The sequence below is a fragment of the Renibacterium salmoninarum ATCC 33209 genome, from assembly GCF_000018885.1.
GTDB lineage: Bacteria > Actinomycetota > Actinomycetes > Actinomycetales > Micrococcaceae > Renibacterium > Renibacterium salmoninarum.
On record NC_010168.1, the window covers coordinates 624,076 to 739,418 of the forward strand.

A 115,343-nucleotide genomic window follows, 5' to 3' on the forward strand; every position below is an offset into this window, starting at 1 on the left:
CTAAACCAGCCGCTGCCGCAAAGCCGGCGGCTCCTAAGCCGGCTGCGAAGCCAGCAGCACCGAAACCAGCTGCGGCAAAGCCCGCAGCAGCTAAACCGGCAGTCAGCCGGAAAGCAGCGCCCAAAGAAGAAACTGGGCCCACTAGCTGATTGAATAGCCAGAATGCCTTTCTTCGGAAAGCAAACTGGCGTAAATAAACGCCAACAACCCGCCGGGTTGTTGCCTGAGAACCACCGGCCTAGCTGGTGGAGATTTAAGGAGATAGGTTTCCATGCCGAAGATGAAGACCCACAGTGGTGCCAAGAAGCGCTTCAAGCTGACCGGTAGCGGCAAGCTCAAGCGCCAGCAGGCCAACCGCCGTCACTACCTCGAGCACAAGCCGAGCACCTTGACCCGTCGTCTGGCAGCAGACAAGACGGTTTCACCGGCAGATGCTAAAAACATCAAGAAGATGCTGGGCATCTAACTTATTCAACCGGCTGCCTTCGCCGCCAAGAAAAGCCTTCTCAGGCAGATCAGTTGATATGAGCTTGAGAGCATTAGCAAAAGGAGTACGCACGTGGCACGTGTGAAGCGGGCAGTAAACGCCCACAAAAAGCGTCGGGTTATTCTCGAGCGCGCCAAAGGTTACCGCGGTCAGCGTTCACGCCTGTACCGTAAGGCAAAAGAGCAGCTGCTGCACTCGTTCGTGTACAGCTATGGTGACCGTCGCAAGCGTAAGGGCGACTTCCGTCGGCTCTGGATTCAGCGTATCAACGCTGCATCACGCGCCAACGGCCTGACCTACAACCGCTTGATCCAGGGCTTGAAGGCTGCCTCGATCGAGGTTGACCGCCGGATGCTTTCTGAGCTTGCTGTCAACGACGCCGCTGCGTTCGCTGGCCTGGTCAAATTGGCTAAAGCCGCGCTGCCCGCAGATACCTCTGCTCCGGTAGCCAACTAGTCAGTCAAAGCTTCAGTGTGCTGCCGCATTTAGTGAGCAGGTGCGCTAAGGTTTTTGAGTGATTAACGACGACGGGCGCCCGCTAGTAGAACCCATGACCAATCCCGGTGCAGACCGGGTGAAGGACGTGGCTAAACTGGCTGGGCGCCCTTCGCGTACCCGGCGACGGCAGTTTTTAGCTGAAGGACCGCAAGCGGTCCGTGAAGCGTTGCGGGCGCACCGGGACTGTCTGGCCGCCGGCGGTAACGCCGTCGTCGATGAGGTCTATGCGAGCCGTGGGTGTTTAGACCGCTACCCGGATTTTGAAGAACTGACAGAATCTGGCCCACAGATCAGAATCGCCAGTGAGCTGGTGCTGTCCGCGATGGCAGATACCGTGAAACCGCAAGGCATTATTGCGGTGTGCCGGTTTGTCGATGTGCCTTTGCAGGAAGTTCTGGCCGCTAAACCCCAGCTGATTGCAATGCTCTGTCGGGTACAAGATCCCGGAAACGCTGGTACGGTGCTTCGTGCAGCTGATGCCGCTGGCGCAGACGCCGTGATCTTCAGTAATTCCAGCGTGGATGTTTATAACCCCAAGGCAGTCCGCAGCACGGTCGGTTCGCTCTTTCACCTGCCGGTGGTACTTGGCGCGGATCCGGCAGAAGTTGCACGCCAGTGTCGCATCGCTGGCATCGGCGTCCTCGCTGCGGATGGCTATGGCGCGCTCAACTTGGATCAACTTCAAGATGAATCGGCGGCGCGCAGCTTTGATCAAGAAACGCCTGAATCCGCATACCCTTTGGAGCAGCCAACACTGTGGTTTTTCGGTAATGAAGCGCAAGGGCTTTCTACCGAGGAACTTGAGGCCGCCGACCATCGCGTTGCGGTGCCGGTTCATGGTTCGGCGGAGAGCCTCAACGTGGGCACTGCGGCCACTGTTTGTCTTTACGCAAGCGCGCGGGCTCAACAGCGCGGCTGACACAAAGAGGCCCGCAGCGCTGTTTGCAGCGCCAAGGGCCTCGATGAGTAATTCTGGTTAGGCGTGTGATTTTCGACCGGTGATGGCACCCCAAATGCCGGCGACTACGAAACCGCCGACAATTGCGAGGATCCAGGAACCAAGGTTCCAGAATTCCATCTTCCCGGAATTGAAGAGCAAGCTTCCGATCCAGCCGCCGACGATTCCCAGGATCAGGCTGGTAACCCAGCCGCCGGTGACTTTACCGGGCATAACTACCTTGACGATGGCTCCGACGACGAGGCCCAGAACGATCCATCCAATGAAACCCATGACTCCTCCTTCAGATAGAGCTGATTCATTAACGGTACGCCTGATACGCACAGGAAAGGGGTCCAAGGAGAGATAACAATCTGGGGTGTGTCGTAAAGATGTCCGCACAGCGAAGATCACGGTAGCGTTGCAGCAGCAAAGCTCGATGCAAGTCCTGATGGAGGAAAACGGATGTCTACCGAGGGTGGCACCAAAGCGATAGTTGCGGCCCTGACCGCTAACTTGTGCATTGCGGTGTTGAAGTTTTTGGCCTTTTTATTGACCCGATCTTCATCGATGTTGGCCGAGTCGATTCACTCAGTTGCAGACTCAGGCAATCAGGTTCTGCTGCTGATTGGCGGCAAACACGCCGCTAAACAAGCCAGTGCCGAGCACCCTTTTGGCTATGGACGGGAACGCTACCTTTATGCCTTCATTGTTTCAATCGTGCTTTTCAGCGTGGGCGGGTTGTTTGCTTTGTACGAAGCTTGGGAGAAATTCCATGATCCACACGGCTTCGAAGGCCCATGGTGGTGGGTGCCGCTCGTAGTGCTACTCGGTGCGATTGTCTTGGAAGGGTTTTCCTTTCGCACCGCGATCAGAGAATCAAATCGCAGTCGAGGCAAACGCTCATGGCCAATGTTCATTCGCACGGCTAAAGCGCCCGAGCTGCCCGTGGTGCTGCTGGAAGACTCTGCGGCGCTTGCCGGTCTAGTCTTTGCGCTCTTCGGCGTCAGTATGACGTTAGTGACCGGCGATGGGGTGTGGGACGCTATTGGCACTGCACTAATCGGCCTGTTACTCGTTTTGGTTGCTATTGTGCTGGCAATCGAAACTAAATCACTGCTGTTGGGGGAGTCCGCGACGGTAGAGGATGTCACCGCCATCGAAGCTGCCCTGATTGGTCCCGGTGTCAGCCGGATCATTCACTTGAAAACCATGCATTTGGGCCCGGAGGAACTCTTAGTAGCGGCGAAAATCGCCATTGAGGATTCGGCAACAGGAGTCGCGATAGCAAAGGCGATAAACGACGCCGAGCGACGGATTAGGGCGGCAGTACCTATTGTAAAAGTGATTTATCTGGAGCCGGACATCTATAGCGTTACGGCAGCTGGGTTGCCGGCTGCTTCTGACGGCGATCAACTCGGCCGCTAAACGCGGCAATACCCAAGCCCAGAATGGCAAGGCCCGCGCCAACCAGTGCGGGAGCCACATAACCCCAACCCCAAGCGATAACGAGTCCACCCAGGAACGCGCCTAATGCGTTGGCGATATTGAGCGCGGAGTGATTCATCGAAGAGGCAAGTGATTGGGCTCCCGGTGAAACATCGAGGAGCCTGGTCTGTAGCGCAGGTACTAGCATGGCGCCAGAGGCTCCGATCAAGAGCACCAACGGCAAAGCCGACCAGATCTGATGAACGCCAATGCTGAAAATTAGCAGGATCGCAGCGATGACGCCCATCATGATGTAGATGCTGCCCATCACGGAGCGATCTGCCATTCGGCCGCCAACAACATTTCCAATCACCATGCCAACGCCGTAAATTGCGACGACGAGGGGTAGCCAATCGGAAGGCAAACCGGTCACTTCGGTCATGGTCGGCGCAATATAGGCATAAACGGCGAAAAAGCCGCCAAAGCCAACAATGCCGATCAAGAGCGCAAGCCACACCTGAATACGCTTCAACGCGCTCAACTCGCCCCGCACCGATGCACCTTCGGCTGCAGGTTGTGCCGGGATAAAAATCCAGAGGCACAGCACGGTAATTGCGCCAATAATAGTCACCAAAATAAAGAGCAACCGCCAACCGAATTGCTGACCAATAAAGGTCGCCAAGGGTACGCCGACGACGTTAGCGATGGACAGTCCCAGCATCACCATTGAAATGGCACGACCGCGCTTGGTCGGTGAGACCAGCGACGCGGCAAGCACTGCGGCCACGCCGAAGAATGCGCCGTGTGGTAGCCCCGAAATAAAGCGAGTGATCAACAAGTACCAGAAATCTTGTGCCAAGAACGAAGAGAAGTTGCCCAAGGTGAACAGCACCATAAGCGCGATGACCACACGTTTTCTTGGCATTTTGGCTGCAACGGCTGCCAGAATGGGCGCACCAACAACTACGCCCAATGCGTAAGCTGAAATCAGGTGGCCGGCTTCCGGGATAGTGACATTTACCCCCTGGGCCACATTGGGCAACAAGCCCATCATGGCGAACTCGATGGTGCCAATGCCAAACCCGCCCATGGCAAGCGAGATGATCGCTAAGGCCACATGGCGAGAGGAAAAATTGTGTTGAGGCTGTTGCATGCTGCTCTTTCCGGTGCGGTGTTTGCAGCTCTATTCCATCACGGCCTTTGCTAAAGAACAGACCGTAGAATGCCTTTGTGAAGTCAAAGCAAATTGTAGGTGGGGCTATTGTCGATGATCTGCAGCGACCGAGCCGTCTTTTGGTAGCTCGACGCAGCGCACCCGAGTCATCGCTGGGGCTGTGGGAATTCCCCGGCGGTAAGGTCGAAATCGCCGAACTACCTGAGGCTGCTTTGCATCGTGAACTTGCCGAAGAGCTGGGGGTTCAAGTCAAACTTGGTCATGAAGTGACCGGACCGGATACCGATGGTTGACTGCTTGGCAATGGTGCACGGATGCGGGTTTGGTTTGTCCAGATTATCCGCGGGGAACCATTGCCGCTGGAAGATCATGACCAGCTTCAATGGATGCCGCTGTCTGAAGAATCAGCACTGATGGCGTTGCCGTGGATTCCGGCAGATTTTCCGATCGTGGCGGAGCTGCTCAGGTCAGTTTATGGGCGAAGCGCATAAGGTTTCCGTCCGGATCCACATGGGCACCCTCACGTAATCCATATTCAGTGTCAACGGGCATGCCCGTTGGGCAACGAATCTCAGCGTTATCCGAAACTGCTTTCCATTGCAGCGCACGTGCGTCTGCATCGTCGACTTCAATGAAAGCCGCCGAGAAGTTAGTTTCTGGGTCAATGCCGGGCGCTTGCCACAGGTGGATGCGTACCGCGCCAAGTTTGGCGTAGGCATAGTCTTCATCGCCGTCGTACTTTGCGACCTCAAACCCCAGGGCCTCGTAATGACTGATTGATCGTTCTAAATCAACTACCGGAAAGACCGGAGCGATCTGGGCGAATTTGACCGTGTTGACCATATGCCGAGCATATCCCGGGGCTGGCGGCGATAGCCAGTGTCTGCACGGCGGTTCAAATTTATGCCAGACTGGTATTTTCGGCAATGGTCGAAAATATGGCGTTTCAAGCAGGGAGAACCCGATGTCACAGTCCGAAGAGGGTCAAAGCGCCGCCGTTGACGGCGCTGCGAGCAGCGAGGATACCAAGCGGAAGTTCCGTGAAGCTCTCGAGAAGAAGAACGCTAAGCATCACGCCACAGTGGAAGCTACCCAGGGTTCTAAAATCAGTTCGTCGCATTCTTCCGCAGCTACCAAGCGCGAGTTTCGACGGAAGAGCGGCTAAAACAGCGTCGCCTCGGTAACTGCAGATGCGGAAGTAGCGACCGTTTCACGCTTTCGTTGCGTGCTGCTTTTGCCAAAGGGCTGACGAATCGGCCAACGCCCTTTTGTCGCTGAAATTGGCAAGCCCCCCTCGGGGTACTGCGCTTCTTCTTTTCGCGCGTCGAGAACTGTTTCATGCATATAGGCTTGTGTGCCGCCGAAACCGTGTCTGGTTTTGGCGGCATTCACTTTCTGCGCCAACCATTGCCGGTACTCTTTGGGCGCATAGGAGCCATTTCCGTAGAGGCCCCGATATTTGCTGACCAACCCTGGATAATTCTTTGCAAGCCAGGACATGAACCAGTCTTTGGTGCCAGGACGCAAATACAAAGCACCCGCAGTGACGCCAGTCGCCCCGGCTGCCGCCAAGGGGGCCAGCAGAGAATCTAGCGCCTCATCACTATCGGTGAGCCACGGCAATATTGGCATCGCCATCACTCCGCAAGGTAGGCCGGCAGATCTCAACCGCGAGATCAACGCCAATCGGGCTTTTGGCGAAGGGGTGCCGGGCTCAAGAACCTTGGCCAGTGCCTCATCGGTGAGCGCCAGCGAGATGCCCATGCCAATGGGGACCTGGCGAGCTGCATCTTTAAGCACTGGAATATCCCGACCCAATAGCGTGCCTTTGGTTAAGATAGACAGTGGGCTGCCTGACTCGGCCAGGGCTTTGATGATTCCTGGTATCAGTTAGTAGCGACCCTCCGCCCGTTGATAGGGATCGGTGTTGGTTCCCAACGCTACGTGGTGCCGGCCCCAACTAGGCTTTGCCAACTCAACCCGAAGAACTTCGACAGCATTTACTTTGACTACCACTTGAGAGTCGAAATCCAGCCCCGGATCGAAATCGAGGTAGGTATGGGATTTTCGGGCGAAACAATAAACGCAGGCGTGAGAACAGCCTCGATAGGGGCTGATGGTCCAGCTGAACGGCATCGTTGAAGAGGCGGGCACCTTATTCAGTACGGATTTAGCGGCTACTTCGTGGAATGCGACGCCAGCGAATTCGGGGGTGCGGACGGTGCGTCAAAAACCTTGCATTGGCAGCAGAGATGGCCGCTCGGGACGGGATGAACTCTGAGCCGAGCTATCGGTGCTGATATTGAGGGCCTCTTGAGCGAGGACTTGTTGGGATTCCCATCGCATGAAGCTATTAGAACATAAATGCTATTAATGTACAAGCAAATAGAATATATATTTCCTTCCTCGGCATGGATCAAAAGGGAACCTGCCGTTGCGGTGAGACGTTACTGTGAGTTACAGCACACTACTCGCGCTGATTCGAATTATTCTGGCGGTGGGCGCGTCGGAGATTCTGTGGACCAAGGAGACCATCATGCCAAATGTGGCAACCATTCTGACTGAGAGCGCAGCAACGTATCCCGAGGTTTTGTCGATCAAGCTTGATGACGTTGAGCTGAGTTTTGCCGCACTCAACGGATTGAGCATGAAAGTGGCAGGATTGTTGGCTGCCCGAGGTGTGGCCAAAGGGGACCGAGTGGCTATTATCAGCCCGAACATTCCACAAATGCCTGCTATCTACTATGGAATCCTCCGCTACGGTGCGATAGTAGTGCCACTCAATCCGCTCTTGAAATCGCGTGAAGTGGAGTATCACCTACAGAACTCCGAGGCAAAGCTCGCTTTCGCTTGGGAGGGCGTCCTTGGCGAAGTTAACGCAGGGGCCGAAGCTGCTGGCACCGAAGTCATTCCGGTTGACGCTCAGTTCATGGCTTTGCTTTCCCAGGTTGAGCCTTTGGTCGAGGTTACCGAGGTCGCCGGCGACGACACCGCGGTCATTCTCTATACCTCCGGCACCACTGGGCGACCGAAAGGCGCCGAGTTGACGCATTCAAATCTGCTAAGCAATGCCACGGTGTCTCGAAACCTGCACGATATTAGCTATGGTGATGTGATTTTCGGCGGTTTGCCTTTCTTTCATATCTTCGGGCAGACCTGTGCGCTCAACGCCGCGGTAATGTCCGGCGCCGCCGTAACTCTTTTGCCACGCTTCGATCCGCTCAGGGCCCTCGAAATTATTGAACTCGATAAAGTGACGATCTTCGAAGGTGTGCCGACCATGTACATCGGATTACTTCGAGTACCAGATCGCAGCCGTTTTGATGCTTTGACACTGCGCATGGCGGTCTCTGGTGGGGCTGCGCTTCCGCTCGGTGTGAATCGCCCCGGCGTGTCCGGAGACTTTCTTGTTTGAGAGGATCAGGACATGGCAGGGAAAACTACGACACGGTATCCGCAGGAGTTGAAGGATCGTGCGGAGATGGAGGGTGCGTCTTCGGAGTGGGCGGCGATGCAAAAAGTTGCCCAGCTTTTGGGTGTGGGTGTGCCGGAAACGGTGCGTAAATGGGTCCGGCAAGCCGAGATCGATGTTGGTACTAGAACTGGAACAACGAGCACGGAATCGGCCGAGCTGAAACGGTTACGGCGTGAGAACGCTGAGCTGAAACGGGCGAACGCGATCCTTCGGAGTGCTTCAGCTTTTTTCGCGGTCGAACTCGACCGCCACAACACTGATCGTGAAATACATCAAGGACCATGCCGGTCACCGCGAGAATAATGGATTGCGGTGGGGTGTCGAGTCGATCTGCCAGGTGCTTACTGGGACGGGGTGAAGACCACCCCGTCCACGTACTACGAATGGGTGGATAAAACACGATCTCACCGAGAACAACGTGATGAGGTGCTCAAGCCCGTGATCCAGAAGGTGTATGCCGCTAATTACGGGGTTTACGGCACCAGGAAAGTCTGGTTGGCGATGAACCGTGAAGGTGTGCCGGTGGCCAGGTGCACGGTAGAACGGCTCATGGGGTTACTTGGCATACAGGGTGCGGTCCGTGGCAAGGTCAAACGCACCACGATCAAAGACTCGAAGGCGGCCCGAGCGAAGGACTTGGTCCGCCGTGATTTCACACCAACGGCACCGGATCGGCTATGGGTAGATGATTTCACCTATGTTTCGACCTGGTCCGGGTGGGTCTATGTTGCCTTCGTGATCGATGCTTACTCTCGGAGGATCCTGGGCTGGTCAGCGAGTGCTTCTATGAACACCGTGCTAGTGCTCAACGCAGTTAATCAGGCAATCTGGAGTCGTGAACGGGCCGGGGCTGAGATTTCCGGGGTGATTCATCATCACGATGCCGGGGCTCAATACGCCTCCTTGGCCTTCACCGAACGCCTGGCCCAGGCCGGTATCCGCCCCTCGATCGGTTCTGTGGGTGATAGTTACGACAACGTCTTGGCGGAAACCATCAACGGGCTTTATAAGACCGAGCTGATCAAACCCGGCAAGCCCTGGCGGACTCTAGAAGAAGTCGAAATCGGCACTGCTGAATGGGCCGATTGGTACAACCACCGAAGGCTCTACCAGTACTGCGGAGACATCCCACCAGTAGAGCTAGAAAACCACTACTACAATCACTACCAGAGCACGGCAGCCGCCGACAGGCTCATCGTCTGAGAAACCCTCCGGACACACCGGGGCGATTCATATCTACACAGGGGACCTGGCTCGCCAAGATGAAGACGGCCTGTATTTCATCGTCGATCGGAAAAGGACATGATTCTCCGCGGCGGATACAACATCTATCCGCGTGAAGTGGAAGAAGTTTTGTATGAACATCCCGCAGTAGCGGAGGCCGCAGTGATTGGTAGACCCGATTCTGAGTATGGCGAGGAGATAGTCGCCGTCGTCGCGCTTAAAGACGGTGCCGCAGGGGCTGAACAGCCAGAAAAGCTCGCTGCTGAAATTCGTGAATTCGTCAAAGAGCGAATTGCTGCCTACATAAATACCCGCGCGAGGTGCACATTATCGACACGCTACCCAAGGGGCCAACCGGGAAAATCCTCAAACGGGAAATTTCACTCTGACCTGACAAGATCTGACTGCGCCAGATGCCCCCGATTCCAGCAGCACCGGAATCGGGGGCATCTTCTGCGCTGTAGTGCCGATCAGATCAGTTCCCAGCTAGCGGTCACGCTTGCCGTTACCGCCTTCTCGCCAGCTTCGATTGGCATCGAATCTGATGAAGCAAACGATGCGGCACGCATCGTGATCGGTCCATTGCCGCGCTCGAAAGATTCTGCGATGGTGAGGACCTTACCCAGCGTCCGTCCAGCTAGTTCCGCGTAGTGCGAAGCATTGTGTAATGCATCAGCCCATGCAAGGGTGCGGGCTTGTTCGGCAGCGGCACTGGGGTCGGAAATATCTGGCTGCAGGCCATTGAGCCTGACGTCGTTGCCGCCAGCTTCGACGATCGCCGCAATCGTCTGTTGAGTCTGCTCTTGCAGCCCTAGCCGGACCGTTAGGGTACTGGAGCACTGGTATCCGGTGACTACATTGCCTTTGCCATCTTGCCAAACAGTTTCGGCATGAAGTGAAAGTCCGCTAGTTGCGCTGTTTTTACGATCGATGTTGGCGCTTTCCAAAGCTCGTTGTACTGACTGCATAGAACGGGATGCATCTTGGTACGCGCCCACTAGAGTTTTGCGACTCACCTCGACACCGATGTTAAGTGTGAGCAAATCCGGAGTCTGGTTAGCGCTGCCGCGGCCGGTAACCGTGACCGTGTTGCCTCCGTTGTTTGCGATGCTGTTTTCCATGAGATCTCCTATCAACGACGCTGATTGCTCCCACCGTAACTGTCTAAGCTGAGTGTGCCCAGCCTTTGGCATTCAGTTCCGCTCAGCGCGGATCAGATCGCACAGCGCGGGGGATGGGCGCCGGATTCCACACCGGAGGCCGCGATTGAATAGACTGATTCCGGCATTCCCACGATCAAGGTGCGTTCTTTTATGACCGAGCAACTCCCGGCGGATTCCGCCGCTCCCGATCCGACCGACGAAGCTGCGCTTGCGCTCGCCGTCAGTAGCGCCCTTGAGGCGATTGCCGCGGCCAGCGATCTGGAACAGCTCAAAGAGGCTAGGCTGGCGCATACCGGAGAAAAATCACCGCTAAGTCTGGCTAACCGTGGCATTAAAGACATCGCCAAAGAACTCAAAGCCACCGCTGGCAAGCTCATGGGAGCTGCCCGCGGGCAGGTCAACCAAGCGCTTGCGGCGAGGACTGAGATTCTCGAAGCCGAAGCCGCGGAACGGATCTTGGTCGAAGAGGCTGTGGACGTCACGGCAGCTCCGCGCCGGCGTCGTGCGGGGGCGAGGCACCCGCTGGCCACCCTTCAAGAGCGGGTCAGCGATATTTTCGTCGGCATGGGTTGGGAGATCGCCGAAGGTCCTGAGCTGGAATCTGAGTGGTTTAACTTTGATGCGTTGAACTTCAAACCTGATCACCCAGCTCGGGAACTTCAAGACACATTCTTCGTAGAACCTCCGGAAGCGCATTTGCTGTTGCGCACGCATACCTCTCCGGTTCAGGTCCGCTCCATGCTGGAGCGCGAGTTGCCGATCTACGTACTGTGCCCGGGAAAAACCTTCCGCACCGACGAGCTCGACGCAACGCACACGCCGGTTTTCCACCAATTTGAAGGTCTCGCGATTGACAAGCACCTTTCAATGGCGGATTTGCGCGGCACCTTGGAACACTTTGCGCGGCAGATGTTTGGTGATGAGGCGCAAATTCGACTTAGGCCCAATTATTTTCCGTTTACCGAGCCCTCGGCCGAGCTGGACATTTGGCACCCTGGTGCCAAGGGTGGCCCGCGTTGGATCGAGTGGGGCGGTTGCGGCATGGTGAATGAAAATGTGTTGCGCGCCGCCGGAATTGACCCAGAAGAATACTCAGGATTTGCCTTCGGTATGGGCATTGAGCGGACGCTGATGTTCCGCAACGAAGTCGCCGATATGCGCGACATGATCGAGGGCGATATTCGCTTCAGCCAGCACTTCGGGATGGAAATCTAATGCGTATACCTTTATCTTGGCTGCGTGAATTCGCTGCCGTTCCGGCCGACGCCACCGCCGAAGATGTGATGGCTGATCTAGTCCGGGTAGGACTGGAAGAAGAAGCAGTGCACCGGCCCACCGACTTTCTTTCTGGGCCAATTGTGGTTGGCCAAGTGCTTTCGCTGGTCAAAGAACCGCAAACTAATGGCAAAACGATCAATTGGTGCCAGGTTCGCGTTGTGCCCGAGGGCGCAACTCAAACGCTCGAGGGCGATGGAATTTCTCCGGACGGAATTCAAGGCATAGTGTGCGGTGCACACAACTTTGTTGAAGGTGACAAGGTCATTGTGACACTGCCTGGTGCTGTGCTGCCTGGAGACTTCCGGATCTCGCCGCGTAAAACTTACGGGCACACCTCCGCTGGCATGATTGCGTCCTCGCGTGAGTTGGGCATTGGCCAAGATCACGATGGCATTGTGGTGCTGTCAACGCTTGGACTCGATCCCGAACTTGGTAGCTCGGTTTACGAACTTCTTGGCTTGGATGATCATGCGGCCGAAGTCAACGTGACACCGGATCGAGGATATGCGTTCTCGATCCGCGGCATCGCTCGTGAATACGCGCATGCCACTGGCACGGAGTTCGTCGATCCGGCTGCGCAGCCGACGGTTGTTCCGGCAGATTCTGCGGGCTTCCCGGTCCGTCTTGAAGACGGCGCGCCAATTTACGGCAAGCCTGGCGTCGATCGTTTTGTTGCGCGAATTGTGCGCGGTATTGATGTTTCCGTACCCACTCCGCAGTGGATGGCATCGCGATTGCGGCTTGCTGGTATCCGATCGATTTCGCTGCCGGTAGACATCTCAAACTATGTGATGTGGGAGCTAGGTCAGCCGCTGCATTTCTACGATTTGAACAAATTGTCTGGACCGATTGTGGTCCGCCGCGCGGCCGCGGCAGAGTCCTTGACTACTCTCGATGGCAAAGCACGCAAGCTCGACGTCGAAGATCTGCTGATCACCGACGATTCTGGTCCGGTTGGCATTGCTGGTGTGATGGGCGGGGCGGCGACCGAAGTCTCCGCGAGCACGCAGGATGTGCTCATCGAGGCAGCGCACTTTGAAGAAATCACGATCGCGCGGAGCCGGCGTAGGCACAAATTATCTTCGGAAGCTTCGAAGCGTTACGAACGTGGCGTTGACCCGTTGGTCGCAGATATCGCCACGCAGCGCGCGGTCGATTTGCTCGTAGAGCTCGCCGGTGGCACGGCCGATCCGCACGGTACCGACGTGTTTTCTGGATTTACTCCGAAGACCATTGGATTCGTCGCTGGTTACCCGGCTCGACGCGTGGGGATTCAATTCACTGACGAGCAGATCGAGCGTGCGCTGACTGATATTGGTGCCACTGTTGGCCAATCAGATGGAATCTACGGCGTCAGCGCGCCGTCTTGGCGCCCAGATCTGGAGACCAAAGACGACCTCGCCGAAGAAATCGCCCGATTGGTCGGCTACGACCAGATTCCGGCAACGCTGCCTGTTGCGCCGCCGGGACGAGGGCTCAGCCGAGTACAGCAGCAACGTCGTCGGACGCTGCAAGCGCTAGCCGATTCGGGACTCACCGAGGTGCTGGCCTATCCGTTCGTCTCCAAAGCAATGAATAACACCTTTGGCGTGGCTGAAGGTGGAACTGAGGCGCGTGCGGTGAAGCTCGCGAATCCAATCAGCGAAGAATTCGGTTTCTTGCGTACTTCGGTTCTGCCTGGCTTGCTTGAGGTGGCGAAACGTAATCTATCGCGTGGCTTCCGTGACTTAGCTCTTTTTGAGGCAGGCTCGGTGTTCTTGCCGGCTGAAACGATGGGTACCGCCTCGATTCCGCCACTGGGCGCTAGGCCCGCAGACGAAGTTCTGGATGAACTCTATGCCGGCATCCCGGATCAGCCATTGCACATTGCGGCTGTTCTCATTGGTTCCGATTCGGCGGCTGCGCCGGATCATAAGCCACGGTCGTGGGACTACGCTGATGCACTCGACGTGGCCAAGCTTGCCGCTGAAGTCTTAGGCGTAGACATCGTAGCTGTCCAGGGCAGGCACCAAGCTTTCCACCCCGGTCGCACCGCTCAATTGGAACTCCGAGATGGCACCTTACTTGGCTACGCCGGCGAGCTTCACCCGAAGCTGCTGGCTGAGTCAGATCTTCCAGCACGAACGATTGCGGTGGAATTCGATCTTGATGCGCTCTTCGAAGCGGCTGCCGATGTGATCGTGGCCAAGTCGATTTCAACTTTCCCGTTGGCGACGCAGGATGTGGCCTTGGTGGTCGACGCCGAGGTGCCGGCCAGCGAGGTCCTCGAGGTGTTGCGTACTGGCGCGGGCGAGCTACTCGAAGAGGTCGCTTTGTTCGATGACTACCGCGGGCACAACGTGGGTGAAGGGAAGAAGTCGTTGGCCTTTGGTCTTCGGTTCCGAGCCACTGACCGGACTTTGACTGCGGAAGAAGCCACCGCGGCTCGTGAGAGCGCCGTTGCTGCAGCTGCCGCCGCCTTCGGTGCGGTACTGCGCTAAGCCATGCTGATATCCGGGAAGTAGAACCGGCAGCCTTAGACTTCGAGCAAGTCATGGGGCTCTACGACTCGGTCGGTTGGTCTGCCTATACCAAGGATCCGCAGGCTTTGAAGGGAGCCTTGAATGGCTCAGAATTTATTTGTGTGGCCGAGGAAGATGGCCAACTTTTGGGACTGGCGCGCGCTATATCGGATGGCTTCACTGTGTGCTATTTACAAGATGTCTTAGTGAACCCGGCTTGGCAGCGGCAAGGGATTGGTGCTGAGCTGGTCAAACAGGTATTGGCAGCGCATGATCAGCTCCTCCAATTCGTCTTGCTGACCGATGACGAGCCTGCGCAACACGCGTTTTACCGTTCCTTGGGCCTAACAAATACTGCAGACCAAGCAGGAATTAACGCCTTCTTCCGGTTCAGCTAGCTGCTACCGCCGTCGGCAGTGCTTCTGCGAGTACCGCTGACTTTTTACTGGCGGCCTTGGCCGCTATCAAGATGACTAGCAGGCCAAGACCGGACAGAATTGCGCCAATCCAGATCGGGGAGGTGTAGCCCAGGCCCACGCCGATGCCTACGCCGCCCAGCCAAGCGCCAAGGGCGTTGCCGATGTTGAATGCGGCAATATTGCTACCGGAAGCCAGCGTTGGTGTTTCATGGGCGAAATGCATGATCCGCATTTGCAGGCCGGGTACGGTACCAAAGCCGAATCCTGCCATGAGTACCAGCGCGGAAATGGTCACGACGGGGTTGGCTGCGAAGATCGAGAAAACAATCAGAATCACAGTTAGTACCGTCAGGCTCACGGCAAGAGTTTTGTCTCGGGCTTTATCAGCAGTTTTACCACCGATGAGGTTTCCGGCGAAGGAACCTAATCCGAAGAGGATGAGTAACCAGGGCACCAGCGTGCTGGCAAATCCGGTGACCTCGGTCAGAGTGTAAGCGATATAAGTAAAGGCGCCGAACATTCCGCCAAAGCCCAGAATGGTCACGGCAATAGAAAGCCAGACCTGGCCCTTTCCGAAGGCCTTAATTTCATCGCGAAGTCTGGACGGTTTTCCGGCCACATGTTGTTTCGGTACCAATAATGCGATACCAGCCATGGCGACCAGTCCCAAAACTGAAATCACTGCGAAGGTTGAGCGCCAACCGAAATTCTGTCCGAGTAAAGTGCCGAAGGGTACACCGAGCACGGTTGCCATCGTCAGCCCAGCGAACATCATCGATATTGCCGCGCCTTTGCGTTCCGGCGCGACCATGTTTGCCGCTACGACCGCGCCGATGCCAAAGAAAGCACCGTGCGTTAGTGCGGCAAGGATACGGCCAGTCAGCATCAGGCTGAAGGTGGGCGCTACCGCGGAGAGCAAGTTGCCGGCGATGAACAACACCATCAGCGAGATCAAGACAGCTTTGCGGGGGAGTCAGGTCACAGCGGCGGTCAGTAAGATGCCGCTGACGGCGACCGAAAGCGCATAGCCGGAGATAAGCCAACCAGCCGTCGGCTCATCTACGTTGAATGTTTGGGCTACTTCGGGAAGTAGTCCCATGATGACGAATTCGGTCAGGCCGATGCCGAATCCGCTGATGGCCAACGCTAAGAGGCCGAGAGGCATGAGAAGGACTCCTTGAGGGATCTTGACAGGTGCGCAGAGAAATTAGCTGCGTATGCAATAGTTGCACACGCGCTATATAGGCGCAAGCCGTGTAATATGGAGGGATGGGAATTGCAGACGACGCGGTAGAAATTCGGGCACTGGGCTGGCGACGCCTTGCTGCTTTGCATGGCTTGATCGAATCGTCGTTGGAGCGCGAGTTGCAGGCTAAACACGGATTATCCGTTGTGGAGTACACCGTGTTGGACGCTTTGTCCCGGCAAGACGGTTGGCACATGCGGATGCAACAGTTAGCGCGAGCGGCAGCGTTGTCTGGTAGTGCGACCACCCGATTGGTGAACCGATTGGAAGAACGAGGCTTCTTATCGCGCTATCTGTGTGCAGATGATCGTCGCGGAATTTATACCGAAGTCACCGAAGCTGGCTTAACAGCGCTGAAAAAGGCGCGTCCTGATCATGACGAAACTCTTGAGCACGCTCTTGCCGAGGCTGCGCAGACCGAAGAACTGCGTCTGCTGGCAGAATCGCTAAATAACTGACTCAGTAGAGATCAATCTCGCCGGGGGCGAAGAGTTCCGCGGCGTGACCAACCACCAGTCGATCCGGCACGCCAACTAGTTCAACGTCCTTTTCTGGGTAGTCAAAGCGGGCGAGCACATGACGCATCGCTTCGAGCCGGGCACGTTTTTTGTCGTTAACTCTTTACCACGGTCCAAGGCGAATGCCTGGTGTCGGTCTTACGAAACATCATCTCTTTCGCGGCGGTGTACGCGTCCCATTTATCTAGCGAGGCTAAGTCCATGGGGGAGAGTTTCCACTGACGTACCGGGTCTACCTGCCGAATAGTGAACCGGGTGAGTTGTTCTGACCGCGAGACCGAAAACCAGAATTTGACCACGTCAACGCCATCGTTGACCAACATCTTTTCGAAAGCCGGGGCTTGGCGCAGAAACTCAGCGTATTGACCGTCAGTACAGAAGCCCATAACCCTTTCTACCCCGGCCCTGGTGTACCACGATCGATCGAACATTACGATCTCGCCAGCCGCGGGCAAATGGTAAACATAGCGCTGGAAGTACCATTGGCTTTGTTCACGTGCGGTGGGCTTCTCCAGGGCGACGACTCGAGCCCCACGCGGATTCATTTGTTCAGTGAACCGTTTGATAGTGCCACCTTTGCCGGCCGCATCGCGGCCCTCAAATAACAGCACGATTCTGCGACCGGTGTCTTTGACCCAATTTTGCAGTTTCAGTAGTTCGATTTGGAGCAGCCGCTTATCCATTTCGTAGATTTCCCGAGCAAGTCGAGCGTCGTAGGGATAGCCTTCCCTCCAAGTATCTACCGCAACACCATCTGGCCCGATAAGTACCGGATCGTCGTCGTCGGTGTCCAAAACACTGAACCCGGGGAGCGCGAGCTTCATTTCAACCATGACCTGACCATAGAGTGGGGGAGTGAACCACCGATTAATGCCTGGTGAACCGGTGAGGTTCGAGGACGTCACCGTGCGGGCCGTGCAGCTCTCCAAAGTCGACGCCGAGCCGGCTTGGCTGAGTTCGGCCGAGAGTCTGCGAGCTTCGCGGTTCAGCAGCCAAGAACTGCACGACCGTTTCGTGGCAAGACGACTCGCGATCCGCATCTTCGCGGCCAAGCTATTGGGTGTCTCTCCCGAGCGCCTCGAGTCGCATTACTCCTGCCCAGACCACGGCGCGGGCGTGCATTTAGACCACGGGCGTCCTGGTTTCGCTTTGGTTGGCGAAGTTATGCCAATAGCTTTGAGCAGTTCAAGTAGCGCGGATTGGACGTTACTGGCCGGGATAGCCAGCTCGAGGCCGAAAATCGGGATTGATCTAGAGCAGATAGCGCGTGTTGGCTTCGAAGGTTTTGACGATGCGGTGCTGACGGCACAAGAGAAATCGCGTTGTCTTAGCCTTCCAGCTGAGGATAGACCCAGTTTTCGAGCGAATTGTTGGGGTGCAAAAGAAGCATTGCTCAAAGCTGACGGCCGCGGACTCCGGATTGACCAGAGCACAATTGAGTCGTATTCGCCGCAGGTCCGGTTGCTCGATTCTCAGTCTTTGGGGATGCCCGCCGGTTTTTCCGCCGCTTTAGCCGTGCAAGACTAGCCGTGCAGGATTAGCGACTGCTAGCCGACTGAGCTGGAAACGCAGGTAGCTCGGCTTGATAAAGCCAAGGCGTCAACAACGCGCGGGAATCTAGGCCGGGCTCTAACTCGTCGGCCAGCGCAAAGAACTCGGACGTGCTCACCGAACTGTGCGCATAGCGCTCCGTCCAGCTTCGCAGCAGCGCGAAAAATGCCTCATCACCACGGGCGTTGCGTAAGGCATGCAATGTTAAGGAGCCACGCTTATAAACTCGATCATCGAACATTTTGACCGCACCGGGGGAGCCAATGATCAGATCCTGTGCTTCGGCGGCCAGCTTTTGGTGCGCTGCTTTTGCCCGGTCTGCGGCTTTCATCAAACCAGAAGCCTCGGACCAAATCCATTCTGCGTAGCAGGCAAAACCTTCGTGAAGCCAGATGTCCTGCCAGCGCGCGAGCGTCAAGGAATTGCCAAACCATTGGTGTGACAACTCATGAGCGATCAAGCGTTGCGCATCCCAGCCGGAATTCAAATGATTGCGCCCGATGATCGACAACGACTGAGCCTCAAGCGGTATGTCTAGCTCGTCTTCAGTAACCACCACGGTGTATCCGGCGAAGGGGTATGGCCCAAAGCAAAACTCAAAGGTATCCATCATGGCTCGCTGCTTTTGCCAGGCCTTCAAGGGTGCGCGGGACCAAAGCGGCGGGCACCGCAACGGCTAGCGGAACGGGCTCACTCGGTGCCCGATGCGTTCCCCGTTGCTGCTCGGCAAGCGGCAAAAGTTGGTAGCGGCCAATCTGCACCGTAGCGAGGTAAGTTGCCATCGGTTCGGGTTGTTCATAAACCCAGGTCTGCCGGCTGGATTTGCTCGAATGGGAAATCAGGGTGCCATTGCAAACTGGTCGGTAGTTGACGTCGGTGGTGACAGAAATGCGAAAGCTAGCCTTTTGACTGGGGTGATCATTACAAGGAAACCAGCTGGGTGCTCCGGTTGGCTGCCCCGCAACTAAAACGCCGTCGGCTAGTTCTTCCCAGCCAACATCGCCCCAGATGCCGTCGCTGGGTGCTGGATTCCCTTCGTATCGCACCTCGATGCTAAAGGGCTGCCCCTTTGCGATCGCTTCCGCCAACGTCACGACCAATTGCCCGGTGCGTTGGGCGTATGTAGCAACTTTTAGCGATTTTCCCGAGCTTTTGACCGCAATTTTTCCAGCGCGCAAACCATCCAGATTGAGCACTATCGATTTCAATTTGGTTGTTGTGACGGCGTCGATGACTGCCTTGCCGATGAGCCGATTGCTTGCCAGCCGACAATCGAGATCCAAATCATAATGTTGGACGCGGAAGTCATCGGTGCCATGCCCCGGAGTGTAAGGGTCAAAGGGTTCTAAAGTTGCTGTGCTCATGAATTCTGTTCAGTAGTCTGTATTGGTCCTTGAGCCGCTGGTCCCTTCCAAGGGCTGACCGGATTGCCAATCCAGTAGCTTCCAGCTGGCACGGTTTCACCGCGCATCACCAAAGATGCAGGGCCAACCGTTCCGCCCCGGGCAATCCGGGCCGCGGGCAGGATTACGCTGTGGGGGCCCATCGTGGCACCCTCTTCTAGGGTAACGGTGTCTAGGGCCATGATTCGGTCATGGAAGAGGTGAGTCTGAACTACGCAGCCCCGATTCACCGTTGAGCTTTCACCCAGGGTCACCAGATCGGCCTCCGGCAGCCAATACGATTCGCACCAGGTTCCGTGCCCAATTTTGGCACCAAGCGAACGTAGCCACCAGACAAGAGCCGGCGTACCACTTGCTGCCCGGGCAAACCAGGGAGCTGCCACCGACTCTATACAAGGTGTCCACTACCTCGCTAAGCCAAATAAACGAGCTTCACAACGGATGCTCGCCAACCCTAATCCTGCCCACCAAGAGCCATTTAGCTACGACGGCGCTGCCCGCAGCAACCGCACCAGCGAGCATCATGACGACTCCGCCCAGTACCGCCGCGACAAAGTATCCAGTGTGACTTGCCAGCCAAGAAAACAAGCTCAAGACGCTTACTGTGATGGCGACGGTCAGCATCGTAGGAACGAATCGACAAATCTCCCAGAGTGCTCTGGCGACTTTCAGTTTTCTCGGCGGTTCGAAGGTTCGCGAAGCATCGGAACTTTGCGCCACCCGACGCAGGCGTACCGGTGGTGATCCAAGCCAGGACGTACCGGCTTTTGCTTTCGCGGGCGTCGCTGAAAGTACCGCGACCAGTGAGTTCTTCGGCACAGATCTGCCCGCGGCAGTCATACCGGAGTTGCCAAGAAAAGCGCGTTTGCCAATTTTCGCCGGCGCAATATGGACAAAGCCGCCGCCAAGTTCGTAGGAGGCAACCATCGTTTTATCGGCCAAAAATGCGCCATCGCCGACCGTGGTCATGGAAGGTAGCAGCAACACGGTAGAAGCTTCAACGTTCTTCCCGATCTTGGCCCCGAGTAAGCGCAACCAAATCGGGGTGAATAGCGAGGCGTAAATCGGGAAGAGTAAGTCTCTGGCTAAATCCAGCACGCGTTCAGTCGCCCAGACTTGCCAACCAATTCGGCTGCGCACCGGGTGGAACCCTTCCCGTAGGCCAAGGCTAAGTAAGCGGACGGTGCCGAGAATGAGCAGCATCAGAATCAGGAACCAGATCAGCGTTGCAAGGGGAACGGCAAGCAATAACTGAAGGTAAATATGATCCAGCGCGGGGAAAGCGGGCAGCCCGACGCCGGCGGGCGAGCGCCAGATTGCCGCAGCCAAACTTAGGCCGAAGAAACCAGCAATTGCCGCGGCAAGAAAGGGAATCATTGACAACACGGTTGACGCTGAAGCGTAAATTCCTAGCCAAAGGCGGTTACTACGTTGCGGTACCTCTGGCCAGTCGGGACGAGCTTTGCCGATCCGTTACGCCGGAGCGCCGGAATACTGTTGGCCAGCGCGTACTTTACCCAGTACCGCAGAGCCCGCGGCAACTTGGGCGCTTCTGCCCACTCGGGTGCCGGGCATTAAGGTGCTGCGCGCACCGACGGTTGCGTTAGCACCCACCGCAATCCTGCCAATATGCACATTGTCGCCGTCGATCCACCAACCGGACAGATCAACTTCGGGTTCGATCGAGGCGCCCTCACCCAAGCTCAGGAAACCAGTGACCGGGGGTACCGAATGCAAGCTGACGTCTTTGCCTATTTTTGCGCCCAAAGCGCGTGCGTAATGTGACACCCAAGGTGCACTCGCTAATGAGACGGCTTGGGCTAAATCAGCAATTTGCTCAGCCAGCCATAGTCGCAGGTGCACGCGTCCGCTGCGTGGATAGACGCCGGGAGTGACATCACGCAATAGGATCCGGGCCGCGAGCACTGAAATTCCCATCCGTCCCCAGGGGCTAACGAATACCGCCCAAGTAGCCAGAATCCACCACCAACTCACAGTTGGCAGATGCCATTCAGCAGTGCCCTCAGTGCCGCTGAGGAAAGCGAGGATATTACTGATGACCATGAGATAAGTCAGCCAACGCATACCTACCAAAATATGCAACGGAAGGCCCATAAGGGTTTGAAAAACTTGCGACTTACGGGCCGTTCGGCGCACGTCACGGACGACGGCGGGCGCAGCGTTTTGGTAATCAGGAACCGACTGTCTGGCCAGATCCACCAAGGCGCCGATCCTGGGGTGGGCATAGATGTCAGCAACGGTGATCGTTGGGTAGCGTACCCGAAGCGCGGAGACTAGTTGTGCCGCGGCAAGCGAGCCGCCACCTTGCGCGAAGAAATCTGCGTCCAGATTTGCCGCATCGCCGCCCAAGATCGAATTCCACTGGTCCAGGATCCACTGGGAATCTGGTTCTAATTCCAAGTCGGCTACGTTGTCGCCACTTCCAGAACCGAGCAAAGGCCAAGGCAAAGCGTTTCGGTCTACCTTGCCACTGGTCTTAGTCGGCAAAGTCTCCACGACGGTGAGTAACGGTATCAATGCGGCAGGTAATTCTTTGCCGAGCAGTCCACGACAACTGGCCAGGTCTACCGGTTCCGACGCCGAATCTGCTACCAGATATCCCACCAAAATCTGGTTGCCACCGGCAGTAGTTTTTACTGCGGCCGCGGCACCGAAGATTCCGGGTAAGCCTTGCAGCGCAGCATCGATTTCGCCGAGCTCTATTCGCCGACCGCCAAGCTTCACTTGTTCATCGGCGCGACCCATGAAAATCAGCCCAGCCAGCTCAAACCGGACTAAATCGCCGCTACGATAGGCCCGTTGCCAGCCAAGGCTGGGCATCGGGGCGTATTTTTCGGCGTCTTTAGCCGGGTCTAAATAGCGAGCTAGCCCGACGCCGCCGATGATTAGTTCGCCAATTTCACCCTCGGCGACCGGCACACCATTTTTATCTACAACGGCTAGGTCCCAGCCATCTAATGGCAAACCAATGCGCACTGGTCGAGCGTCTGGCCCGCTATGGCCGCCTAGGGGAGCTGCGCAGGCAACAACTGTCGCCTCGGTGGGTCCGTAGGTATTCCATACTTCGCGATCTTCTACCGCGAGCCGATCGGCAAGATCTGGCGGGCACGCTTCGCCACCGAAAATCAGCAGTCGAACATTTTCTAACGCTTCTACCGGCCATAACGCGGCAAGCGTCGGCACGGTGGAAACGACCGTGATTCCATGCGAAATAAGCCACGGGCCTAAGTCCATGCCAGTCCGTACAAGCGAGCGAGGTGCAGGCACCAGGCAGGCGCCGTGCCGCCAGGCGAGCCGCATTTCTTCGCACGAAGCGTCGAAAGCTACCGACAGTCCGGCCAATACCCGATCATTGCTATTTATCGGCTCTGCTTGTAAAAATAAACGAGCTTCAGCGTCAACAAATGCCGCAGCAGATCGATGCGATACCGCGACCCCTTTGGGCGTACCAGTCGAACCCGAGGTGAAGATGATCCAAGAATCGTCGTCTACGGTGGGCGTGCGCGGGTGGGGAAACGGCGCAGGCCGATCTTTACCGACTAGGATTTCGCCAGTGTGCAACACTCCGGCGACTTTGGCTTCACTGAAGACAAGTTTGGCGCGCTCATCTGGGTCATCGGCGTCTACTGGAACGTAAGCGGCACCGATCATGAGCACCGAAAGGATCGCAATGTAGAGCTCTGCAGTTCCCGAGGGAATCCGCACGCCAACCTTGTCGCCGGCGCCTAATCCCGCCAGATGCAGGGTCTTGGGGTAGGCCTTAATCTCTTGCAGAAGTTCGGCATAACTCAGGGACCGAGTGCCGTCATCGAGCGCTGAAGCATCTGGAAAAGCCTCGGCGCTCGCGTTGAGGATGTCGATCAGTTTCCGTTCCGGCGGGGTGGCCTGCGAGCCGGGCAACTGAGGGGCATAAACGTTCATGGTTTCAGGAGTACCTTGCCGGTTGTTTTGCGTCCTTGGAGATCCCGATGCGCTTGAGCTGCGTCAGCGAGTGGATAGCTAGCGCCAATCCGAACGGAAAGCTCACCTTTGAGCACTGCGTCGAGAACGTCTGCCGAGCGCCAGCGGCGCTCCTCGGCGTCGAGAAGGTAAGAAGCCATTGTTGGGCGAGTCAAGAACAACGATCCACCGCGATTGAGGCGCTGAATATCGAAGGACGGTACCGGGCCCGAAGCGGCACCGTACAGCACCAGCGTTCCGCGAATCTTGAGCGCCGCTAAGGAACCGTCGAAAGTGTCCTTGCCGACGCCGTCGAACACTACGTCGACGCCGCGGCCTCCGGTCAATTCACGAACCTTTTCGGAGAAATCCTCATAACGCAACACCTGATCTGCGCCAGCTTCTCTGGCCAGAGCTTCCTTTTCATCGTTGGATACGGTGCTGATCACGGTTGCCCCCTTTGCTTTGAGCAGCTGGATCAGCAGCAGGCCAACTCCGCCCGCGCCAGCGTGCACCAACACGGTATGACTAGGCTGTACGGCAAAAGTTTAATTGATTAAATAATGCGCAGTGATGCCCTGTAAGGGCAGCGCCGCCGCAGTATCCAGATCTATTCCGGCGGGTACCGGGAGCGCTTTTGCGGCGTCGAATAACGTGTATTCAGCATAAGATTCGGCACCCTCTGTGCAGGCGACGTGGTCACCTACCGCGAAGTTTGTTACGCCTTCACCCAGAGCGGCCACAACGCCAGCTGATTCAGATCCTGGCGTGAACGGTAACTCGATGGGATAGATACCTTCGCGTTGATAGGTCTCGATGTAGTTGACGCCGATCGCGGCAACCTTAACGAGTAGCTGACCTGGACCGGGCTGTGGTGCAGCAACATCGGTGATCTGCAAGACCTCAGGGCCCCCAGCAGTAGTCGCAACGATGGCTTTCATAGCGGCACCCCTCTATAACTCTTTAGTTTTTGTACTAGTTCCCATCGTAGGCTTAGCCGGTGACATTCAGATGAACAGCATGACGGGCCGTGGCGTGCATAGAAATCGCACGGCGCACGGCCCGCTCAGCTTCGAGGTTTAGTTCGTTAGTTCTTGCTCACGATCCATGAATCGTTGGCGTGCTGCACTACTTGCGACAAATCACAACGGAAGCTTGATTGACCGGCCTTATAAACGCTGCTGTTCGACGACGTCGGTGCGCTCCACTGGCCGTCGATTTTGAGCTTGTACTCGGTGCTTTGGAACGACTTTGTGCCCATACGCATTGCAGTAATTGGCTGAGGTGCCTGCCGGCCCGTTCGTGTAAAGCTCAAAGATGTTCCAGCTTCGGTTGGTATCGCCCTGATCGGAGCCGCTTTGGGTGAAGAGGGTGTCCCATTTTTGCGTGCGCACATTGAATAATTGCGCCGACCAGGTGTTGCTGCTGGCGCTGGTTTGCTCCAGCTTGCCGAGGTAGGAATCGAGCCCATTTTTCTTCACGGTGTAATTGGCAACGAAGGTTGAATCGATATTTACCGACTTGGCTACATCGATTGAATCGCACCAAATCCCAATCCCAAGCCCAGACCTGCGGGGTATGTCCGCCGTTATAAGCAGCGACCATCTCAATGCACGAATTAGGTGCCTTCATGGTCGGAGCGTAGAGCGTATCCGAGCTGAAGGTGTACCCGGCTGCTACTGAGTTGTAGGCCTGCTGGCCCGTCATCGGCACATTGCTGGTAAAGACGCCCCAAGCTGGGTGATCTGGCACGGCTGCATCAGTGTTGGTGTCGAGGCCTTTGGCCGCGCTGCGCTCCTGTGTCCGGATGCGGGCAAAATGGTCGGCGGCACTGGTCAACGTGGTGCCGTCGTGCGCGCCGATGACCGAGCTTGTTGATGCGGTTGTTGAGGGAGCAGCCTCGGCGTTACCAGCAATGACGCCGATAAAAAGTGAAGTAGCAAGAAGTCCGGTAGTGGCTAGTGCAATACAAAGCGGTTTTTCCACGGTTCAGTCCAATCGGGAAGCCGGAGAATCGAGGATTTCAGCGGACTACGCGCCATTGCGCAGCCCACCAACTTAGAACGATAGGTATTCGGGCTGGACGCAAGCTTCGCGCCTGGTCGGAATTACCTGGAATATCTACCGATCATCCACCCACTTTGAATGCTTGACTCAGCGGCGCAAATAGTTTTGGAAACGGCGCTCGCCGTCGGCCATAACTTTCCGGTGTGCCCAGCTAAAAGCTGGGGCCGCTACCGGTGCCAGTAAGTTCATCCAGCGCTTAGTGGTGCGAACTGTCCAGCCGATGCTGATCACGGTTTTGGGCTGCTCGCTACTGCCTTCATCGGCGAAGTTGGTGCCGCCGACGCCGTTGAGGTCGCCGCTGCCGGATACCTGTAACCGGCTTAAATGGGTGATGTCAGTGATTTTCAAGCCAACTCGGAGCTTGTAGCCAAGCGGGCTTCGTACGGTGAGCATCAGTTCTTCACCAATTGACGGGTCGTGGCTTGATGACGGCGAGCTTAGTTGAAAGGCGGGCCACCAATGCTGCCAGCTTCGCAAGACCACCAATTCGTGCCAGCAGCGTTCTGAACTTGCTGGAAGCCGCCAGACGGTGTGAAGCGAATAGTGATGCATAAATATTTACACCTATGTATATTTGCAGCTAAGCTAGAGCTATGAAGATTTCAGTTGCGGTCTCCGGTGCGAGCGGATACGCCGGTGGCGAGGTGCTGCGCTTATTGGCAAACCACCCCCAAGTCCAGATTGGCGCAATTACTGCGCATAGCAACGCTGGTTCCAGACTAGGCGAGTTGCAACCGCATTTATACAGCTTGGCGGACCGACTTCTTGAAGAAAATTCGGTAGCGAACCTTGCTGGCCACGATGTGGTCTTCTTGGCTTTGCCACACGGTGCTTCCGGCGAAATTGCTGCCCAGCTGCCAGCTGAAACACTAGTGATCGACGCCGGCGCGGACCATCGGCTAGTCTATGCCGGTGCCTGGCAAGAGTTCTACCACTCCGAGCACGCCGGGACCTGGCCCTACGGCCTGCCGGAGCTGCCAATAGCTCATGGCCGGAGGCAACGCGAGGAGTTGCGCACTACTAAGCGGATCGCGGTGCCGGGCTGCTACCCGACCAGTGCCTTGCTGGCCCTTGCGCCAGGCTTCGCGGCTGGCGCTTTACTGGCGGACGACGTCGTCATCGTCTCGGCATCGGGCACCTCGGGGGCGGGTAAAGCGGCGAAGACCAACCTGCTTGGTTCAGAAGTCATCGGCTCGATGGCTCCCTATGGCGTAGGCGGCGTGCATCGGCACACTCCCGAGATTGAGCAGGGTCTCAGCAGTGTGGCCGGTGAGCAGGTAACCGTTTCCTTTACCCCGACGCTTGCCCCGATGAGCCGAGGCATTCTGACTACGGCAACCGCGAAAGTCGCGCCACAGTTATTGAAAGAAACATCAGCGGCCCAACTACGCCAGATCTGGGTAGACGCGTATGAGGACGAAGAATTTATCCACGTTTTGCCCGAAGGTCAATGGCCAGCCACTCAGTCAGTGTTGGGCTCGAATCACGTCGGAATCCAAGTAGCGCTCGACGAGCGAACTGGCCGGGTGATAGTTTGCTCGGTCATTGACAATCTGACCAAGGGCACTGCCGGTGCTGCCGTGCAATCAATGAACATCGCGCTGGGACTCGAAGAGAATCTTGGCTTGAAGCAGCTAGGAGTGGCACCGTGAGCACAGGCATCACCGTGGCGAAAGGATTCCGGGCCGCCGGCGTCGCCGCAGGACTCAAATCTACCGGAAAACCAGATGTAGCCTTGGTGGTCAACGATGGACCGATGACGAATGCCGCGGCAGTGTTTACGAGCAATCGGGTTGCGGCTGCACCGGTCTACTGGTCACGACAAGTAGTTGGTGACGGCCGGGCGGACGCCGTGGTGCTCAACTCCGGCGGAGCGAACGCTTGCACCGGTGCCCAAGGCTTTCAGAACACGCACGCCACCGCCGAGCACGTGGCGGAGCTTCTGGCAATTTCAGCCGCTGATGTGCTGGTCTGTTCCACTGGACTGATTGGCGAGCAATTGCCGATGCCCAAGCTGTTGGCGGGTGTCGATGCGGCAGCTGCGCAGCTGACGCTCGACGGCGGGCATAATGCAGCGCAGGCGATTATGACCACCGACACGATCAGCAAAGAAGCGGTCCATCAATCCGAAGCAGGTTGGAGCTTGGGCGGAATGGCTAAGGGTGCCGGCATGTTAGCGCCAGCCCTGGCAACAATGCTCGTGGTGCTCACGACCGATGCGGTGCTTGACTCAGCCGAGTTAGATTCCGCACTACGTGCCGCTTGCAAACTCAGTTTTGATCGTGCGGATTCAGATGGTTGCATGTCCACCAACGACACGGTAATCCTGCTCGCTTCCGGGGCCAGCGGTGTTAAGCCGGAACTGGCTGACTTCCAAGAACAGCTCACCGTTGCCTGCACCGTCTTGGCGCAAGCGCTGATTGGCGATGCCGAGGGGGCCAGCCACGATATTGCGATCCGTACTTTCAACGCGGCATCGGAAGATCAGGCAGTCCTGGTCGCCAAAGCAGTAGCTCGCTCGAATCTGTTCAAAACCGCGATCTTCGGCAATGACCCCAACTGGGGCCGGGTACTTTCCGCTGTTGGCACGGTGCCCGAAGAGCAAGCAACCTTTGATCCCAATCAACTCAATGTTTCGATCAACGGGGTGCAGATTTGCCGCGCTGGCGGGATCGGCGATTCCCGCGACCTGGTCGACTTGAGTCCGCGCGCGGTTTTGGTAGAAATCGATCTGAACGCGGGCAGTGCTGAAGCCACCGTCTGGACCAACGACCTCACCCACGATTACGTCCACGAGAACAGCGCATATTCCTCATGAGTCCCCTAACTAGTGCAACCAGTGCGCCAAATAAAGCCGAAATCCTGATTGAAGCGTTGCCCTGGATCCAGCAGTTCGCCGGCACCGTCGTCGTCGTCAAATACGGCGGAAACGCGATGGTGAGCGATGAACTGCGCCAGGCTTTTACCGAGGACATGGTCTTCCTGCACCATGTAGGCATCAAACCGGTGGTGGTGCATGGCGGCGGCCCGCAGATCAACTCGATGCTCGGCAAACTAGGCATTGAATCTGAGTTCAAAGGCGGCCTGCGGGTCACCACTCCGGAAGCAATGGAAGTAGTCCGGATGGTACTCGCCGGGCAGGTGGGTCGCGAGCTGGTGGGGCTGATCAATGCGCACGGACCATACGCGGTAGGCCTTTCCGGTGAAGACGGTGCGCTTCTGCAAGCAGTGCGTACCGGAACGGTAGTTGACGGCGTCGAAGTCGACTTAGGCCAGGTTGGTGAAGTGATCGGCGTCAATCCGGGCTCGATCCTCGACTTGCTAGATGCCGGTCGAATCCCGGTGATTTCCACCATCGCACCCGAAGTTGGTAAGGCCTCGAGCGTACTCAACGTCAATGCGGACACCGCGGCTGCGGCCCTTGCCGTGGCGCTCCAAGCCTCACGGTTGGTGATCTTGACCGACGTCGAAGGTCTGTATCGAAATTGGCCAGATAAGGACTCGCTCATCAGCGCATTGAGCGTCAAAGAGCTTCGCGAGCTATTGCCGTCCTTGGCCTCCGGCATGATCCCCAAAATGACCGCTTGCCTCAAAGCAGTCGATGGAGGGGTGCGCAGGGCTTCCGTCGTGGACGGACGCAGCCCGCATTCAATGCTCTTGGAAATATTCACTACCGCAGGTAATGGCACCCAAGTCTTCCCAGAAGCTGGGCCGCAAGGAGAAAAGGCATGAACACGGCAAGTTTGCACAGCACTGATTCACGCAGCACCGAGCCGACAGTTTCCGCGCTAGTTCACGAGTCCTCCTCTGCCCAATGGCTTGAGCGCTACCAGAAGTCGCTTATAGGCGTGTTTGGCGCCCCGCAGCGGGTTCTGGTCCGTGGTGCCGGAGCCGTGGTCTGGGACGCCGATGGCAAGGAATACCTTGACCTGCTTGGTGGGATTGCTGTGAACTCGCTGGGGCACGCACACCCGTTTGTCACTTCGGTGATTGCTAGTCAATTGGCCACGCCCGGGCACATATCCAACTTCTTTACTAGCCCCACTCAAATTGCGCTCGCTGAAAAGCTCCTAGAAATCAGCCAAGCACCCCTGGGCTCCGCGGTGTTTTTCGCCAACTCAGGTGCTGAGGCCAACGAAGCAGCATTCAAACTTGCTCGGGCACACGGTAATTCACATGGGAAACCCCGGATCTTGGCGCTTGAGGGAGCTTTCCACGGCCGCACGATGGGCGCGCTCGCCTTGACCGCAAAAGAAGCGTATCGGAAGCCCTTTGAGCCATTGCCGGCCGGCGTCGAGCATTTGCCCTTTGGCGATCTCGGTGCGTTGGAGGCTGCTCTTGCCAACCACGATGTTGCTGCCTTGGTGCTAGAGCCAATTCAGGGCGAGATTGGTGTTCGTCCTTTGCCGGCCGGGTACCTGAAAGCGGCGCGTGAACTCACCCGCGCAGCGGGTGCGCTGTTGATCATGGATGAAGTGCAGACCGGGGCCGGACGCACCGGCAACTGGTTCGCCTACCCAGAAATTTTCGGCCCGGATTTCAACGCTTTCGCTCACCAAGGTGCAGACCTACCGGATGCCATTACCCTGGCAAAAGGTCTGGGCAGCGGATTCCCGATCGGCGCGCTGATCGCGGTGGGGCCCACGACGTCGAAATTGCTCGGCGCTGGCGCACACGGAACCACTTTTGGTGGTAACCCGGTAGCCACCGCGGCGGCACTTGCCACTTTGCACACCATCGAATCAACCGGCCTGCTCAGCCAAGTTCGGGCCCGCGGTGCCGCGTTGCGGGCCGCGCTGGCCGACGTCGAACATGTCACGGCGGTGCGGGGCAGCGGACTGCTGATCGGCTTCGATCTGGACGGCGCCGAATTAGGCAGCGATGGCGGCCCGGCGCTGGTACAGGCTGGGCTGAATGCTGGCTTTATTGTGAACATCCCAGGCCCACGCACCATCAGGTTGGCTCCACCACTCATCCTCAGCGAAGCGCAAGCTGACAGCTTCATTTCCGCACTGCCACAGTTGATCCAATCTGCTAAAGGAGCAGCATCATGACCAGGCACTTTCTTGTTGATACCGATCTGAACCCGCAAGAACAGACCGAGGTGCTTGATTTGGCGCTCCAGCTCAAGCGCAATCCATATTTGCGTCAGCCATTTGCGGGGGTGGGTGCCGGGCGGAAAACCGTTGCGGTGATCTTTGACAAGACCTCCACCCGAACGCGAGTTTCCTTTGCCGCGGGCATTTCAGAGTTGGGCGGTACCCCGCTGATTATTGGCGCAGGCGAATCACAGCTGGGTCATAAGGAGTCCATCGCAGACACCGCGAAGGTGCTCGAACGGATGGTGGCAACCATTGTCTGGCGGACTTTCGCTCAAGTGGGTTTGGAAGAAATGGCTGCCAACTCAAAAGTTCCGGTGATCAACGCGCTTTCCGACGACTATCACCCTTGCCAACTGCTGGCGGACCTGCTCACCATCAAAGAGCACAAAGGTGGGCTCAAGGGTCTGACCATGACTTACCTCGGCGATGGTGCAAATAACATGGCGAACTCCTATTTGCTCGCCGGGGTCACCGCCGGAATGCATGTCAGGATCGCCGCGCCGGCCGAGTACCAACCCGATGAATCTGTGGTCAGAGATGCACTGAACCGGGCGGATGAAACGGGTGGCTCAGTTTTGGTCACCACCGATCCTCGGCTAGCTGCCTCCGGAGCAGATGTGCTGGCAACAGATACCTGGGTTTCGATGGGGCAAGAGGACGAAAAAGCGTCACGCGCAGAGATCTTTAAGCCGTACGCCCTCGATGCTGCTGCCTTAGCCCTAGCCGCGGCAGACGCCGTCGTACTGCATTGCCTGCCGGCATACCGCGGATACGAGATTGCCGCCGAAGTCATTGATGGCCCGCAGTCTGTGGTTTGGGACGAAGCCGAAAATCGCTTGCATGCACAAAAAGCCCTAATGGCCTGGCTAGTTGAGCGATCATGAGCGCCGAATCTGCCGCCATCGTGCAGCCAATCGCCTTGATCCCGGCGACTAAAACCGCTCGACAAGCACGAATTGCGGCATTGTTGACCGCGCAATCGGTGCGCTCGCAAGCCGAGCTGGCTGCCTTGCTGGCCGACGACGGCGTGCAGGTCACCCAGGCGACGCTCTCCCGTGATTTGGTCGAATTGGGTGCAGTGCGAGTACGGGCGGACGGTGGATTGGTTTATGCGGTGCCGCAAGCGGGCGTTGACCGGACACCGCACGCGGCAGTATCCAAAGAGTATTTAGATGCTCGAATGACTCGATTGTGTGCGGAATTACTGGTGACCGCTGAAGCTTCAGCCAATCTAGTGGTGCTGAGAACGCCGCCGGGAGCCGCGAATTTTCTGGCCATGGCGATTGACCATTCAGTGCTGCCAGATATTCTGGGCACGATTGCTGGCGACGATACCGTGTTGGTGATTGCCCGCGATCCGTTCGGTGGCGCGGCTATTGCGGAGAGGTTTCTACAATTTGCTGAGGAGCCCGGAACCTAAACCTCGCCACGAACCCTCTTGGGATGCATTTTCGGCATACGGATGCCGTTGCAACTAGTTAGAAGACCATCCGGATGCTGAAAATGCATCCGAACATCAATAAATATGAAGGAGTACCTGTGACTGATCGCATCGTGCTGGCCTACTCGGGCGGACTAGACACCTCTGTTGCTATTGGCTGGATTGGCGAAGCCACCGGCGCTGAAGTGATTGCGGTAGCCGTCGACGTCGGACAAGGCGGCGAGTCGCTGGAGACAGTACGCCAGCGCGCGCTGGGTTGCGGCGCCGTTGAGGCCTATGTTGCCGATGCCCGCGATGAGTTCGCCAACGAATATTGTATGCCTACTTTGAAGGCCAATGCACTGTACCAAGGGCACTACCCGCTGGTTTCAGCGATTTCCCGGCCCGTGATCGTGAAACACCTGGTCAAAGCAGCGCGTGAATTTGGCGCAACCACAGTCGCGCACGGTTGTACCGGCAAAGGCAACGATCAGGTGCGCTTCGAAGTGGGCATTCAGACCCTTGGCCCGGACCTCAAATGCATTGCACCGGTTCGCGACTTGGCATTGACCCGGGACAAAGCCATTGAATACGCAGAGCGCAACAACCTGCCGATCGAGACGACCAAAAAGAACCCGTACTCGATCGACCAGAACGTCTGGGGTCGCGCCGTGGAGACGGGCTACCTCGAAGACATTTGGAATGCGCCCACCAAAGACATTTATGACTACACAGCGACGCCGGAATTCCCGCCCGCCCCGGATGAAGCGGTCATCTCATTCCGCGCTGGTGTACCGGTAGCGCTCGACGGCGTTTTGCTTTCACCGTTGCAGGTTATTCAGGAACTCAACCGTCGCGCCGGTGCTCAAGGTGTTGGCCGGATCGACGTCGTCGAAGACCGGTTAGTGGGCATCAAGAGCCGGGAGATTTACGAAGCGCCAGGTGCCATGACGCTGATCACCGCGCACAAACACCTGGAAGACGTCACGATTGAGCGTGAGCAGGCGCGTTTCAAGGCTACGGTTAGCCAGCGTTGGGCCGAATTGGTTTATGACGGCCAGTGGTTCTCCCCGTTGAAGCGCTCTTTGGACGTCTTCATCGATGACACGCAGAAATACGTGAGCGGCGACATTCGCGTTGTGCTGCACGCAGGCGTTGCTTCGGTGAATGGTCGGCGTACCGATACCGGTTTGTACGACTTCAACTTGGCAACCTACGACACCGGCGATACTTTCGATCAGTCGCAAGCGCGTGGCTTCATTGAACTCTGGGGCCTGTCAGCGAAGACCGCCACTACTCGCGACGAGCGGGTTGCGGCATCCGGCGAGAACGCATGACCTCCGCTACCAACGGGGGCTCACTTTGGGGCGCTCGGTTTGCGGGTGCCCCGGCGGATGCACTGGCGGCATTGAGCAAGTCGACGCATTTTGACTGGCGGTTGGCTCGTTACGATCTGGCCGGCTCCCGGGCGCATGCTCGGGTTTTGCAACGTGCAGGCTTGCTCACTGACGTCGAACTCGATGGCATGCTCACAGCTTTAGACGGACTCGATGCGGACGTTACTTCGGGCGCCTTTGTTGCTGCCGAATCCGACGAGGACGTGCACGGCGCGTTGGAGCGCGGACTGATTGAGCGGGCTGGCCCAGAACTGGGAGGCAAGCTACGCGCTGGACGCTCGCGGAACGATCAGATCGCCGCCTTTGGTCGGATGTTCCTGCGTGATCACGCTCGACTCGTTGCCCGCGGCGTGCTTGCGACTATCGATGCACTGCTGGCACAGGCCACCGCGCACCACGGTGTGGCGATGCCTGGCCGGACGCACCTGCAGCACGCGCAGCCGGTGTTGTTGAGTCATCATTTGATGGCGCACGCATGGGCGCTGCTGCGTGATGTGCAACGGTTGCAGGATTGGGATCGCCGCGCAGCCGTCTCGCCTTACGGCTCCGGGGCGTTGGCCGGCTCTTCGCTGGGGCTGGACCCGAACGCCGTCGCCGATGAACTGGGCTTTGACTCGGCGGTTTGGAATTCGATTGATGGCACCGCTTCCCGGGACGTTTTTGCGGAGTTCTCCTGGATCGCCGCGATGATTGGCGTGGATCTGTCCCGAATCAGCGAAGAGATTATCCTCTGGGCGACCAAGGAATTCTCCTTTGTGACCCTGGATGATGCGTTCTCAACCGGCTCCTCGATCATGCCGCAAAAGAAGAATCCGGATGTAGCGGAGCTTGCTCGTGGCAAGGCCGGTCGTTTGATCGGCGATCTCACCGGTCTACTGGCCACCTTGAAAGGGCTCCCGCTCGCGTACAACCGAGACCTCCAAGAGGATAAAGAGCCAGTTTTCGACGCCGCGGACACCTTGGAATTGCTGCTTCCGGCGGTTTCCGGAATGATCGCGACGCTTGATTTCAACACCGAACGGATGGAGGAATTGGCGCCGTTGGGCTTCGCGCTGGCGACGGATGTGGCTGACTGGTTGGTTCGGCAGGGCGTGCCGTTCCGCGATGCGCATGAGCTTTCTGGTGCTGCTGTGAAGCAAGCCGAATCGCGCGGTGTGGAACTGTGGGATCTCAGCGATGCAGAGTACGCGGCGATTTCGCCGCAGCTGACTCCTGAGCTGCGCACGGTGCTTTCTACCGAGGGATCGTTGGCGAGCCGGAGCGCCCAAGGCGGGACCGCGCCGTCGGCCGTTCTGGCACAGCGAGCCGCTTTTGAGGCGCAACTCGCGCCGGTCCGAGACTTCGCACGCTAATCCCCCCGCCGAGTGTCGAGATATGGCGGTTAGAACGCGCTAAAAGCGACCATATCTCGACACTCGGCGGAAGGAACTAAGCTGGGGACATGAGCGAGGAATTGAGACAGAAACTGCGCGCCCTGCCGGATTTTCCGGACGAATTGCCGGAGTTCGACGTCGAAGCTGCCGCGGCCGCGCCGGAACAGCTTTTTATCGACTGGCTCAACCTCGCGATGGAAAAAGGACTGCGGCAACCCCACGCTTTTTCGCTCGCTACCGCAACTTCCGACGGAACACCTTCAGCGCGGATGCTGATCCTCAAAGGGCTCGATGCCGATGGTTGGCTTTTCGCCAGCGCCAAGACGTCCCGTAAGGGCGAAGAGTTGAGCAGCAATCCGCAGGCCGCAATGAACTTCTCCTGGCTTGAGCTGGGCCGGCAGGTGCGCTTAGTGGGCACCGTCGTCGAGCTTTCGGTGCAGGAATCGGCCCGCGATTGGCAAGAACGCCCGCAAAGCGACGGCTCCGCAAATCCTGTTTGGCAGCTCTATGCCTTACAACCGCTTGAGGTGGAATTCTGGCAAGCCCGGCATGATCGTCACCATCGCCGGCTCTTTTATCGACGCGCGAATCCGAATGACACCTGGCGGAAGGTCACGTGAGCTGATTCCATTCCGCCGAGTGTCGAGATATGGCGGTTAAAACGCGCCAAAATTGACCATATCTCGACACCCGGCGGAATGGGACGGAATCGACTACCGTAGTCACATGACACTCAGCGAGGGAGCTGGACTCCTACCCGCCATTGCCGAAACCCAGCAAGCTGCCTGCCAGTTCCGGCTTTGGCTTGAAGAGCATAGCGATGACGATATTCGGGAACCATCCGCGCTGCCCGGGTGGAGCAGGGCGCAGCTTTTTGCTCACCTGCGTGGTGTGAGCTTAGCGCTTGCCAGGCAATTGGCATACGCCAAGCGCCAGGAAATCATTGAAATGGACGACGGCGGCGCGGACGGCAGAAATGCCGACATCGCCAAATACGCGGCGCAGCAGAAACCACAGTTGCTCGCTGAGCTGGAATCCTCATTAGCTAGCCTCGCTGGGGCAATCGATGCTTTGACCGACGCGGATCTAGACACCAAGACCGCGTTTCGGGACGGCACCGTTGCCGACGTCGTCAAAGCTGCGTGGCGGGAGTTGGTTATCCACCAAGACGATCTGCTTATTGGCGTCAGCAGCAGTGACTGGACAGCTGAATTTTGCCGCCATCTCTTTAGCTTCCTCGAAGCGCGGGTGCCAGAAAAAACTCGTTTGGTACTGCAGCCGATTGGTGCCCAGCCCGTGACGTTGAGCACCGGAAATACTTCTGGCAAGAGCTACGTCATTATCGGGATGCTCAACGATATTGCGGCTTGGCTTGCTGGGCGGAAACCAGCCGGTCAGATCGAAGCTTTTGCCGCTGCCGATTCCGTGGCACTTCCAGAGCTGTTGCCTTGGCCATCGGCGGTTCCGGCAAGGTAAGCGGGTGTAAGCGCACGGTAAGCGTTCAGTAAGTGCTCCTTGACACGATGATTCGCGAAAGCAATCACGTTTTCTGAACTGCCAGATTATTTCTTGGCAGAAAGGAGCACTCATGAACTCGAGTGATTTAGCCGTTGAGGCGCACGGGCTGGTCAAAGTGTTTGGCAGCAACCGCGCGGTGGACAGCGTCGATCTCCAGGTGCAGGCCGGCACGGTCTACGGGGTACTGGGCCCCAACGGCGCCGGAAAATCCACCACGATCAATATCTTGGCAACACTGCTGCACGCTGACGGCGGCGAGGCAAAGATCTTCGGCCACGACGTCCGGAAAGAAGCCCAAGTAGTCCGCCAGCTCATTGGGGTCACGGGGCAGTCCGCCTCGGTCGATGAAAATCTCAGCGCAACCGAGAACTTGCGCCTATTCTCTAAACTCTTGGGACTAACCGGAAAGCAAGCCCGAGTCAAAAGCTCGGAACTGCTCGAGGAGTTCGGTCTCACCGAAGCAGCGAAACGTCCGCTGAAGAATTTTTCCGGCGGCATGCGTCGCCGGCTAGATCTGGCCGCTAGCCTAATTCCCCAACCGCCGCTGATCTTCCTGGACGAACCGACCACCGGCCTGGACCCGCGAACCCGTGCGCAAATGTGGGACACCATTCGCCGACTGGTAGCAAGCGGTTCCACGGTATTGCTCACCACGCAGTATCTCGACGAAGCCGATCAACTCGCGGAACGAATTGCCGTGATTGACCGCGGAAAAGTTACCGCAGAAGGAACCGCCGACCAGCTCAAAGCCTCGGTAGGAAACTCTTCGCTGCTGCTGCGCCTGTAAGACAACAAGGATCTGCCCGCGGCACGGCTATTGATTGAACAGACGCTGGGTGTCAGCGCCATCGTCTCACCCGAGGCTGGCCGGCTCACCGCGCCAATGCAAAGCCCGGATGTGGTGACTGATCTACTGATTGAACTGCGAAGTGCAGCAATCAAGGTCGCCGAGATCTCGGTGCAAAAGCCAAGCTTGGACGAAGTCTTCCTGGCGTTGACCGGGCATGCGGCTACTGAAGATGAAGTACCCGATGACGCTAGCGAGCTGATTGACGGCAACGTGAGCAACATCAGCACAGAAAAGGAAGGCGCACGATGACTGCGATCACCCAAGCACTCAACCCAGCCACTGCGCGGCTGAAGAACCACGTCAGTCTTGGCCAAACAATACGAAACTCCTTCACGATGGCTTGGCGTGGCCTGCTGAAAATCAAACGCACACCGGAACAACTGATCGATGTCACTGTGCAACCGATCCTGTTCACCGTGATGTTTACCTACATTTTCGGTGGCGCAATTTCCGGCAATATTGCGAATTATCTGCCGATTATCATTCCAGGAATCTTGGTTCAGACGGTCATTACGACGTCGGTCGTCACCGGAGTGCAGCTGCGGGAGGACATGGATAAGGGCGTTTTTGATCGCTTCAAGTCGCTGCCGATCGCCCGGATAGCGCCGTTAGCCGGCGCGCTGCTCGCTGACACTATCCGGTACTCGATTGCCACGACGCTCACTTTCGTGACTGGTTTCATCATGGGGTATCGACCGGTGAACTTTGGCGCCGTCGTCGCTTCGGCCGTGCTCGTTATTGCCTGCTCCTGGGCGCTGAGCTGGATCTTCGCGTTCTTCGGCGTCATCGCGCGCAGCGCAAGCAGTGTGCAGGGAATCTCCTTCTTGATTCTGTTCCCGCTGACCTTCTTGTCAAACGCCTTTGTACCAGCAGGCACGATGCCGGATTGGTTGCAGACCTTCGTCAACATCAACCCGGTATCGCATTTAGTTTCCGGTGTTCGGGACCTTTGCAATAATGGCGTTTTCGGTGCTGAGGCGGCCTTTGCCTTGTTGGGTGCCGCCGTCGTCGTGTTGATCTTTGCTCCGCTCACAGTGCGGGCGTATATGCGCAAGGCCTTAGCCTAGATCGCCCTCGATATTGGTTGGAGCCGGAGAAATGTCTCCGGCTCCAACCAATATCGAGGGCGATTTTCGTTTAATCCCGTAACGAAGGATCAGAGAGTAGCTCGAAAACTCGTTGTAGGCTCGCGTCGCTGCTGAAACCTGGTGCCAGCCGCAGCTGAGTTTCGACGGCGGCATCGCCCAAGCGGGATCGGGCTGCAGCTAGGTGCCGTTCCCAGAGCAGGCTGGGAACATCTTGGCGTCCACCGGACATCGTCAGCAGCTCCAGACCCACCGAGGATCTAGGGCTTCCCGACGCTGCGGTTAATGCAGCCCACGATCCGATGGTCATCGCTGAGGTGCCTAAAACTGGTCGATCGGTGAATGATTGGCCGGACATCCGACGCCAGGCGATGGTTCGCAAACGTAGGTGCTTGCACCAATAATCCAAGGTCTGTTGGCGAACCGATACCGACTTGCCATGCTCTAAGTCGTTGAGCAGGTGCGCGCAGATCGCCGCCGCTACCAATACTGGCCCGTAGGGACCGGTCGGTAGCGCTTGGTAAATTTTCGAATCTAAAAGGGTCCGATACGCAGCTAACCTAGCTGCCACTTGTGCGGTGTGCAAATAGATTTCGGCCTGAACGGCAATGCCAATACCGGGCGAATCAAAGAACTGATCGTCATCAAGATTGGCCAATTCCGCCGCGAAGATGTGTTCGGCGGCTTCTAACTGGCCAAGGGAAATGTGATTTGCTGCGATAAGCGCCTGTAGCTGGCGTAAATCAGAAACTGCGTCCAATTCGCTCAGATATTCGACGGCGCGCTCACCCCAGCTCAAAGCCTGTGCATGGTTGGCCCGCTGGGTGAAAAGTTGCGCCAACGACACGGACACCGTGCCCATGGTCCAACCATCATCTAGCTCTTTGCCTAGCCGGAATGCGGTTTGAGCCGCGCTAATCGCCTCAGCAATTCGACCGGAATTTTCCATCAGGAACGATTCAACTAAAAATGCAGTCGAATGCTTCATCTTATGCTGGCTTGCTTTTGCTTGGGCTACCCGTACCGCTAGTTTCTCCGGCGATCCCAAACAGAGCCAGAGCTCGGACATCGTTCGGAGATGTTCGTCCAGTGGGATGTTTCGAGCAAGCAATCGGCGGACCATAGTTCGAGATTTCGCCGAAAGTCGAAGATTTACCATTGCGGTGGTTGCCGAGATGATGGTGACAGCCAACAGCGCTGCCTGGACGTCCTCGTCTTCAACCGGCACGTCACGAATGGATTCCATGACCGCATCCGCGAAGCTGACTACATCTTGGTGCATCGAGCGGATTGACCAATAGTTTCCCAGGAGCGCGAAAAGTGGGAAAACAGTTTTCGTATCGCGTTCGACGATAGCCCGACGCAAAATGAAAATCAGGTTGTCTTGTTCAATCGTGACTTCATGAACGGTCTTCAGCTGCCTTGGGCCATAACTGTTATCGATGCGCTCGGTGCACCAGGAACGCGCCCAGGCGGCCATCTGCGTGGCCACCAAAGTGACTTCGGCTGCCCGGTCCTGTTCGATTGCACCGAACTCGCGAACTGTTTCCAGCATTCGGTAACGCAAATGCGAGCTTTGCTGGTTTTCATAAACCAGCAATAGCAACTGATTGAGCAAAATCTCAATGTCGTCCTCGACAGATTCTAGGTCATCGCGATCTGAACCGGCGACGGCGATCGCGGCTTCAAGCGAAAAGCCACTCGGGAAACTGCACAAACGACGCAATGCAGCTTGTTCGGATTTACCCAGCAAGCTCCAACTCCAGTCGATCACGGCATGCAGGGTACGGACGTTCCGGTGCGGTACGGTCTGTGCCCCGCAGTACGGTCATCATGCTGAAACGTTCGCTGATTCGACTCAGGATTTCTTCGACGTTCATGGTGCGCACGCGCGCAGCCGCGAGTTCTATTGCCATCGGTAAGCCATCCAGTCGGGCGCAGAGCGCAGCAACAGTATCTGCCGGCAGTGCCGCAGAAGGCCGGGCCGCCGTCGCTCGTTCCAGGAACAAGCTGATCGCAGCGGGGGCACCATCAGAGGCTTCGGTGGCCAGCGCCTGCAAGGGATAAACTCGTTCGCCAGCGATTTCTAGCGGTGCTCTGCTGGTGGTCAGCACGTTCAGCCGAGGAACCGAGGCAATCAACTCGGCAATAACGGCTGCCGCAGCTTCAATAACGTGCTCACAGTTGTCCATGAAGAGCAAGGTTCGGCGTTCTAGCAGCGTTTCGACGATTCGTCGTCGAATGTCGACCGGCAGGCTCGTTGGTTTCTGCCGGGGTTCGGTGATGCCCAAGGCCGAAGCAAGCGCAAGCCAGATGTCTTCGCCGTCGCGCACGCTGGCCAGCTCGACGACGATCACCGAGGGCAGCCCAGCGTTAGCTTGGCGCTGGGCGATTTCCATCGCGAGCCGTGTTTTGCCAAGACCTCCGGGGCCAAGGACGGTGGTGACCCTGCTCGTGGCCATAACCTGTTCGAGCCCCACAATATCGCTCTCTCGACCAAGCAATTCGTTCGGTGCTGCACGCAGACCAGAGAGAAATTGGCGTCCGGGTTTGGGCTCTGCGGACGCTTTGGCCTCGGATGAGTCTGGCGAATCGGCGGTCAATAAAGTGGCTTGTAGCGCCGCAGCGGCTGGGCTGGGCGAGCTTCCGAGTTCGTTTCGCAGCGCGCGCCGGAACACTTCGAATCGACTCAGGGGTTCCGCTTCCGCCAGCGGACGAAGCACTTCGATCGCAGCAACTGGCTGACCGGAGTTCAGCAGCGCCTGGCCGTGGAGCTCGCTGAGCTCGGTTTGAAGCCGCCAAGCTTGGCGGCGAAGTTCTTCGACGGCGGGGGAGGGCGAGGCATCGCTAGCGGGATCTCCGGTCCAAAGTTCTAAGGCATTCGACGCCAGCTCAGCAGCTTTGGCCGGATCCGCATCCAGATACTTGAGGGCTTCATGCTGGAGCTGCTCAGCTTGCCAGAGATCAACGGAGGATCGCGGTGCTGTCAATCGGTAGCCGCCGGCGCTGCTGGCTAGCAACTCGGGAGCGAACGATCGAGTGCGTGAGATCAAAGTGTGTAGCGCAGTTTTCGATGATGCTGGTGCATCTAAGCCCCAGACGTCGTCGATGAGCTGTTCCGGGCTCAGTGTCCGTCCGGGGGCCAACGCCAACGCAATGACCAATGACTTAGCACGGGGACCGGGTGGCGTAGAAGTAGAACCGGTTACCGATTCTAAGAGCACAGGTCCCAGCAGACGCAATTGTGCTTGCTGGGGAAGGGGAATGCTCATTCCTCAGATGGTACCGCTTCGGTGGACTTGATGATGCCTAAATCGGGCACAATTTCCCGCATCGTCTTGTTGAAAATTGGGCCAATGCGAATAACAAAATTTGGAATAGACCGAGTGGGGACTCGTTTAGCCTGTTCACCAAGTCTGGACTTGAGCAATAGACCGATTTACTTCATGGTGATCCCCTTACCACGACCAATGATGAACCGTTCGACAGCAGGCTCGGGGGCATCGCTAACAGATGAGCCTCGGCTAGATCTCGAACATCTATGATTGGCGTCCAGAAATCCGGGTGGCTAGGCAAATCGCCAGCAAGAATCCGGCGAATGAGTTCGTTGCTGCCAGAGACGTTCGAGCCCATCAACGGTCCGAGCACAGCGACCGGATTTACCGTAGTGAGTTCGATGGTGATTAACTTGCGGAGGTCTGGGCTGCCTCACGCGCCAAAAGGCTCCGCTTAACTGCGACACCCCAACGGAATCCGCCCAGGGTTCCGTCTGTTCGGACTATTCGGTGGCATGGCACGAAGAGGGCAACGGCATTATTTGCACAGGCGCTCGCTGCTGCTCGGGCTGCTTGCGGATTTCCGGCTAGCTCTGCGTATTGACGGTACGTTACTGGCTCACCGGCCGGAATCTGACGCAGAATCTCCCAAGCATGACTCCGGAACGGACCGGATTTCTGTTGCACCGCGATGGTGCCGATCGTGTAAAAGTCGCCTGCGTAGTAATCAGCCACTGTGGCCGCAATATCGGCATCTGGGGCAGAATCGACAATCGTCGTGGGGCGCAAGGTTGGGTGAATTTGGGCCGCGAGATCCGCCCTAGATTCTGTCCATCCAGCGGAAATTACTACGGCTTGTTCAGTTGACTCTGGATTGTCGGCTGCCGTGATCACACTAAACGGGCCGTCGGGGGTATCGACCGTAAAGAATGTAGCTTTCATGCGGAGGGTTCCTTCTGCTGCTGTTTTTTGACCGAGGTGGATCTTTTGACGGAAGTGGATGCTGAGCGCCAAAAGTGCACGGTTGCGTAAGACCGCCACGGACTCATCGCCACCGTTTGTTCTGGATTCAGATCCAAGGCGGCCATTCCCTTACGAACAGCTACATCGTTATCGAGGAAGATGTCGGTGGCGCCAAGTAGCCGCATCCCGAGGTAATTCACCGTCCACGGTCCAATGCCGTTGAGCGGGAGCAGCTTGGTGCGCAATGCTGCCATATCGTCTTCGACGCCAATTTTTAGGCCTGAATCCAAAGCGGCCATCACGTTGAGAATTGACTCAATACGCCGTTGTGGGCCGCGCAGTACTTCTGCACCACGAGCGGCAATTTGGCCCGCGCTGGGGAAGATTCGGTTCAAACCGGAAATTGAAGTTTCTATCGGAGTGCCCAGAGTTGCTAGTTGATGGAGCTGCCCGCGGGCTGCGACGACGGTGATCTGTTGGCCAACCATGGCACGCAGTAGCATTTCCGCGGCGTCTAGGGCTCCGGGCAACCGGATGCCAGGCACTGAGTCAATGCTTCCTGTCATGAAGGGGCGCAAAGTATCATCGACGGCGATCGGATCCGCATCCAAATCAAAAACTCGACGGACTCTACTCAAGAGTGTTGGTAGATCCTTGAGATCTTCAATGGTGGCGTTTAAACGTAAATGGTTGGTGGCGTGTGCGCGCTCCGCCGGACTGAGCTCCTCGGGCAGCTCGGGCGGGCGCACCGTGATAGTCGCGGTGCCGTGCGGAAGCCTTACGGTACGTGCATAGCTTGCTGTCTCAGCTTTTTCGACGCCGTCTACCGCCCGGGCGGCAAGAAACGCGAAAATTCCGTGGTCGTAGGGTGGACGCAGTGGCAACCGCAAACTGAGCGAGGTTCCACCAATGCTGCTGGGGATGGCGGAAGCAGATTGTGTGCCGCTGCGTTTTAGCGAACTAGCGCGCAGTTGGCTGGGTGTTAGGTCAAATACTTGTTGCACGGTCTCATTGAACTGCCGGATCGAAGAGAAACCTGAAGCAAAGGCAATATCCGCGAACTTCATCCGGGTTGAGGTCAAGAGCGCTCGGGCAGTCTGTGCTCTGGCCGCGCGAGCCAGCGAGAGCGGTCCAGCACCCAATTCGGCGATCAGGATCCGGTTCAGTTGACGCACTGAATATCCCAATTGCCCGGCTAGCGGGTCGACGCCGCTGCGATTCACCACGCCGTCGGAAATTAGTCGCATAGCGCGCGCGGCAAGATCAGGAGCGCAAATTCCATCCCGGTGTGCCGGGCACAGCTTCTGGTAGGCAGCGTTTGCAGGCGTGGTAACCGGCCCCGTGGGCAGCGGCGCTGGTGGGGTAAAAGCGGACGTTTTCGGGCCGGGGCGTTCTCGCAGGGCAAGAGGGCCTGCAGCAGATACCAGTTGAGCTCACTGCGGTATAAAACTGGCCGTCAAAACGCGCGTCCCTTGCGTCGATTGCCCGATAGCACTGTTCGAAGTCCAGGCCACAATTCTGCCAGCGCAACACACCGGAAACTAGCGAAAATCGGACATAGTGATGCGTCGATCATTTCTTGCCGCGCCCGCAGGCACTGTCAATGCTCGACCCCGCATGACAGGATGGCTGCATGAAGATTGTTATTGCGGGCGGACATGGCCAGATTGCACTTTTCCTCGGCGAGAAATTGGCCGCAGCAGGTCATGAAGCGCAAGGTCTGATTCGGAAGCCGGAACAACAGCAAGATCTGAGTTCGCGCGGAATCGTTCCGGTGCTGCTCGATCTGGAGAATTCTTCGGTGGACGAGGTAGCAGCCGCGTTGGCCGGCGTGGATACGGTGGTATTCGCTGCTGGTGCCGGACCAGATAGTGGCCCAGAACGTAAAGACACAGTCGATCGAGCTGGTTCGGTGTTGTTGGCGGATGCTGCTGAACGCGCCGGAGTGGCACGGTTTGTGCAGATTTCTTCTATGGGCGCAGATTCGGTTCGCGACGGTGCCCGGCCGGACGGACTAGACGATGATTTTTATGCTTATTTGCTTGCCAAGCTAGCCGCTGAAGATGATCTCAGTGCACGACATGGTTTGGACTGGACCATTGTGCGGCCGGGGCGATTGACCAACGATGAACCCACCGGGTTAGTAGCGCTGGCTCCTAACACCGGCCGCGGCGCGATTCCGCGTGCTGACGTTGCGGCAGTGCTAGTGGAGCTTATCAGCGCTTCTGCTGGCTCACGGCAAATTTTGGAGCTAATTTCCGGTGACGACGCGGTTTCGACAGCTGTGGCGGCACTTTTCCACCGATGAGTCTTGCTGAACTGTTGCAGCAGGATGCACTGACAGTAGCTCCGCAGCTGCTGGGTGCAAAGCTGACTAGTAGCTTTGGTGGGGCAGGCCCAGTCACGGTTCGGTTGACCGAGGTGGAAGCATATCTTGGTACCTCAGACCCGGGCTCGCATGCGTATAACGGGCCCACGCCGCGTACCGAGATCATGTTTGCGGAGCCAGGCTTCATTTACGTCTACTTCACTGACGGCATTCACTCTTGCGCCAATATTATCTGTTCGCCAGCGGGCACTGCCTCGGGGGTGCTCTTGCGAGCGGGGGAAATTCTCGACGGCGTCGAGCTGGCACGGTATCGCAGGCTCGCAACCAAAAATGATCGCGACCTTGCCTCAGGGCCAGCCAGATTGGCTCAGGCATTGGGTCTGGACCGAAAAGCTAATGGCGCAAAGCTCTTTGCCGCGGATTCCATGCGTCTTCCAGCAGAAGCCCTCAGCTTGGAATTGGCACCGTTGCAGTCAAGGGAAGAGATTGCTAGCGGACTGCGAATAGGCGTTAGTGGCCTTGGCGGTGGCGCAGCTTATCCATGGCGCTACTGGATCGACGGCAACAAAACGGTGTCTAGATACAAGGCAGCGGTGCCCGGAAAAATCCAGGACACCGCTGAAAGGTGCTTGATTGCTCTGATTCGATATCAGCCTGACGGCCTAGTCGAACCAGACTGAGGGTCTACGGGCAGTAGACGGTAACAATGATCCGTGGCGGCGGTGCGCAAACCCACGGCTTCGGTGCCGGGTCTCCCGCAGCACAGGCAGGCTGTGCGCCATCGGTGCCAGATTCATTGAGCGTTGCGCCAGCCAACGGCGTAGCGCCGCAGGGTCAACTTGTGGCTTGCGCGGGGGTCGCTACAAAGAGCGCCATCCCCGCGAGACAAAGCACTGCACCCAATGATGCAAGTCGCTTCAGCAGCTTCATAGAATTTCCTTTCAGTGACGCCGCCCTACTCGTGCAGGCATCGGCCTGAGCTTAGGCTAGCCCACCCTCGGTGATATGACCAGCGTCACGTTGTTTTATCGTGCTTTATTGCGCGATTCAGCTGCTCGAGGTGCGGCGCTCTAAGCTATTGGAGGTTGTTATTGGACTCCATAAACAACTCAGGTAAAACAACGGGCAAAACCACGCAGGCAAGTTGAGAGGCCAACATGGGGATTCATGCTGAGCAACCCAAAGAATCTATTGAAGAGCAGATCCAACGGCTGTGCGCTACTGTGCCGGACTATCCAGAACCGGGTATTACTTTCCGCGATCTGACGCCGGTCTTTGCTGACGGCGCCGCGTTACGAGCGGTAGTAGATGCCTTGGTCGAGCCTTTCGCTGGCCAGTTCGACGCGGTGGCCGGCGTCGAAGCCCGCGGATTTTTGCTTGCCGCGGCCGCAGCCTACGCCACCGGAACGGGTGTGATCACCGTGCGCAAGGCAGGAAAGTTGCCCCGCGCGGTTTATACCGAGCATTACAGCCTGGAATACGGAACTGCCGCACTGGAATTGCATCGCGATGACCTTCCGGCAGGAAGCCGGGTACTCATCCTTGACGATGTACTGGCTACCGGTGGCACCTTGGCTGCGACGTCAAAACTATTTGCCAAAGCCGGAGTCAACGTCGCCGGTTACGGCGTAGTGCTTGAATTGGCGGAATTACATGGTCGAGAAGCTCTTGCTGGTCACCAGATTCGATCTTTGGTCCGGCTGTAACGGCAGTTGCCTCGGTAGTTTCTTGTTGTTTCATTTCAGTTCATACAAATAGTTGTATAATAGACGGTCTGCTGGCTGAAAGGATGCCCAAATGCTGGAGGCCGAATCAACGCGTCGTCCTGATGAAACAGGACATGAAGAGTTGGCCCATGAACGCGACTATGTTGCGGGACTGTATGGTCGGCTGGACCAGCTGCGTCGCGAAAAAGTAGATCAGCTGGCTGAAGTCCGGCGCAATACTGCCGTGGGTTCGCATCAAAACCGTTCTGAGCGGGATGCTTTCGCCACGCTTTACGAAGATCGACTGGCGCAACTCGACGCAGTTGATGAGCGGCTTGTTTTCGGCAGGCTTGATCTGGATTCTGGCGAGGAGCGGTATATCGGCAGAATTGGTCTTTCGACTGATGATCTACGGCAGCTGATGGTTGATTGGCGGGCGCCTGAGGCTGGAACCTTTTACCAAGCCACAGCATTTGAGCGTCAAGGCGTCCGACGGCGCAGGCATCTGATTCTGCAGCATCGGCAAGTAAAAGCCATTGAAGACGATGTGCTTGACCCGAGCATGCTCAGCGAAGCGGGGGCGTTGCAAGGAGAAGGCACGTTGTTGGCGGCCTTGAACTCCAAACGAACCGGCCGGATGAGCGACATCGTGGGCACGATTCAAGCAGAGCAAGACCGAATCATTCGTTCACCACTTTCCGGCGCTCTGGTAGTGCAGGGCGGCCCGGGTACCGGAAAAACTGCGGTTGCTTTGCATCGTGCGGCATATCTGCTTTACACACACCGCGACCGGCTTAAGTCTGCCGGCGTCTTGCTGGTGGGGCCGTCGTCGTCCTTTATGACTTATATCGAAAGAGTCCTGCCTTCTTTGGGCGAAACCGGCGTAGTAATGGCCAATGTGGGCCGACTAATGCCTGGTATCAACGCGGTCACCGATCCGGACTCAACTGTGGCCGAGATTAAAGGTCGCGCGGTGCTTGCTCAAGTTATTGCTCGGGCAGTGGCCAATAGACAACGAGTACCAGCGCAAGATCGAATTCTCGACATCGAGGGGCAAAAAGTAACGCTGACTCCCAAACAGGTACGGCGGGCTCGTGACAAAGCTCGGGCAACCGGTAAGCCGCACAACGAAGCGCGACTGACTTTCGTGAAAATTCTGTTGCGTGAATTGACCGAGCAACTGACCGAAATTGTCGAGGGTAACTCGATTGGCAATAGCGCGGACCGGTCTTATTTAGCGGAAGAAGTTCGGGCATCGCGAGACGTACGGATTGCCTTGAATCTTGCCTGGATGCCAATGTCGCCAGAAAAGCTAGTTTCGGAACTGTTTGCTAAACCGGCCTTACTTGAGGCTGCCGCGCCAGAATTGGCCGCGGAGGAACGTGAAGCCTTGTACCGTGAGGCGGATTCAGCTTGGACCGAATCCGATGTGCCGCTGCTAGACGAAGCTGCCGAACTTTTGGGCGAATTAGATGCCTCAGGCGGACGTGACTCGGCGGCCAAGGAATCCGAGCGGCGTCGAGACATTGCCAACGCCGAACGCACCTTGGAAAACGTGCACCAGAGTTTGGAAGACGTTGGCGTCAACGGCGTCTTGACGGCGGCGGATCTAGCCGAGCACAACTCGGTTCAAGAAGACCGTTATACCGCAGCCGAGCGAGCAGTCACCGATCGAACCTGGGCTTTCGGCCACGTGGTGGTTGATGAAGCTCAAGAACTTTCTGCAATGCAATGGCGGTTGTTGGTCCGGCGTTGTCCCATGAAGTCGTTCACGATCGTGGGGGATATTGCACAGACCTCTGCGGCTGCCGGCGCTTCTTCCTGGCAGCAAGCCCTTGCTCCGCACTTTGGCGATCGCTGGCAACTTGAAGAACTCACCGTTAACTACCGAACGCCAGCCCAGATTGCCGAAGCCGCCGTCCGGATGGCTAATGCAGCTGGTCAAGCCGTTTCGGCGCCAAAAGCGGTTCGGGACGGGCACTGGCCGCCGATTATTGATCGCGTTTCGGACCTAAGCGCAGCTCTTGTTAACGCAATGCCTGAAGAACTTTCCGCGGTCGACGGCGGTTTGATTGCTGTCATTGCGGCACCGCAACGGGTTCGTGGCTTAGCTGCTGCCTTGCGCGAGCAATTTGGTCGGCGAGTAGGCCACGGTGCCGGTTCGCTCGAACAAGATATTGTCGTGATCGATCCGCACGATGCCAAAGGGCTCGAGTTCGATGGTGTGGTCATTGTGGAACCGTCTGAACTGGTATCCGCCGGCCGCGTGGGCGATCTCTATGTTTCAATGACCCGACCCACCCAACGGCTTCGGTTATTGACAACGGGCGAGCTCCCCGCAGGCATCGAAGTTTAGAACCTCTTGCCAGTTTGGCCTCAGTTCCTGCGCATACTTGTTGTTCTCTACTAGGTCGCTGTTACGGTTGTTTTGTGTCGCATGCAACCGAATCCACTGAGTCAACAGTGCAGAAAATTACCGGGCAAAAAAATGACGAAAGCTTTGCCAACGTTTGGCAAGAACTGCTTTGGCGCGGCCTGGTGCAAGTCTCGACCGATCAAGCTGAACTTGAAAAAGCGCTGAGCACGGAAACCGTCACCTATTACTGTGGCTTTGATCCGACCGCAGCAAGCTTGCATCTGGGTCACCTGGTTCAATTGCTGCTCATGCGGCGATTGCAACTTGCTGGTCACAAACCTTTGGCACTAGTCGGTGGGTCTACCGGCTTGATTGGTGATCCGCGCCCCACAACCGAGCGTTCGATGCAGACTAAAGAGCAAGTTGCTGAATGGGTAGCTGATATTCAGGCCCAGGTGCAGCCGTTCCTTTCCTTTGAGGGTGAGAACGCGGCTCGTATGGTGAACAACTTGGACTGGACGGCGCCCATGAGCGCCATCGATTTCCTTCGCGAGATCGGTAAGCATTACCGGGTGGGCACCATGATCAAAAAAGACATCGTGGCCTCGCGCTTGAACTCTGATGAAGGTATTTCTTACGCAGAATTCAGCTACCAGATTCTGCAGGGATTAGATTTCTTGTCCCTCTACCGGCAGTACGGCTGCACGCTGCAGTCTGGCGGTTCCGATCAGTGGGGGAATCTAACCTCTGGTACCGAGTTGATTCGCAAAGCCGAAGGAGGAGCGGTTCATGCAATCGGTACCCCGCTCATCACTAATTCTGATGGCACGAAATTTGGTAAAAGCGAAGGTAACGCTATTTGGCTTAATCCTGCGATGACTAGCCCTTACGAGTTTTACCAATTCTGGCTCAATACTGCAGATTCCGACGTCGTCGAACGTTTGAAGATTTTTACCTTCCGCTCTCGTGCGGAAATTGCTGAGCTAGAAAAGGCAACTGCCGAGCGGCCGCATGAACGGACAGCGCAAAAGGCACTTGCCTGGGAAGTTAATTCTCTCGTGCATGGAATTACCGCCACGGAAAAAGTTATTGCCGCTTCCGCAGCGATATTTGGAAATGGCGAACTTTCTGAGCTAGACGAAGCTACCTTAAGTGCTGCTACTGCCGAGCTGCCCAGAGCAACGGTGCCGGCCTCAACTTTAGGCATTGTCGAATTACTTGTTGCTACTGGTTTGGTAGAAAGTAATTCAGCAGCCCGGCGCACGATCAGTGACGGTGGTGCTTATGTCAACAACACTAAGATCCTCGATGCAGAATATGTGATCGAGAGCACATTGCTATTGCATGGGCGTTACCTCTTATTGCGCCGAGGCAAACGGACCATGGCGATGGTTGAGGTTGAAGCTAGCTAACTGCTGGCTCCGCGGCAACGAATTCGCGGTATGAAGCAGATAATTCCAAATAGTTCCCTGTGATAGCGCGCCTGACGGCGGCAGTAGGCACCCAGGTGCCGGGCCGACGTCGGGCGCGTTTGGTATTTCCTGCGGTTGGTCGAGCGGCGAATTCGGTAGCAAATCCGCTGAAAATAAGGGCTCAGATAAGGGTCGATTAGGCCGATTTGCGCGACTGCCAATCTGCCTGTAATATTTTCTGAGTCGCCCGCTGAGGGGTACGGATACAACGGCCTGGAACATGGCCGAGTAACCTGACAGAGCGGAGGCCAAACCCCTTCTAAATTGAGTTGCGATTCTACGTGTGGCATTACGGCCAAAACTAGATGAGCTTTATTTTTGGTGGGATCATTTATTAATTTCAAGTAAATTCCGATGAAAATCGCGGATTTGACAAGAAAGAAATGAATGAAATAAGCTAGTAACAACGCAGCAAGTGAAAACTTAAAGATAAAGAAAGTAAACAATTACTTTCAAATGTATTTGGAGAATTACTTGAATGCGCCTGTTGTTTGAGAACTCAATAGTGTGTTTTGTTTTTTGTTGATACCAAAGTTGTTTTGTTTTTTGGTATTTGCTCATGGGTGCCACACCCCGTGTGGTGGCTTGTGGGTTGATGCTGGGAAAGAGTTTTTTTGTAATGAATTTTACGGAGAGTTTGATTCTGGCTCAGGATGAACGCTGGCGGCGTGCTTAACACATGCAAGTCGAACGATGAAGCGGTGCTTGCGCCGTGGATTAGTGGCGAACGGGTGAGTAATACGTGAGTAACCTGCCCTTGACTTCGGGATAAGCCTGGGAAACTGGGTCTAATACTGGATACGACCTATCACCGCATGGTGTGTAGGTGGAAAGTTTTTTGCGGTTTTGGATGGACTCGCGGCCTATCAGCTTGTTGGTGAGGTAATAGCTAACCAAGGCGACGACGGGTAGCCGGCCTGAGAGGGTGACCGGCCACACTGGGACTGAGACACGGCCCAGACTCCTACGGGAGGCAGCAGTGGGGAATATTGCACAATGGGCGAAAGCCTGATGCAGCGACGCCGCGTGAGGGATGACGGCCTTCGGGTTGTAAACCTCTTTCAGTAGGGAACAAGACATCATTTTTGTGGTGTTGAGGGTACTTGCAGAAGAAGCACCGGCTAACTACGTGCCAGCAGCCGCGGTAATACGTAGGGTGCAAGCGTTATCCGGAATTATTGGGCGTAAAGAGCTCGTAGGCGGTTTGTCGCGTCTGCCGTGAAAGTCCGGGGCTCAACTCCGGATCTGCGGTGGGTACGGGCAGACTAGAGTGATGTAGGGGAGACTGGAATTCCTGGTGTAGCGGTGGAATGCGCAGATATCAGGAGGAACACCGATGGCGAAGGCAGGTCTCTGGGCATTAACTGACGCTGAGGAGCGAAAGCATGGGGAGCGAACAGGATTAGATACCCTGGTAGTCCATGCCGTAAACGTTGGGCACTAGGTGTGGGGGACATTCCACGTTCTCCGCGCCGTAGCTAACGCATTAAGTGCCCCGCCTGGGGAGTACGGCCGCAAGGCTAAAACTCAAAGAAATTGACGGGGGCCCGCACAAGCGGCGGAGCATGCGGATTAATTCGATGCAACGCGAAGAACCTTACCAAGGCTTGACATGGATTAGAAAAGTGCAGAAATGTACTCCCCCTTTTGGGTTGGTTCACAGGTGGTGCATGGTTGTCGTCAGCTCGTGTCGTGAGATGTTGGGTTAAGTCCCGCAACGAGCGCAACCCTCGTTCTATGTTGCCAGCACGTTATGGTGGGGACTCATAGGAGACTGCCGGGGTCAACTCGGAGGAAGGTGGGGATGACGTCAAATCATCATGCCCCTTATGTCTTGGGCTTCACGCATGCTACAATGGCCGGTACAAAGGGTTGCGATACTGTGAGGTGGAGCTAATCCCAAAAAGCCGGTCTCAGTTCGGATTGGGGTCTGCAACTCGACCCCATGAAGTCGGAGTCGCTAGTAATCGCAGATCAGCAACGCTGCGGTGAATACGTTCCCGGGCCTTGTACACACCGCCCGTCAAGTCACGAAAGTTGGTAACACCCGAAGCCGGTGGCCTAACCCTTTTGGGAGGGAACCGTCGAAGGTGGGACTGGCGATTGGGACTAAGTCGTAACAAGGTAGCCGTACCGGAAGGTGCGGCTGGATCACCTCCTTTCTAAGGAGCACCAAACACTTGATCAGTTTCCGCATGGTTTCTGGTGTGAGTGTGAGGAGTTAAATCCCATTGCGAGAACATTCGTTTCTCGGTGGGTGCTCAAGGGTGGAATATCAACAAATTTATGCTGAAGTGCTGGTTTTCTGGTGCGGAGGTGTTGTCGCTGGTTCTGTTCTCGGATTGTTGGTTGAGTACGCTGTTTCCTTCGGGGAGTGGTTGGAAAGATTCGATGGTTTGGGAGGTTCTGGTGGGTACAAAACACACTGTTGGGTCCTGAGATAACAGGCGCTCTGCTGATTCTGGTACTGACTTTTGGTTGGTGTTGGAGGTCGGTGGGGTGTGTTTGTTGTTTCTGGTTTCCCTTCTTACTAATCAATCCTTTTCCGTTTGTTCGGTGGGTTGTGTGTGGGAGTGGGTGTTGTTGTTTGAGAACTGTATAGTGGACGCGAGCATCTTAAGAACAAAGCAATTTGTTTAAGAGCAATTTTTTCATCACATCTTTTGGTGTGGTGAGAGTTTTAGCTCTGGTTTTTGTGGTTCAAGTTTTTAAGGGCACACGGTGAATGCCTTGGCATTAGGAGCCGAAGAAGGACGTAGGAATCTGCGATAAGCCTCGGGGAGTTGATAACCGAACACTGATCCGAGGATGTCCGAATGGGGAAACCCCGCTGCCTGTTATGGGTAGTGACCCACATCTGAACACATAGGGTGTGTGGAGGGAACGTGGGGAAGTGAAACATCTCAGTACCCACAGGAAGAGAAAACAATAGTGATTCCGTAAGTAGTGGCGAGCGAACGCGGAACAGGCTAAACCGTTCATGTGTGATACCCGGTAGGGGTTGCATGGTCGGGGTTGTGGGACGTACTGTTCCAGTTCTACCGGACTGGTGAGGTGAGAGTGTGAACATAGGTGAACGGTCTTGAAAGGCCGGCCAGAGAGGGTGTAAGCCCCGTAACTGAAATGTTTACACCGCCTGGGACGTATCCCAAGTAGCACGGGGCCCGAGAAATCCCGTGCGAATCTGTCAGGACCACCTGATAAGCCTAAATACTCCCTAATGACCGATAGCGGACAAGTACCGTGAGGGAAAGGTGAAAAGTACCCCGGGAGGGGAGTGAAATAGTACCTGAAACCGTGTGCTTACAATCCGTCGGAGCAGTCATGTGATTTATCACGAGTAACTGTGACGGCGTGCCTTTTGAAGAATGAGCCTGCGAGTTAGTGCTCAGTGGCGAGGTTAACCCGTGAGGGGCAGCCGTAGCGAAAGCGAGTCTGAATAGGGCGAATGAGTCGCTGGGTCTAGACCCGAAGCGGAGTGATCTACCCATGGCCAGGTTGAAGCGACGGTAAGACGTCGTGGAGGACCGAACCCACTTCAGTTGAAAATGGAGGGGATGAGCTGTGGGTAGGGGTGAAAGGCCAATCAAACTCCGTGATAGCTGGTTCTCCCCGAAATGCATTTAGGTGCAGCGTTGCGTGTTTCTTACTGGAGGTAGAGCTACTGGATGGCCGATGGGCCCTACAAGGTTACTGACGTCAGCCAAACTCCGAATGCCGGTAAGTGAGAGCGCAGCAGTGAGACTGTGGGGGATAAGCTTCATAGTCGAGAGGGAAACAGCCCAGACCACCAACTAAGGTCCCTAAGCGTGTGCTAAGTGGGAAAGGATGTGGGATTGCTTAGACAACCAGGAGGTTGGCTTAGAAGCAGCCACCCTTGAAAGAGTGCGTAATAGCTCACTGGTCAAGTGATTCCGCGCCGACAATGTAGCGGGGCTCAAGTACACCGCCGAAGTTGTGGATTTCATATTATTGGTAAGCCTTCGTGGTTCAGCCGTATGGAGTGGTAGGGGAGCGTCGTGTGGGCAGTGAAGTCGCGGTGTAAACCAGCGGTGGAGCCTACACGAGTGAGAATGCAGGCATGAGTAGCGAAAGACGGGTGAGAAACCCGTCCGCCGAATGATCAAGGGTTCCAGGGTCAAGCTAATCTGCCCTGGGTAAGTCGGGACCTAAGGCGAGGCCGACAGGCGTAGTCGATGGACAACGGGTTGATATTCCCGTACCGGCGAAGAACCGCCCATACTGAGCAGGTGATACTAACCGCCAGAAGCATGATCGATCACCCTTGTGGTGTGAGGTTTTTTGTGGATCGCGGGACCTTATCCTGGGAGGTAAGCGTATTAACAGGTGTGACGCAGGAAGGTAGCTGAGCCGGGCGATGGTTGTCCCGGTCTAAGCAGGTAGGCCGTTCCCTAGGCAAATCCGGGGAACATTAAGGCTGAGACGTGATGGGACCCCCTTACGGGGGAATTCAGTGATCCTATGCTGCCAAGAAAAGCATCGACGCGAGGTTCCAGCCGCCCGTACCCCAAACCGACACAGGTGATCAGGTAGAGAATACTAAGGCGATCGAGAGAATTATGGTTAAGGAACTCGGCAAAATGCCCCCGTAACTTCGGGAGAAGGGGGGCCCCGACCGTGACACACACTTGCTGTGTAGAGCGGGCAAGGGCCGCAGAGACCAGGGGGAAGCGACTGTTTACTAAAAACACAGGTCCGTGCGAAGTCGCAAGACGATGTATACGGACTGACTCCTGCCCGGTGCTGGAAGGTTAAGAGGACCGGTTAGCTCTTCGGAGCGAAGCTGAGAATTTAAGCCCCAGTAAACGGCGGTGGTAACTATAACCATCCTAAGGTAGCGAAATTCCTTGTCGGGTAAGTTCCGACCTGCACGAATGGAGTAACGACTTCCCCGCTGTCTCAACCATAAACTCGGCGAAATTGCACTACGAGTAAAGATGCTCGTTACGCGCAGCAGGACGGAAAGACCCCGAGACCTTTACTATAGTTTGGTATTGGTGTTCTAAGTGGTTTGTGTAGGATAGGTGGGAGACTTTGAAGCCCGGACGCCAGTTCGGGTGGAGTCATCGTTGAAATACCACTCTGGCCACTTGGGACTCCTAACTTCGGCCCGTAATCCGGGTCAGGGACAGTGCCTGATGGGTAGTTTAACTGGGGCGGTTGCCTCCTAAAGAGTAACGGAGGCGCCCAAAGGTTCCCTCAGCCTGGTTGGCAATCAGGTGTCGAGTGTAAGTGCACAAGGGAGCTTGACTGTGAGAGCGACAGCTCGAGCAGGGACGAAAGTCGGGACTAGTGATCCGGCGGTACATTGTGGAATGGCCGTCGCTCAACGGATAAAAGGTACCTCGGGGATAACAGGCTGATCTTGCCCAAGAGTCCATATCGACGGCATGGTTTGGCACCTCGATGTCGGCTCGTCGCATCCTGGGGCTGGAGTAGGTCCCAAGGGTTGGGCTGTTCGCCCATTAAAGCGGTACGCGAGCTGGGTTTAGAACGTCGTGAGACAGTTCGGTCCCTATCCGCTGCGCGCGCAGGAAATTTGAGAAGAGCTGTCCTTAGTACGAGAGGACCGGGACGGACGAACCTCTGGTGTGTCAGTTGTACTGCCAAGTGCATCGCTGATTAGCTACGTTCGGAAGGGATAACCGCTGAAAGCATCTAAGCGGGAAGCCCACTTCAAGATGAGATTTCCATACACTTTATGTGTGAGAGGCCCCCAGCCAGACCACTGGGTTGATAGGCCGGACGTGGAAGCAAGGACTAACGACTTGTGAAGCTGACCGGTACTAATAGGCCAACAACTTACAACCACACCTCACCGATAAACCCACCCTTCAAAAGGGGTTTATCACCAAAGGTAAGTGTAAAAACCTGCATGCACGCGTCCACTCTACGGTTCCCAACCAACAAACCCACACCTAAAAAGGGTAGCAACGGTTCGTTGACACGGAAACCACATAACTACATACACGCAACACCAAACACTTCACACCACCACACCCCACAACAGGGTGCGGACCGGTAAAAAAGAGTTACGGCGGCCATAGCGTGGGGGAAACGCCCGGACCCATCTCGAACCCGGAAGCTAAGACCCACAGCGCCCATGGTACTGCACTCGCGAGGGTGTGGGAGAGTAGGACACCGCCGGACAACCAGTAAGAATAAAGGTCCCACAACGACGTGGGACCTTTATTAATTTAACAAGCTTTTTGTGACTTCAGTGACCAACCCAACAAAGCATGAGGCTGATCTTATGGAAAGACTTTTCTCACACACAACCGAGAACCACGCCATTGATGGCGATTCGACGGTCCTTAGAGATCGGGCCGCGCAGGCGGATATCCCCTTGCCACCATCGCAAGTCTCTGAAGCTTTTACCGATTTGATTCATCTCTGGTGGCCACTGGCTGAGTACAGCGTGTTTGGTGCCGAGAGTCACGTGGAGTTTGATGACGGTCAGCTCGTTGAAGAGGCCCTTGACGGTCGGCAGTTTCTTTGGGCGACGGTGCTTGACTCGCAGCCTTCGCAGCTAAAATTGGCTTGGTTTCTTGGTGCTGCTACTGGGTCTTCGACGAACGTTAGCGTTGATTTCGAGGCTCTGGAAACAGGCTGCCGTCTCAGCTTGCGCCAAAATGGTTGGCAACCTGGTGCTAGTGGCAAAGAACAGTTTGAAAAGTATCAGGACTGGCCTCACATTTTAGCCAGTTTCAGCCGATTCATGGGTGTTTAGCGGCTGTCGCTTAGAATAGATATTAGAGACGTAGATACATCAATAGGGGAGAGCCGGTCGAATCGACCGGATTCGCGGGACTGAGGAGTAATCATGACTGAGCACAACGGAAACGACCGAGGAGCGCGCCGCGGCGAACGGCCGTCTTTCAATAGTTCTCGAGGCCCCCGCGACTCCCAAGGTAAGGCACCGCGTCAAGGTGGTGGACGGCCAGCGAAAACCGGCCAAGATCGTGACGGTCAAAGTCGTGGTCCTTGGAAAGAACGCGGAAGCTTCAATAGCTCTTCTGATGAGCGCCGCGGCCGTCCAGACGGTGCAAATTCAGGCAGGCCGAATCGCGAAGGGGATCGTTTCCCCCGGCGCGATGATCGCTCGGCGAGCCCTCGCCGGAATGAAGGCGGCAGAGATGGCGAACGCGGCAGTTCCTGGAAGCCGCGGGATGCCGATAGTGGACGTGGAGCTGGCCAAGAACGCCAAGAGCGCCGGCCTTTTAACCGTGACTCGAATGGTTACGGTCGACAAAGCAACGATGATCGACGATCAGATGGCCGGCGTGGCGAAGACCGCCGTTCGGATGAGCGACGCAGCTCGGCGCCGCGTGGCGAGCGTCCAGGCCAACGTAGTGAGCGTAGCGATTCCTGGCAGCCGCGAACTCCGGGTCAACGACCGGGCGGAGAGCGTTCCTTCAACCGGGACGCTAATAGCTATCGTCGTCCAGATGGCGATGATCGCCGCACTGGCGCGCCCCGTTCTGATCGGAGCGGTGCGCCGCGAACCGACCGAGCTGGTGCACCCCGCGGAGATCGTCGTGATTCGCCCCGTCCAGATCTCGATCGTCGTGATTCGCCCCGTTATGACAGTTCGGCACGCGCTGAGCGGGCACCGCGCTCGGAACGTCCTGAGCGTAGTGCGGATGCTCCGGCCCGGATACACAACCCACGCGATCTGCGCAGCGCTAATCGTCCTGACCGGGAGCGTTCGCCGGAGATTGATGAAGGAGTCACGGGCGCTGAGCTGGATCGAGTCACCCGGGCCCAGCTGCGTACCCTTGAATCTAAAAATGGTGAGTGGGTAGCTAAACACTTAGTGATGGCTGGCCGCTTGATCGATGACGATCCGGAGCTTTCCTTCCAACACGCGCTGGCCGCTAGCCGGCGTGGCGGTCGCTTGGCCGCAGTGCGTGAAGCAGTCGGACTGACGGCGTATGCCGCGGGACATTATGCTGAGGCGTTGCGTGAGTTCCGCACGTACCGGCGTATTTCTGGCTCAAATGTGCACTTGCCGTTAATGGCAGACAGCGAACGTGGGCTGGGACGAGCAGACCGCGCACTAGACCTTGCGCGAAGTGAAGAGGTCTCCGAGCTCGATAGCGCTGGCCAAGTCGAAATGGCGATCGTCGTGTCTGGAGCTCGGGCGGACCTGGACCAAAAAGAAGCCGCATTGGCTGCGTTGGAAATCACGCAGTTAGATAAAAATCGCGCCTTTTCATACTCGCCAAGGTTATTCCGTGCTTATGCCGATGCTCTGGAAGCAATGAATCGCGCCGAGGAAGCGAATTCCTGGCGTGCTCAAGCGCGGCTCGCAGACGAAGCCTTGGGTACGAATGAGGACGATGAGCCTGAAATCATTGACTTGATTGATGACGAAGACGAAGAATCAGACACTGAGGCGAAGCCAGCGGTCGAGTGAAAACTGACGACACCCCGATCTCAGGCGGTATGAACACCTCGTCGCTTTTAGGCGAGTTCGATGCAGTTCTCAGCGACTTGGACGGCGTGGTTTACGCCGGTGCGCAAGCGATTCCGGGTGCGGTGGAAGCGCTTGAAGCCGTTGAAAAGCTTGGCATCGGCCTTGGCTACATCACCAATAACGCCTCACGGACACCGGATGCCGTAGCTGAGCACCTCCGTGAACTCGGTGCACCAGCCACCGCGCAACAAGTCTTTGGCTCCGCTCGCGCGGGTGCCGGTCTGCTAGCAGATCGGTTGGCTGTGGGATCGAAGGTTTTAGTGATTGGTAGCGCGGCGTTGGCTGATGAAGTAGCAGCCAAAGGCTTCCTGCTTGTTGATGGCGCAGCGGATCAGCCAGATGCAGTTATCCAGGGCTTCAGTCCTGAGCTTGGCTGGAAAGACCTCGCAGAGGCAGCGTTTGCGATCAATGCGGGCGCGCTTTGGGTAGCGACCAACACTGACCTGACCATTCCAGTTGCCCGTGGAATTGCGCCGGGAAACGGATCACTGGTGGCTGCTGTGGCCCAGGCCGTTAACGTGGCGCCATTAGTCGCAGGGAAGCCCGAAGCCACAATGTTCTTGCTGGCAGCTAAAGCGCTCAAAGCACGGCGTCCGTTGGTCATCGGCGATCGTTTGGACACGGATATTCTGGGTGGAAATAACGCGCAGATGAGCACCGCGCTAGTGCTCACCGGAATTGATACCGCCCAATCGGCATTGGCCGCACGAACGTCAGAGCGTCCAAATTATTTGCTGGAAAATTTGTTCGGGCTGCACCAGCCGTACCTGCTGCCAACGTTGGAGGGCAAGAGCTGGCATTGTGGCGAGGGTTCAGCAACGGTTGCCAATGATGTGCTGGAGATCCGTGGCGACCGGCAGGACCTAAATTCTTGGCGCGCAGGCTGTGCGGCCTGGTGGCAGGCCTGGCCAAACCTCGAAAGCGCCAAAACACCAGAGATTCGCTGGTTGACGAAGCTAGACTGAGGCTATGTCAGAATTTCCCGGACCGGCAGTTCCTGCCGAACAGGGCTCGCTGCTCGAATCTGAGCCAGCCAGTTGGCCCGAATCAGTCACGGCGACCGGTGATGCCGGCGTCGATAGGGTACTTGGTCTATTGGATACCTTGCCGGAGACTGCCACGGCCGATCATCCGCAGCAATTTGAACAGTTGCACGATGGTTTGCTGACCGAACTGGAGTCTGGCCCCGAAGAAGCGGAATCCCATAGCTGACATGGCGCGACTTGACCAGGAACTTCTGGCCCGAGGATTGGTCCGGTCTAGGACACAAGCGGCACAACTAATCTCAGAGGGTGCAGTATCCATCGATTCTGTTGTGGCGCGCAAAGCATCCCAGCCCATCTCGGCGGAGCAAACCCTATCGGTTCAAGAAGGCGGTGCTAATCGGTACGTCTCGCGCGCTGCGCACAAGCTACGTGGAGCTTTGGCTGAATTTCCCCAGATCGATCCGAACGGGAAGCGCTGCCTTGACGCCGGTGCCTCGACCGGTGGCTTTACTCAGGTTCTTTTGGAGTCGGGGGCAACCGAGGTAGTTGCCGTCGACGTCGGGCATGACCAGCTCGTGAGCGAGATTCGCGACGATCCTAGGGTTCGCGTGTTTGAAGGGCTCAACGTCCGGGACCTTGATGCTGCAGATATCGGCGGCCCTGCCGCTTTGACGGTGGCCGATTTATCGTTCATCTCGCTAACCCTTGTGGTCGGTCCGTTAGCGCAGGCCACTCTTGCCGGTGGCGATTTACTGCTTATGGTCAAACCGCAGTTTGAAGTTGGGCGCGAACGTTTGGCGAAGACCGGAGTAGTCAGTAGCGATCACGAACGTCGTCGAGCCGTTGCGTCGGTAGCTACTTCAGCGCTAAAAGCCGGCTTAGAACTGCGTGGCCTAGCTACAAGTCCGTTAGCCGGGCAGGACGGCAACATCGAGTACTTCTTGTGGTTGAGCAGAGATGCGCTGCCGAGTCAGTCTAAGCTCGAAGACGTGCGGCTCGTTGAAGCCGTGGCAAGCTTGTTGGAGCAATTGTGGCCGTCGAACCGTCCGATCGGGGCAGAAGAAAGTGGGTGAGCGCATATGAGGGCAGACCGACATGTGCTGATTCTTGCCCATACGGGGCGGGAAGACTCAATGGTTGCTGCCCTGCAGGTTTGCGAACAGCTCCGCGCTGCTGACGTGCAAGCGGTCATGGCGGTGGAAGATTTGGCTGATATGACCGCCCATTTTGGCCCGCTCAACGTGCCAGCAAAACGATTGGGCGAACTCGAAGGCGAAGTATCGCTGTTTCAACTGGAACTAGTTATGGTGCTGGGGGGTGACGGCACTATCTTGCGCGCTGCGGAGTTGGTCCGGAGCCTGGCGGTGCCACTGCTGGGCGTGAACCTGGGACATGTGGGGTTCTTGGCCGAAAGTGAGCGAGCGGATTTAGCTCAAACTGTTGAATGGGTAGTGCAGCGCGAATACACCGTTGAAGAGCGAATGACTATTGACGTTACGCTCTGGGTTGCTGGCGCTAAAGCGGCGCACACATGGGCATTGAACGAGGTATCGGTAGAAAAGAGCGATCGCGAACGGATGCTAGAGGTCGTCACTGAAGTGGACGGCCGCCCGTTGAGTGCCTTTGGCTGCGATGGGGTAGTGATGGCAACGCCTACCGGCTCCACGGCATACGCTTTTTCTGCTGGCGGCCCGGTCGTTTGGCCCGAAGTCGAGGCGATGCTCATGGTGCCCATCAGTGCGCATGCGCTCTTTTCCCGGCCCCTAGTGGTCTCTCCTACCTCGCGACTTGCCGTCGAGGTGCTGGACCGAACCGAGGCGCACGGCATCATGTGGTGCGACGGGCGTCGGTCCTGGCCATTACCGCCGGGCTCAAGGATTGAGGTGACTCGATCAGACATCCCCGTCCGATTAGCAAGAACCCACCAAGCGCCGTTCTCAGCTCGGTTGGTGCGCAAGTTTGAACTCCCAGTCCAGGGCTGGCGTGGACCCGTGCCGGGCGCAGAGTCCGCTGGCACCGAACCGATTCCTGTCGTTCGTTCAAAACGCCGCACCGCTTCGCGAGGACTCCCTTTGAAACAACCGGGAAGGCAGGATTGACCGCCGTGATGAGGGCAAATCGTGATTGAGGAAATCCGAATCCGAGACATGGGCGTGATCGCTGAGGCGACGTTGCCGTTAGGACCAGGGTTCACCGTGGTAACCGGTGAAACTGGTGCTGGTAAGACCATGGTGGTGACCGCCGTCGGGCTTTTGCTGGGGGCTCGCTCCGACGCCGGAGCCGTGCGGTTGGGGGCCAAAGCAGCTTCAGCAGAGGCAACCGTGCAATTGCCCTCCGGGCACGAGGCGTTAACTCGTGCCGAAGAGGCCGGCGCTGAAATTGAAAATTTCGATGGCGCAGCGGAGTTGCTGCTGGCCCGTTCGGTTGGCTCGGACGGACGTAGCAAAGCGTTCGTCGGCGGTCGCAGTACGCCGGTGGGCGTTTTGGCCGAAATCGGTGCGGAACTGGTAGTTGTGCATGGTCAATCAGATCAAATTCGGCTCAAGAGTGCCGTAGCGCAACGCGAAGCGCTTGATTCGTTTGCCGGTGCTGGCTTTGGTACTGACTTGGCGGAATACCGGTCGCAGTACGAACGCTGGCGAACCGCGCAAACTGAGCTTGAAAGCTTGCGGCACGCTGGTCGCGAACGCGCTCGCGAAGCTGAAGAGTTGACTCTAGCGCTCGCTGAGATTGACGAGCTGGATCCACAGGCCGCTGAAGATGAAGAACTGAAGGCCGAATCAGTCAAACTGTCCAATGTGGAGAGTTTGCGGTTGGCCGCGAGCGCCGCGCATGAAGCGTTGATTGCTGAAGAATTTGCCGAAGTAGCCGATGCCAACACTTTGGTCGATGGCGCTAAACGGGCTTTGGAACAAGTTGCTGAACACGATGATGTTTTACGCGTGCACGGCGAGCGGCTGGCTGAAGCCGGTTATCTTCTTGCGGACATTGCGGGGGAGCTGGCTAGTTATATTTCCGCACTTGATGGCGAGAGTGCTGGGCGGCTGGCCGCTATTGAAGATCGTCGCGGTCAGCTAGCTGGGTTGACCAGAAAGTTTGCGCCCACCATCGATGAAGTATTGGTTTGGGCGGACGCCGCGCGGGTGCGCCTTGACGAGTTACAGGATGATTCAGTCAAGATCGAGGCGTTGCAGAGCGAAGTCGATGCCGCTGACGACAAGTTGAACTCTTTGGCAACACAGTTGAGCACTGCTCGACGCAGCGCGGCCGCCGAATTGGCCCAGCGGGTGAGTACCGAACTCAAGGCGCTAGCCATGGCAGATGCTAGGTTGCTGATCGAAGTGACCGAGGCAGCTCGCGGTCCACATGGCGCCGATGAGATCGCATTTTTACTCCAACCGCATTCGGGGGCGCCGGCTCGTCCGATCGGAAAAGGTGCTTCAGGTGGCGAGCTCTCCCGAGTGATGTTGGGCTTGGAAGTTGTGTTGGCCGCGGTAGACCCAGTACCGACTTTTGTTTTCGACGAGGTTGACACCGGTGTTGGTGGCAAGGCTGCGGTAGAAATCGGCCGACGTCTTGCCGAGCTGGCCCGGCACGTCCAAGTGCTGGTGGTCACCCACTTGCCGCAGGTTGCAGTTTATGCAGACAATCACGTCCGGGTGCTTAAATCGGCCGAAGGTGGATTTACTTCCTCCGATGTGCAGGCGTTAGACGGTTCGGAAAGAGTGCGGGAGCTGGCTCGAATGCTGGCTGGACAGGAAGACTCAATCAGCGCTCAGGCACATGCGCAGGAATTGCTTGACGAGGCAGCTGAACAGCGCGTGGCCTAAGCCACGCACTGTTCAGATTAGCAACGAAGAACTTGGCTTGTGAGCTCAGATTCGTCCGCCGGCTTTGACCGCTCGCTCGGCACCGGAGGTTGCCGTTTTAGCCGAACTTGCTTTGATGTTGACGTCGACGGCGTTGTAAAACGCGTTCTCCGTGTCGGCGACATCCCAAACCGCGTAGACCACGTGGTAGCCAGAACGATTGGCGGGGATGTTCACGGTATGGGTGAGGTTATTAGAGGCAGGGCTGCCATCATGCTTTACGGTAGCAATCAGTTCTAACTCGGATCTGGTGAGCGGAGCATTCTGATTCCAGCCTTGCTTTGTGATGTAGTAACGCCACTGACTGGTTGCGTGCGGCGCGGTGTACGTCCAGGTGAACTTTTGTGCGCCGGTCGCAAGGTCGTTCTTATACCAACGAGTCGACGATTGCTGGTCAAGGATACCGCCGAACTGTCCACCAGCTGAGGCGAGTTTGCCGTCGGCCGAACCCTTCGCCGGGAAGCCTTTGGGAGCTTCTAAACTTTGTGGTTCGTATTGGATGGCACCGCAGTCTTTATTGAGACCAAGTTTGCACGCTTCTGAGCGGCTATGCGGGCCGGAAATGTAGCCGTGTGCGTTTGCTGCAGCTACACCGCCGAGCATAAGCGCCACCGTGACAATTGCGCCAGCAAACACTTTGAACATATTTTTCACTGCACTTCTCCTAAATGACGATCTGGATGTCCTGGGATTTCAGAAGGTTCAGAGCTGTCTCAAAAAGATGTGTTCAATGCGCCCAGATGCCAGCTTCGCGACCGGCGCGTCCCCATGAACTTCGAGTGGCTGCGCTAGAAGTCTATGAGCCCGCTGAGAGGCTGGCTAGGCGGGAAATTACGTAAGTAGTTTCCCGCTAACTAGCCAACTCGATGCTGATTTACGCCTCGTGTCGAACGCTGCCTGCGCGCTGATCGGCAGTTACATGCTATTCTTAAATTCCGTGGTGCAGCGATCATATTCCCGGTTCTCAAGTCCCTCCAACGGCTCTTCGGCGGCTATAACCCGCCATATTTTTGTCACTGGCGGTGTGGCTTCCTCTCTTGGTAAAGGTTTGACCGCATCTAGCCTTGGGCATCTCCTTCGAGCTCGTGGTCTATCCGTGACCATGCAGAAGCTCGATCCTTATCTGAATGTCGATCCCGGCACGATGAATCCTTTCCAGCATGGCGAAGTCTTTGTTACCGAGGACGGCGCAGAGACTGATCTGGACATCGGGCATTACGAGCGGTTCCTCGATGAAAGCCTTGAAGGCTCAGCGAATGTGACCACCGGTCAGATCTACTCGACCGTGATCGCCAAAGAACGCCGTGGTGAATACCTGGGAGATACCGTTCAGGTCATCCCGCACATCACCGACGAGATCAAGCGCCGGATGCGGCTGCCCGCCGAGCCAGATCACCAGGCAGGTAAATCGGCGCCAGACATCATCATCACCGAAATCGGTGGCACCGTGGGTGACATTGAATCGCAGCCGTTCCTGGAAGCTGCGCGGCAAGTCCGTCAAGACATTGGTCGCTCCAATGTTTTCTTCCTGCACGTCTCACTAGTGCCCTATATTGGCCCTTCGCAGGAACTTAAGACCAAGCCCACGCAGCACTCGGTTGCCGCGTTGCGCTCGATCGGCATTCAGCCAGATGCGATCGTGGTTCGTTCCGATCGTCAGGTTCCGGACGCAATGCGCGCCAAAATCGGTCGGATGTGCGACGTCGACACGGACGCGGTGGTCAACGCGGCCGATGCGCCCAGCATCTACGACATTCCGAAAACCCTGCACAGCCAGGGTCTGGATGCCTTTATTGTTCGTGCCCTCAACTTGCCATTTACCGATGTTGACTGGAGCACCTGGGACAAACTGCTCGTCGCAGTGCATAATCCTGCGCATGAAGTTGAAGTCGCTTTGGTGGGCAAATACATTGATCTACCGGACGCCTACCTCTCAGTCACCGAAGCGTTGCGGGCCGGTGGCTTCGCTAACAGTGCCAAGGTCAACATCCGCTGGGTGCCTTCGGACCTGTGTGCCACGGCAGAAGGATCCGCAAAAGCGCTCGACGGCGTGGACGCGATCTGTGTGCCAGGTGGCTTTGGCATTCGTGGCCTAGAAGGAAAGCTCGGCGCACTCAAGTTTGCACGGGAGAATCAAATTCCCACCTTGGGACTGTGCCTGGGTCTGCAGTGCATGGTGATCGAATACTCGCGAAATGTACTGGGGCTAGAGGGTGCTTCCTCCTCAGAATTCGAACCGGATGCGCCACACCACGTCATCGCAACGATGGAAGAGCAACTAGACATCGTCGACGGTAAGGGTGATTTGGGCGGCACGATGCGTCTGGGACTCTACGAAGCGAAACTGCTTGAAGGCTCGGTTGTTGCTGAGACCTACGGCGCGTTGAGCGCAAGCGAACGGCACCGGCACCGCTACGAAGTCAACAACAAGTATCGCGATCAACTCAGCGAAGCTGGACTGGTGTTCTCCGGAACGTCGCCGGACGGCAAGCTTGTTGAGTATGTTGAATTGCCCCGCGAGGTACACCCGTATTACGTGGCCACTCAGGCGCACCCCGAGCTCGCCTCACGGCCAACCCGACCCAACGCAATGTTCGCTGGTCTAGTGCAGGCCGCACTGGCCAGGCAGAGCGAATCACGATTGCTGGAAGTCTGAGATGATCCAGGACAGCCCAGATTTTCGCCGCGTTTCGGCACGTAAAACGTCATATCACGGCAAAATCTGGGATGTGGTGAGCGATAGCATCGAATTGAGCCCCTGGGCGACTCCGTTTACCAGGGACTACATTGAGCATCCGGGGGCGGTTGCGGTGGTGGTGCTCGATGAGGCTGGTCGAGTGCTCTTGATCCATCAATACCGGCACCCGGTGCGCTCGTCATTATGGGAAATTCCTGCTGGCCTACTAGATATTCAGGGTGAAGATTTCCAAGCAGCTGCTGCTCGAGAACTTGCCGAAGAGGCCGATCTTGAGGCTTCTGATTGGCGAGTTTTGGTTGATGTTTTCAATTCCGCTGGATCGTCTTCAGAAGCGGTGCGAATTTATCTGGCCCAAGGCATTTCCGCTGTTGCTGATACCGAGCGACACACTCGGACTGAAGAAGAGGCCGAAATCCAGTTTCGCTGGGTGCCGCTAGCTGAGGCAAAGCAGGCGGCACTAGCTGGCAGAATGCATAATTCCACCGCCGTTATTGGCGTCTTGGCTGCTACAGCCGCTATTTACTCGCCCGATGGGCTAGCCGGTCTGCGGCCAGGAAATGCGCCGTGGCCAGAACACCCCTCGCAACATCCAGCACTGTGACAGAAACGCCCATTCCGTCCGCGTTGACGCGGGCACTGCGCGAATATCTGCAGCATCTGGCGGTCGAGCGGGGCTTGGCAGCCAATACTCTTGCCGCGTATCGCCGTGATTTGACTAGATATACGAACTTTTTGGCCAGCCAAGGCGTGCGGACGCCGGAACAAATTAGCCGGAAGAACGTCACCGATTTCGCCCAAGCATTGAGCACCGGTTCAGACGGAGCTACCGCTTTGGGCGTCCGTTCCGCAGCACGATGCATCGTTGCGCTGCGCGGAATGCACAAGTTCTGGGCGCTTGAAGCCACCACGACGGCTGACCCTGCCAGCGAGGTGCACCCACCGATGGCTGGCCGACGGCTGCCAAAAGCAATCAGCGTCGCAGAGGTAACCAAAATCTTGGAAGCTAGCGGGAGCGACACTGCAACCGGGCTACGTGATCGAGCGCTCCTAGAGTTTCTCTACTCGACTGGAGCGCGGATCTCTGAAGCGATCGGGCTGGACGTTGACGACGTCGTGGGCGCTAACAGTGTTGGCAACGATCAATCTGGTCCTGCCGTCGTTCGGCTCTTTGGCAAAGGCTCTAAAGAACGAATTGTCCCGTTAGGCTCCTATGGCGCGCGCGCCATCGAGGCATACCTAGTGCGCGGCCGACCATTGCTATCTGCAACCGGTAAGGCGACGCCAGCACTTTTCCTCAACGTGCGCGGCGGTCGGTTGAGCAGACAAAGCGCTTGGGCAATTCTCAAAACGGCTGCGGAAAAAGCCGAGATCAGCAAAGTGGTTTCGCCGCACACGTTGCGGCATTCCTTTGCCACCCATCTGCTTGAGGGTGGTGCCGATGTCCGAGTAGTCCAAGAACTGTTGGGTCACGCGTCGGTGACGACGACTCAGGTTTACACCTTGGTTACCGCTGATACTTTGCGCGAGGTCTATGCCTCTGCGCACCCGCGGGCGCTGGGCTAGGACGGTCAGTGGATCCAAAATGATGCATAAGTTCCAGTCAATTCATCCTGCAGCCTGAGTCCAGGCCCGCTCGGATGTCGTAGAATTAAGCCGTAGTACTTTGATGTCAGAACAGTCGTTCTCCGCGGCGGAAAGATTATGAATCCGTGAATTTCGTTCAATTGACCGAGCATGAATTCGAAGCTTTCGAAGCGAATCACCGCCAAGGCAACTTCTTGCAGTCCGTAGTGATGGGCAAACGGCGGCAAAGCACCGGCTGGCAAATGCACCTGGTCGGACTAAAAAACGACGACGGCGCAGTGGTTGCCGCTGCACTACTTAGCTCACGCAAAGTCTTCCTGGGCTACTCAGATTTTGATTGCGCACAGGGCCCAGTGCTGGATTATGACGATGCCGAGGTGCTTGCGGCCTTTTTGACCGGGCTGAAAGGCTATTTGCACGAACACCGTGCACTACGCACCACGCTCAATCCCACGGTCCTGCTGACACACCGCGACCTTGACGCGGAACTTATTGACGACGGCTACTCGGGTTGGAAATATGTTGAGCAATTCGAAGCCAACTGGTTTAGCCATCAAGACAATGCCGAGGTAGATCGGGATCCGCACCTGTTCCGTTGGTTCTTTAGTAAAGACCTCAGTGGCATCACTAATGCGGATGAGCTGACCGCGAGCTTTGACTCCCGTGCCCAACGTTCCTTGCAGACCTCGATCAAGTCCGGCGTCGAAGTCTCAGTACTGGGCAGGGAGCAACTGGACGAGTTCCACGATGTGCTTAAGCACACCGCGGAGCGCCGGGGATTCGAGTATCGCGATAAGTCTTACCATCACTCGCTCGCCGAATTCTTGAGCCCGGACGAATTGAAGTTTTGCGCCGCCAGGCTCAATACCCAGGTCTATGGGGAGTTCTTGCAGCAGAGCTTGGATAAACAGCAGACTGAAGTCCGCAAGGCTGAGGACGCGCTCGCGAAGAATCCAGAAAATGTCAAAGCGCAGAATCGGCTGCGTGCCGCTCAAGAAGCAGTGGCTTCCGGCGATGTGAAGCTAAAACAGCTTGATGAGCTGAAAGCCAATGGCGCCAACCCGATCCTCGCTGTTGGCCTTTTTATTAGCCATGCTAATGAGATGGTCTTCCTCGCGGGCGGATCTTATGACGATTACGCGAGTTTCCGAGCACCGTTTAGCTTGCATTGGTTCGCCATGCAGCAGGCAATGCAAGCGGGCATCACACGGTACAACTTCTACGGCACCAATGGTGAGTTCAGCGGCAACCCAGAGCAACACGGTGTGTACTTGTTCAAACGGGGATTCGGCGGCGTGAGCGAAGAACGTATTGGTTACTTCAGCTTGGTCTCCACGCCTTGGGTAGAGAAGCTTCGTGAACTGGCCGGTGGGGCAAAAAGCTTTTCGCGTAAAATCTTGCGCCGTGGCTAGGAACTCAAGATGACGCCTGCTCCGGTGACGCTGCTTTTCTTGCTCCGAACACAAGAATCTGGTGCCCAAGAAGTTTTGCTTGGTCTCAAAAAGACCGGTTTTGGCACCGGAAAAATCGTGGGCATTGGCGGCCATGTTGAGCCGGGGGAGAGCGCCATTGAAGCGGCTGTTCGCGAAATCGCGGAAGAGACCTCAATTGATGTTTTACCGGCGGACCTAGCGTATCGAGGCTCAGTTGCTTTCCGATTTCCGGCGCATGCTGACTGGGATATGGACGCGGAGGTTTTTATCGCGCTTGACTGGACCGGTGAGGCGAGGGAGTCTGAGGAAATTGCTCCGCAGTGGTACGCCGTCGACGCTTTACCAGCGGCGCAAATGTGGGAAGACGCAGGGCATTGGCTACCAGGCCTACTGAGCGGACCTGTGCAACACTTCGCGGTTCAGCTGGCCGCAGACAATCAAGCTGTTGAACGAGTCACCTCGACTCCGGGCTAGGCAACGTCGAATTTCTGCTGGTTACAGCAACTCTGGGCAAATCACCACGTTCGGCCGATTCAAAAGCTGCCGCGATTTCGGCAAGTGGCCACGGGGCTGAGATCAACTCAGCAAAGGGCTTATCGGTAGTGCTGAGGAACTCAACAGCTTCCTGCAGGTGCTGCGGGCGATAATGATGTACGCTGCGGATGGTTAGCAAGTTTCGAACCATGAACTCGGGGTCCAGTGCAATCTCTGCCCCGGGGGCTACCGTGCCAACCAAGACCAAAGTACCGCCAACCTCGAGCGCCGCAATGGCCGCCGGAATGGTTGACCGATATCCAGACAGTTCTAGGGCCAGGTCGAATTGGGTGCTGCCTGTGCTGCCTGTGCTGCCCGCTAAGGCCTGCTGGGCGCCGAAACGTAGCGCTTGCTGACGGCGTTGCGCTCGCGGCTCCCAGACCGTCACGTTGAAACCTCTGGAAGCCAGCACTGCCGTGGCGTAAAGCCCAAGCATTCCGGCACCAATAACAAGCGCAGCGCTGCTGCCCGGGTCATCTGGCATTGCGCCGTCAATTTCCGCCATCACGGTGCCACCCGCGCAACTGGCAGTCGCGGCGACTGTTGCGGAAACCTCATCAGGAACCAACACGATCGCTGTGCCCGAACGCAACTGAATATGGCTGGCAAACCCGCCGGATAAAGGCCAATCGCACCAATCGGCATGACCATACTTGGCTAGATTCAGGTACTTTTGTGGCAAGCTCCGGAGGCAGCGCAGGCATTGGCCGCAGGAGTCGGTGACCGACCAGGTCACGCGGTCGCCCAAACGCAACTTTTCGCCCGACGTCGTTCGCGGCGGCTGTCCTGGCCCTAGAGCTTGAACGCGGCCGCAGTATTCGTGGCCGAGGACACTCGGTGCTGGCGCGCTTCGGTGACCGTTCACAGTGTGTAAATCGGAACCGCAAATACATGCCGCCTCGATGGCGATGAGAACCTGGCCCGGCATGAGGTCTGGGAACGGAATTTTGCGGAGCTCAAAGCCTTTTCCCGCTCCGAGCCAGAGCGCTACCTGCGCCAGATTTTCCATGCCAAAAACCTATCTTGCTGAGCTTAACTCCTGGCAAACGTGCCCGATCACTGGGAATAAATGCCGTAGTCTGGGGACTGGCTGAACGCCGAATAGGGACATTGAATGCGAATGATGAAGCGGATGGCCGTGGTCCTTGGACTGGTTTTTGCTTTCGCAATGATGGCGGCTCCAGGGGCTTTGGCTGTTCCGAATTCCTCGGTTGTCGTGGAAGATACCGCCGGTGTGCTTAACCGTGCGCAATTAGACCACGGTCTTTCTTCGATCGGCTTTTATACGTCCGCTAAAGTGGCGATTTACACTCGGCAAGGTGCTGCCGCGGATGACTTGACCGAGGAAACACTGAGTTTCGCGCGCCAAAAACATCCAGAATGGTTGAGCGCAGACGGTCAAAAATGGGCAAGCGGGCTGTTTATTTTCACTTTGGATCCGGGCGGTCGCCAGGTGGGCACCTTTTTTGGCGACGATGTGAAGATTTCCGCTGATCAGCAAAAACATATTCAAGCTTCGACTAAAAAACTGCTACGAGACGCCCAATGGACCGACGGCACAATTCAAGGTGTTAAGTCTGCTGCTTCCTTTATCGCGAGGCCCTGGTATCGGGCGCCGCGTCTGTATTGGGGAGCAGGGATTGTGGTAGTGCTGGCCGCTGTTGGCTTGGGCGTAGCTGCCGGCGTGCGGAATCGGAATCGCCGCAACTTTGCCTTTGCGATGGCCAACGGCGATAAGTCCTATACCTCGGTCAGCCTGGACGTAGCGGCAACTGAACTCAATGCGAGCGCTATTCCGGAAGCTTCTAGTTACGGGCTGAAGATCCTGGCGCAATGGCGCTCCTTCAAGAGTCAGTTTCGTAATGCTACTGAGTCGAAAAGCCGTCTTGAACTGCTCACCGCGAAGCAGCGATCCAAAGCGGTCAATGTGCGAATGGCCCGGGAGTATGAGCGAGCGATTTTTGAGCTAGATGGTTTGGACGCCGCTATTGCTGATGCAAATGCTCTGCTCAATCTTTCAGCTAACTGGCGGCAAGCTTGGCAGCAGCAATCAGAAATGTTGGGCCGTGAACTAGACGGTGTTTCCAAAATGCTGGCGGAAAGCAGGACAGCCGGTAGTTCCGCGACTGCGGTGGCTCTGAGTACGCAGGCTTCAGAGTTTCGGTTGAAACTGGTTCAGTGGGGCGACGGTTTGGCGGATCTATCGTTGAGTCCAGATCAAGCATTAGATCGGCTCAAACTGGGACGTGAGACCATGGCGGCACTGTTAGACAATCATGTCGAGGCTGTGGTGCGGCTAAACACTAAATCGCTCAAGGACGCTGAGCTCATGCGCGGGAAGATTGAAGTTAGCCGGCGAAATGCTGCGGTGGCTCGCCGTCGTTCGGGGAGCATCATTGATGTGAGCTACCCAAATCTGCCGTACTTTTCAATCCTGGCCTTATAGCACGGGTTTCAACTCGGGGCAGAGCGCAGTTCTCAACAAATGATGGTTGGGAGCATGACGTACTGGATAGGGGACTAACGGTGCGGGCTTTTCTGGTCCTGGGCGTTTCATAAGTTTTTAGTCGCAGTTGGAAGTAGATAAGGAAGCGCGAATGCGGATTGTGAAACGCTTGATGGTCGTGATCGGAATGGCTTTTGCACTGATAATGACAGCCGCGCCCATAGCTAATGCGGTACCGGCCACAGAACTGGTCGTGGCGGATACTGCGGGAGTGATTTATCTGCCTCAGTTACAACAAGAGATCAGCAAAGTCGATTTTATCGTGCCGGTAAAGGTTGCGATTTATACCCGCCGCGGCGACAAAAACGACAATCTCAATGAGAAGACTTTGCAGTACGCGCGGGTGGAGCACCCAGAGTGAATCTCTGCCGACGGGCAAAAATGGGCTGATGGCCTCTTTGTCTTTGTCCTTGATCCAGATGCTCGGAAAATCGGCACATATTTTGGCGAAAACGTTAAGATTTCGACCAGTCAACAAGGGCAACTTCAAGATTCGATCAAGAGTTTACTTCGGGACGCGCAATGGACCGATGGTGCAATTTTGGCGGTCAAAAACGCCGCAACGTTGATCGCGAAACCTGCGCCAGTAAATCCGCAGCCCACTCCTGCTCCGGTCCCGTTACCGGGCGATAAGGGTAGCGCAGCTCCGGCCGCGGCCGCCTCGCCGGGGGCTGTTGTTGGCGGCGCAGTGGGTCTCGGTGCGATTGGCGCGGCAATATTTTATGGCAGACGGGCGAGCGGGCGAAAGAAGTATGGCGCTGAAATGACGCAAGCCAACGCTGCCTACACCTCGGTGACGATGGATCTACAAGTGACTGAGCTCAATGCCAAAACCATTCCGAGTTCGTCGAGATATGGCGGAAAAGTGCTGCATTACTGGGATGAGTTCGCAGCTCGGTACCGCGCCCTCACCGAGAAGAAAGCAACTCTCGATGCACTGAGTAAGGCTCAGCAAGCCAAGAAAACTAGTATTGATTTAGCCCGGCAGTTCCGGGCCGAGGCAACTGACTTAGACAGCGTAGACGACTTGATTGCCGACACTAATGCCTTACTCACGATGAATTCGGGTTGGTCAGAAGCTTGGCACAGACAGTCAGGGCTGTTGCTAGCGGAGCTACAAGGCATCCCTGAAATGTTAGCGCGCCCGGTCACAGTAGGTTCGCCGGAAACTGCTGCGGTTTTGCGAACCGTCGTCACTGAGATTCCTCAGGCAATAGAACAGTGGGGCGCCTCGTTGGCAGGTCGCAGCGTGACGCCCGAACAGGCGCTGGATGGTTTGAAGATATTGCGTGACCGGTTATCCTCGGCGCTCACTGCACACATTGAAGCGGTAACGGCGGCGATCGCCCGGACAACGCGCGAGGCCGAGCTCATGAAAGAGCGAATGTCTGCAGTTCAGCGCGAACAGGCGAATTTTCGGAGGACTTCTCGGAGCATTGTCGACGCCGCCTACCCCGCGGCGCAATTGGCCACGATAGTCGGGTTCAATCAAGCATTCCAGGCTGCGCAAAATGAGTTGGCAAAGAACCTGGCCGCTGCGACAGCGGCTGCGCAGCCGACTACCGGTTATGGCAGCAGCGGCGGAAGTTTCTCCGGATCTGGAAGTTCATCAACCTTTTAGATCGGTACTTGTCAGCAAAACGACAAACGCTGCACCACTTTTGGTTGCTATGGACGCCCCATAGCAACCAAAAGTGGTGCAGCGTTTGTCGTGGGTGGCTTAGAGGTGACGTTCGTCGACGCCGTTGTATGCGCTCAAGGGGCGGATCAATGAGTTCGACGCCGCCTGCTCCATGATGTGCGCGGTCCAACCGGTGATTCGGCTTGCCACAAACAGCGGAGTGAAGGTCGGGGTATCGAAGCCCATCAAGTGATACGTCGGGCCGGCCGGATAATCCAGGTTTGGTTTGATGTTCTTCGCCTCACCCATGGCGGATTCCAACGCAGAATACAGATCCAGCATGTCTTCACGCTGATAGTGCGCAGACATCTTCTCGAGCGCAGCCTTCATGGTGGGCACCCTGGAATCACCGTTCTTGTAAACCCGGTGGCCAAAGCCCATGATCTTTTTCTTTTGCGCCAACGCATCAGTCAACCAAGTCTTCGCATCCACACCGGTGGACTGAATCTCCTCGAAGGTATGCATCACAGCCTCATTGGCCCCGCCGTGCAGCGGGCCTTTCAACGCGCCGATCGCTCCGGTCACTGCGGAGTGCAAGTCAGCGAGCGTCGAGGTAATTACGCGGGTGGTAAAGGTTGACGCGTTGAAGGAGTGCTCCGCGTACAGAATCATCGAAACGTTAAACGCTTCAACCACTTCAGGTGCAGTTTCTTCACCGAAAGTCATCCACAAAAAGTTTGCCGAGTAGCCCAAGTCTTCCCGGGGTTCGACCGGGTCCAAACCGTGCCGACGTCGTTGGTCGTAAGCGACTACAGCGGGCATTGCCGCGAACAATTCTTTGGCCTTTTGCAGATTCGCCTCGGGAGAGGAGTCTTCTGCCAGCGCATGGTTAGCGCCGATAACGGAGGTAGCCGTTCGGCAAACATCCATCGGATGGCAGCTGGTTGGCAGCAAATCGATTGCGGCTTTGACGTTGCCGTCGAGCGCACGATTTGCTCGTTCCAGAGCTTCGAAAGTAGTCAGCTCTGCTTCGGAGGGCAGCTCGCCATTCCAGAGCAGCAAAGCTACCTCTTCGAAGCTCTTCTTTGCCGAGAGTTCTTGCACGGGGTATCCGCGGTAGAGCAGCGAATTGCTCCCCGGATTGACCTTGGAGACTGCCGTGTAATCGACAACGACGCCGGCCAAACCTTTCTGGATGTCCTGAGTTTCATCAGCCATTGCTGTCGCTCTCCTTTGAGGTTGATTCAGCTTGCGAGCTGAATTGCTGCGGCACTGAGAAATTGAATACCGCAGAATCGAAATGGTTGTATCCCTCGTAGTCTACGAGTTCGTATAAGCGTGCGCGGGTCTGTATCCGTTCCACCGCGGCCTGTTGAGTGCCGTCCGCACGAATCGCGTCAAGCGTACGCTCGGCCTCACCCATTGCGCTGCGCAATAAGGTGACCGGGTAAATCACCATATTGATGCCCACGCTGGCAAGCTGTTCTGCGGTGAAAAGTTCGCTCTTACCAAACTCGGTCATATTCGCCAGAATCGGCACGTCCACCGCTTTGCGGATCGCTTCGAAATCCGCCAGCGTGTGCATTGCTTCCGGGAAAATGGCGTCCGCACCGGCGTCGACCAGTGCCTTGGCCCGGTTTACCGCAGCCGGGGTTCCTTCCACTGCCGCTACATCAGTGCGGGCCATGATGAGGAAATTGTCGTCGCGTCGTGCGTCTGCGGCAGCCCGAATGCGTTTGAGCGCGGTTTCCAGATCGACAACCGCCTTGCCGTCGAGGTGGCCACATCGCTTCGGATTGATCTGGTCCTCAATGTGTAATCCGGCTAGCCCAGCATCTTCAAACTCTTGGACGCTGCGGGCAACGTTCATCGGCTCTCCGAAACCGGTATCTGCGTCGATAATCGCCGGAAGATCAGTCATTCGAGCGATTTGCCGGGCTCGGGTAGCCACTTCGGTTAGCGTGGTCAGCCCGATGTCTGGTAAACCCAAATCTGCCGAGAGTACCGCACCAGAGATGTAGACGCCGTCGAAATCTTTGTCTTGGATGAGCTTGGCCGAGAGCGGGTTGAACGCACCAGGAAACTGTTGCAATTTCCCGGAATTTAGTTTGTTGCGCAGGTCAATCCGCTTCTGCGCGGCAGTGGTCTTGGCGTACAGCATTTAGAACAGTCCCTTCGTTGCGTAGATGCTCACGAAGCCGTCTTTGGCCTGGATGGTGAGCTGATCCAGTTCGCCTTCCTGAAGTTCAGGCAAACGCTCGACGGCGGCCAAGAACCGGTCCAGCTCGGCCGGCTCGATGGCTTGGGCAGCCAGCGTGCGCAATTTATTGATGTAGTTTTCCCGAGCAAACGGCCGGGCTCCGAGCGGGTGCGCATCGGCGACGGCGATTTCGTCGATAATCTTGCTGCCGTCTGTCAGCTCGATCTCAACGCGACCGCCGAAGGCCTTTTCTGCTGGGTCCAAGGAGTGGTAGCGGCGTGTCCACTCGGCGTCTTCTGCCGTGGTGATCTTGTTCCACAACTCAACGGTATCGGCACGCTGAGCGCGTTCTGGCGTGTAGGAATCGACGTGGTGCCAGGAGCCGTCCTGCAAGGCAACCGCGAAGATGTAGGGAATCGAGTGATCCAAGGTCTCGCGGGAGGCCGTGGGATCGTACTTTTGCGGATCGTTGGCGCCAGAGCCAATGACGTAGTGCGTGTGATGGCTCGTGTGCAGTACCGTAGATTTGACGTTTGCCGGGTCGATTAACTCGGGGTGCTCGTTGTGGAGTTTGCGCGCCAGGTCGATCCAAGCTTGGGCTTGGTATTCGGCGGAGTGTTCCTTGGTGTAAGTGTCCAAAATGGCGCGCTTGGCCTCACCAGCTTCAGGCAACGGCACTTCGTAGGAAGCATCCGGTCCATCGAGTAGCCAGGCGATAACGCCGTCTTCACCTTCGTAAATTGGCTCTGGGGAAGTTTGGCCGCGCAGCGTGCGGTCAACAGCTTCGATCGCCATCTTGCCAGCGAATGCTGGTGCGTAGGCTTTCCAGGTGGAGATCTGGCCTTTGCGGGACTGCCGGGTAGCCGTGGTGGTATGCAGCGCCTGGCCGACCGCTTGGAAAATTGTTTCTGCGTCGAGACCGAGCAAAGCGCCAATGCCGGCAACTGCCGAGGGGCCGAGGTGCGCTACGTGATCGATTTTGTGCTTGTGCAAGCTGATCGCTTTGACTAGGTCTACCTGGATTTCGTAACCGGTGGCTATGCCGCGAATCAGGTCTTTGCCGCTCTTGCCAGTGTGCTGGGCCACGGCCAAGATCGGCGGAATGTTATCGCCAGGGTGCGAGTACTCCGCAGCCAGAAAAGTGTCGTGGTAATCGAGTTCGCGCACGGCCACACCATTGGCGAAGGTAGCCCATTCAGGGCTCGACTTCGCCGCGATGCCGAAGAGGCCAGCGCCATTACCGTTCTTGGATGGTTCATGGCTGAGCGCTTGGTCGCGGGCTGCCACGATGGGTGCGCGATTGAGCGAGGCGATGGCTACCGAAGCATTGTCGATAATCCGGTTGATGATCATCTCGGTTACTTCGGCATTCACCTCAACCGGGTCCACGGCAACCTGGGCGATTTTGTGCGCGAGTTGATCTTCGCGGGAAAGGTTTTCTTCACTCTTATAAACGCGGACGTGCTGATTTTTCACTGGGATGTGCCTCTCGAATTGTTCGGCTTGCTCTGGAGAATATGTTGAAGGGAATTGTTCAGATGGACGGTGGTTGCGGCTGCGGCTAAACCAGGATTCCGTAGCGAAATGGCGGCACAAATTGCCGCGTGCTCGGCCGCGGTGGCTTGTAACCGCTCCGGGTGTTCTTGTGCCATTCGCCGCGCCCGAGCTAAGAGTGGGCGTAGGTTTTTCAAGGCGTTGACCAGAAATGGATTACCGCAGTGTGTGTCGAGAGCGGTGTCCAAATCGGCGGAAAGTTGATAATAGTCGTCGGTGAAGCCGCTCTGAGCTAGGCCGCTTCTCGCTGCATCGAAACGTTGGCGTAGCACCTTGAAGGAATCATCGTCGGTACGTTCGGCGGCCAGACTTGCCGCTTTAGTTTCCAATGTTTCACGGAGTTCATATAGCTCACGAACCGTTGCCAGTGAGACGTCGGTGACGACGACGCCGCGGCCGCCTTTCGCCGTCGTCAATCCTTCTGCGGTGAGGCGGGACAATGCTTCGCGGATCGGGGTCCGGCTGACGCCAAGGCGCTCGGAAAGCTCGACTTCGGCCAGAACTGTGCCCGGTGTGAGTCGCCATTGCACAATGTCGCTGTGCAACGTCTGGTAAGCTTTCTCGCTGGCGCGCATAGCTACAGTGTATACATAAATTCGTAATATCGGCAGATACTGGCAGCTTTGACTATCTTGTGTATACATTCTGCCAAAAACGCGCTTGGCGGCGTTGCGCGTGTTTTGTCCCCGCCTAGGGCGCTACTCGGGGATATAAACACTTTTGTCCCCGCCAGCAGCTCTGCGCGGGGACATAAGTTGAGAAGAACCATGGCTATGCCAGGACTGCTAGCGCGTCAATTTCAACCAACATGACCTCGTGCGGCAATTCCACGAACACCGTGGTTCGGCTGGGTAGTGCTCCAGAGGGGACGTTTTCGCTGATGAATTCGCCGTAAACCTCGTTCATCGCGGCAAAATCATCTCGAGTGGTCAGATAAACCCGGAACATTAACACGTCCTCAACAGATGCGCCGCCGGCTTCGAGGATCGCTTTGACGTTCTCGAGCGTCCGGCGGGTTTGAGTTCGGACGTCGCCAGCGCCAATGTACTGATTGGTGACTGGATCCATGGGTCCCTGGCCGGAGACCTGAAACATGCCGCCTTTTATTAGCCCTTGTGAAAAAACATGCGCTGGCGCGGGTGCGTTGTCTGTTCGGACTACGGTCTTGGTGCTCATGGAGCAGTTCCTTTCGGTAGGTAGCCGAGTTCGCGGGAAATCGCTTCGGCAGTGGTAGCCAAACCCGGGAGTAGGTCAAGTAACCCGGCGGCGTCGAGGAGCATTGTTGGCACCGAGGTAGAAGCGGCAGCAACGACGGCGCCGCTCGCATCTCGAATTGGAACCGCGATGCGGTGCACCAGCGGTTCATGCTCGCAATTATCCTGGGCCCAACCTTGTTGCCGCACGGTGCTCAGTTCGGCCAACAGAGCCCGTGGGCTCATGATCGTGTTCTCGGTGGCTTTGACATAGTCGATGCTGGTGGCAATCGCTTCGCGGCGCTCGGTGGGCAGGTCGGCCAGTAATACCTTGGCGACGGCGGCCGAGTGCAGGGACGCGGTAAGCCCGATTCGTGAGTACATTCGAACCGGGTGTCTCGACTCAAACTTGTCAATGTAGACCACGTCTCGGCCTTCGAACGCGGCCAAATGCACTGTGTGCCCAGTGATTTCGTTGAGCGCGGCGAGGTGCGGCCGGGAAAAGCGCGCACGTCGCGTTCTTCAAGTGCCCGGGAGGAGAGCTCGAACAACTTAGCGCCCAGTCGGTAACGCTGCTGACCATCTCGAAAAACAAAGCGTTGAGCTTCTAAATCGTGGAGCAACCGCATAATGGTGGTTTTGTGCACCGCGGCTCGGGAAGCGAGCTCGTCCAAGGTGGCGGGCTGGCCGGCCAGTTGCGCCAGCAAATCTAGTCCGCGTTGCAGGCTTTGACTCATTGCTGCCCCGACTTAACTAGCCGCTCTGCCACGGGGGAGGTGATACCGTCTGGATGCACCAAGGTGGCGGTCCAGTCCTCTTCGCTTTCGCTGCAGGCAAGTAAGGCAGATAGTAGCGGTTCGCTCGGTAACGGGCCGCGGTCACCTGGCACGGTGAGCGTGCAGGCTGCCGCGAGGTGCCCGCGGCGTAGTCGGCTGCGCTCGTCAAGGCCGTTCATCAGGCCGCTCAAATATCCGGCCGCAGACGAATCGCCAGCTCCAACCAGTTCCAGTAGCTCTACTCTGAGTGCGGAAACTTCGTATCGGGTGCTGCCGTCGGCGGTTCGATGTAGCGAAACTGCGGATTCCGCACCCTTTTTGATGACTAAAGTTCTGGGCTTTGGTAGCAGCTGACGAAGTTCAGATTCGAGGCCCGTGCCGAAGGCGAGCTGAGCTTCGTCTTCGCCAAGCAGCACGACGTCGGCCAGGTTGGCGAGATCGCGCAGCACACTGGGGTCCTGGTCTCGCCAAAGTTGCGCATGCCAATTCAGATCGAAACTGACGATTCGACCGTTGCGCGGCGCACTGAGCAAGCTTGCACAGAGTTCGCGGCAACTGCTCGACAAAGCGGGCGTAATGCCGCTGAGATGAATCAAGTCTGCACCTGCGAGCAGTTCTGCAACCGCAGGTTCCGCTAGTAGCTCAGCAGACATCGCTGCTGCTGCTGAGCCGCGGCGGTGATAAAGCACTGGTGTGGCATGCGGCCCGGCAGCTTCGCCTTTGAAATACAGGCCGGTGGGGCGGTGCGGATCAATCTGCACGGACGCAATATTGACCTGATGGTCGGCTAGTGTGTCCAGGATTTTGTGACCAAAGCCGTCGTCGCCCACTCGGCTGACCCAGGCGGTCTCCATGCCGAGCGCAGCCAGTCCCATCGCAACGTTCGATTCGGCACCGCCCACGCCGCAACGGAAATTGTTGGCTGTTTTCACTGGAATGGCCGGATCCGGGCTCAGAACTGCCATAGTTTCGCCCAGGCAAACGGCTGCTCGCATCAACGATTCCTCCAGGTCTGGTCATCTTCGGTACCGCAATCGGCGCAGCCTTGACGGCCAATGTGAGCCATGTCTCACACTTTTTTGCAACAAGCCTTGCAAAAAACGCAATTCCTTGAGGAACGTGATGAATTTTCCAGCCAATGATGCCATTGAGCGTCTGAGCGAACGGGTTCTGGAATGGCGTTTTAAGGCCAGCCCAGTAGCTGCCGAGGGCCAGCAGATTCGGCAGTTTCTCGCGCGCAGTCCCAGGTTGGCTGAATTTTCCACGCCGTTGCTGACCCTGGACGGAGCTGCGTTGGACGCCAATTTAGAACGGATGGCGCAATGGTGCCAAGAGCACAGCGTTGCATTGGCTCCGCATGGAAAAACCACGATGGCACCACAATTGTGGAAGCGACAGCTTGACCGCGGCGCTTGGGGAATGTCGTTAGCCAACCTTGCTCAGCTGCGCGTAGCGAAAGAATTCGGCTTCCGTCAGCTGATGTTGGCTAACGTGCTCGCCGATCCGGAAGCGATTCGCTGGGTTGCCAACGAGGTGTCCGACGGCACTCGAATTCTCTCGTGGGTTGACAGTATTCAGACCGTGCGTCGAATTGACTCGGTACTTTCTGGGACTGAGACCCTCCTTGAGGTTTTGGTAGAACTGGGTGCGCCCGGTGGCCGGACAGGTGCGCGCGGAATCGAATCAACATTCGAGATGGCGCAAGCCGTGCAGAATTCGCGCCATCTCAGGCTTGTTGGTGTGGCCGGATATGAAGGCTCACTTGCGCATGATGCCTCTGCGTCAGGGCTTAGGGTAGTCCGCGCGTATCTAGCGGATCTGAAAATTTTGCACGAGCGTCTGCTCGCAGCGAAGCTTTACGCGCCGGATACCCGAGTGATCCTCAGCGCTGGCGGTAGCGCCTATTTTGATTTGGTAGTCGAGGTTTTAGGCAACAAGCAGCTTGCCGAAGTCGAGCTGATTTTGCGCAGTGGCGCCTACTTAGTGCACGACGACGGCTTTTATCGTGCGATTTCACCGTTCTCGCGTGCCGCCGATGGTCAGGCGTTGCTTGCCGGCATGCACGGCTGGGCGCGGGTAGCTTCACAACCCGAGCCGAGGCTGGCGATTCTTGACGCCGGAAAACGCGACTTACCGTTTGACGAAGGACTTCCGCAACCGCTGGGTATTGCGGAGGAGCTAGGCCAGGAGGTTCGCCCACTTGTGGCCGCTTCGATCAGTGCGGTGAACGATCAACACAGTTATTTGCGCTACAACCCGGAACTTGCCGAGATTCGTATTGGTCAAGTGATCAAACTTGGCCTCTCGCACCCCTGCACAGCCTTTGATAAATGGACGCTTATCCCGGTACTTGACGAAGGCATTGTCGTTGACCTTGTGCACACCTTTTTCTAGGAGCGTCCCGTTGACTGAAAGCTCAATCCCTAGCCCAGAACGCCTGCTTTTCCAAGGCGTTTCAGTTATTGACGGCACTGGAGCGCCGCGCAGGACCGCAGACGTTTTGATTGAAGACGGCGTGATCCGGCAGATTGCCCAACCCGGCAGTTTGCGCGGTGCAACGGTGATCAAAGCTGACGGGCTGGCCCTCGCCCCGGGATTCATCGACATGCACGCCCATTCTGATTTGCACCTGCTGACCGAACCCGGGCACTACGCCAAGCTCAGCCAAGGGGTGACCACAGAGCTTTTGGGCCAAGACGGGCTTTCCTACGCACCAGTGGACGATGCCAGCCTGGCTGGCATTCGGCAAAAAATTGCTGGTTGGAACGGTAATCCGGCGAGCTTTGACTTCAGCTGGCGAAGCGTGGGCGAATACTTGGATCGGCTGGACGAGGCCCAAATTGCCACCAATGCTGCCTACCTAGTCCCGCAGGGCAGTGTGCGAGCCATGGTGCTGGGCTTTGCTGAGGCCAAACCCAATGTGGAACAACTCGAACAAATGTGTGAGCTTGTCCGAGAAGGAATGCGGCAAGGTGCACTAGGAATGTCGTCAGGGCTGACCTATACCCCGGGATGTATGCGGGTAAACAGGAACTGGCTGCGCTTTGCCGGGTTGTGGCGGAACTAGGCGGCTTTTACGCTCCACATCATCGCTCCTACGGCAAGGGCGCTTTGGAAGCATATGGTGAAATGATCGGTCTCAGCCAGCAAACTGGCTGTGCCTTGCACTTGGCACACGCGACGATGAATTTTCCCGAAAATATAGGCCGGGCTGCCGAGCTACTGGCGCTTATCGATGCTGCGCTCAACGAAGGCGTCGATGTGACCCTGGACAGCTATCCGTATCTGCCCGGCGCCACAACGCTTTCGGCAATTCTGCCCAGTTGGGCAACCTCTGGCGGTACTGCAGAAACGCTCCAACGACTCATCGATCCGGTCAGTAGCGCCCAGATCAGGGAAGCGGTCGAAATCTACGGCTCGGATGGTTGCCATGGTGTGGTCACAGATTGGCAAAGCATCGAAATCAGTGGGGTAGAAAATCCGGAGTTACGCCAGTACGCAGGTAGCAGCATCGCGCAAATAGCGCACGAGCGCGAAGTAGACGCTTTTGAGGTTTTCGTGGACATCTTGCAACGCGATCAATTGGCCACTGGCATCTTGCAACATGTGGGCGATGAAGCCAACGTTCGTAGCATCATGCAACACCGGGCGCATACCGGTGGCAGCGACGGGATTCTCAACGGCAACAAACCACGCCCGCGCGCTTGGGGAACCTTCCCGCGGTATTTTGGTCATTACAGCCGGGACCTGGGCATCATGAATCTAGAAGAAACTGTGCACCATCTCAGCGGTCGGCCCGCAAGGCGGCTCAGGCTGGATCGACGAGGCCTAGTCAAAGAAGGCTATGCGGCCGATCTAGTGCTTTTTGATTCGGCGGCGATTGCCGATCGGGCGACGTTTGCTCAACCCCGGCAGCCCGCGGTCGGAATCCACGCCGTGTACGTCAACGGCCGTGCCGCGATCTCAGCAGGAAGCCCTACCGGAATCAGGGCTGGCCGGACGCTGCGCAGACAAGGAGACGGCCGCACTGCGGCAACGTCGTGAAATCAACTGCCAGCCAGTTAAGCCAGCCAAGCCAGGTCATAAGGAGAAATCATGTCCGTAGAAAACTTCCTAGAAGTTTTGGCCCAGGACCGCACCGTTGCGGTGGTCCGGGCCGCTGCCGTGCCCGATCCAGCGGCATTATGCCAGGCTCTGGTCAACGGCGGTATCCGCAGCGTTGAGCTGACTTTCACCATTCCCGGTGTGTTGGATTTGATCAAGGAAGCAGTGAACACCGCGGCTCAGCACGGTGCAACAGTTGGTGTTGGCACGGTACTTACTGGTGAGCAGGCCCGAGCCGCTATCGATGCCGGAGCACAATTTTTGGTCACCCCTGGCCTACGCCGGGACGTTGCCCGCGTCGCCAGCAACGCCGGGATTCCGTTTGCCTTAGGAGTCCTGACCCCTAGCGAAGTAGCTGAGGCCTTGGACTTAGGTTCAACGGCGATCAAGATCTTCCCTGCCCGGCAATGGGGCCCCGGGTACCTCAAAGACCTGCTAGGACCCTTCCCCGGCATCAAGCTGCTGCCCTCTGGTGGCATCGACGCGAGCAATGCGGCCGACTATTTGCGGGCAGGTGCACTCGCGGTGGGCTGTGGCACCTCGGTCGTGCCGCCATCGGCTATTGAAGCTGGAGACTGGGCCCACATCGGCAGCCTTGCGCAGAACTTCGTCGCCAGCTTGGGAGCACGGTAGTGGTTGAGTTCCTGGACTGGCTACGCCATGACACCGTTGGGCTGTTACTGCTAGCTTCCGCTGGCATAGCGCTACTACTTTTCCTGATTATCAAGGTCAAACTCGAGCCGTTTATCGCGCTCCTCGGTGTTGGTGTCTTGGTGGCGCTCGCGGGCGGAATTTCGATCGATGCTTTGGCGGGAACAGCAACTAAAAGCGGTGATGCGCTCCTAGAAAAGGGCTTTGCCGGGATTCTCGGTCACATCACCGTCATCATTGGTTTGGGTACCGTACTTGGCGCAATATTGGAGCGCTCTGGCGGAGCCGAGGTGCTGCTGAGTCGTTTGGTTCGAGTCTTCGGTGAAAAAGGCACCCCGTTGGCAATGGGTATTACTGGCTTTGTGCTGGGGATTCCGGTGTTTTTCGACATTGGCATCTTTGTGCTTGCCCCGCTGGTGTACGTCGCGGCAATTCGTGGTGGCAAGTCGTTGCTGCTCTACGCACTGCCACTTTTAGCCGGTCTATCCGTAACGCACGCCTTCTTGCCGCTGCACCCTGGACCCGTTGCCGCTGCGGGTCTGTTCCATGTTGAGCTGGGCTGGATTATTGTGATGGGTTTGGCCTGCGGAATCCCAGCCTGGTTCGCCTCAGGCATCCTCTGGGGTACCTGGATAGGCAAGCGGATGATGGTTGAAGTTCCCGCGGACCGAGTAGTAGCTGAATCCGATAAGGGCGCGCGCAACGAGCCGCATATTGGCCTCGTTTTGCTGACCATCGGCTTACCGATGCTCTTGATTCTGGGCGGAACCTTTGGCAATGTTCTTTTACCCGTGGGTGGCTTCCGTGCTGCACTGCAATTTTTTGGCACTCCGGCCATTGCGCTGACCGTAGCCGTATTGCTGGCAATCTGGCTGTTGGGCATTCGGCGCGGCATCACGGCCCAGGAGCTTTCTGAACTTTCCACCGCGTCCTTACGCCCGGTTGGCATGATTCTGCTGGTAGTTGGCTCAGGCGCCTTCTTCGGCTCAGTTTTGTCTGCCACCGGTGTAGGTCAAGCAGTTGCCGGATCGCTGGCTCAGTGGGGACTGCCCAAGGCTCGGCGACGGTGGCAATTGTGACCACGGGCGGCATCCTGGCGCCGACCCTGGCAAGTGGTTTCTCCCAGCCTCAGTTGGCGCTCATCGTTATCTCAATTGCTTCCGGCTCGATTATCGCCAGCCACGTCAACGACGGCGGTTTTTGGATCATTTCGAAATACTTCAACCTTTCGGTCAAAGACACCCTCAAAACCTGGACCGTGTTGGAAACGGTACTGTCCGTCGTCGGCTTTGGCATGGCAATTCTGCTTTATCAGTTCGTCTAAGCTGCCGCGAGGTTGGCCTAGACCCAGGAGTACTCATTCTCGGGCCGACCAGGGGTGCCGTAGCGTGGTGTGCGCCGAGCTGACCCGCGGTCAGCTCGGTATTCCAAATAGCGCCGAGCCGTTACCCGCGAAATCCCTAGCGCTTCGGTGACTTCTTGAGCAGAAACTGGTCCGCTGGCGTCGCGGAGCAGACCGACGACGGCGGCCAGGGTATCGGGGGAGAGCCCCTTGGGCAGCACCTCGGCAGTCGGCGTGCGCAAACGAGCTAAGGCCTAATCAACTTCATGTTGCCCGACTTCACGTCTCGGTTGTTTTGGCTGAGCGGGATCGGCAAGCTGCTCACGAAAAGCGCGATAATTGCCCAGTTTTTCCGCAAAAGACGCAAACGTAAGTGAATCGCCCCGGTGTGTCCGGAGACTTTCTTGTTTGAGAGGATCAGGACATGGCAGGGAAAACTACGACACGGTATCCGCAGGAGTTGAAGGATCGTGCGGAGATGGAGGGTGCGTCTTCGGAGTGGGCGGCGATGCAAAAAGTTGCCCAGCTTTTGGGTGTGGGTGTGCCGGAAACGGTGCGTAAATGGGTCCGGCAAGCCGAGATCGATGTTGGTACTAGAACTGGAACAACGAGCACGGAATCGGCCGAGCTGAAACGGTTACGGCGTGAGAACGCTGAGCTGAAACGGGCGAACGCGATCCTTCGGAGTGCTTCAGCTTTTGTCGCGGTCGAACTCGACCGCCACAACACTGATCGTGAAATACATCAAGGACCATGCCGGTCACCGCGAGAATAATGGATTGCGGTGGGGTGTCGAGTCGATCTGCCAGGTGCTTACTGGGACGGGGTGAAGACCACCCCGTCCACGTACTACGAATGGGTGGATAAAACACGATCTCACCGAGAACAACGTGATGAGGTGCTCAAGCCCGTGATCCAGAAGGTGTATGCCGCTAATTACGGGGTTTACGGCACCAGGAAAGTCTGGTTGGCGATGAACCGTGAAGGTGTGCCGGTGGCCAGGTGCACGGTAGAACGGCTCATGGGGTTACTTGGCATACAGGGTGTGGTCCGTGGCAAGGTCAAACGCACCACGATCAAAGACTCGAAGGCGGCCCGAGCGAAGGACTTGGTCCGCCGTGATTTCACACCAACGGCACCGGATCGGCTATGGGTAGATGATTTCACCTATGTTTCGACCTGGTCCGGGTGGGTCTATGTTGCCTTCGTGATCGATGCTTACTCTCGGAGGATCCTGGGCTGGTCAGCGAGTGCTTCTATGAACACCGTGCTAGTGCTCAACGCAGTTAATCAGGCAATCTGGAGTCGTGAACGGGCCGGGGCTGAGATTTCCGGGGTGATTCATCATCACGATGCCGGGGCTCAATACGCCTCCTTGGCCTTCACCGAACGCCTGGCCCAGGCCGGTATCCGCCCCTCGATCGGTTCTGTGGGTGATAGTTACGACAACGTCTTGGCGGAAACCATCAACGGGCTTTATAAGACCGAGCTGATCAAACCCGGCAAGCCCTGGCGGACTCTAGAAGAAGTCGAAATCGGCACCGCTGAATGGGCCGATTGGTACAACCACCGAAGGCTCTACCAGTACTGCGGAGACATCCCACCAGTAGAGCTAGAAAACCACTACTACAATCACTACCAGAGCACGGCAGCCGCCGACAGGCTCATCGTCTGAGAAACCCTCCGGACACACCGGAGCGATTCACCGGGGCGATTCAACCCACCGACAGAACACGAAGTAGCGTATTACGCTAAAGAAACCATCCCGGCCCAACCGGTGCAGGGACTCGCATAAAAGCGGCAAGAAACCGGTAACGGTTCAGGTTGCCGGACCGGTTCTTGCTTTGCAGGACCGTTCCTACACGGTTTCCGAAACTGCATCTGGCACAACAAACCTCGCAAACTATGTGAGTACGTATCAATGTGTCAACGTCAATAACAACAATGCAGTGGTCGCCAGCGGCTCAGGCACTACCGCAACTTTCACTTACCTGGTCCCGGCTAGCGCTGATGGCGCCAATGTGAAATGTACGTTTACCAACACGGCAAAACCTCAGTCCTTTACGGTTGCTAAAACGTCGGACAAAGCCGATGCCAAACCAGGCGACAAGGTCAATTACACGCTGACCTTGAAGAACACCGGTGCGGTTGATTACACCACGGGAAATCCTGCTCGGATCTCGGACAACCTCAGCAAAGTCATTGACGACGCCACTTACAACAACGACGCAGTCGCTACTGCTGGACCGGCGCCGAGCTACTCGGCCCCGACTCTGAGCTGGGCTGGGCCGCTGGCGGTAGATGCGTCTATGACCATCAAGTACAGTGCGACGGTCAAAGCGGATGGTCAGCGCGGAGATAACCTCCTGACTAACGTTGTCACCGGCGGAAGTAACTGCGTGCCAGGCTCAACCGACGCTACTTGCACCACGACAACCGCGGTTCCTCAGGTAGAGAGGATAAGAAGTCGGTTGATCCGGCTTCTGGCACGACGGTTAAAGCTGGTCAGGAACTGACCTACACCTTGACGTTCACCAATAAGGGTGCTGCTGCTGGTGATGTGAATCGTGTTGATGACCTTTCTAAGGTTCTTGATGACGCGAAGATCACCTCTGCGCCGACGTCGTCGGATGCTGCCCTAGTAGTTTCTGACGGCGCTGATGGCAAGATCACCATCAAGGGCTCGCTTGAAGCAGGCAAAACTGTCACGGTCAGCTACAGGTGATGGTGAAGCCTGATAGTCAGCCTGGCGATAACGTGTTGGGTAACTTTCTGGTCAACCCGGGCGAGACTCCGCCGACGACTTGTGAGCCGGGTAATCCGGATTGCACGACTAACCCAGTGCCTCAGCTTGAAGATTCAAAGAGTATGGATCCCAAGTCCGGCAGCACCGTGGTCGCTGGTCAGGAGCTGACCTACACCTTGACGTTCACCAATAAGGGTGCTGCTGCTGGTGATGTTGACCGTGTTGATGACCTTTCTAAGGTTCTTGATGACGCGACGATTACTTCGACGCCGACGTCGTCGGATGCTGCCCTAGTAGTTTCTGACGGCACTGATGGCAAGATCACCATCAAGGGCTCGCTTGAAGCAGGCAAAACTGTCACGGTCAGCTACAAGGTGATGGTGAAGCCTGATGGTCAGCGTGGCGATAACGTGTTGGGTAACTTCCTGGTCAACCCGGGCGAGACTCCGCCGACGACTTGTGAGCCGGGCAATCCGGATTGCACGACTAACCCGGTGCCTCAGCTTGAAGATTCAAAGAGTGTGGATCCCAAGTCAGGTACGACGGTCAAGGCTGGTCAGGAGCTGACCTACACGCTGACTTTCGAGAACAAGGGTGCTGGCGCGGGAGAGATCAATCGCGTTGACAACCTGACCGGAGTTTTGGACGACGCAACGATCAGTGCAAAGCCCTCATCTTCGGATGGCGCGCTGACTGTCACTGATGGCAGCAACGGCAAGATTGACATCACGGGAACTCTCGATGCAGGCAAGACGGTGACTGTTACCTACAAGGTGACGGTGAAGCCGGATGGTCAGCGTGGCGATAACCTGTTGGGTCACTTCTTGCTGAACCCGGGTGAGACGCCGCCAACGACGTGCGTTCCTGGAAGCGATAAGTGCACTAACAACCCAGTCACGCCAACTCCGGTCGTACCAACGGATCCTAGCCTGCCGGACACCGGCGTTCAGGGCCTGTTGCCGATTCTGTACGGGGCTGGTGGAGTGTTCCTGCTCGGCCTGTTCTTGTTGCTGGGTCTTGGACTGCGCCGTCGTCGTAGTGAGTCGTAAGGCTCAAAAGACACGTCAAAATAGCTAGAGAGAAAAGGGTGAGCTGCCAACAGCTCACCCTTTTCTCTTGGCGCATTTTGTTCGAATTGTCTCAAGATGTGAGACGCGGCGAGCATTTTGGGAGCAAGACAATCAGTTTAGTTAGGGTAATTTGGTTACCCTGGCCGGGCAACTAAGCGCGGTATGAATGCAAAGGCAGAATCAATGAGATTGATGCGCACCAAGTCGGTGGAGCAGTCCATCGCGGACTCAACAGAACCGGGCCGGACCCTCAAACGGTCACTTAGCACCTGGGATCTGATGATCATGGGCGTAGCAGTGGCCGTTGGTGCGGGTATTTTCTCGGTGGGCGCCAAGGCGGCTGCGCACAATGCTGGCCCCGCGGTAACGGTTTCATTTGTCTTGGCAGCAGTTACTTGTGCCCTGGCCATTATGTGTTACGCCGAATTTGCCACCGCGATGCCGGTGACCGGTAGTGCTTACGTCTTCACTTACGCCACGATGGGTGAGCTTTTGGCCTGGATCATCGGCTGGAACCTGATCCTTGAGTTGTTGATGGCTGGCGCGGTGATTGCTAAATATTGGGGCGTCTATCTATCGAACTTCCTGACCGCGATCAACCTTCCGCTGCCCGCAGAGGTCTCAATATTCGGGCTACCGCTTTATTGGGGCCCGCTCGTCGTGGTGGCAATTTTCACCGTGGTTTTGGTGTTGGGCACTAAGCTCTCGGCCCGCGTCAACAACGTGGTGACCGTGATCAAAATTGCGATCGTGCTTTTCGTCATTGTTGTTGGACTTTTCTACGTCAAAGCTCAGAACTACACGCCGTTTGTGCCGCCAAGCCAGCCAGCTCCGGACAGCGGGACAAGCTGGGTAACGCAGCCCTTCCTCTCCTTCCTTTCCGGTTCAACGCCGGAAATGTACGGCTTCACCGGGGTGATCTCCGGTGCCGCATTAGTCTTCCTCTCATTCATTGGCTTCGACGTCGTCGCCACCAGTGCCGAAGAGGTCAAGAACCCCAAGAAAACCTTGCCGCGTGGCATTTTTGTCGGCTTAGCCGTGGTGACCGTCTTGTATATTTTGGTCACGCTGACCGTCACCGGTATGGTGCCGTACACCGATCTGGCTAAAGCTAAGGACCCCTCGCTGGCTTCTGCATTCCAGTTAGTTGGTGCGGACTGGGCAGTTGTGGTGATTGCCTTGGGCTCGCTGATCGGTCTCACCACGGTGATTATGGTGCTTTTGATGGGCCTTGCACGAGTCTCGATGGCGATGAGTCGAGACGGCTTACTGCCGCGGGCTCTTTCTCGTACTTCAGAGAAGCGCTCAACCCCGGCACGTACCCAGATCATCTGCGGAGCCATTGTCGCCGCTCTTGCCGGTTTTACGCCCATTGAGCTACTCGGTGAAATGATCAACATTGGCACCTTGTCCGCTTTCGTCATGGTCAGCTTGGGAATTATCGTTTTGCGCCGTAAGCGTCCAGACCTCAAGCCGGCGTTCCGAGTTCCGCTTGGTCCGGTGATCCCGATCATTTCCGCAGTGTTGTGCATTTACTTGATGTTCAACTTGGCCACTGAAACCTGGATTTTCTTTGGTATTTGGGTGGTTATCGGATTGGTCATCTACTTCAGCTACGGGCAGTGGAATTCTAGACTTGGTCGTCAAGAGAAACAATCCAGTGAAAAAGTTGCCGCAGGTAAGTAGGCTTCGGTTATGACTCAAGGATTCGTTACTGACGGATATCAGCCACTTGCTGACGCTTTCGATTCGCTTTTCACTGACGGGCTCGACGATGGAGCCTCGCTGGCCGTCTATCGGGACGGAAAAGCTGTCCTGGATCTTTGGGGAGGAGAAGATCCGCACGATGGCTCACCGTGGTTAAAGGACAGCGTAAGCTCGGGCTTTTCCACCACAAAGGCGGCAGCAACGATTTGCTTACTGCGCTTGGTAGAACGTGGTTTGATCGATCTCGACGCACCCGTTGCTACCTATTGGCCAGAGTTTACGGCCGCAGGAAAAGCCGGTATTACGGTGCGTCAGGTCTCGCAGCACCGCAGCGCTTTGCCGTATTTAGATGCGCCGGTGGAAGATTTTTTCACACCTGGCAAAGCTGAGCAGGAGATTGCCGCGCAGGCTCCGGCCTATGCAGTGAATTCTTTTTTCAACTACCATGCGATTACGTTTGGGACGCTGGTAGGCGAAATCGTTCATCGCGTCTCGGGCAAGCCCGTAGGGGAGTTCTTTGCTGATGAAATTGCAACGCCGCTGGGACTTGAATTCTGGATTGGCCAACCAACATCGGTCGAAGGCCAGTTTCGCCGATCAAGCTACCCGCCGCTGACCCTTCCAGCGAAAGTATCAGCCGAGCTGCTGGCCCAATTGCCGCCGGCTACCGTGGCCGCAGTTCGGACTGCGGAGCAGCTCTATGAATTGATTCCTGCCGATAGCCGCGAGAGCGTAGCCAATTCAGTGCAGTTCCGTTCAGCGCAACTCGCTGGTGCCAGCGGCGTCACTAATGGTCGGGCTCTAGCCAGGATGTATGCCGCAGTGATTGGCGAAGTTGACGGTATTCGCTTGCTGTCAGCAGAGACTGTGGAAGCGGCGCGAACCTATGCGACCGACGACATTGATAAGGCTCCGCTGCCAGATGGCACCGTTCAGTCCAAGCCGCGCTGGGGCATTGGCTTCCACCTGGACGACGTCGCAAGCCCGATGCTGGGACCCGGCTCATTCGGCCATGCCGGCATGGGTGGGCGGCTGGGCTTTGCGCATCCGGAAAGCGGTATTGGCTTCGGTTACGTTAGCCAGCGCATGGTGCTCAATCCTTCGCCGCTACCAGTGCTCGAAGAGCGGATGCGCCGACTTACCGAGGCGCTTCGAGAAGTCATCTAAGCCAAAAATCGATCCAAGATAGCAAGACGGCTTGGCGTTAGATAGAACTACTAAGTTCTATCTAACGCCAAGCCGTCTTGCTATCTGAAACGGGGGAGGTGGAGCTTACTGGGCGCCGTCGTGCTCGCCCGTGAGGCCGCCCTGCTGGACTGCGCCGTCGGCCGAGCCTTTGTCGCCAGCACCCAAGTTCGCGCGCAACTTGGCACCTAAGTCAGAGTCAACGTTGGTCCAGTACTGGATAGCGCGTTCCTTGATGTCAGCATCCTGCACGCCGCCGACTGCGCCGGTGATGGTCTCCAAGAAGCGGGCCTTTGCGCCGTCGTCGTAAACCTCGCGGTATAAAGTGCCGGCCTGGCCGAAGTCACTGTCTTCGGAGTGTAGGCGTGCCGCAGCAATGGTTAGCGCGCCGTCGTTCTCCCAGCCGCCAGCCTGGAACTGAGTCTCATCAGCTGCCGCACCATTCTTGGAGTTGGGCGCGTAATTCGGCGTAGCGGCCGAGTTGAAGGTGTAACGGCCCGCACCATTTTGCGAGTAGTTGTGCACCTCGTTCTTCGGGGCGTTCACCGGAATCTGCGCGTGGTTGGTTCCCACCCGGTAACGGTGTGCATCCGCGTAGGAGAAGATGCGGGCCTGCAGCATCTTGTCCGGCGAAGCAGCAATACCCGGCACAAAGTTCGACGGCGCAAAGGTGGCCTGCTCGATCTGCGCAAAGTAGTTTTCCGGGTTCTTGTTCAACGTCATGGTGCCAACGTGAATCAACGGGTAATCAGCCTTGGGCCAGACCTTGGTCAGGTCGAAGGGGTTGAACCGGTAGTCTTTGGCATCCTCGTAAGGCATAACCTGCACGTGCAGTTCCCAGGACGGGAAGTCGCCGGTGTCGATTGACTCGTAAAGGTCGCGAATGTGGTGATCGCCATCCGAGCCAGCCAACTCAGCTGCCTGCTCGTTGGACATGCCCTCAACACCCTGGTTCGTGTGGAAGTGGTACTTGACCCAGAAACGCTCGCCCTCGGCATTGATCCACTGGTAGGTGTGCGAGGAGTAGCCCTGCATCTTGCGCCAGGACAACGGCAAACCGCGATCGCCCATCAACCAGGTCACCTGGTGTGCGGACTCGGGAGAGAGCGTCCAGAAGTCCCACTGCATATCGGCATCGCGCAGGTTTGAGCCAGGCAAGCGCTTCTGCGAGTGGATGAAGTCGGGGAACTTGATGCCGTCGCGGATGAAGAACACCGGGGTGTTATTTCCGACTAGGTCGTAGTTGCCTTCGCTGGTGTAGAACTTGATCGCGAAGCCACGCGGGTCACGCCAGGTGTCAGGGGAGCCCTGCTCGCCGGCAACCGAGGAGAAACGGATCAGCATTTCAGTCTCAGCACCGGGCTGGAAGAGCGCAGCCTTGGTGTATTTTGAGACGTCCTCTTTGGTAACGAAAGTACCGAATGCGCCGCCACCCTTGGCGTGCACTACGCGCTCCGGGACTCGCTCACGGTTGAACTGGGCTAGCTTCTCGACCAAATAGTGGTCGGTCAGCGCGATGGCGCCATCCTGGCCGACGCTCTGTGAATGCGCGTCGGACTGAACGGGGGCGCCGGACTGGGTCGTTGAATTGACGGTCATGACTCTCCTATGGGTTGTGGTTCTTTGCGGTGGAGTGAAATCTGTGGACTCAAGCGATGCGCAATCAGCGCAGATGCCGTGAAAAGTGACTTCGGCGCGATAGATAGCCATGCTGGAAGATGTTGGTTCAAGGCATGGTGCATGGCCAACGGCGCAATCGATGTCTTCGATGCGACCGCAGACGCTACACACAGCATGGTGGTGATTGTCGCCAACACGTGTTTCATAACGAGCTGGGCCGGAGGTTGGTTCAATCTTGCGTAGCAACCCCAGTCCGGTTAGATCTGCCAAAACGGTGTACACGCTTTGCAAGGTCAACTCTGGTAGCTCCGTGCACGCTTCACGCCAAATGTGTTCGGCATCTTGGTGCGGGGCCATATGAGCTGCTGCTAAAACCGCGAGCCGCTGTTTGGTGACGCGGCGGCCATGTGCGCGCAGACTGGTCTCCCAGTCTTGTTGTGTCTGTTCCCAGTCCGAAGAGCTGGCAACAGTGTCCCGCGTCACCGTCATAACCCCAGTCAAACACTTATTCTGAGTAAGTCGTAATAAGGTGAACCTAAGTTCCAGCGCTCACATTGCCCAGCTGTCTAACCACTGTGCGAGCGGTTGAACTATCTCTTTCCTGGACCGGCCGAAGAGTCGAATCTGCAATGCCGCGCTGCCGTCCGGTGTGACCGCTGCATCAGTGGTCCAGCAACTTAATCCAGCACCGCCAGCCACCCTCATCGCGGCATGCTGCTGGCCGAGCTGCGCTCCCAGACTGAGTAAGTCGTGTGGGGTTAGCTCGCCCAGGCTGCCGGCGGCAGGTCGAGGTTGGATCGTCAACTCCAGCGAGCCCGCATTCCCGGTGCTGGCGGGGAATTCCCTCGGCGTGCTTGGCTCCAGTGGGCCGAGTTCGTGCTCCGGAATATCTGAAAAAGCTTGCCGCAGTTTTAAGTCGGCAGCTTCTAACTCGGCGGCGGAAACCGTGCTGCGTTGATGTGCTGGCGTGAGCAGGATCGACTTCAGCGAGTGGCTTGGATACCTCAACTGATCCAGGCGGCCAAAGATGTGCATTGTCGGTGTGGAAATCTCTGGCGAAGGCTCGCCGAGGCAGTCATCAACGGGCAGCCATTGATAGGCGAAGTAGAGCTCGCAACCAGTGGTATCAAAAGCCTGGGTCAATGCGCGCGTGGTCAGCTGAAAGTTTAATAACCAGTCCGTAGCCGAGGTTTCGTTGAACTCGGTCGATGGATCATTGAGCCGAATCAGTAGGTGTGCAGGGGTTAGTGGCGCAAGGGGGCGCAGAACGGACCAAAGTGCACCAGGGTGCACCGTTCGACGTCGAACTTGCACTGTGGCGCCTCCTTCTTGGCTGGGTCCCTTACTCAGGAGTCTAGGACGGACTAGTCTTGGTCGGTGCGAAAACTTTTGGTGGACATCACCCCATTGCGGGAAAGTCCACCGTACCGAAGGCTATGGACGGGCATGGCGCTCTCTGCAATTGGCGCGCCGTTGACGCTTGTGGCGATGTCCCTGCAGGTTTACGCCTTGACCCAATCAACCTTTGCAGTGGGTATGATCGGCGTATTTTCGTTAGTGCCGTTGATTGTTGCCGGGCTATACGGCGGCTCAATTGTCGATGCGCATGATCGACGCAAAATAGCGATTCTGGCCTCGATAGTGCTCTGGGCTGTGACAATTGGTGTTGCGGCTCAGGCGTGGCTTCAGCTTGACCAGACCTGGCTACTTTATGTTTTCGCAGCAATCCAGAGCGCGGCGATGGGGATCAACCAGGCCGCCCGGAGTGCGATTATTCCGCGCCTAGTCCGCCCCGAGTTACTGTCGGCGTCGAACGCTTTGAGCATGATCGTCTTCGGTGCCGGGATGAGCATCGGCCCGCTTTTGGCTGGGTTTCTAGTCGCCAGTGTTGGGTAAGGCTGGACGTACTCAATTGATGTGCTGACCTTTACTACAGTGCTGTGGGCGGTTTTCAAATTGCCGTCGATCCCGCCAGAAGGCGAGGTGCACAAAGCTGGCTTACGTTCGGTGGTCGAAGGCTTGCGCTTCGTTGCGGTGCGGCCAAACATTCGGATGACTTTCTTGGTGGACCTTTGCGCAATGGTCTTCGCGATGCCCAGGGCGCTCTTACCGGCACTTGGTGCCGTCTGGCGCGGTGGTGGTGAGGCGACTTCTGGACTGTTGCTGGAGGCCATAGCAATTGGATCCCTGCTTGCGGCATTGTTTTCCGGGCCGCTGGGCCGGGTGCGAAAGCAAGGACTTGCCGTGGGAGTTTGCATTACGATCTGGGGCGGTTCAATCGCGGGAGTTGGCTTGGCATTGCTTGCTGCTGGTAAGCACGACGGCGCTGGTGTCTCTGCTTGGCTCAGCGTGGTGTTTGGCTTGTTGGTGCTCTCTTGAATAGCTGATTCGATCAGTGGTGTATTCCGCTCCACGATCTTGCAATCGGCCACGCCAGACCATTTGCGCGGTCGGTTACAAGGTATTTTTGTGGTTGCCGGTGGGCCACGGCTTGGCGACCTGTTTACCGGCAGCGCGGGTCAGCTGCTTGGCGAAGCTATGGCGGCCGTGGTCGGTGGCGTGCTGTGCATTGCCGCGCTCTGGTTGTTATTGTGGCTGCAACCAAAATTCTTACGTTACGACTCCCGCACGCCAGAGCCTTAGAGGTGGTCCAGCATCAATCCCAGGGTGAAGTCGAACCTTTGGCGGCCTGCTCCGGAGGTTAGTTCGACGGCGTAGCGTCGGGTTTGCGGGAACTGGTCAGCGGGGAGTGCGCTGAAGCGACGTTGGACCTCATCTGCTTCTTCGCGGCTTGGTGCCCAGTTGTCGTCCGGATCCGTTTGGCCGCTGCGTTGCGTGGTCAGTGCGATTTCCAGGGTGTACGCCGTGACGTAGAGGAAAAGTGCATCAATCGCCCAAGCCGCTCTTTGGGGATCGATTCCGCCAGCGACGAGGATCGCGAGCATGCCTTCATTGACCCGCAAGACGTCGAGATTGGTCACCACCATAGACATGGCAGCGCGCGAGACGCCGGGATACCTCAAATACTGATCGCGGAGCTGCTGGCAAACGTTGGTAATTTGCGCTCGCCACGTCTCGACATTCGGCTCCGGCAGCCTCAGCTCGGTGCAGAGATGCCCAATGATCAATTCATCGATATCCGCCTTATTCACCACGTGCGCGTAGAGCGAGGCCGGCCCGGTATTTAGTGCGCTCGCAACGCTACGCATGGTCATCGCTTCGTAACCCTTGGTGCTGATTAACTCAAGCGCCGCGGCGGTGATCCGTTCGACGGTAATGGGCTCTTTGCTGGTCTTTGGCCTTGGTGAAGCTGCGGACGCTTGAGCGTTTCTCGCCGCCCGGCGTTGCCTTGGATCTGCTGTCATGCTTTTCACTATACCTTGACGCGAACGGTGTTCCATTAATAGAACTATGTTCGTAAAGACGAACAGTGTTCGTTCGTGAATCTAAACTTCACTTCGTACTACACTCAGATGGAGGAGCGCAATGCGCACCCAAACTACCGAGCAGCCCACCAAGGGCGCTCCACAGTCGTTAGGCCAAGCCTGGTTGGCCCTAGCCGGACTGTCCACCGTGTTCTTGTTCGAAATGTTAGACAACTCGATTTTGAATGTTGCCCTACCCACCATTGGCCGCGAACTGAATGCTTCGACCACGGCCTTGCAGTGGGTAACTGGCTCTTACTCAGTCGTGTTTGGCGGCCTTATGCTGGCCTTTGGCGCCATCGCTGATCGGTTCGGTCGGCGACGCATTATGTTGATCGTCCTGGTCTTGCTGGGCTTATCCAGCTTGGCCACCGCGTTCGTGAGTACTTCCGAGCAACTTATCGCGGTGCGAGTACTGATGGGCATCGCCGCCGCAATGACCACACCCGGTTCGATGGCTTTAGCCTTCAGACTCTTCAAGAACGACGATCTGCGCGTTCGTTCCTTGACGCTCATCTCGACAGTCGGATTGATCGGACTCGCTATCGGGCCGACGGCGGGCGGCCTTGTGCTGGCCGTCGCACCCTGGCAAGTACTGCTGCTGATCAACGTTCCGATAGCGCTACTAGCTATCATCGGCGTCCGCGCAGGTATCGCAGCCGACGAGCCCGCAGAGTTGCACCGAGATCCGGTAGATGTTGCCGGCGCCTTGCTCGGTACCCTGACAATCGTGCTTGCCCTGATCGCGCCCACAATGTTCGTCAACGAAGGCACCGGCTCCTGGATCCCCTGGACCACAACAGCCGCAGCGCTTTGCGCAGCCTGCCTCTTCGTCTTACGCGAGCGATCAGCACGCTACCCGCTACTGGACCTGAAACTCATCGCCCGGCCGCTGGTATCGAGTGGTCTTGCCTTCAAAGCAGCAACCGGCCTGGCCATGTCTGGTCTGAGCTACCTAGTCACCTTGCAGTTGCAGCTCGAATGGGGCTGGCCACCAGCCGCCGCTGCCCTCGGCATGCTCCCGCAAGTCGTAGTACTCATTGCCGGCGGAACTTTCGTCAGCCCGTTCGTCCGCTGGGCCGGCCTCAACCGGGCCGCGTGGCTCAGCGTCACCTCGGTCGTCGTCGGCCTTGCTGTTTACGCTTTGCTAGGCGGATTCAGCTACCTGTGGATCGCCGTCGCACTGGTACTCGTGGCTGCCGGACTGCGCGTCAACGGCGTAGTCGCAGCCACCAATGTGCTCAAAGGTTTACCTGAAAATCGCACCACGATTGGTGTGGCACTGGTGGATACATCCAGTGAAGTCGCCACCGGTGTTGGCATTGCTGCCACCGGCACGATCCTCGCGGCCATGTTCACCGGCAGTATCACGGTGATGAACTGGACCGCGCAGCAAGCCGTGCAGTTCCGAGAAGGCGTCACTATTGCCGCTAGCACCATCACCCTAGTCGCTGCCGTTCTGGTCACGCTGGGCTTCCTCCGCACTCGCGGCCTTGCCGATCAAGCCGATGCCGACCAGCCCGATGCCGATCAGTCCGACGAAAAATCGCCTGCTGACGCTGCGAGCTGATGCCACGCCTAGCTCCACAGAGGGATAGCAAACAGCTCCGCAGAGGGATGACAGCGCGGGCCAAAGTGACAGAATAGAATTATGCGTCTCATTCTCATCCGGCACGGTCAGACCGAGTCCAACGTCCACCGTTTACTCGATACGGCGATGCCTGGACCAGGGCTAACTGAGTTAGGGCAGCAACAGGCTGCAGGCTTAGTCTCGGCGCTCGCCGAGCAACCTTTGGACGCGATCTACAGCTCGATTGCCACCCGAGCGCAGCAAACAGCAGCTCCGCTGGCCGCCAATCGTGAATTGGTGCCGATTATTCGGGAGGGCGCGCGCGAGATCGCCGCCGGAGACCTAGAGATGTCGGCCGAAATGGCCTCGGTAATGGCCTACCTGAAAGTGGTTTCGGCCTGGTTGCAAGGTGATCGCGAAGTCCGGATGGCGGGGGCGGACACCGGAACTGAAGTGTTGAGCAGGTTCGACGCCGTGGTGCAAGAAGCGCTCGAAGCGGGCCACAATAGCGCGGCGATTGTCAGCCACGGGGCGATGATTCGAACCTGGACGGCATGCCGGGCGGTCAACATCGATCAGCGCACACCTGAGAAATATGACTTGAGTAATACCGGCGTCGTCGTTTTGGAAGACGGCACCGGAGATCCGGAGCGGCCATGGACGGTGACCAGCTGGGCAGGCGAACCTGCTGGCGGCGCCCAATTAGCTGATCCCTTGCACGATGGGCCAAATGTTGGATCTTGGACAGCAGAATCTCGCTGAGCGCGTCTCCCACGCTTGGGAGACGGTAAGTCAGCAGGGCTTGGGTGGCGGCGCGCCACGTACCCGCTGGGAGCGAGTGGCACTACTTGGTGTGACACTGGCACTGCTCGCAGTCTCAGCGCCACTCAACGTTGCGCTTTACGATATGAACGTCGTCGTTGGCTTATTGCTTGCCGCGGCGCACTCTGGCAGCGTGTTACTGACCTATATGCAGCCCTGGAAAGGCATGCTGCTTTCGGTGTTCTGCCTGGTAGTGATTGCCTGGATGATTGACCCCGGATCGATGCTGCCGCGGCCATTTACCGTAGTCGGGTTGATTACGCAGTTGGCGGTTATGGTGGTGGCTGGGTTGCGCTCACCTTGGTATTTGGCTTCAGCGGGCTGGGTCGTGATGGTTATTGCGGCATTCTTAGCCAACTCGCACTTTGGCCTGCGGCAAGCTGACCCCGGTGCGGTAACCAATATGGTGGCTTTCACATCCATTTCGTTTGGCTTGCTGGTGATCGCGATTCTTGCCCAACAATGGCAACTGATCCGCAAGCAGCTCACGGTGGAGCGGAATGTCAGTGCTGCCGAGTCTGCTCGTCGTGAACTGATCGAAGAGCGCGCCGGAATTGCTCGCGAGCTGCACGACGTGGTGGCACACGGTATGTCTTTGGTGACCGTTCAAGCAACTACTGCCCGCTACCGGCATCCGGGGTTAGACGAGCGAATCATTGCCGAATTTGACGAGATTGCCGGCCATTCCCGACGGGCGATGGCTGAAATGCGCCAAATGCTCGGCGTGCTGCGCTCCGAAGGAACTGGTCGAGAGACTATGCCGCAGCCAGGAGTAGCTGATTTGCCAAGTTTGATTAGCTCTATCCGGAAGGCTGGCATTGAAATCGAACTGACGGTGCAGCCGGATCTCGATGCTGGGCCGGTGAATGAGCTGATCATTTATCGGGCGGTGCAAGAAGCCTTGAGTAACGTCGTTCGGCACGCGCCAGGATCACAAGCGGTGGTGGAAATTGAAACGACGCCGAGTTTGATCACCTTAATGGTGGAGAACGGATTGGCGACTACGGCTGCCGCTGTTAGCCGGGGCGGGCACGGTCTGATTGGCATGCGCGAACGCGTCCAAGCTGTGGGCGGTAAGCTCGACTACGGCCCTATGGCCGGTGGCGGATTCCGCGTAGTGGCTTCACTGCCACGCGCTCAAGAGACCGCAACGGGCAAGCGAACTAAGACAGGACTAGGCAAGTGACGATCAGCGTAGTGTTGGCCGATGACCAGGCGATGGTGCGGGCCGGCTTTGCCGCACTGCTGAATTCACAAACGGATATTGAAGTTCTTGGACAGGCAGGAAACGGCGCCGAGGCTGTGTCGCTGTGCGCCAAACTGCATCCCGACGTCGCGCTTCTGGACGTGCGCATGCCGGAACTCAATGGCTTAGAGGCCGCGAAACTGATTTTGGCTGGTTGGTATTATACGAAAATCCTGATGCTCACCACTTTTGATATTGACGATTACGTTTACGACGCATTATCGCTGGGTGCAAGTGGCTTCCTACTCAAAGACGCGCTCGCAGATGAGCTAGTTTCTGCGGTGCGGATTGTGGCATCGGGGGAGGCCTTGCTGGCGCCGAGTGTCACCAAGCGACTTATTGAAAATTTTGCAAAAAGCCGCCCGCGATCTGCGGCAAACAAAACCCGTTTGAACAACCTCACTGATCGTGAACGCGAGGTACTCACGCTTGTTGGCCGTGGGCTATCAAACCAGGAAATTGCTGCCGCGCTTTTTATCGCGGAACAGACGGTCAAAACTCACGTTTCTAAGGTACTGACCAAACTTGATCTACGGGATCGGGTGCAGGCGGTAGTGCTGGCCTATGACACTGGTCTGGTTGAGCCGGCCAACTAATTAGCCGCCGGTAATTTACCGCAACGCAAAACTGCGCCCCGTATTCCACTGAACAGAAGACGGGGCGCAGTTTTGCGTTGCGGCTGAACGTAGTGCGGAAAATCAGCCCAGGTTTTGGATGAGCTTGAAAAGGGCACCCGTCGGGTCAGTCAGTGATCCAAGCCGGCCAAATGGTGTGTCTTCGAGCGGCTGCACGACTTGAGCTCCCAGTGCTAAGGCTTCTGCAAGGGTTTGGTCTGCGTTCTCTACGGAGAAGTAGACTTCCCAATTTGACGGCGTGCCTTCAGGTAGGAAGGATGATGAGTCCATCAGCCCGGCGACGGCAGCATCGCCTTCACCTACTGTGCTGTAACGGAACTCGTCGCTGTCGCCCATCGTGGTGTAATCCCAGCCGAATACTGCCTGGTAAAACGGCAATGCTGCATTGTAGTCGCGGCTGTGCAATTCGTGCCAAGACGAAGTGCCGGTCTCGCCGTGCGCTTGGAAACCAGTGTGACCGCCGAACTCCCAAACTCCCACGGCGGAGCCGTCGGGCGCGCTGATCAACATCATTTTGCCTTGCTCCGGCACGTCCATCGGTGGGTAGATAACCTGGCCGCCGTTCGCCGTCGTCAGCTCAGCCGTTTTATCAATGTCTTCGGAGCGCAAATAGGTGGTCCAAAGGTCGGGGTAACCGCTCTGGCCGTCGTTCTTCATGAGGCCGGCCAGAGCGGTTACCGTCCTTGAAAGCCATGGTGTAGCCGCCGTATTTTTCTTCATCGCCGGTTTCGTAAGTCCAGCCAAAAAGCTTGGCGTAGAAGTCTTGGGATTTTTCCGGGTTTGAAGTCATCAAATCGATCCAACAGGGCGCGCCCGCCGGAATGCTCGGTGTAGACATGTTTTCTCCTTGTTGATTGCGATGCTGCGAGGTCCTCTTGACCATACGACGAGGCGCTGCCGGTTTCAATGCCCCAGACCTGAGATGTAGGTATGGCTTTGCGCTGCTACCAGGGTACCGGTTCAAAACAACCCGTAATGGTGATGTTTAGCCAAGAACCAGCTCCATAACCTTCTGGAAAGAGCACAGGTGTGTAGTGCACAGGACCGGGTCGAAGGAGTTGGAGATGGCAATCCAGATGAGTGCCAGAACAGTCAGCAGCAGAACAGCCAGCAGCAGTCGGATGAGTCAGCCTAAGGGTGTCAAGCGCGACGTCGTCGTCGACGTCGCCCGGGCAATCTGCCTTTTTGTCGTGGTACTTTTTCACGGCATCATGATGGGGTTGCAGCCCGGCCCCACTGGATTGCAAATTACCAATGCTTTTGACGGTCAATGGTTTTTCCCGGTTTTGTCGCTTTTTCTACAAGTCATGCCGTTGTTCTTTATTCTTGGCGGATTCTCCATCTACGGCGCTTGGCAACGCAGAGCACGCGCTGGCGCTACTGCCGGTAGCTTCATCCGGGAACGGCTTCTGCGCCTCGCCAGGCCAGCAGTTATGGTCTTCGCCGCGGTTGGCGGCACACTCGCCATCTTGTCCTTTGCCGGTGTGCCAGCGGACTTGCTGGGGCAGATAGGATTCCGAATTTCGCAGCCTATGTGGTTCTTGGCGGTTTACATCGGCTGCTCTGCGATGGTGCCGTTGATGGCCAAACTGCATGAAAGGGCCCCACGAATCACGCTGGCGGCGCTTGCGCTAGCCGTGCTCGCGGTTGACGGACTGCGGCAGCTGACGGGTCTAGACGCCGTAGGGCTGGCCAGCTTGGCTTTTGTCTGGTTACTCATGCAGCAATTGGGATTTTTCGCAGCGAGCCGACGTCGGCCGGTCAACTCCAGACTCCGGTTGATGTTCTCGCTGTCTTTGACGCTGCTGTTGCTGGGGGCAATGGGCGGCTGGTGGTCGCTAGATATGCTGCAAAACCTCAACCCTCCCCGGTTCGCGCTGATTCTGTTGGGCATGGCGCAGCGGGCCATTATGGAGTTGCTGCGGCCGCAGTTGGAACGGATCTCGGTGAAGCCGCGGATCAAGAAGGCAACCGAATTCGCTAATTCAACTTCTTTGACGGTCTACCTTTGGCACGCTTCAGTGATGTCCGCGCTCTTAGGCGTGCTGCTTGCTTGTGGCACGCCAATGCCCGAGCCGCTGAGTCCGGCCTGGTGGGCCACCGGGCCGCTCTGGTTGACGGTGCTGCTGCTTGCGGTGATTCCGGTTGCTGCAATGTTGAGCCGATTCGAAAAGGCTAGTGTTGGCGCGTTCTCTGCCGCATTGGGCCGCAAGGTGGTGCCAGCAACGCTCCTGGCAGTGGCCGCCGTCGTACTGGTTTTGGCTGCGGGTGCTAACCCGAGTAGCTGGTTGCTAGCAACCGCTGCGCTCGCCACATCGCTGGGTGTTATGGGCGCGTGGCCGGGGAACACGAAGTCAGTGCGAATCGTTTCCCGGCGCTACAACGTTTTTAACCCGTTGAGGGGTCGCAGAATGCCGCTATAGAAGCAATTTAGCGGCATTCTGCGACCCCTCAACGGGAGGTCTGAGATTTAGCGCAGGTTCACAAACTGTAGATCAGCCTCGTCGAAGCCTTTCAACAAAGTCATCGTGGCCTGTAAATCGTCGCGAGATTTGGAGCTAACTCGCAGCTCGTCACCCTGGATCTGTGCTTTGACACCTTTGGGGCCTTCGTCACGGATCAGCTTGGTGATTTTCTTTGCAATATCTTGCTCGATGCCTTCTTTGATCGATGCTTCTAGGCGGTATTCCTTGCCCGAAGCGAACGGCTCCCCGGCGTCGAGCGATTTGAGTGAAATTCCGCGCTTGATCAGTTTCGATTCAAAAACGTCCATCACCGCCATCACGCGCTCTTCGGAGTTGGCTTTGAGCAGGATGTTCTCACCGCTGAAGTCGATCTCCGCGCCAACGCCTTTGAAGTCGTATCGCTGCGCGATTTCCTTCTGCGCCTGGTTGAGCGCGTTAGCTACTTCTTGTTTGTCGACTTTGCTGACAACGTCGAATGTCGAATCGCCGGCCATGATTCCTCCTGCACGGGCTGGGGTTACTACTTTTGACTGGCCTCTAGCCTAGTCCAGTTAAGCCCCAGAAGTGGATGCCTTCTTAGTACTCCCCAAGCTTAACTAGAGGCAGGACCTAAAAAGGTTTGGAAGAGTGGAGATATGAAAACGCAGAAGGTACGCAGATATGTGGTGCGAAGTGCGAAAGCGGCTGCGGGCACCATGCTCGCCGCGGCAACTGTGGCAGCGATGACGCCTTCGCGCCGTTGCCCGCTCAAGCAAGTACGACGACGAGGGTCGCCGGAGCGCAGCAAGACTTGGCCCGCGCGGTGGCCTTGGGCCAGGTAACTCCGGAGCAGGCTAAGCGGTTCTAGGACCGAATCTCGAAGCAGATCACCGGCGGGGCGTAGAACTTTCCACAACTGGAACACTCCACAACAGATAGCTGTTGCCCTGACTGGCAGCTTGTAACATCAGCAACTTACGACCCGTTAGTCACACAATCTGTTGTGGAATGTCCGCGGAATTCCGGCGAAAAAACGCCGATTCGATTCTTGGCGAGTAGTTCTGTAAAGTTATCTTGCTTCCACTTTGGGAGTCGCTCAAGGCAGATTACCCGAGCGGCCAAAGGGGGCTGACTGTAAATCAGCTGGCAACGCCTACGGGGGTTCGAATCCCTCATCTGCCACCGAGTAAGAAGGCCCGGAATCGTCAAGATTCCGGGCCTTCTTCGTTTTCAAGTATCTAGTTGAGCTGCAGCGCAGCTTTCACCGGTTCCAGTCCCACGATCTGAATATCGTCGCGACAAACTTTCTCCCATTGCGCACGATCAATCCGCCAGCGCTGTAATTGCGCCGGGGTGCCGCGCCGGGTGTCCCAGTCCACGCCATTGCGCTCGTAACCAAGCGATTCAGATACTCGGTTGGAGCCCAGGTTGTCTACGAAGGCGTCACTGTGCGCCTCGGTAGCATTGAGTCCGGCAAAAGCTAACTGGAGTATTGCCGAACGCATTTCCCGGCCGAGGCCTTTCCGGCGTTCCACTGCAGATAGCCAGGAAAAGCTTGCCAGCGTGCCCAAAGTGCTGAATCGGCTGCTAATGACATCCTGCATGCCAATCGGCTTGCCATCAACGATCACCGCGAAAGACAGCCGCCAAGATTCGGAGCTGAAACTTCCGCGATTCCGCCAGGCAGCTTCCAACCATTTCCGCACTCGAATGTCTGGATCATCTTCGTAGAAGGACATTGGATCGTCGTAAGGCAATGGTGACGACATTGCATGACCAGCGTGCACATGGGCAGCGAGTTGTGCCAGATGCTCATCAGTAGCCACGGCAAGCGTCAGCTCGGGTGTAATAACCTACAGCCCGAAGGGGGCAAATACGTTTTCTAGCATGGTCTGAATTCTCTCAACTTGGTGCAGTTGGGCGGGCCAACTGCCGGAAATTTACTTGCCCAGTGTGTAGTACCCCACCAGATCCGAGTGCGAGCTCACGGTGCCAATGCGGACGTTGACCCCGGTATATGGCGCATTGGCCATTTTGTCATTGCCGAGGTAGATGCCGACGTGATGCGTATCGCTGAGTTTGCCAAAGAACGCTAAATCGCCGGGTTTGGGCGAAGAAGTCTTCTTCATTTTGGCGAGCTGGTTATCGGTGTTTCCGGCGCCCAAAAGATCAGAACCGCCAGCAAGTGAGTAGATCCAGCGACTGAAGCCTGAGCAATCCAAACCCTTGGTGCTATCTGCCGGGCACGGTTTGATGCTGCCGGTATAACCACTGCAGGTACCTAAGGAAGGCCCTGGCTTAGAACCGCGCCCACCGCCCCAGCTATAAGGAATGGCGCCGCCGCCCCAACCGCTGAGCGCTTTGCCCTGCACTGCTTGATTTGCGTAATCAACGACCTTGCTAAAAAAGCGCTGTCGCTGGGCGCTGGACCGCCTTCGAGGGCGCCTTTGGTGTTTGGTCCCACGATGCCGTCCGCGGAAAGTCCATGCGCGCTCTGGTAGGACTTCACCGCTGTAAAGGTGCCATCACCGAAGCCGCCGTCGACGGTCCGCTTGGCGCCGTTGTTGTTTAGCAGTTGCTGTAACCGAGTAACACAGCCGCTGTTCTGTCCCTTCTCAATCAGGTTGGGACACGAGCTGTCGTAGAGCGAGGAGACAGCAGCGGGTGCGGCCGAAGCGCTTGGTAGTCCGGGCAAGAGTCCAACGGTCGGCACCGCAATGAGGAACGCTAAGAAGAAGGTAAGAATTCGTGGATGAAATCGCAGAGAGGAAAACACTATTGCTCCTTGGGAGTGCGAAGTGATCAATGGCGCGATGACTTCGACGCCGAGCGATGGTAGGCAGAGAGCCAAGGCAGGTTCAATGCTTGCCAAGAGATTGCCGGGAAACTCTCAGCCTGGTGTTGATCAAACCTGGCTTAGCCAGCTGATAAACGGTGGGCATCGCGGAAAATGCAGCAGACTGTATCTGTGGCCGGAAGCAATCAAGAGAAAAATACGTCAGTTGGGCTGAGCACCGCAGCGTTGAGTTTGGGTACTGTGCTCAATCCGCTTAACTCTTCGATGATCGCCGTCGCTTTGGTGATTTTGCGGAAAGACTTTGGTCTCGACGTCGCAACCGTCACCTGGGTGATCACCGCGTTCTACCTGGCCTCGGCCGCGGGCCAGCCGCTGATGGGTCGGTTAGCGGATCGCTTCGGCCCCAAACGATTGTTCAGCTTTGGCATGATTCTGGTGGCTTTCGCCTGCATTGCCGCGCCGTTTGCAAGCAACTTCTTCCTGCTTTGCGTTGCGCGGGTTTTTATGGCGATTGGCACGGCGGCAGCGTTCCCCAGCTCGGTGGTGATGGTTCGTTCGTTGACTGCCGGTTCAACTATCAGTTCAACCAGGTTATTGTCCCGGATTCAAATGGCGAATACTGCTGGTGCGGCCGTTGGTCCGGTAGTGGGCGGCGTCCTGGTGAGTTCAGTCGGCTGGCAAGCCCTGTTCTATATCAATATCCCCTTGGCTTTGCTCTCGGTTATTGGCGTGCAGCTCTTCGCACCAAAGGACCCGCCCAGGGCCAGACAAAAGTTGAACGAGCTAGTGAAAGCCTCCGACCTACCAGGAATTGCTGCCTTCACCTTGACGCTAGTGCTGTTGCTCATGGGTCTTTTGGATGCGCTGCCGGGCTTAAGCTGGTTGCTCCTAGGTGCGGCACCTATCGCGGCCGCGCTCTTCGCCTGGCGAGAACTTGTGGTGACCAAACCATTCTTGGACCTGCGTCTGTTGGGTAGAAATAGGCCCCTGCTCTTGATCTATCTAGCTTTCGCGGTGTTTAACGGGGTGTATTACATCGCTTTCTTTGGTTTGCCGCAGTTTCTGGAGCAAGCTGGCGGATTCCCGGCAAACGTCGTCGGATTGTTGATGTTACCGCTTGCCGCCGTCTCAGTGATCGTGACCCCTTTTGCCGCACGAGCCATTGATTGGTTCGGTGTTCGAAAGATTTTGATTTGCGGCATGGCCGCGTTGTTAGTTGGCGCCGCGCTGCTCGGCTTACTGACGATGAGCTTCCAGCCTTGGTTGATTGTGCTCTTAGCCGCGGCGCTTGGCATCCCGTATAGCGCGGTCAGTATTGCCACTAGCCAGGGAATGTATGCAACTGCGCCGGGAGACGCCGGGATTGCCTCCGGAATCTTGCAGACCTGCCGATATCTTGGCGCAATCACCTCGACGGTGCTGATCGGTATCTTCTTCGGGCCCGGCGTTGATCGAGGTGCTTGGGGGAGGCTGATCGTCATGATGGTTATTTTGGCCGTGGTTGCCCTAGTGGTCACGCTTTTCTGGCGTCCAGCTGCGAAGCAGCCCGGAAACTAGTCTCGCCGCCGACGACGGTGACTAACACCGTGCTCTGCAGCAACTCCGTGGGACTCACCGTGAGCGGATTGCGATCCAGCACGACGAAGTCTGCATATTGCCCAGCTTTTATAGAACCGAAGCTATCTTCCTCGCCGCAGGAGTATGCTCCGCCGTAGGTGACATAAGCAAGTGCTTGTTCCGCACTGATTGCCATTTCCGGCAAATTCGCAGCCAACTTAGGGTGCCCGGGGGATTTCCGGGTAATCGCAGTGTAGAGATTATCGAACGGCAGATGCGCGGCTGTCGGCGCGTCGGTACTGAGCGCGAGTTTGGCCCCACCCGCCTGGATTTCAGCCAGTGGATAACCTCGGTGGATTCGATCATCGCCGAGCATTTTTCGCCAGTTTTCTTGGATCGCGGGATCCGAATGGGCTGGCTGCATACTGGCCACTACGCCGAGCCGGACCAAGCGTTGGATGTTCTCTGGTGTGACCGTTTCTAGATGTTCTAAACGATGCCGACGCGGCAGCTCGCCATTGCTTTGAATGGCTGACTCCAAGGAATTGAGGGCTATCTCTGAGGCCTCGTCACCAATTGTGTGTAACGCAATACTTAGACCAGCCTTGTCGGCTAGAGTCACTGCGGGCGTGAGATATTCTGCGCTCCAGATGGCATCTGGCCGCGCGCCGTTTGCGAACGGTTCGATCATTGCTGCGGTGCAGGCATCGATCACGCCGTCGACAATGAATTTCACCCCAACGACGGAAAACCAGGGTGAGCCGCTTGTTGCGGCGAGCTCAGCGGCGCGTTGCACCTGCCGAGCGTGAACTGCATGATCCTCGGCTGCCGGAATTAGCCAGTAACCGCGCACGCGCAACGGCAGCGTGCCATTCCCCTGAGCTAACAGGAGCTCAAGCGCACTGAGATCGGTTTCGTCAAGCGACATGTCCATGGCCGCGGTCACTCCGGAGGCGGCATAAGCGGCAAAAGCAACCCTCAGCGATTCAGCATTTGCCTCGGTATCCTTGAACCTTTCCAGGCTGCCTAGACACAATTCCAGAAAGGCACTTTCTAACAGCATCCCGCTGGCGTTGCCCTCAGCATCGCGTTCAATCTTGCCGCCCACAGGATCCTGAGTCGCAGCGTTTATACCAATTTCGGCTAATGCCGCGCTATTCAGCCAGGCTGAATGAAAGTCATTGGCAAACAGGTAAACCGGGATTCGTGGACTCGCCGCGTCGAGCATTGCGGCAGTAGGACGCCCAGATACCGCCGAAAATAGCCAGCTTTTGCCAATGATTCTGGCGCGCGTTGGCTCTGCCTCAGTTAAAGCCTTTACCGCGGACTGGATTGCATCGAGCGTGCGGCATCCGGATAGATCCAAATGCTCAAGCGATTCTCCGAACATCCGCAGATGACTGTGCGAGTCGACGATGCCAGGAATCACCGTATTCCCGGCTAAGTCCACTTCAACCAAATCACCGGCCCCGTGTGTTGTCTGCAATACGTCCGCAACGGAGCCAACGGCGCAGAATCGACCTTCCTGTACTGCGAAGGCTTCTGCTACGGCCCATGCGGAGCCATCCGAGCCGGTCAGAATCTGTCCATTGCGATAGATCGTGGTCATACTACCTCCTTGGCGACAAGGCTTTCAGCGCCTTGTATGATCGGCTGAAACTGTTGCGCGCTGCGACGGGCAGCGATCGAAAACGGAATGATCACAAGTGAACTCGTCAGGCTGATCACGGTGCCGAAAAGCACAAAACCAAACTGCTCGGTGATGAAGGTGCCAGCAAACGGGGCCAGCGCAGAGCCCACGAGATACACCCCGGTCAATGGTGCCGACCATCGGCCACTGCGATCCAGGGCGGCAGCGACCACGCTGACATAGGCGAAAACTAAGGCGTAGATGGTGTTCCAAATAATTACCGTGACCATGAAGCCAGCGCTGTCGCCAAGGTGTGGGATAACAAATTTCAGTGCGCTACCGAGCAGGACCAAAACGATCAGCGGCTCAGTTCGCCCCAACCTATTGCCAATGGCAGTCATAAAAAGCGAGGCAAGGACTCCACCTGCCGTTGAGCCACTCAGCACCAAGCCAATTTGTGCGTCATTGAGTCCGGCTTGGCTTGCTCCCATGGTGCCCAGAACGGCCCAGAGAGAATCCTCGCTCACCCACCCCAAAAAAAGAGCAAAAGAGATCAAAAGCACGACGCCGATCACCCTCGTCGAGTCAGATGGTCTCCAGCGGTTTCGATCCGGGCAACTGGTAACCAACAAGCGGCAAAGATGCCTAGAAAACAGAGTGCGCTGAGGAATCCGAAAGCGGTGAGCATCTGAATGCCAACGAGTGGAATTACTGCGAGGATTGCCGCGGCCAGGATCCGATTAGTGAGCGAACTTAGTCCCGCGGCTCGTTCTAGATCCCGTAAGGCTGCTAGTGCCGCACCGCTGGCGGCTCCGGTGCCGATTCCGCCGACAATGAGCCCGAACCCTACAAGCCAGCTGACCGGATTCAGCGCGACCAGCAGAAAACCCAATCCGCCGATTAGCAAGCCGAGCGCCGCCACCGGTCGTCGCTTTGCGCCTAGGCTCAGCCTTGAGGTCACGATGCAAGAGAATGCCGTGGCGAGCAGTGAAGCAGTCATCAAAATCCCGGCGGCGCTCAGACTGAAACCGGTCGCTTCGAGCGCAATAATCATCACGGGAACCAGATTTGCCGTCAACATCGATAATGTAGCGATGCCGAAGGTTGCAATGCCAAACTTCAGCGTGAGCCGATGCAGGCCGACCGGAGCCGTAGCGTTTTTGCTCATCAAAGTACCTCTCGAAAGGACTGCGAGGTGCATCGGTGCGAGAGACGCAGATCACAAAATGAATGAGTTTCGTTTAATAATTGGCTACCGGAATCGCAAAAGCAAGGGTTTGGGTAAAATAAAGTAGCGACCATGGTCGTGATATGCTCAACTTATGAACGATGCAGCAGCGGTTAGCAGGCGGACTAGGCCAGCCAAGGAACCTTTGACCAGAGCTGGAATAGTGGCAGCTGCCGCTGGAATTCTAGCGTCCGAAGGTCTGGGCAAAGTTACCCTGCGCAGCGTCGCCAAAGTTCTGGATACCGGCCATGCCTCGCTTTACGTCTATATTCGGAATACCGCTGACCTGCATGCGCAATTGCTAGACGGTCAATTGGCCAAAATTGCCTTCCCGGACAGTGCCGATTGGCGCTCGGCTCTCAAGCTGACGCTTAATCGCTACCTTGAGGTGCTCAATGAGTATCCAGAAATTTCCAAAATGGCACTCGTTACTCGGCCTAGCGGGCCCAACTACTTGGCGTTAGTGGACGGGCTCGTCGGCTTACTTCTTGCCGGTGGTGCATCCCGGAAGGCTGCCGCCTGGGGCATCGATTTGCTTCTGCTCTACCCCACGGCGATCGCCGTCGAGCATGCTCCGGGCGCTGACTCTCAGGGACCGGCGGCGCAAGCGGCGCGGATCGAAACGGCTGATCCTGAAGACTATCCAAACATCTCAGCGCTGGCTGGTGAGCTTTTTACCGGTACTGGTATGGGCCGATTCGATTGGGCACTTGACGTGCTGATTGAAGGCATCATCTCAGCGCACTCTGGAGGAAAACTATGACCAATCAGCATCACATTGCGATTATTGGCGCAGGTCTGGGTGGGCTGATGCTCGCCCGAGTCTTGCACGTCAACGGCGTCGAAGCCGTTGTGTACGATCTTGAAACGTCAGTGTCGGCGCGCAATCAAGGCGGCATGCTGGATATGCATGAAGAGTCTGGTCAAGCTGCCTTGCGCGCGGCCGGGCTACTATGAGGATTTCCGTAAATTGGTGCACCCAGGCGGCGAAGCGATGCGCGTCCTGGACCGGTACGCCGTCGTGCAGTTGGCGGAAGATGACAACGGTGAGGGCTGTCGCCCGGAAGTTGATCGTGGTCAACTACGGCAGCTTTTGCTTGGTTCGCTGCCAGCGGGCATGGTTCGTTGGGGCATGAAGCTGCAGGAGGTTCGTCCGTTAGTCGCTGGCGGTCACGAAATAATCTTTGCTGACGGCTCCGTACCTATGGCAGATCTTGTTATTGGCGCAGACGGTGCATGGTCTAAAGTCCGTGCATTGGTTTCTACGGCGGTGCCGAGCTATTCCGGCATGACGGCCGTGGAGGTTGATCTGTTCGAGGCGGATGAACGGCATCCAGTGAGCGCCCGAATTGTCGGTGGCTGCATGCTGTTCGCCTTGGGGGATGAGAAAGGATTCCTGGCGCATCGCGAAAGTGATGAGAGTCTGCATATTTATGCTGCGCTTAGGGTTCCGGAGGACTGGTCAGCTGGTATCGATTTTACCGATATCGAGGTTGCTAAGGCTGCGGTTCTAGGGTTTTATCAGGACTGGCATCCGGATTTGCGGGCGCTCATTACTGACGCGGACGGCGGATTGACTCCGCGGCCTATTTTTGCGCTTCCGGTGGGACATTCTTGGGGGCGAGTGCCGGGCGTGACGCTATTAGGCGATGCCGCGCACGTTATGTCGCCCTTCGCTGGCGAGGGGGCGAATTTGGCGATGCTTGACGGCGCAGAACTTGCTCAAGCTTTGTTAGCGCACCCGGACGACGTCGAGCGCGCCCTGACAGAATACGAAAAGGCCTTGTTCCCGCGAAGTGCTGCGGCTGCCGCGGAATCGGCAGAAAACCTGGAGGTGTGTTTCGAGCCGAATTCGCCACAAGGTTTGCTGGACCAGTTCGCTTCGTTCGAGTAGCGATTAGGACGATTAGAGCGATTCGTGTTTCAAGCCAGCCAAGATTAGGCCCAGGCCAAAACTGAAGGATTTCATCGCCCGATCAGGGTCGCCAAATCCGGCGTCCAGGGCAGATTGGAGCGCGGCGCCAGCTAGATCGCCTGGCGCCCAAACGTCGGCAGGAGCGCCGGCGTCCAGCGCGGAGCCGAGCACAAAATTGTCAATAACGGTAATGATCTCCAGTTGACGTTGACTGGCAAAGCCGGCACTTTGCAAAGCTTCAGCCATCAGGTTGTACATGGCGATTGTGGTCTCGTCGCGCACGGAGTACGCGGTGACCAGCGGCAATAATCGGGGATTGAGCGCGTAAGCGTTGCGATATTCGAGCGCAATCGCGTGCAGGGTTCCGGCCCAATCGGCCGAGGACGAGTTGACCGTACTGAGGTCCATGCGGCTCATGACTCGCCCGCGCATCAGCTCGACGACGTCCGCTTTGGAACCAATGTGGTTGTACAGCGAAGAAGCGCTCACTTTGAGCTTTTTGGCAATTCCTTGAATCGTGAACTCGCCGTCGTGATCAACAGCGTCAAGGGCTGCCTTGGCAATGATCGCCGGGGAAAGCTTCGGGCTGAGAGGCCGCGCCATCTGTACCTCCTGGTGGATTTGCTTAGTTTAGCGAGAATTGCCCAAAGTATTGCGCTTTTCTGCTCGGTCAGATCATAATAAACGAACGATATTCGTTTATTATGATCTGACCTCAAAGGAGCGGCCATGCTTGAATTCACCCGATTGGACCCGTTGCCATCGCTCAGTCCAGTTGCGCACGAGCAGCGCCGAAGATTGCGGGTTGGCGTGGTGCAACACCGTTGGAACCCGGAAGCTCAACTACTCAAGTCAGAGTTAGCCGAGGGGATAGCCCGTGCGGCTGCACATGGAGCCTTGGTAGTGTTCCTCCCGGAGCTCACTTTGTCCCGTTACCCGGCGGACAGCTACCCAAATACTGAAACCCCGGTTGATCAAGCCGAGGATTTACTTACCGGACCAACTTTTACTTTTGCTGCAGAACAGGCGCGCGAACACGGTGTTTCCGTACACGCTTCGCTGTATCAGCGGGTTGATACCGGCGACGGCCTGGGCTTGAACACCGCAATTTTGCTGAATTCGAGCGGCGAGTTGACCGGTGCTACGCACAAGCTGCATATCCCGGTCTCTGCCGGATATTACGAAGACCACTATTTCCGGCCCGGCCCGGCGGCTGGTAATCCCTTTCCACTCTACGAAGTGGCCGGCGTAGCTCAGCTAGGCATGCCTACCTGCTGGGACGAGTGGTTCCCCGAATTAGCCCGAGTTTATTCACTCGCTGGCGCAGATTTGCTGGTTTATCCAACGGCGATTGGATCCGAACCGACGTATCCTGATTTCGATACTCAGCCACTTTGGCAACAGGTCATCGTGGGCAATGGCATTGCGAACGGGTTGTTTATGGCGGTACCGAATCGGTGGGGAGACGAAGGCTCAGTGAATTTCTATGGTTCGTCGTTTATCTCTGATCCTTATGGTCGAGTTGTACTGCAGGCACCCAGAAATGAATCTGCCGTGCTCGTTGCAGAGTTGGACCTTAACCAACGGAAAGATTGGTTGACGCTCTTTCCTTTCCATGAGACTCGGCGTCCAGACACCTACGGTTCGCTCCTAGATCCAGCGCCGAAGCACACGGTTGCCCACGCAACGGCCACTCACGCAACGAGCGTGCAAGCATGAGCTGGCTGATGCCTGCCGAGACTGGCCCGCAAGAACGGATTTGGCTGGCCTTCCCGCCGTCGGGTCCGAATACCGGCGAAACCCCGGCGGAGGAGCACTCAGCACGCAGTGCCTGGGCCGCTGTAGCGCACGCGATTCTGCCATTCCAGCCAGTGAGTATGATCGTTGACCCGGCCGACGTCGAGCTTTCAACGGAGTATCTGGACCCGAGAATCGAGATTCACCCAGCGCCGCTCGATGATGCTTGGATGCGAGATATTGGCCCCAGCTTTGTCAAGAACGACGCCGGTCAGCTGGGTGC

At 56.9% G+C, this 115,343-nt stretch carries 95 protein-coding genes, 1 tRNA gene, 3 rRNA genes and 16 pseudogenes (2 of these 115 only partly in view); 73 read left to right on the plus strand and 42 right to left on the minus strand.

The annotated features are described in order from the left end of the window. The 4 genes from infC to RSAL33209_RS03195 form a co-directional block, all read left to right on the plus strand. On the plus strand, positions 1-149 hold the 3' end of the coding sequence (gene infC / locus RSAL33209_RS03180; RefSeq protein ID WP_233494263.1) for a translation initiation factor IF-3. It extends 904 nt beyond the left edge of the window; 149 of the gene's 1,053 nt are visible here — the last part of the coding sequence; the start codon falls outside the window, past its left edge; the stop codon is at positions 147-149. Positions 150-271: 122 nt separating this feature from the next. After that, positions 272-466, plus strand: coding sequence for a 50S ribosomal protein L35 (gene rpmI / locus RSAL33209_RS03185; protein ID WP_012244192.1), 195 nt, complete (start codon positions 272-274; stop codon positions 464-466). 93 nt (positions 467-559) lie between these two features. Beyond that, complete coding sequence (gene rplT / locus RSAL33209_RS03190; protein ID WP_012244193.1) at positions 560-943, plus strand: 50S ribosomal protein L20; 384 nt, start codon at positions 560-562, stop codon at positions 941-943. Positions 944-1,004: 61 nt separating this feature from the next. Further along, a complete protein-coding gene (locus RSAL33209_RS03195; protein ID WP_041685095.1) occupies positions 1,005-1,904 on the plus strand; it encodes a TrmH family RNA methyltransferase in 900 nt (299 codons plus the stop codon). A 57-nt stretch (positions 1,905-1,961) separates the two neighbouring features. On the opposite strand, the gene RSAL33209_RS03200 is transcribed toward RSAL33209_RS03195, so the two are convergent. Next, complete coding sequence (locus RSAL33209_RS03200; protein ID WP_041684364.1) at positions 1,962-2,216, minus strand: GlsB/YeaQ/YmgE family stress response membrane protein; 255 nt, start codon at positions 2,214-2,216, stop codon at positions 1,962-1,964. A gap of 171 nt (positions 2,217-2,387) precedes the next feature. Between RSAL33209_RS03200 and RSAL33209_RS03205 the strand changes: the two genes are divergently transcribed. Next, positions 2,388-3,350 (plus strand): cation diffusion facilitator family transporter, encoded by a 963-nt coding sequence (locus RSAL33209_RS03205; RefSeq protein WP_041684366.1) that lies wholly within the window; start codon positions 2,388-2,390, stop codon positions 3,348-3,350. Here RSAL33209_RS03205 and RSAL33209_RS03210 read toward each other — a convergent pair. Further along, positions 3,298-4,503 (minus strand): MFS transporter, encoded by a 1,206-nt coding sequence (locus tag RSAL33209_RS03210; protein ID WP_012244196.1) that lies wholly within the window; start codon positions 4,501-4,503, stop codon positions 3,298-3,300. The two genes, RSAL33209_RS03205 and RSAL33209_RS03210, sit on opposite strands and share 53 nt — an antisense overlap. 77 nt (positions 4,504-4,580) lie before the next feature. On the opposite strand from RSAL33209_RS03210, the gene RSAL33209_RS19505 reads away from it, so the two are divergent. Then, complete coding sequence (locus RSAL33209_RS19505; protein WP_012244197.1) at positions 4,581-4,817, plus strand: NUDIX domain-containing protein; 237 nt, start codon at positions 4,581-4,583, stop codon at positions 4,815-4,817. A gap of 169 nt (positions 4,818-4,986) precedes the next feature. Here the strand turns inward: RSAL33209_RS19505 and RSAL33209_RS03220 are convergent, their stop codons facing one another. Then, positions 4,987-5,367 (minus strand): bleomycin resistance protein, encoded by a 381-nt coding sequence (locus RSAL33209_RS03220; protein WP_041684368.1) that lies wholly within the window; start codon positions 5,365-5,367, stop codon positions 4,987-4,989. A gap of 121 nt (positions 5,368-5,488) precedes the next feature. Here RSAL33209_RS03220 and RSAL33209_RS03225 point away from each other — a divergent pair, with 121 nt between their 5' ends. After that, on the plus strand, positions 5,489-5,689 hold the full coding sequence (locus tag RSAL33209_RS03225; protein WP_041684370.1) for a DUF5302 domain-containing protein: 201 nt from the start codon (positions 5,489-5,491) through the stop codon (positions 5,687-5,689). On the opposite strand, the pseudogene RSAL33209_RS03230 reads toward RSAL33209_RS03225, so the two are convergent. After that, positions 5,686-6,870, minus strand: a pseudogene (locus RSAL33209_RS03230) (Rv2578c family radical SAM protein). The gene RSAL33209_RS03225 and the pseudogene RSAL33209_RS03230 overlap by 4 nt on opposite strands. A gap of 106 nt (positions 6,871-6,976) precedes the next feature. On the opposite strand from RSAL33209_RS03230, the gene RSAL33209_RS03235 reads away from it, so the two are divergent. The 3 genes and pseudogenes from RSAL33209_RS03235 to RSAL33209_RS16865 all read left to right on the plus strand — a co-directional run. Continuing rightward, on the plus strand, positions 6,977-7,939 hold the full coding sequence (locus RSAL33209_RS03235; RefSeq protein WP_012244201.1) for an AMP-binding protein: 963 nt from the start codon (positions 6,977-6,979) through the stop codon (positions 7,937-7,939). A 12-nt stretch (positions 7,940-7,951) separates the two neighbouring features. Beyond that, a pseudogene (locus tag RSAL33209_RS03245) lies at positions 7,952-9,202 on the plus strand (IS3 family transposase). A gap of 37 nt (positions 9,203-9,239) precedes the next feature. Then, a pseudogene (locus RSAL33209_RS16865) lies at positions 9,240-9,612 on the plus strand (AMP-binding enzyme); the annotation flags it as partial. 81 nt (positions 9,613-9,693) lie between these two features. Here the strand turns inward: RSAL33209_RS16865 and RSAL33209_RS03250 are convergent. Further along, positions 9,694-10,344, minus strand: a complete 651-nt coding sequence (locus RSAL33209_RS03250; protein WP_041684371.1) for an SIMPL domain-containing protein — start codon at positions 10,342-10,344, stop codon at positions 9,694-9,696. 192 nt (positions 10,345-10,536) lie between these two features. On the opposite strand from RSAL33209_RS03250, the gene pheS reads away from it, so the two are divergent. Genes pheS through RSAL33209_RS03265 form a run of 3 tightly spaced genes read left to right on the plus strand, consistent with a single transcriptional unit; the run spans position 10,537 to position 14,563 of the window. Then, the gene (gene pheS, locus RSAL33209_RS03255) at positions 10,537-11,601 is read left to right on the plus strand and encodes a phenylalanine--tRNA ligase subunit alpha (protein WP_041684373.1); all 1,065 of its coding nucleotides are present in this window, start codon (positions 10,537-10,539) and stop codon (positions 11,599-11,601) included. Further along, positions 11,601-14,144, plus strand: coding sequence for a phenylalanine--tRNA ligase subunit beta (gene pheT, locus RSAL33209_RS03260; protein ID WP_012244205.1), 2,544 nt, complete (start codon positions 11,601-11,603; stop codon positions 14,142-14,144). Before pheS ends, pheT begins: the two co-directional genes overlap by 1 nt. A gap of 53 nt (positions 14,145-14,197) precedes the next feature. Then, positions 14,198-14,563, plus strand: a complete 366-nt coding sequence (locus tag RSAL33209_RS03265; protein WP_012244206.1) for a GNAT family N-acetyltransferase — start codon at positions 14,198-14,200, stop codon at positions 14,561-14,563. Here the strand turns inward: RSAL33209_RS03265 and RSAL33209_RS03270 are convergent. Continuing rightward, positions 14,556-15,749: pseudogene (locus tag RSAL33209_RS03270) on the minus strand (MFS transporter). The gene RSAL33209_RS03265 and the pseudogene RSAL33209_RS03270 sit on opposite strands and share 8 nt — an antisense overlap. A gap of 104 nt (positions 15,750-15,853) precedes the next feature. Here RSAL33209_RS03270 and RSAL33209_RS03275 point away from each other — a divergent pair. Further along, positions 15,854-16,288, plus strand: coding sequence for a MarR family winged helix-turn-helix transcriptional regulator (locus RSAL33209_RS03275; protein ID WP_012244209.1), 435 nt, complete (start codon positions 15,854-15,856; stop codon positions 16,286-16,288). A gap of 1 nt (position 16,289) precedes the next feature. On the opposite strand, the pseudogene ppk2 reads toward RSAL33209_RS03275, so the two are convergent. Then, positions 16,290-17,181 (minus strand): annotated as a pseudogene (gene ppk2, locus RSAL33209_RS03280) (polyphosphate kinase 2). 22 nt (positions 17,182-17,203) lie between these two features. On the opposite strand from ppk2, the gene RSAL33209_RS03285 reads away from it, so the two are divergent. Then, complete coding sequence (locus tag RSAL33209_RS03285; RefSeq protein WP_049758801.1) at positions 17,204-17,875, plus strand: 4'-phosphopantetheinyl transferase family protein; 672 nt, start codon at positions 17,204-17,206, stop codon at positions 17,873-17,875. A gap of 10 nt (positions 17,876-17,885) precedes the next feature. Here the strand turns inward: RSAL33209_RS03285 and RSAL33209_RS19510 are convergent, their stop codons facing one another. The 6 genes and pseudogenes from RSAL33209_RS19510 to RSAL33209_RS03315 form a co-directional block, all read right to left on the minus strand. Further along, on the minus strand, positions 17,886-18,509 hold the full coding sequence (locus tag RSAL33209_RS19510; protein ID WP_012244212.1) for a M1 family aminopeptidase: 624 nt from the start codon (positions 18,507-18,509) through the stop codon (positions 17,886-17,888). Further along, positions 18,496-19,263, minus strand: a complete 768-nt coding sequence (locus tag RSAL33209_RS19515) for a gluzincin family metallopeptidase (protein WP_012244213.1) — start codon at positions 19,261-19,263, stop codon at positions 18,496-18,498. The genes RSAL33209_RS19510 and RSAL33209_RS19515 overlap by 14 nt, the downstream gene beginning before the upstream one ends. After that, positions 19,260-23,244 (minus strand): annotated as a pseudogene (locus RSAL33209_RS03300) (Pls/PosA family non-ribosomal peptide synthetase). The gene RSAL33209_RS19515 and the pseudogene RSAL33209_RS03300 overlap by 4 nt, the downstream one beginning before the upstream one ends. Beyond that, positions 23,241-24,203: pseudogene (locus tag RSAL33209_RS03305) on the minus strand (quinone oxidoreductase family protein). Before RSAL33209_RS03305 ends, RSAL33209_RS03300 begins: the two co-directional pseudogenes overlap by 4 nt. 370 nt (positions 24,204-24,573) lie before the next feature. After that, on the minus strand, positions 24,574-25,248 hold the full coding sequence (locus tag RSAL33209_RS03310) for a hypothetical protein (RefSeq protein WP_012244219.1): 675 nt from the start codon (positions 25,246-25,248) through the stop codon (positions 24,574-24,576). A 168-nt stretch (positions 25,249-25,416) separates the two neighbouring features. Then, positions 25,417-25,722, minus strand: coding sequence for an SRPBCC family protein (locus RSAL33209_RS03315; RefSeq protein ID WP_145962033.1), 306 nt, complete (start codon positions 25,720-25,722; stop codon positions 25,417-25,419). A 200-nt stretch (positions 25,723-25,922) separates the two neighbouring features. On the opposite strand from RSAL33209_RS03315, the gene argC reads away from it, so the two are divergent. From argC to RSAL33209_RS03375, 12 genes and pseudogenes are all read left to right on the plus strand, one after another. Beyond that, complete coding sequence (gene argC / locus RSAL33209_RS03320) at positions 25,923-26,981, plus strand: N-acetyl-gamma-glutamyl-phosphate reductase (protein ID WP_012244221.1); 1,059 nt, start codon at positions 25,923-25,925, stop codon at positions 26,979-26,981. Continuing rightward, entirely contained in the window at positions 26,978-28,147 is a 1,170-nt protein-coding gene (gene argJ, locus RSAL33209_RS03325) for a bifunctional glutamate N-acetyltransferase/amino-acid acetyltransferase ArgJ (protein WP_012244222.1), read from the plus strand. The genes argC and argJ overlap by 4 nt, the downstream gene beginning before the upstream one ends. Beyond that, the gene (gene argB, locus RSAL33209_RS03330) at positions 28,144-29,061 is read left to right on the plus strand and encodes an acetylglutamate kinase (RefSeq protein WP_012244223.1); all 918 of its coding nucleotides are present in this window, start codon (positions 28,144-28,146) and stop codon (positions 29,059-29,061) included. Before argJ ends, argB begins: the two co-directional genes overlap by 4 nt. Continuing rightward, positions 29,058-30,383, plus strand: coding sequence for an acetylornithine transaminase (locus RSAL33209_RS03335; protein ID WP_012244224.1), 1,326 nt, complete (start codon positions 29,058-29,060; stop codon positions 30,381-30,383). Before argB ends, RSAL33209_RS03335 begins: the two co-directional genes overlap by 4 nt. Continuing rightward, positions 30,380-31,315 (plus strand): ornithine carbamoyltransferase, encoded by a 936-nt coding sequence (gene argF / locus RSAL33209_RS03340; protein WP_012244225.1) that lies wholly within the window; start codon positions 30,380-30,382, stop codon positions 31,313-31,315. Before RSAL33209_RS03335 ends, argF begins: the two co-directional genes overlap by 4 nt. Next, on the plus strand, positions 31,312-31,851 hold the full coding sequence (locus RSAL33209_RS03345) for an arginine repressor (RefSeq protein WP_012244226.1): 540 nt from the start codon (positions 31,312-31,314) through the stop codon (positions 31,849-31,851). Before argF ends, RSAL33209_RS03345 begins: the two co-directional genes overlap by 4 nt. 119 nt (positions 31,852-31,970) lie before the next feature. Beyond that, a complete protein-coding gene (locus RSAL33209_RS03350) occupies positions 31,971-33,188 on the plus strand; it encodes an argininosuccinate synthase (RefSeq protein WP_041685103.1) in 1,218 nt (405 codons plus the stop codon). After that, a complete protein-coding gene (gene argH / locus RSAL33209_RS03355) occupies positions 33,185-34,600 on the plus strand; it encodes an argininosuccinate lyase (protein WP_012244228.1) in 1,416 nt (471 codons plus the stop codon). Before RSAL33209_RS03350 ends, argH begins: the two co-directional genes overlap by 4 nt. A gap of 89 nt (positions 34,601-34,689) precedes the next feature. Then, positions 34,690-35,241 (plus strand): pyridoxine/pyridoxamine 5'-phosphate oxidase, encoded by a 552-nt coding sequence (locus tag RSAL33209_RS03360; protein WP_012244229.1) that lies wholly within the window; start codon positions 34,690-34,692, stop codon positions 35,239-35,241. A gap of 106 nt (positions 35,242-35,347) precedes the next feature. Beyond that, complete coding sequence (locus RSAL33209_RS03365) at positions 35,348-36,097, plus strand: maleylpyruvate isomerase family mycothiol-dependent enzyme (RefSeq protein ID WP_041684378.1); 750 nt, start codon at positions 35,348-35,350, stop codon at positions 36,095-36,097. 112 nt (positions 36,098-36,209) lie between these two features. Further along, a pseudogene (locus RSAL33209_RS03370) lies at positions 36,210-37,238 on the plus strand (ATP-binding cassette domain-containing protein). Beyond that, positions 37,235-38,056: an ABC transporter permease gene (locus tag RSAL33209_RS03375; RefSeq protein ID WP_012244233.1), complete on the plus strand. Its 822-nt coding sequence runs from the start codon at positions 37,235-37,237 to the stop codon at positions 38,054-38,056. The pseudogene RSAL33209_RS03370 and the gene RSAL33209_RS03375 overlap by 4 nt, the downstream one beginning before the upstream one ends. A gap of 70 nt (positions 38,057-38,126) precedes the next feature. Here RSAL33209_RS03375 and RSAL33209_RS03380 read toward each other — a convergent pair whose 3' ends face one another. The 4 genes and pseudogenes from RSAL33209_RS03380 to RSAL33209_RS03400 all read right to left on the minus strand — a co-directional run bounded on the left by RSAL33209_RS03380 (position 38,127) and on the right by RSAL33209_RS03400 (position 43,821). Further along, a complete protein-coding gene (locus RSAL33209_RS03380; protein ID WP_041684380.1) occupies positions 38,127-39,827 on the minus strand; it encodes a hypothetical protein in 1,701 nt (566 codons plus the stop codon). After that, positions 39,817-41,346 (minus strand): AfsR/SARP family transcriptional regulator, encoded by a 1,530-nt coding sequence (locus RSAL33209_RS03385; protein WP_012244235.1) that lies wholly within the window; start codon positions 41,344-41,346, stop codon positions 39,817-39,819. Before RSAL33209_RS03385 ends, RSAL33209_RS03380 begins: the two co-directional genes overlap by 11 nt. A gap of 411 nt (positions 41,347-41,757) precedes the next feature. Continuing rightward, positions 41,758-42,291, minus strand: coding sequence for a methylated-DNA--[protein]-cysteine S-methyltransferase (locus RSAL33209_RS03395; RefSeq protein ID WP_012244238.1), 534 nt, complete (start codon positions 42,289-42,291; stop codon positions 41,758-41,760). Further along, a pseudogene (locus tag RSAL33209_RS03400) lies at positions 42,288-43,821 on the minus strand (DNA-3-methyladenine glycosylase 2 family protein). The gene RSAL33209_RS03395 and the pseudogene RSAL33209_RS03400 overlap by 4 nt, the downstream one beginning before the upstream one ends. A gap of 124 nt (positions 43,822-43,945) precedes the next feature. Between RSAL33209_RS03400 and RSAL33209_RS03405 the strand changes: the two are divergent. The 15 genes from RSAL33209_RS03405 to recN all read left to right on the plus strand — a co-directional run bounded on the left by RSAL33209_RS03405 (position 43,946) and on the right by recN (position 63,491). Next, positions 43,946-44,620, plus strand: coding sequence for an SDR family oxidoreductase (locus tag RSAL33209_RS03405; protein ID WP_012244241.1), 675 nt, complete (start codon positions 43,946-43,948; stop codon positions 44,618-44,620). Then, positions 44,617-45,321, plus strand: coding sequence for a DNA-3-methyladenine glycosylase (locus tag RSAL33209_RS03410; protein WP_012244242.1), 705 nt, complete (start codon positions 44,617-44,619; stop codon positions 45,319-45,321). Before RSAL33209_RS03405 ends, RSAL33209_RS03410 begins: the two co-directional genes overlap by 4 nt. A 477-nt stretch (positions 45,322-45,798) precedes the next feature. After that, complete coding sequence (locus RSAL33209_RS03420; RefSeq protein ID WP_012244244.1) at positions 45,799-46,347, plus strand: adenine phosphoribosyltransferase; 549 nt, start codon at positions 45,799-45,801, stop codon at positions 46,345-46,347. A gap of 91 nt (positions 46,348-46,438) precedes the next feature. Continuing rightward, positions 46,439-48,703 (plus strand): HelD family protein, encoded by a 2,265-nt coding sequence (locus RSAL33209_RS03425; RefSeq protein ID WP_012244245.1) that lies wholly within the window; start codon positions 46,439-46,441, stop codon positions 48,701-48,703. Positions 48,704-48,777: 74 nt separating this feature from the next. After that, on the plus strand, positions 48,778-50,115 hold the full coding sequence (gene tyrS / locus RSAL33209_RS03430; RefSeq protein ID WP_233494264.1) for a tyrosine--tRNA ligase: 1,338 nt from the start codon (positions 48,778-48,780) through the stop codon (positions 50,113-50,115). A 685-nt stretch (positions 50,116-50,800) separates the two neighbouring features. After that, positions 50,801-52,337: ribosomal RNA gene (locus RSAL33209_RS03435) — 16S ribosomal RNA — on the plus strand. Positions 52,338-52,873: 536 nt separating this feature from the next. Next, positions 52,874-56,007 (plus strand): 23S ribosomal RNA (locus tag RSAL33209_RS03440). Positions 56,008-56,229: 222 nt separating this feature from the next. Then, positions 56,230-56,346: ribosomal RNA gene (gene rrf, locus RSAL33209_RS03445) — 5S ribosomal RNA — on the plus strand. The 16S, 23S and 5S rRNA genes sit together here, the layout of an rRNA operon. A gap of 103 nt (positions 56,347-56,449) precedes the next feature. Beyond that, positions 56,450-56,926 carry an SRPBCC family protein gene (locus RSAL33209_RS03450; RefSeq protein WP_049758802.1) on the plus strand — a complete coding sequence of 159 codons (477 nt, stop codon included), beginning with the start codon at positions 56,450-56,452 and terminating at the stop codon, positions 56,924-56,926. Positions 56,927-57,019: 93 nt separating this feature from the next. Continuing rightward, positions 57,020-58,615: a hypothetical protein gene (locus RSAL33209_RS18505; protein WP_012244249.1), complete on the plus strand. Its 1,596-nt coding sequence runs from the start codon at positions 57,020-57,022 to the stop codon at positions 58,613-58,615. Positions 58,616-58,644: 29 nt separating this feature from the next. Continuing rightward, positions 58,645-59,640 (plus strand): HAD-IIA family hydrolase, encoded by a 996-nt coding sequence (locus RSAL33209_RS03460; protein ID WP_041685116.1) that lies wholly within the window; start codon positions 58,645-58,647, stop codon positions 59,638-59,640. 4 nt (positions 59,641-59,644) lie between these two features. Next, a complete protein-coding gene (locus RSAL33209_RS03465) occupies positions 59,645-59,887 on the plus strand; it encodes a hypothetical protein (protein WP_012244251.1) in 243 nt (80 codons plus the stop codon). Between the two features lies 1 nt (position 59,888). Further along, positions 59,889-60,734 (plus strand): TlyA family RNA methyltransferase, encoded by an 846-nt coding sequence (locus tag RSAL33209_RS03470; protein ID WP_012244252.1) that lies wholly within the window; start codon positions 59,889-59,891, stop codon positions 60,732-60,734. Positions 60,735-60,740: 6 nt separating this feature from the next. Next, positions 60,741-61,760: an NAD kinase gene (locus RSAL33209_RS03475; protein ID WP_012244253.1), complete on the plus strand. Its 1,020-nt coding sequence runs from the start codon at positions 60,741-60,743 to the stop codon at positions 61,758-61,760. 21 nt (positions 61,761-61,781) lie between these two features. Next, positions 61,782-63,491, plus strand: a complete 1,710-nt coding sequence (recN, locus tag RSAL33209_RS03480; protein WP_012244254.1) for a DNA repair protein RecN — start codon at positions 61,782-61,784, stop codon at positions 63,489-63,491. A gap of 45 nt (positions 63,492-63,536) precedes the next feature. Here the strand turns inward: recN and RSAL33209_RS03485 are convergent, their stop codons facing one another. Beyond that, positions 63,537-64,175: a lytic polysaccharide monooxygenase gene (locus RSAL33209_RS03485; protein ID WP_080503748.1), complete on the minus strand. Its 639-nt coding sequence runs from the start codon at positions 64,173-64,175 to the stop codon at positions 63,537-63,539. Between the two features lie 274 nt (positions 64,176-64,449). Here RSAL33209_RS03485 and RSAL33209_RS03490 point away from each other — a divergent pair, with 274 nt between their 5' ends. From RSAL33209_RS03490 to RSAL33209_RS03510, 5 genes are all read left to right on the plus strand, one after another. Beyond that, the gene (locus tag RSAL33209_RS03490) at positions 64,450-66,186 is read left to right on the plus strand and encodes a CTP synthase (RefSeq protein WP_041685117.1); all 1,737 of its coding nucleotides are present in this window, start codon (positions 64,450-64,452) and stop codon (positions 66,184-66,186) included. 1 nt (position 66,187) lies between these two features. Then, positions 66,188-66,829, plus strand: a complete 642-nt coding sequence (locus RSAL33209_RS03495) for an NUDIX domain-containing protein (RefSeq protein ID WP_012244257.1) — start codon at positions 66,188-66,190, stop codon at positions 66,827-66,829. Then, on the plus strand, positions 66,826-67,791 hold the full coding sequence (gene xerD, locus RSAL33209_RS03500) for a site-specific tyrosine recombinase XerD (protein WP_041684385.1): 966 nt from the start codon (positions 66,826-66,828) through the stop codon (positions 67,789-67,791). Before RSAL33209_RS03495 ends, xerD begins: the two co-directional genes overlap by 4 nt. Positions 67,792-67,937: 146 nt before the next feature. Beyond that, positions 67,938-69,224 carry a peptidoglycan bridge formation glycyltransferase FemA/FemB family protein gene (locus RSAL33209_RS03505; protein ID WP_012244259.1) on the plus strand — a complete coding sequence of 429 codons (1,287 nt, stop codon included), beginning with the start codon at positions 67,938-67,940 and terminating at the stop codon, positions 69,222-69,224. 9 nt (positions 69,225-69,233) lie between these two features. Continuing rightward, a complete protein-coding gene (locus RSAL33209_RS03510; RefSeq protein ID WP_012244260.1) occupies positions 69,234-69,719 on the plus strand; it encodes an 8-oxo-dGTP diphosphatase in 486 nt (161 codons plus the stop codon). Here RSAL33209_RS03510 and RSAL33209_RS03515 read toward each other — a convergent pair. Then, positions 69,700-70,788: a zinc-binding dehydrogenase gene (locus tag RSAL33209_RS03515; RefSeq protein WP_012244261.1), complete on the minus strand. Its 1,089-nt coding sequence runs from the start codon at positions 70,786-70,788 to the stop codon at positions 69,700-69,702. The two genes, RSAL33209_RS03510 and RSAL33209_RS03515, sit on opposite strands and share 20 nt — an antisense overlap. A gap of 105 nt (positions 70,789-70,893) precedes the next feature. On the opposite strand from RSAL33209_RS03515, the gene RSAL33209_RS03520 reads away from it, so the two are divergent. Next, positions 70,894-72,225 (plus strand): DUF5129 domain-containing protein, encoded by a 1,332-nt coding sequence (locus RSAL33209_RS03520; RefSeq protein ID WP_012244262.1) that lies wholly within the window; start codon positions 70,894-70,896, stop codon positions 72,223-72,225. A 205-nt stretch (positions 72,226-72,430) separates the two neighbouring features. Beyond that, a pseudogene (locus tag RSAL33209_RS18005) lies at positions 72,431-73,906 on the plus strand (DUF5129 domain-containing protein). Between the two features lie 99 nt (positions 73,907-74,005). Here the strand turns inward: RSAL33209_RS18005 and RSAL33209_RS03530 are convergent. The 8 genes and pseudogenes from RSAL33209_RS03530 to RSAL33209_RS03565 all read right to left on the minus strand — a co-directional run bounded on the left by RSAL33209_RS03530 (position 74,006) and on the right by RSAL33209_RS03565 (position 80,624). Further along, positions 74,006-75,124, minus strand: a complete 1,119-nt coding sequence (locus RSAL33209_RS03530) for a bifunctional 2-methylcitrate synthase/citrate synthase (protein WP_012244265.1) — start codon at positions 75,122-75,124, stop codon at positions 74,006-74,008. Beyond that, entirely contained in the window at positions 75,117-76,067 is a 951-nt protein-coding gene (gene prpB / locus RSAL33209_RS03535) for a methylisocitrate lyase (RefSeq protein WP_012244266.1), read from the minus strand. Before prpB ends, RSAL33209_RS03530 begins: the two co-directional genes overlap by 8 nt. Beyond that, on the minus strand, positions 76,068-77,582 hold the full coding sequence (locus tag RSAL33209_RS03540) for an MmgE/PrpD family protein (RefSeq protein WP_012244267.1): 1,515 nt from the start codon (positions 77,580-77,582) through the stop codon (positions 76,068-76,070). Continuing rightward, positions 77,579-78,235: a GntR family transcriptional regulator gene (locus tag RSAL33209_RS03545; RefSeq protein ID WP_041684387.1), complete on the minus strand. Its 657-nt coding sequence runs from the start codon at positions 78,233-78,235 to the stop codon at positions 77,579-77,581. The genes RSAL33209_RS03540 and RSAL33209_RS03545 overlap by 4 nt, the downstream gene beginning before the upstream one ends. Positions 78,236-78,431: 196 nt before the next feature. Next, positions 78,432-78,836: a RidA family protein gene (locus RSAL33209_RS03555; RefSeq protein ID WP_012244269.1), complete on the minus strand. Its 405-nt coding sequence runs from the start codon at positions 78,834-78,836 to the stop codon at positions 78,432-78,434. After that, a complete protein-coding gene (locus tag RSAL33209_RS18510) occupies positions 78,833-79,309 on the minus strand; it encodes an IclR family transcriptional regulator domain-containing protein (protein WP_012244270.1) in 477 nt (158 codons plus the stop codon). The genes RSAL33209_RS03555 and RSAL33209_RS18510 overlap by 4 nt, the downstream gene beginning before the upstream one ends. A gap of 185 nt (positions 79,310-79,494) precedes the next feature. Further along, a pseudogene (locus RSAL33209_RS18515) lies at positions 79,495-79,590 on the minus strand (IclR family transcriptional regulator); the annotation flags it as partial. Continuing rightward, complete coding sequence (locus RSAL33209_RS03565) at positions 79,587-80,624, minus strand: sugar kinase (RefSeq protein WP_041684391.1); 1,038 nt, start codon at positions 80,622-80,624, stop codon at positions 79,587-79,589. The pseudogene RSAL33209_RS18515 and the gene RSAL33209_RS03565, both read right to left, overlap by 4 nt. Positions 80,625-80,751: 127 nt before the next feature. Here RSAL33209_RS03565 and RSAL33209_RS03570 point away from each other — a divergent pair, with 127 nt between their 5' ends. From RSAL33209_RS03570 to RSAL33209_RS03585, 4 genes and pseudogenes are all read left to right on the plus strand, one after another. After that, positions 80,752-82,023: an amino acid deaminase gene (locus RSAL33209_RS03570; RefSeq protein WP_041684393.1), complete on the plus strand. Its 1,272-nt coding sequence runs from the start codon at positions 80,752-80,754 to the stop codon at positions 82,021-82,023. Between the two features lie 211 nt (positions 82,024-82,234). Continuing rightward, positions 82,235-83,673 (plus strand): annotated as a pseudogene (locus tag RSAL33209_RS03575) (N-acyl-D-amino-acid deacylase family protein). Positions 83,674-83,724: 51 nt separating this feature from the next. Continuing rightward, positions 83,725-84,366 (plus strand): bifunctional 4-hydroxy-2-oxoglutarate aldolase/2-dehydro-3-deoxy-phosphogluconate aldolase, encoded by a 642-nt coding sequence (locus tag RSAL33209_RS03580; RefSeq protein WP_012244275.1) that lies wholly within the window; start codon positions 83,725-83,727, stop codon positions 84,364-84,366. Then, positions 84,366-85,708: pseudogene (locus RSAL33209_RS03585) on the plus strand (GntP family permease). The gene RSAL33209_RS03580 and the pseudogene RSAL33209_RS03585 overlap by 1 nt, the downstream one beginning before the upstream one ends. A gap of 17 nt (positions 85,709-85,725) precedes the next feature. Here the strand turns inward: RSAL33209_RS03585 and RSAL33209_RS03590 are convergent. Continuing rightward, positions 85,726-85,968 (minus strand): HTH domain-containing protein, encoded by a 243-nt coding sequence (locus RSAL33209_RS03590; protein ID WP_012244278.1) that lies wholly within the window; start codon positions 85,966-85,968, stop codon positions 85,726-85,728. Positions 85,969-86,150: 182 nt separating this feature from the next. Here RSAL33209_RS03590 and RSAL33209_RS03600 point away from each other — a divergent pair. The 6 genes and pseudogenes from RSAL33209_RS03600 (at position 86,151) to RSAL33209_RS03625 (ending at position 92,416) form a co-directional block, all read left to right on the plus strand. Beyond that, positions 86,151-87,401: pseudogene (locus RSAL33209_RS03600) on the plus strand (IS3 family transposase). Between the two features lie 70 nt (positions 87,402-87,471). Continuing rightward, positions 87,472-88,242 carry a DUF7927 domain-containing protein gene (locus RSAL33209_RS03605; RefSeq protein ID WP_080503749.1) on the plus strand — a complete coding sequence of 257 codons (771 nt, stop codon included), beginning with the start codon at positions 87,472-87,474 and terminating at the stop codon, positions 88,240-88,242. Beyond that, positions 88,149-88,451, plus strand: a complete 303-nt coding sequence (locus RSAL33209_RS16870; protein ID WP_158539285.1) for a DUF7927 domain-containing protein — start codon at positions 88,149-88,151, stop codon at positions 88,449-88,451. The genes RSAL33209_RS03605 and RSAL33209_RS16870 overlap by 94 nt, the downstream gene beginning before the upstream one ends. Beyond that, positions 88,451-89,521, plus strand: coding sequence for an isopeptide-forming domain-containing fimbrial protein (locus RSAL33209_RS03615; RefSeq protein WP_041684395.1), 1,071 nt, complete (start codon positions 88,451-88,453; stop codon positions 89,519-89,521). The genes RSAL33209_RS16870 and RSAL33209_RS03615 overlap by 1 nt, the downstream gene beginning before the upstream one ends. Positions 89,522-89,725: 204 nt before the next feature. After that, positions 89,726-91,228 carry an APC family permease gene (locus tag RSAL33209_RS03620; protein ID WP_041685120.1) on the plus strand — a complete coding sequence of 501 codons (1,503 nt, stop codon included), beginning with the start codon at positions 89,726-89,728 and terminating at the stop codon, positions 91,226-91,228. Between the two features lie 9 nt (positions 91,229-91,237). Continuing rightward, positions 91,238-92,416 carry a serine hydrolase domain-containing protein gene (locus RSAL33209_RS03625; RefSeq protein ID WP_012244283.1) on the plus strand — a complete coding sequence of 393 codons (1,179 nt, stop codon included), beginning with the start codon at positions 91,238-91,240 and terminating at the stop codon, positions 92,414-92,416. A 105-nt stretch (positions 92,417-92,521) separates the two neighbouring features. On the opposite strand, the gene RSAL33209_RS03630 is transcribed toward RSAL33209_RS03625, so the two are convergent. The 3 genes and pseudogenes from RSAL33209_RS03630 to RSAL33209_RS15895 form a co-directional block, all read right to left on the minus strand. Next, positions 92,522-94,033 carry a catalase gene (locus tag RSAL33209_RS03630; protein WP_041685122.1) on the minus strand — a complete coding sequence of 504 codons (1,512 nt, stop codon included), beginning with the start codon at positions 94,031-94,033 and terminating at the stop codon, positions 92,522-92,524. A 168-nt stretch (positions 94,034-94,201) separates the two neighbouring features. Continuing rightward, positions 94,202-94,543: pseudogene (locus RSAL33209_RS19120) on the minus strand (Fur family transcriptional regulator); the annotation flags it as partial. 60 nt (positions 94,544-94,603) lie between these two features. Further along, positions 94,604-95,368, minus strand: a complete 765-nt coding sequence (locus RSAL33209_RS15895) for a hypothetical protein (RefSeq protein ID WP_012244285.1) — start codon at positions 95,366-95,368, stop codon at positions 94,604-94,606. A 63-nt stretch (positions 95,369-95,431) separates the two neighbouring features. Between RSAL33209_RS15895 and RSAL33209_RS03640 the strand changes: the two are divergent. Further along, positions 95,432-96,697, plus strand: a pseudogene (locus tag RSAL33209_RS03640) (MFS transporter). On the opposite strand, the gene RSAL33209_RS03645 reads toward RSAL33209_RS03640, so the two are convergent. Beyond that, complete coding sequence (locus RSAL33209_RS03645; RefSeq protein WP_041684397.1) at positions 96,694-97,419, minus strand: TetR/AcrR family transcriptional regulator; 726 nt, start codon at positions 97,417-97,419, stop codon at positions 96,694-96,696. The pseudogene RSAL33209_RS03640 and the gene RSAL33209_RS03645 overlap by 4 nt on opposite strands. A gap of 121 nt (positions 97,420-97,540) precedes the next feature. Between RSAL33209_RS03645 and RSAL33209_RS03650 the strand changes: the two genes are divergently transcribed. The 4 genes from RSAL33209_RS03650 (at position 97,541) to RSAL33209_RS03665 (ending at position 101,713) form a co-directional block, all read left to right on the plus strand. Next, the gene (locus tag RSAL33209_RS03650) at positions 97,541-99,049 is read left to right on the plus strand and encodes an MFS transporter (RefSeq protein ID WP_012244290.1); all 1,509 of its coding nucleotides are present in this window, start codon (positions 97,541-97,543) and stop codon (positions 99,047-99,049) included. Positions 99,050-99,130: 81 nt separating this feature from the next. Next, positions 99,131-99,811 carry a histidine phosphatase family protein gene (locus RSAL33209_RS03655; RefSeq protein ID WP_012244291.1) on the plus strand — a complete coding sequence of 227 codons (681 nt, stop codon included), beginning with the start codon at positions 99,131-99,133 and terminating at the stop codon, positions 99,809-99,811. Beyond that, complete coding sequence (locus RSAL33209_RS03660) at positions 99,771-101,057, plus strand: sensor histidine kinase (RefSeq protein ID WP_080503752.1); 1,287 nt, start codon at positions 99,771-99,773, stop codon at positions 101,055-101,057. Before RSAL33209_RS03655 ends, RSAL33209_RS03660 begins: the two co-directional genes overlap by 41 nt. Then, the gene (locus RSAL33209_RS03665) at positions 101,054-101,713 is read left to right on the plus strand and encodes a response regulator (RefSeq protein ID WP_012244293.1); all 660 of its coding nucleotides are present in this window, start codon (positions 101,054-101,056) and stop codon (positions 101,711-101,713) included. The genes RSAL33209_RS03660 and RSAL33209_RS03665 overlap by 4 nt, the downstream gene beginning before the upstream one ends. A 102-nt stretch (positions 101,714-101,815) precedes the next feature. On the opposite strand, the gene RSAL33209_RS03670 is transcribed toward RSAL33209_RS03665, so the two are convergent. Together RSAL33209_RS03670 and RSAL33209_RS18525 are read right to left on the minus strand one after the other, a co-directional pair. Further along, positions 101,816-102,409, minus strand: coding sequence for a VOC family protein (locus RSAL33209_RS03670; protein WP_233496573.1), 594 nt, complete (start codon positions 102,407-102,409; stop codon positions 101,816-101,818). Continuing rightward, a complete protein-coding gene (locus tag RSAL33209_RS18525; protein ID WP_233496574.1) occupies positions 102,342-102,590 on the minus strand; it encodes a VOC family protein in 249 nt (82 codons plus the stop codon). The genes RSAL33209_RS03670 and RSAL33209_RS18525 overlap by 68 nt, the downstream gene beginning before the upstream one ends. A gap of 283 nt (positions 102,591-102,873) precedes the next feature. On the opposite strand from RSAL33209_RS18525, the gene RSAL33209_RS03675 reads away from it, so the two are divergent. Continuing rightward, positions 102,874-104,175: an acyltransferase family protein gene (locus RSAL33209_RS03675; RefSeq protein ID WP_158539287.1), complete on the plus strand. Its 1,302-nt coding sequence runs from the start codon at positions 102,874-102,876 to the stop codon at positions 104,173-104,175. Between the two features lie 47 nt (positions 104,176-104,222). On the opposite strand, the gene RSAL33209_RS03680 is transcribed toward RSAL33209_RS03675, so the two are convergent. Beyond that, positions 104,223-104,711 (minus strand): YajQ family cyclic di-GMP-binding protein, encoded by a 489-nt coding sequence (locus RSAL33209_RS03680; protein ID WP_012244296.1) that lies wholly within the window; start codon positions 104,709-104,711, stop codon positions 104,223-104,225. 141 nt (positions 104,712-104,852) lie between these two features. Here RSAL33209_RS03680 and RSAL33209_RS17410 point away from each other — a divergent pair, with 141 nt between their 5' ends. Next, positions 104,853-105,038: a hypothetical protein gene (locus RSAL33209_RS17410; protein WP_145962034.1), complete on the plus strand. Its 186-nt coding sequence runs from the start codon at positions 104,853-104,855 to the stop codon at positions 105,036-105,038. Positions 105,039-105,296: 258 nt separating this feature from the next. Next, a tRNA-Tyr gene (locus RSAL33209_RS03690) sits at positions 105,297-105,378 on the plus strand. 56 nt (positions 105,379-105,434) lie between these two features. Here RSAL33209_RS03690 and RSAL33209_RS03695 read toward each other — a convergent pair. The 3 genes from RSAL33209_RS03695 to RSAL33209_RS19940 form a co-directional block, all read right to left on the minus strand. Next, on the minus strand, positions 105,435-106,022 hold the full coding sequence (locus tag RSAL33209_RS03695) for a GNAT family N-acetyltransferase (RefSeq protein WP_012244298.1): 588 nt from the start codon (positions 106,020-106,022) through the stop codon (positions 105,435-105,437). Between the two features lie 114 nt (positions 106,023-106,136). Continuing rightward, positions 106,137-106,568 (minus strand): C40 family peptidase, encoded by a 432-nt coding sequence (locus RSAL33209_RS03700; protein ID WP_080503753.1) that lies wholly within the window; start codon positions 106,566-106,568, stop codon positions 106,137-106,139. Further along, positions 106,478-106,972, minus strand: a complete 495-nt coding sequence (locus RSAL33209_RS19940; RefSeq protein WP_411740982.1) for a peptidoglycan-binding domain-containing protein — start codon at positions 106,970-106,972, stop codon at positions 106,478-106,480. Before RSAL33209_RS19940 ends, RSAL33209_RS03700 begins: the two co-directional genes overlap by 91 nt. A 174-nt stretch (positions 106,973-107,146) precedes the next feature. Between RSAL33209_RS19940 and RSAL33209_RS03710 the strand changes: the two genes are divergently transcribed. Further along, a complete protein-coding gene (locus RSAL33209_RS03710) occupies positions 107,147-108,550 on the plus strand; it encodes an MFS transporter (protein WP_049758808.1) in 1,404 nt (467 codons plus the stop codon). Here the strand turns inward: RSAL33209_RS03710 and RSAL33209_RS03715 are convergent. Genes RSAL33209_RS03715 through RSAL33209_RS15910 form a run of 3 tightly spaced genes read right to left on the minus strand, consistent with a single transcriptional unit; the run spans position 108,507 to position 111,348 of the window. Next, positions 108,507-110,159, minus strand: a complete 1,653-nt coding sequence (locus RSAL33209_RS03715; protein WP_012244302.1) for an amidohydrolase — start codon at positions 110,157-110,159, stop codon at positions 108,507-108,509. The genes RSAL33209_RS03710 and RSAL33209_RS03715 overlap by 44 nt on opposite strands. Then, complete coding sequence (locus tag RSAL33209_RS15905) at positions 110,156-110,707, minus strand: MFS transporter (RefSeq protein ID WP_145962035.1); 552 nt, start codon at positions 110,705-110,707, stop codon at positions 110,156-110,158. The genes RSAL33209_RS03715 and RSAL33209_RS15905 overlap by 4 nt, the downstream gene beginning before the upstream one ends. 44 nt (positions 110,708-110,751) lie before the next feature. Next, complete coding sequence (locus tag RSAL33209_RS15910) at positions 110,752-111,348, minus strand: hypothetical protein (protein ID WP_049758811.1); 597 nt, start codon at positions 111,346-111,348, stop codon at positions 110,752-110,754. 154 nt (positions 111,349-111,502) lie between these two features. Between RSAL33209_RS15910 and RSAL33209_RS03725 the strand changes: the two genes are divergently transcribed. The 3 genes from RSAL33209_RS03725 to RSAL33209_RS03730 are packed head-to-tail and all read left to right on the plus strand — an operon-like array spanning position 111,503 to position 113,302. Then, entirely contained in the window at positions 111,503-112,171 is a 669-nt protein-coding gene (locus RSAL33209_RS03725; RefSeq protein WP_012244305.1) for a TetR/AcrR family transcriptional regulator C-terminal domain-containing protein, read from the plus strand. Continuing rightward, entirely contained in the window at positions 112,168-112,365 is a 198-nt protein-coding gene (locus RSAL33209_RS18010) for an FAD-dependent monooxygenase (protein ID WP_012244306.1), read from the plus strand. Before RSAL33209_RS03725 ends, RSAL33209_RS18010 begins: the two co-directional genes overlap by 4 nt. 16 nt (positions 112,366-112,381) lie before the next feature. After that, positions 112,382-113,302: an FAD-dependent oxidoreductase gene (locus RSAL33209_RS03730; protein ID WP_233494308.1), complete on the plus strand. Its 921-nt coding sequence runs from the start codon at positions 112,382-112,384 to the stop codon at positions 113,300-113,302. A gap of 12 nt (positions 113,303-113,314) precedes the next feature. Here RSAL33209_RS03730 and RSAL33209_RS03735 read toward each other — a convergent pair whose 3' ends face one another. Beyond that, complete coding sequence (locus tag RSAL33209_RS03735) at positions 113,315-113,926, minus strand: TetR/AcrR family transcriptional regulator (RefSeq protein ID WP_012244308.1); 612 nt, start codon at positions 113,924-113,926, stop codon at positions 113,315-113,317. 126 nt (positions 113,927-114,052) lie between these two features. Between RSAL33209_RS03735 and RSAL33209_RS03740 the strand changes: the two genes are divergently transcribed. After that, entirely contained in the window at positions 114,053-115,042 is a 990-nt protein-coding gene (locus RSAL33209_RS03740; RefSeq protein ID WP_012244309.1) for a nitrilase-related carbon-nitrogen hydrolase, read from the plus strand. After that, positions 115,039-115,343: the beginning of an agmatine deiminase family protein gene (locus RSAL33209_RS03745; protein WP_012244310.1), read on the plus strand. It continues 718 nt past the right edge of the window; 305 of the gene's 1,023 nt are visible here — the first part of the coding sequence; its start codon is at positions 115,039-115,041; the stop codon falls past the right edge of the window. The genes RSAL33209_RS03740 and RSAL33209_RS03745 overlap by 4 nt, the downstream gene beginning before the upstream one ends.

Coding starts and splice junctions, on each gene's coding strand:
- rpmI (WP_012244192.1), top strand. CDS start 272: ATGCCGAAGATGAAGACCCACAGTGGTGCCAAGAAGCGCTTCAAGCTG.
- RSAL33209_RS03200 (WP_041684364.1), bottom strand. CDS start 2,216: ATGGGTTTCATTGGATGGATCGTTCTGGGCCTCGTCGTCGGAGCCATC.
- RSAL33209_RS03205 (WP_041684366.1), top strand. CDS start 2,388: ATGTCTACCGAGGGTGGCACCAAAGCGATAGTTGCGGCCCTGACCGCT.
- RSAL33209_RS03210 (WP_012244196.1), bottom strand. CDS start 4,503: ATGCAACAGCCTCAACACAATTTTTCCTCTCGCCATGTGGCCTTAGCG.
- RSAL33209_RS03220 (WP_041684368.1), bottom strand. CDS start 5,367: ATGGTCAACACGGTCAAATTCGCCCAGATCGCTCCGGTCTTTCCGGTA.
- RSAL33209_RS03225 (WP_041684370.1), top strand. CDS start 5,489: ATGTCACAGTCCGAAGAGGGTCAAAGCGCCGCCGTTGACGGCGCTGCG.
- RSAL33209_RS03250 (WP_041684371.1), bottom strand. CDS start 10,344: ATGGAAAACAGCATCGCAAACAACGGAGGCAACACGGTCACGGTTACC.
- pheS (WP_041684373.1), top strand. CDS start 10,537: ATGACCGAGCAACTCCCGGCGGATTCCGCCGCTCCCGATCCGACCGAC.
- pheT (WP_012244205.1), top strand. CDS start 11,601: ATGCGTATACCTTTATCTTGGCTGCGTGAATTCGCTGCCGTTCCGGCC.
- RSAL33209_RS03265 (WP_012244206.1), top strand. CDS start 14,198: ATGGGGCTCTACGACTCGGTCGGTTGGTCTGCCTATACCAAGGATCCG.
- RSAL33209_RS03275 (WP_012244209.1), top strand. CDS start 15,854: ATGGGAATTGCAGACGACGCGGTAGAAATTCGGGCACTGGGCTGGCGA.
- RSAL33209_RS19510 (WP_012244212.1), bottom strand. CDS start 18,509: ATGGATACCTTTGAGTTTTGCTTTGGGCCATACCCCTTCGCCGGATAC.
- RSAL33209_RS19515 (WP_012244213.1), bottom strand. CDS start 19,263: ATGAGCACAGCAACTTTAGAACCCTTTGACCCTTACACTCCGGGGCAT.
- RSAL33209_RS03315 (WP_145962033.1), bottom strand. CDS start 25,722: ATGCTCACCGTACGAAGCCCGCTTGGCTACAAGCTCCGAGTTGGCTTG.
- argC (WP_012244221.1), top strand. CDS start 25,923: ATGAAGATTTCAGTTGCGGTCTCCGGTGCGAGCGGATACGCCGGTGGC.
- argB (WP_012244223.1), top strand. CDS start 28,144: ATGAGTCCCCTAACTAGTGCAACCAGTGCGCCAAATAAAGCCGAAATC.
- RSAL33209_RS03335 (WP_012244224.1), top strand. CDS start 29,058: ATGAACACGGCAAGTTTGCACAGCACTGATTCACGCAGCACCGAGCCG.
- argF (WP_012244225.1), top strand. CDS start 30,380: ATGACCAGGCACTTTCTTGTTGATACCGATCTGAACCCGCAAGAACAG.
- RSAL33209_RS03345 (WP_012244226.1), top strand. CDS start 31,312: ATGAGCGCCGAATCTGCCGCCATCGTGCAGCCAATCGCCTTGATCCCG.
- argH (WP_012244228.1), top strand. CDS start 33,185: ATGACCTCCGCTACCAACGGGGGCTCACTTTGGGGCGCTCGGTTTGCG.
- RSAL33209_RS03360 (WP_012244229.1), top strand. CDS start 34,690: ATGAGCGAGGAATTGAGACAGAAACTGCGCGCCCTGCCGGATTTTCCG.
- RSAL33209_RS03365 (WP_041684378.1), top strand. CDS start 35,348: ATGACACTCAGCGAGGGAGCTGGACTCCTACCCGCCATTGCCGAAACC.
- RSAL33209_RS03375 (WP_012244233.1), top strand. CDS start 37,235: ATGACTGCGATCACCCAAGCACTCAACCCAGCCACTGCGCGGCTGAAG.
- RSAL33209_RS03385 (WP_012244235.1), bottom strand. CDS start 41,346: ATGAGCATTCCCCTTCCCCAGCAAGCACAATTGCGTCTGCTGGGACCT.
- RSAL33209_RS03395 (WP_012244238.1), bottom strand. CDS start 42,291: ATGAAAGCTACATTCTTTACGGTCGATACCCCCGACGGCCCGTTTAGT.
- RSAL33209_RS03405 (WP_012244241.1), top strand. CDS start 43,946: ATGAAGATTGTTATTGCGGGCGGACATGGCCAGATTGCACTTTTCCTC.
- RSAL33209_RS03410 (WP_012244242.1), top strand. CDS start 44,617: ATGAGTCTTGCTGAACTGTTGCAGCAGGATGCACTGACAGTAGCTCCG.
- RSAL33209_RS03420 (WP_012244244.1), top strand. CDS start 45,799: ATGGGGATTCATGCTGAGCAACCCAAAGAATCTATTGAAGAGCAGATC.
- RSAL33209_RS03425 (WP_012244245.1), top strand. CDS start 46,439: ATGCTGGAGGCCGAATCAACGCGTCGTCCTGATGAAACAGGACATGAA.
- RSAL33209_RS03450 (WP_049758802.1), top strand. CDS start 56,450: ATGGAAAGACTTTTCTCACACACAACCGAGAACCACGCCATTGATGGC.
- RSAL33209_RS18505 (WP_012244249.1), top strand. CDS start 57,020: ATGACTGAGCACAACGGAAACGACCGAGGAGCGCGCCGCGGCGAACGG.
- RSAL33209_RS03460 (WP_041685116.1), top strand. CDS start 58,645: ATGAACACCTCGTCGCTTTTAGGCGAGTTCGATGCAGTTCTCAGCGAC.
- RSAL33209_RS03465 (WP_012244251.1), top strand. CDS start 59,645: ATGTCAGAATTTCCCGGACCGGCAGTTCCTGCCGAACAGGGCTCGCTG.
- RSAL33209_RS03470 (WP_012244252.1), top strand. CDS start 59,889: ATGGCGCGACTTGACCAGGAACTTCTGGCCCGAGGATTGGTCCGGTCT.
- RSAL33209_RS03475 (WP_012244253.1), top strand. CDS start 60,741: ATGAGGGCAGACCGACATGTGCTGATTCTTGCCCATACGGGGCGGGAA.
- RSAL33209_RS03485 (WP_080503748.1), bottom strand. CDS start 64,175: ATGTTCAAAGTGTTTGCTGGCGCAATTGTCACGGTGGCGCTTATGCTC.
- RSAL33209_RS03490 (WP_041685117.1), top strand. CDS start 64,450: ATGCTATTCTTAAATTCCGTGGTGCAGCGATCATATTCCCGGTTCTCA.
- RSAL33209_RS03495 (WP_012244257.1), top strand. CDS start 66,188: ATGATCCAGGACAGCCCAGATTTTCGCCGCGTTTCGGCACGTAAAACG.
- RSAL33209_RS03510 (WP_012244260.1), top strand. CDS start 69,234: ATGACGCCTGCTCCGGTGACGCTGCTTTTCTTGCTCCGAACACAAGAA.
- RSAL33209_RS03515 (WP_012244261.1), bottom strand. CDS start 70,788: ATGGAAAATCTGGCGCAGGTAGCGCTCTGGCTCGGAGCGGGAAAAGGC.
- RSAL33209_RS03520 (WP_012244262.1), top strand. CDS start 70,894: ATGCGAATGATGAAGCGGATGGCCGTGGTCCTTGGACTGGTTTTTGCT.
- RSAL33209_RS03530 (WP_012244265.1), bottom strand. CDS start 75,124: ATGGCTGATGAAACTCAGGACATCCAGAAAGGTTTGGCCGGCGTCGTT.
- prpB (WP_012244266.1), bottom strand. CDS start 76,067: ATGCTGTACGCCAAGACCACTGCCGCGCAGAAGCGGATTGACCTGCGC.
- RSAL33209_RS03545 (WP_041684387.1), bottom strand. CDS start 78,235: ATGCGCGCCAGCGAGAAAGCTTACCAGACGTTGCACAGCGACATTGTG.
- RSAL33209_RS03555 (WP_012244269.1), bottom strand. CDS start 78,836: ATGAGCACCAAGACCGTAGTCCGAACAGACAACGCACCCGCGCCAGCG.
- RSAL33209_RS03565 (WP_041684391.1), bottom strand. CDS start 80,624: ATGCGAGCAGCCGTTTGCCTGGGCGAAACTATGGCAGTTCTGAGCCCG.
- RSAL33209_RS03570 (WP_041684393.1), top strand. CDS start 80,752: ATGAATTTTCCAGCCAATGATGCCATTGAGCGTCTGAGCGAACGGGTT.
- RSAL33209_RS03580 (WP_012244275.1), top strand. CDS start 83,725: ATGTCCGTAGAAAACTTCCTAGAAGTTTTGGCCCAGGACCGCACCGTT.
- RSAL33209_RS03615 (WP_041684395.1), top strand. CDS start 88,451: ATGGTGAAGCCTGATAGTCAGCCTGGCGATAACGTGTTGGGTAACTTT.
- RSAL33209_RS03620 (WP_041685120.1), top strand. CDS start 89,726: ATGAGATTGATGCGCACCAAGTCGGTGGAGCAGTCCATCGCGGACTCA.
- RSAL33209_RS03625 (WP_012244283.1), top strand. CDS start 91,238: ATGACTCAAGGATTCGTTACTGACGGATATCAGCCACTTGCTGACGCT.
- RSAL33209_RS03630 (WP_041685122.1), bottom strand. CDS start 94,033: ATGACCGTCAATTCAACGACCCAGTCCGGCGCCCCCGTTCAGTCCGAC.
- RSAL33209_RS03645 (WP_041684397.1), bottom strand. CDS start 97,419: ATGACAGCAGATCCAAGGCAACGCCGGGCGGCGAGAAACGCTCAAGCG.
- RSAL33209_RS03650 (WP_012244290.1), top strand. CDS start 97,541: ATGCGCACCCAAACTACCGAGCAGCCCACCAAGGGCGCTCCACAGTCG.
- RSAL33209_RS03655 (WP_012244291.1), top strand. CDS start 99,131: ATGCGTCTCATTCTCATCCGGCACGGTCAGACCGAGTCCAACGTCCAC.
- RSAL33209_RS03660 (WP_080503752.1), top strand. CDS start 99,771: ATGGGCCAAATGTTGGATCTTGGACAGCAGAATCTCGCTGAGCGCGTC.
- RSAL33209_RS03670 (WP_233496573.1), bottom strand. CDS start 102,409: ATGAAGAACGACGGCCAGAGCGGTTACCCCGACCTTTGGACCACCTAT.
- RSAL33209_RS18525 (WP_233496574.1), bottom strand. CDS start 102,590: ATGTCTACACCGAGCATTCCGGCGGGCGCGCCCTGTTGGATCGATTTG.
- RSAL33209_RS03675 (WP_158539287.1), top strand. CDS start 102,874: ATGAGTCAGCCTAAGGGTGTCAAGCGCGACGTCGTCGTCGACGTCGCC.
- RSAL33209_RS03680 (WP_012244296.1), bottom strand. CDS start 104,711: ATGGCCGGCGATTCGACATTCGACGTTGTCAGCAAAGTCGACAAACAA.
- RSAL33209_RS17410 (WP_145962034.1), top strand. CDS start 104,853: ATGAAAACGCAGAAGGTACGCAGATATGTGGTGCGAAGTGCGAAAGCG.
- RSAL33209_RS03710 (WP_049758808.1), top strand. CDS start 107,147: ATGCAGCAGACTGTATCTGTGGCCGGAAGCAATCAAGAGAAAAATACG.
- RSAL33209_RS03715 (WP_012244302.1), bottom strand. CDS start 110,159: ATGACCACGATCTATCGCAATGGACAGATTCTGACCGGCTCGGATGGC.
- RSAL33209_RS15910 (WP_049758811.1), bottom strand. CDS start 111,348: ATGAGCAAAAACGCTACGGCTCCGGTCGGCCTGCATCGGCTCACGCTG.
- RSAL33209_RS03725 (WP_012244305.1), top strand. CDS start 111,503: ATGAACGATGCAGCAGCGGTTAGCAGGCGGACTAGGCCAGCCAAGGAA.
- RSAL33209_RS18010 (WP_012244306.1), top strand. CDS start 112,168: ATGACCAATCAGCATCACATTGCGATTATTGGCGCAGGTCTGGGTGGG.
- RSAL33209_RS03735 (WP_012244308.1), bottom strand. CDS start 113,926: ATGGCGCGGCCTCTCAGCCCGAAGCTTTCCCCGGCGATCATTGCCAAG.
- RSAL33209_RS03740 (WP_012244309.1), top strand. CDS start 114,053: ATGCTTGAATTCACCCGATTGGACCCGTTGCCATCGCTCAGTCCAGTT.